The 115,343-nt window shown below is 57.9% G+C and carries 96 protein-coding genes, 5 tRNA genes and 1 other RNA gene (1 of these 102 running past the window's edge); 48 read left to right on the forward strand and 54 right to left on the reverse strand.

Annotated features, from left to right (window positions below; all coding sequences use genetic code 11):
• Positions 1-3 precede the first annotated feature (3 nt).
• Together AC2D8O_RS09195 and AC2D8O_RS09200 are read left to right on the forward strand one after the other, a co-directional pair.
• A tRNA-Gly gene (locus AC2D8O_RS09195) sits at positions 4-76 on the forward strand.
• A 61-nt stretch (positions 77-137) separates the two neighbouring features.
• Positions 138-226, forward strand: a tRNA-Leu gene (locus tag AC2D8O_RS09200).
• Between the two features lie 57 nt (positions 227-283).
• Here AC2D8O_RS09200 and AC2D8O_RS09205 read toward each other — a convergent pair.
• Positions 284-901: a hypothetical protein gene (locus AC2D8O_RS09205; protein ID WP_484678524.1), complete on the reverse strand. Its 618-nt coding sequence runs from the start codon at positions 899-901 to the stop codon at positions 284-286.
• A complete protein-coding gene (gene acs, locus AC2D8O_RS09210; protein WP_484678525.1) occupies positions 898-2,808 on the reverse strand; it encodes an acetate--CoA ligase in 1,911 nt (636 codons plus the stop codon). Before acs ends, AC2D8O_RS09205 begins: the two co-directional genes overlap by 4 nt.
• Positions 2,809-2,935: 127 nt before the next feature.
• Here acs and AC2D8O_RS09215 point away from each other — a divergent pair.
• Positions 2,936-3,007, forward strand: a tRNA-Arg gene (locus AC2D8O_RS09215).
• A gap of 44 nt (positions 3,008-3,051) precedes the next feature.
• On the opposite strand, the gene aroA is transcribed toward AC2D8O_RS09215, so the two are convergent.
• Together aroA and aroB are read right to left on the reverse strand one after the other, a co-directional pair.
• Positions 3,052-4,350, reverse strand: a complete 1,299-nt coding sequence (aroA, locus tag AC2D8O_RS09220) for a 3-phosphoshikimate 1-carboxyvinyltransferase (RefSeq protein ID WP_484678526.1) — start codon at positions 4,348-4,350, stop codon at positions 3,052-3,054.
• Entirely contained in the window at positions 4,347-5,405 is a 1,059-nt protein-coding gene (gene aroB, locus AC2D8O_RS09225) for a 3-dehydroquinate synthase (protein WP_484678527.1), read from the reverse strand. The genes aroA and aroB overlap by 4 nt, the downstream gene beginning before the upstream one ends.
• Positions 5,406-5,545: 140 nt before the next feature.
• Between aroB and AC2D8O_RS09230 the strand changes: the two genes are divergently transcribed.
• On the forward strand, positions 5,546-6,766 hold the full coding sequence (locus AC2D8O_RS09230; RefSeq protein ID WP_484678528.1) for a proline dehydrogenase family protein: 1,221 nt from the start codon (positions 5,546-5,548) through the stop codon (positions 6,764-6,766).
• 3 nt (positions 6,767-6,769) lie between these two features.
• On the opposite strand, the gene AC2D8O_RS09235 is transcribed toward AC2D8O_RS09230, so the two are convergent.
• The gene (locus AC2D8O_RS09235) at positions 6,770-7,399 is read right to left on the reverse strand and encodes a CAP domain-containing protein (protein ID WP_484678529.1); all 630 of its coding nucleotides are present in this window, start codon (positions 7,397-7,399) and stop codon (positions 6,770-6,772) included.
• A 121-nt stretch (positions 7,400-7,520) separates the two neighbouring features.
• Here AC2D8O_RS09235 and AC2D8O_RS09240 point away from each other — a divergent pair, with 121 nt between their 5' ends.
• Entirely contained in the window at positions 7,521-9,857 is a 2,337-nt protein-coding gene (locus tag AC2D8O_RS09240) for a patatin-like phospholipase family protein (RefSeq protein WP_484678530.1), read from the forward strand.
• Positions 9,858-9,878: 21 nt separating this feature from the next.
• On the opposite strand, the gene AC2D8O_RS09245 is transcribed toward AC2D8O_RS09240, so the two are convergent.
• Genes AC2D8O_RS09245 through AC2D8O_RS09255 form a run of 3 tightly spaced genes read right to left on the reverse strand, consistent with a single transcriptional unit; the run spans position 9,879 to position 14,324 of the window.
• Positions 9,879-10,523, reverse strand: a complete 645-nt coding sequence (locus AC2D8O_RS09245; RefSeq protein WP_484678531.1) for a tetratricopeptide repeat protein — start codon at positions 10,521-10,523, stop codon at positions 9,879-9,881.
• The gene (locus AC2D8O_RS09250) at positions 10,520-11,548 is read right to left on the reverse strand and encodes a vWA domain-containing protein (protein WP_484678532.1); all 1,029 of its coding nucleotides are present in this window, start codon (positions 11,546-11,548) and stop codon (positions 10,520-10,522) included. Before AC2D8O_RS09250 ends, AC2D8O_RS09245 begins: the two co-directional genes overlap by 4 nt.
• 34 nt (positions 11,549-11,582) lie before the next feature.
• Positions 11,583-14,324 carry a hypothetical protein gene (locus tag AC2D8O_RS09255; protein ID WP_484678533.1) on the reverse strand — a complete coding sequence of 914 codons (2,742 nt, stop codon included), beginning with the start codon at positions 14,322-14,324 and terminating at the stop codon, positions 11,583-11,585.
• Positions 14,325-14,402: 78 nt separating this feature from the next.
• On the opposite strand from AC2D8O_RS09255, the gene ftcD reads away from it, so the two are divergent.
• On the forward strand, positions 14,403-15,422 hold the full coding sequence (gene ftcD / locus AC2D8O_RS09260) for a glutamate formimidoyltransferase (protein WP_484678534.1): 1,020 nt from the start codon (positions 14,403-14,405) through the stop codon (positions 15,420-15,422).
• Between the two features lie 10 nt (positions 15,423-15,432).
• Here the strand turns inward: ftcD and AC2D8O_RS09265 are convergent, their stop codons facing one another.
• The 4 genes from AC2D8O_RS09265 to AC2D8O_RS09280 all read right to left on the reverse strand — a co-directional run bounded on the left by AC2D8O_RS09265 (position 15,433) and on the right by AC2D8O_RS09280 (position 19,027).
• On the reverse strand, positions 15,433-15,900 hold the full coding sequence (locus tag AC2D8O_RS09265; protein WP_484678535.1) for a DUF4286 family protein: 468 nt from the start codon (positions 15,898-15,900) through the stop codon (positions 15,433-15,435).
• Positions 15,800-17,548, reverse strand: a complete 1,749-nt coding sequence (locus AC2D8O_RS09270; RefSeq protein WP_484678536.1) for a tetratricopeptide repeat protein — start codon at positions 17,546-17,548, stop codon at positions 15,800-15,802. The genes AC2D8O_RS09265 and AC2D8O_RS09270 overlap by 101 nt, the downstream gene beginning before the upstream one ends.
• Positions 17,549-17,612: 64 nt before the next feature.
• Positions 17,613-18,584: a PstS family phosphate ABC transporter substrate-binding protein gene (locus AC2D8O_RS09275; protein ID WP_484678537.1), complete on the reverse strand. Its 972-nt coding sequence runs from the start codon at positions 18,582-18,584 to the stop codon at positions 17,613-17,615.
• 83 nt (positions 18,585-18,667) lie between these two features.
• Positions 18,668-19,027 (reverse strand): MGMT family protein, encoded by a 360-nt coding sequence (locus AC2D8O_RS09280; protein WP_484678538.1) that lies wholly within the window; start codon positions 19,025-19,027, stop codon positions 18,668-18,670.
• A 47-nt stretch (positions 19,028-19,074) separates the two neighbouring features.
• Between AC2D8O_RS09280 and selD the strand changes: the two genes are divergently transcribed.
• On the forward strand, positions 19,075-20,115 hold the full coding sequence (gene selD, locus AC2D8O_RS09285) for a selenide, water dikinase SelD (RefSeq protein ID WP_484678539.1): 1,041 nt from the start codon (positions 19,075-19,077) through the stop codon (positions 20,113-20,115).
• Between the two features lie 8 nt (positions 20,116-20,123).
• On the opposite strand, the gene AC2D8O_RS09290 is transcribed toward selD, so the two are convergent.
• Genes AC2D8O_RS09290 through AC2D8O_RS09305 form a run of 4 tightly spaced genes read right to left on the reverse strand, consistent with a single transcriptional unit; the run spans position 20,124 to position 23,274 of the window.
• Complete coding sequence (locus AC2D8O_RS09290) at positions 20,124-21,158, reverse strand: fumarylacetoacetate hydrolase family protein (protein WP_484678540.1); 1,035 nt, start codon at positions 21,156-21,158, stop codon at positions 20,124-20,126.
• A gap of 35 nt (positions 21,159-21,193) precedes the next feature.
• On the reverse strand, positions 21,194-21,922 hold the full coding sequence (locus tag AC2D8O_RS09295; RefSeq protein ID WP_484678541.1) for an SIR2 family NAD-dependent protein deacylase: 729 nt from the start codon (positions 21,920-21,922) through the stop codon (positions 21,194-21,196).
• 48 nt (positions 21,923-21,970) lie between these two features.
• Positions 21,971-22,690, reverse strand: a complete 720-nt coding sequence (gene recO / locus AC2D8O_RS09300) for a DNA repair protein RecO (protein ID WP_484678542.1) — start codon at positions 22,688-22,690, stop codon at positions 21,971-21,973.
• Positions 22,687-23,274, reverse strand: a complete 588-nt coding sequence (locus tag AC2D8O_RS09305; RefSeq protein ID WP_484678543.1) for a hypothetical protein — start codon at positions 23,272-23,274, stop codon at positions 22,687-22,689. Before AC2D8O_RS09305 ends, recO begins: the two co-directional genes overlap by 4 nt.
• A 76-nt stretch (positions 23,275-23,350) precedes the next feature.
• On the opposite strand from AC2D8O_RS09305, the gene ffs reads away from it, so the two are divergent.
• Together ffs and fsa are read left to right on the forward strand one after the other, a co-directional pair.
• Positions 23,351-23,448, forward strand: an RNA gene (gene ffs, locus AC2D8O_RS09310) — signal recognition particle sRNA small type.
• A 31-nt stretch (positions 23,449-23,479) separates the two neighbouring features.
• Entirely contained in the window at positions 23,480-24,139 is a 660-nt protein-coding gene (gene fsa / locus AC2D8O_RS09315; RefSeq protein WP_484678544.1) for a fructose-6-phosphate aldolase, read from the forward strand.
• Positions 24,140-24,221: 82 nt separating this feature from the next.
• Here fsa and AC2D8O_RS09320 read toward each other — a convergent pair whose 3' ends face one another.
• Genes AC2D8O_RS09320 through AC2D8O_RS09330 form a run of 3 tightly spaced genes read right to left on the reverse strand, consistent with a single transcriptional unit; the run spans position 24,222 to position 29,604 of the window.
• A complete protein-coding gene (locus AC2D8O_RS09320; protein WP_484678545.1) occupies positions 24,222-25,742 on the reverse strand; it encodes an NADH-quinone oxidoreductase subunit N in 1,521 nt (506 codons plus the stop codon).
• 1 nt (position 25,743) lies between these two features.
• Complete coding sequence (locus AC2D8O_RS09325; protein WP_484678546.1) at positions 25,744-27,474, reverse strand: complex I subunit 4 family protein; 1,731 nt, start codon at positions 27,472-27,474, stop codon at positions 25,744-25,746.
• Between the two features lie 27 nt (positions 27,475-27,501).
• Positions 27,502-29,604 carry an NADH-quinone oxidoreductase subunit 5 family protein gene (locus AC2D8O_RS09330; RefSeq protein ID WP_484678547.1) on the reverse strand — a complete coding sequence of 701 codons (2,103 nt, stop codon included), beginning with the start codon at positions 29,602-29,604 and terminating at the stop codon, positions 27,502-27,504.
• 122 nt (positions 29,605-29,726) lie between these two features.
• On the opposite strand from AC2D8O_RS09330, the gene AC2D8O_RS09335 reads away from it, so the two are divergent.
• The 4 genes from AC2D8O_RS09335 to AC2D8O_RS09350 are packed head-to-tail and all read left to right on the forward strand — an operon-like array spanning position 29,727 to position 35,168.
• Positions 29,727-30,887, forward strand: coding sequence for a 1-deoxy-D-xylulose-5-phosphate reductoisomerase (locus AC2D8O_RS09335; RefSeq protein ID WP_484678548.1), 1,161 nt, complete (start codon positions 29,727-29,729; stop codon positions 30,885-30,887).
• Between the two features lie 33 nt (positions 30,888-30,920).
• Positions 30,921-32,270: an RIP metalloprotease RseP gene (gene rseP / locus AC2D8O_RS09340; protein ID WP_484678549.1), complete on the forward strand. Its 1,350-nt coding sequence runs from the start codon at positions 30,921-30,923 to the stop codon at positions 32,268-32,270.
• Between the two features lie 19 nt (positions 32,271-32,289).
• Positions 32,290-33,381, forward strand: coding sequence for a ThiF family adenylyltransferase (locus AC2D8O_RS09345; protein WP_484678550.1), 1,092 nt, complete (start codon positions 32,290-32,292; stop codon positions 33,379-33,381).
• 29 nt (positions 33,382-33,410) lie between these two features.
• On the forward strand, positions 33,411-35,168 hold the full coding sequence (locus AC2D8O_RS09350) for a sodium:solute symporter family protein (RefSeq protein WP_484678551.1): 1,758 nt from the start codon (positions 33,411-33,413) through the stop codon (positions 35,166-35,168).
• A 13-nt stretch (positions 35,169-35,181) separates the two neighbouring features.
• Here the strand turns inward: AC2D8O_RS09350 and AC2D8O_RS09355 are convergent, their stop codons facing one another.
• The 4 genes from AC2D8O_RS09355 to AC2D8O_RS09370 form a co-directional block, all read right to left on the reverse strand.
• The gene (locus tag AC2D8O_RS09355; RefSeq protein WP_484678552.1) at positions 35,182-35,583 is read right to left on the reverse strand and encodes an OsmC family protein; all 402 of its coding nucleotides are present in this window, start codon (positions 35,581-35,583) and stop codon (positions 35,182-35,184) included.
• Positions 35,583-35,990: a Co2+/Mg2+ efflux protein ApaG gene (gene apaG / locus AC2D8O_RS09360; RefSeq protein WP_484678553.1), complete on the reverse strand. Its 408-nt coding sequence runs from the start codon at positions 35,988-35,990 to the stop codon at positions 35,583-35,585. Before apaG ends, AC2D8O_RS09355 begins: the two co-directional genes overlap by 1 nt.
• A gap of 101 nt (positions 35,991-36,091) precedes the next feature.
• Positions 36,092-37,030: a methionyl-tRNA formyltransferase gene (fmt, locus tag AC2D8O_RS09365; RefSeq protein WP_484678554.1), complete on the reverse strand. Its 939-nt coding sequence runs from the start codon at positions 37,028-37,030 to the stop codon at positions 36,092-36,094.
• Entirely contained in the window at positions 37,030-37,944 is a 915-nt protein-coding gene (locus tag AC2D8O_RS09370) for a hypothetical protein (protein ID WP_484678555.1), read from the reverse strand. The genes fmt and AC2D8O_RS09370 overlap by 1 nt, the downstream gene beginning before the upstream one ends.
• A gap of 53 nt (positions 37,945-37,997) precedes the next feature.
• Between AC2D8O_RS09370 and AC2D8O_RS09375 the strand changes: the two genes are divergently transcribed.
• A complete protein-coding gene (locus AC2D8O_RS09375; RefSeq protein WP_484678556.1) occupies positions 37,998-38,840 on the forward strand; it encodes an SDR family oxidoreductase in 843 nt (280 codons plus the stop codon).
• Here the strand turns inward: AC2D8O_RS09375 and AC2D8O_RS09380 are convergent.
• Positions 38,837-42,922, reverse strand: coding sequence for an AAA domain-containing protein (locus AC2D8O_RS09380; protein ID WP_484678557.1), 4,086 nt, complete (start codon positions 42,920-42,922; stop codon positions 38,837-38,839). The two genes, AC2D8O_RS09375 and AC2D8O_RS09380, sit on opposite strands and share 4 nt — an antisense overlap.
• 126 nt (positions 42,923-43,048) lie before the next feature.
• Between AC2D8O_RS09380 and purE the strand changes: the two genes are divergently transcribed.
• Positions 43,049-43,594, forward strand: coding sequence for a 5-(carboxyamino)imidazole ribonucleotide mutase (gene purE / locus AC2D8O_RS09385; RefSeq protein WP_484678558.1), 546 nt, complete (start codon positions 43,049-43,051; stop codon positions 43,592-43,594).
• Between the two features lie 47 nt (positions 43,595-43,641).
• Here purE and AC2D8O_RS09390 read toward each other — a convergent pair whose 3' ends face one another.
• On the reverse strand, positions 43,642-44,955 hold the full coding sequence (locus AC2D8O_RS09390; RefSeq protein ID WP_484678559.1) for a hypothetical protein: 1,314 nt from the start codon (positions 44,953-44,955) through the stop codon (positions 43,642-43,644).
• Positions 44,956-45,002: 47 nt separating this feature from the next.
• Here AC2D8O_RS09390 and AC2D8O_RS09395 point away from each other — a divergent pair, with 47 nt between their 5' ends.
• Positions 45,003-47,927: a PD-(D/E)XK nuclease family protein gene (locus AC2D8O_RS09395; RefSeq protein WP_484678560.1), complete on the forward strand. Its 2,925-nt coding sequence runs from the start codon at positions 45,003-45,005 to the stop codon at positions 47,925-47,927.
• Here the strand turns inward: AC2D8O_RS09395 and AC2D8O_RS09400 are convergent.
• The 3 genes from AC2D8O_RS09400 to AC2D8O_RS09410 form a co-directional block, all read right to left on the reverse strand.
• Positions 47,915-48,325, reverse strand: a complete 411-nt coding sequence (locus AC2D8O_RS09400) for a thioesterase family protein (protein WP_484678561.1) — start codon at positions 48,323-48,325, stop codon at positions 47,915-47,917. The two genes, AC2D8O_RS09395 and AC2D8O_RS09400, sit on opposite strands and share 13 nt — an antisense overlap.
• Positions 48,326-48,327: 2 nt before the next feature.
• Complete coding sequence (lgt, locus tag AC2D8O_RS09405) at positions 48,328-49,179, reverse strand: prolipoprotein diacylglyceryl transferase (RefSeq protein WP_484678562.1); 852 nt, start codon at positions 49,177-49,179, stop codon at positions 48,328-48,330.
• Positions 49,180-49,255: 76 nt separating this feature from the next.
• A complete protein-coding gene (locus AC2D8O_RS09410; RefSeq protein WP_484678563.1) occupies positions 49,256-50,026 on the reverse strand; it encodes a 3'-5' exonuclease in 771 nt (256 codons plus the stop codon).
• 115 nt (positions 50,027-50,141) lie between these two features.
• On the opposite strand from AC2D8O_RS09410, the gene AC2D8O_RS09415 reads away from it, so the two are divergent.
• Positions 50,142-50,218: transfer RNA gene (locus AC2D8O_RS09415), tRNA-His, on the forward strand.
• 61 nt (positions 50,219-50,279) lie between these two features.
• Here AC2D8O_RS09415 and AC2D8O_RS09420 read toward each other — a convergent pair.
• The 7 genes from AC2D8O_RS09420 to purD all read right to left on the reverse strand — a co-directional run bounded on the left by AC2D8O_RS09420 (position 50,280) and on the right by purD (position 61,722).
• Positions 50,280-52,658 carry an endonuclease MutS2 gene (locus AC2D8O_RS09420; protein ID WP_484678564.1) on the reverse strand — a complete coding sequence of 793 codons (2,379 nt, stop codon included), beginning with the start codon at positions 52,656-52,658 and terminating at the stop codon, positions 50,280-50,282.
• Between the two features lie 19 nt (positions 52,659-52,677).
• Positions 52,678-53,283 carry a DUF4296 domain-containing protein gene (locus tag AC2D8O_RS09425; protein ID WP_484678565.1) on the reverse strand — a complete coding sequence of 202 codons (606 nt, stop codon included), beginning with the start codon at positions 53,281-53,283 and terminating at the stop codon, positions 52,678-52,680.
• On the reverse strand, positions 53,252-55,021 hold the full coding sequence (locus AC2D8O_RS09430) for an ABC transporter substrate-binding protein (protein WP_484678566.1): 1,770 nt from the start codon (positions 55,019-55,021) through the stop codon (positions 53,252-53,254). Before AC2D8O_RS09430 ends, AC2D8O_RS09425 begins: the two co-directional genes overlap by 32 nt.
• 4 nt (positions 55,022-55,025) lie before the next feature.
• Positions 55,026-56,561: a glutamine-hydrolyzing GMP synthase gene (gene guaA / locus AC2D8O_RS09435; RefSeq protein ID WP_484678567.1), complete on the reverse strand. Its 1,536-nt coding sequence runs from the start codon at positions 56,559-56,561 to the stop codon at positions 55,026-55,028.
• A 70-nt stretch (positions 56,562-56,631) separates the two neighbouring features.
• Positions 56,632-57,504, reverse strand: a complete 873-nt coding sequence (locus AC2D8O_RS09440) for a glycerophosphodiester phosphodiesterase family protein (RefSeq protein ID WP_484678568.1) — start codon at positions 57,502-57,504, stop codon at positions 56,632-56,634.
• A gap of 111 nt (positions 57,505-57,615) precedes the next feature.
• Complete coding sequence (polA, locus tag AC2D8O_RS09445; RefSeq protein ID WP_484678569.1) at positions 57,616-60,399, reverse strand: DNA polymerase I; 2,784 nt, start codon at positions 60,397-60,399, stop codon at positions 57,616-57,618.
• Positions 60,400-60,450: 51 nt separating this feature from the next.
• Positions 60,451-61,722, reverse strand: a complete 1,272-nt coding sequence (gene purD, locus AC2D8O_RS09450) for a phosphoribosylamine--glycine ligase (RefSeq protein ID WP_484678570.1) — start codon at positions 61,720-61,722, stop codon at positions 60,451-60,453.
• Positions 61,723-61,852: 130 nt separating this feature from the next.
• Between purD and rpsF the strand changes: the two genes are divergently transcribed.
• The 13 genes from rpsF to AC2D8O_RS09515 all read left to right on the forward strand — a co-directional run bounded on the left by rpsF (position 61,853) and on the right by AC2D8O_RS09515 (position 72,867).
• The gene (rpsF, locus tag AC2D8O_RS09455) at positions 61,853-62,209 is read left to right on the forward strand and encodes a 30S ribosomal protein S6 (RefSeq protein ID WP_484678571.1); all 357 of its coding nucleotides are present in this window, start codon (positions 61,853-61,855) and stop codon (positions 62,207-62,209) included.
• 7 nt (positions 62,210-62,216) lie between these two features.
• The gene (rpsR, locus tag AC2D8O_RS09460; RefSeq protein ID WP_484678572.1) at positions 62,217-62,510 is read left to right on the forward strand and encodes a 30S ribosomal protein S18; all 294 of its coding nucleotides are present in this window, start codon (positions 62,217-62,219) and stop codon (positions 62,508-62,510) included.
• A 20-nt stretch (positions 62,511-62,530) separates the two neighbouring features.
• The gene (rplI, locus tag AC2D8O_RS09465; RefSeq protein ID WP_484678573.1) at positions 62,531-62,983 is read left to right on the forward strand and encodes a 50S ribosomal protein L9; all 453 of its coding nucleotides are present in this window, start codon (positions 62,531-62,533) and stop codon (positions 62,981-62,983) included.
• A 112-nt stretch (positions 62,984-63,095) separates the two neighbouring features.
• On the forward strand, positions 63,096-63,710 hold the full coding sequence (locus AC2D8O_RS09470; protein WP_484678574.1) for a nitroreductase family protein: 615 nt from the start codon (positions 63,096-63,098) through the stop codon (positions 63,708-63,710).
• A 218-nt stretch (positions 63,711-63,928) separates the two neighbouring features.
• The gene (locus AC2D8O_RS09475; RefSeq protein WP_484678575.1) at positions 63,929-64,459 is read left to right on the forward strand and encodes an outer membrane beta-barrel protein; all 531 of its coding nucleotides are present in this window, start codon (positions 63,929-63,931) and stop codon (positions 64,457-64,459) included.
• 347 nt (positions 64,460-64,806) lie between these two features.
• Positions 64,807-65,343 (forward strand): outer membrane beta-barrel protein, encoded by a 537-nt coding sequence (locus AC2D8O_RS09480; RefSeq protein WP_484678576.1) that lies wholly within the window; start codon positions 64,807-64,809, stop codon positions 65,341-65,343.
• Between the two features lie 163 nt (positions 65,344-65,506).
• The gene (locus tag AC2D8O_RS09485; RefSeq protein WP_484678577.1) at positions 65,507-65,830 is read left to right on the forward strand and encodes a Trp family transcriptional regulator; all 324 of its coding nucleotides are present in this window, start codon (positions 65,507-65,509) and stop codon (positions 65,828-65,830) included.
• Between the two features lie 33 nt (positions 65,831-65,863).
• Positions 65,864-67,357, forward strand: a complete 1,494-nt coding sequence (locus tag AC2D8O_RS09490; RefSeq protein ID WP_484678578.1) for an anthranilate synthase component I family protein — start codon at positions 65,864-65,866, stop codon at positions 67,355-67,357.
• The gene (gene trpD, locus AC2D8O_RS09495) at positions 67,341-68,987 is read left to right on the forward strand and encodes an anthranilate phosphoribosyltransferase (protein WP_484678579.1); all 1,647 of its coding nucleotides are present in this window, start codon (positions 67,341-67,343) and stop codon (positions 68,985-68,987) included. Before AC2D8O_RS09490 ends, trpD begins: the two co-directional genes overlap by 17 nt.
• 5 nt (positions 68,988-68,992) lie before the next feature.
• Positions 68,993-70,390, forward strand: a complete 1,398-nt coding sequence (trpF, locus tag AC2D8O_RS09500; RefSeq protein WP_484678580.1) for a phosphoribosylanthranilate isomerase — start codon at positions 68,993-68,995, stop codon at positions 70,388-70,390.
• Complete coding sequence (gene trpB, locus AC2D8O_RS09505; protein WP_484678581.1) at positions 70,383-71,651, forward strand: tryptophan synthase subunit beta; 1,269 nt, start codon at positions 70,383-70,385, stop codon at positions 71,649-71,651. Before trpF ends, trpB begins: the two co-directional genes overlap by 8 nt.
• Entirely contained in the window at positions 71,632-72,372 is a 741-nt protein-coding gene (gene trpA / locus AC2D8O_RS09510; RefSeq protein WP_484678582.1) for a tryptophan synthase subunit alpha, read from the forward strand. The genes trpB and trpA overlap by 20 nt, the downstream gene beginning before the upstream one ends.
• Before the next feature lie 135 nt (positions 72,373-72,507).
• The gene (locus AC2D8O_RS09515; RefSeq protein ID WP_484678583.1) at positions 72,508-72,867 is read left to right on the forward strand and encodes a hypothetical protein; all 360 of its coding nucleotides are present in this window, start codon (positions 72,508-72,510) and stop codon (positions 72,865-72,867) included.
• Positions 72,868-72,878: 11 nt separating this feature from the next.
• Here AC2D8O_RS09515 and AC2D8O_RS09520 read toward each other — a convergent pair whose 3' ends face one another.
• Positions 72,879-73,400 carry an NADH-quinone oxidoreductase subunit A gene (locus tag AC2D8O_RS09520; RefSeq protein WP_484678584.1) on the reverse strand — a complete coding sequence of 174 codons (522 nt, stop codon included), beginning with the start codon at positions 73,398-73,400 and terminating at the stop codon, positions 72,879-72,881.
• 66 nt (positions 73,401-73,466) lie between these two features.
• Between AC2D8O_RS09520 and AC2D8O_RS09525 the strand changes: the two genes are divergently transcribed.
• On the forward strand, positions 73,467-74,462 hold the full coding sequence (locus AC2D8O_RS09525; RefSeq protein ID WP_484678585.1) for a tryptophan 2,3-dioxygenase family protein: 996 nt from the start codon (positions 73,467-73,469) through the stop codon (positions 74,460-74,462).
• Positions 74,463-74,571: 109 nt separating this feature from the next.
• On the opposite strand, the gene AC2D8O_RS09530 is transcribed toward AC2D8O_RS09525, so the two are convergent.
• Complete coding sequence (locus AC2D8O_RS09530) at positions 74,572-74,946, reverse strand: hypothetical protein (protein ID WP_484678586.1); 375 nt, start codon at positions 74,944-74,946, stop codon at positions 74,572-74,574.
• 90 nt (positions 74,947-75,036) lie between these two features.
• Positions 75,037-76,371, reverse strand: coding sequence for a tRNA (N(6)-L-threonylcarbamoyladenosine(37)-C(2))-methylthiotransferase MtaB (gene mtaB / locus AC2D8O_RS09535; protein WP_484678587.1), 1,335 nt, complete (start codon positions 76,369-76,371; stop codon positions 75,037-75,039).
• Between the two features lie 118 nt (positions 76,372-76,489).
• Between mtaB and AC2D8O_RS09540 the strand changes: the two genes are divergently transcribed.
• From AC2D8O_RS09540 to AC2D8O_RS09550, 3 genes are all read left to right on the forward strand, one after another.
• A complete protein-coding gene (locus tag AC2D8O_RS09540) occupies positions 76,490-78,121 on the forward strand; it encodes a serine hydrolase domain-containing protein (protein WP_484678588.1) in 1,632 nt (543 codons plus the stop codon).
• 86 nt (positions 78,122-78,207) lie between these two features.
• The gene (locus tag AC2D8O_RS09545; protein WP_484678589.1) at positions 78,208-78,870 is read left to right on the forward strand and encodes a hypothetical protein; all 663 of its coding nucleotides are present in this window, start codon (positions 78,208-78,210) and stop codon (positions 78,868-78,870) included.
• Between the two features lie 19 nt (positions 78,871-78,889).
• Positions 78,890-79,507: a hypothetical protein gene (locus tag AC2D8O_RS09550; protein WP_484678590.1), complete on the forward strand. Its 618-nt coding sequence runs from the start codon at positions 78,890-78,892 to the stop codon at positions 79,505-79,507.
• 42 nt (positions 79,508-79,549) lie between these two features.
• On the opposite strand, the gene AC2D8O_RS09555 is transcribed toward AC2D8O_RS09550, so the two are convergent.
• Positions 79,550-79,636 (reverse strand) — tRNA-Ser (locus tag AC2D8O_RS09555).
• 94 nt (positions 79,637-79,730) lie between these two features.
• On the opposite strand from AC2D8O_RS09555, the gene AC2D8O_RS09560 reads away from it, so the two are divergent.
• Both AC2D8O_RS09560 and AC2D8O_RS09565 read left to right on the forward strand, forming a co-directional pair.
• A complete protein-coding gene (locus tag AC2D8O_RS09560) occupies positions 79,731-81,224 on the forward strand; it encodes a pyridoxal phosphate-dependent decarboxylase family protein (protein WP_484678591.1) in 1,494 nt (497 codons plus the stop codon).
• 10 nt (positions 81,225-81,234) lie between these two features.
• Positions 81,235-82,011 (forward strand): alpha/beta fold hydrolase, encoded by a 777-nt coding sequence (locus tag AC2D8O_RS09565; protein WP_484678592.1) that lies wholly within the window; start codon positions 81,235-81,237, stop codon positions 82,009-82,011.
• Between the two features lie 3 nt (positions 82,012-82,014).
• On the opposite strand, the gene murQ is transcribed toward AC2D8O_RS09565, so the two are convergent.
• Genes murQ through dapB form a run of 3 tightly spaced genes read right to left on the reverse strand, consistent with a single transcriptional unit; the run spans position 82,015 to position 84,431 of the window.
• Positions 82,015-82,830 carry an N-acetylmuramic acid 6-phosphate etherase gene (murQ, locus tag AC2D8O_RS09570; RefSeq protein WP_484678593.1) on the reverse strand — a complete coding sequence of 272 codons (816 nt, stop codon included), beginning with the start codon at positions 82,828-82,830 and terminating at the stop codon, positions 82,015-82,017.
• Between the two features lie 10 nt (positions 82,831-82,840).
• Positions 82,841-83,704 carry a BadF/BadG/BcrA/BcrD ATPase family protein gene (locus tag AC2D8O_RS09575; RefSeq protein ID WP_484678594.1) on the reverse strand — a complete coding sequence of 288 codons (864 nt, stop codon included), beginning with the start codon at positions 83,702-83,704 and terminating at the stop codon, positions 82,841-82,843.
• Entirely contained in the window at positions 83,697-84,431 is a 735-nt protein-coding gene (gene dapB / locus AC2D8O_RS09580; protein ID WP_484678595.1) for a 4-hydroxy-tetrahydrodipicolinate reductase, read from the reverse strand. The genes AC2D8O_RS09575 and dapB overlap by 8 nt, the downstream gene beginning before the upstream one ends.
• Positions 84,432-84,509: 78 nt before the next feature.
• On the opposite strand from dapB, the gene AC2D8O_RS09585 reads away from it, so the two are divergent.
• From AC2D8O_RS09585 to AC2D8O_RS09595, 3 genes are all read left to right on the forward strand, one after another.
• Complete coding sequence (locus AC2D8O_RS09585) at positions 84,510-85,490, forward strand: PASTA domain-containing protein (RefSeq protein WP_484678596.1); 981 nt, start codon at positions 84,510-84,512, stop codon at positions 85,488-85,490.
• Entirely contained in the window at positions 85,490-86,233 is a 744-nt protein-coding gene (bshB1, locus tag AC2D8O_RS09590; protein ID WP_484678597.1) for a bacillithiol biosynthesis deacetylase BshB1, read from the forward strand. The genes AC2D8O_RS09585 and bshB1 overlap by 1 nt, the downstream gene beginning before the upstream one ends.
• 67 nt (positions 86,234-86,300) lie before the next feature.
• Positions 86,301-87,611 (forward strand): NAD(P)/FAD-dependent oxidoreductase, encoded by a 1,311-nt coding sequence (locus tag AC2D8O_RS09595; protein ID WP_484678598.1) that lies wholly within the window; start codon positions 86,301-86,303, stop codon positions 87,609-87,611.
• A 79-nt stretch (positions 87,612-87,690) separates the two neighbouring features.
• Here AC2D8O_RS09595 and AC2D8O_RS09600 read toward each other — a convergent pair whose 3' ends face one another.
• Together AC2D8O_RS09600 and AC2D8O_RS09605 are read right to left on the reverse strand one after the other, a co-directional pair.
• Complete coding sequence (locus AC2D8O_RS09600; RefSeq protein ID WP_484678599.1) at positions 87,691-88,176, reverse strand: hypothetical protein; 486 nt, start codon at positions 88,174-88,176, stop codon at positions 87,691-87,693.
• 23 nt (positions 88,177-88,199) lie between these two features.
• Entirely contained in the window at positions 88,200-89,579 is a 1,380-nt protein-coding gene (locus tag AC2D8O_RS09605) for a trypsin-like peptidase domain-containing protein (protein WP_484678600.1), read from the reverse strand.
• A gap of 148 nt (positions 89,580-89,727) precedes the next feature.
• Between AC2D8O_RS09605 and AC2D8O_RS09610 the strand changes: the two genes are divergently transcribed.
• The 4 genes from AC2D8O_RS09610 to dnaA all read left to right on the forward strand — a co-directional run bounded on the left by AC2D8O_RS09610 (position 89,728) and on the right by dnaA (position 93,899).
• Positions 89,728-90,609 carry a hypothetical protein gene (locus AC2D8O_RS09610; RefSeq protein WP_484678601.1) on the forward strand — a complete coding sequence of 294 codons (882 nt, stop codon included), beginning with the start codon at positions 89,728-89,730 and terminating at the stop codon, positions 90,607-90,609.
• Positions 90,610-90,612: 3 nt separating this feature from the next.
• Positions 90,613-91,617 (forward strand): methylmalonyl Co-A mutase-associated GTPase MeaB, encoded by a 1,005-nt coding sequence (gene meaB / locus AC2D8O_RS09615; protein WP_484678602.1) that lies wholly within the window; start codon positions 90,613-90,615, stop codon positions 91,615-91,617.
• 33 nt (positions 91,618-91,650) lie between these two features.
• Complete coding sequence (locus AC2D8O_RS09620; protein ID WP_484678603.1) at positions 91,651-92,193, forward strand: DUF7935 family protein; 543 nt, start codon at positions 91,651-91,653, stop codon at positions 92,191-92,193.
• Between the two features lie 269 nt (positions 92,194-92,462).
• Positions 92,463-93,899: a chromosomal replication initiator protein DnaA gene (gene dnaA / locus AC2D8O_RS09625; protein ID WP_484678604.1), complete on the forward strand. Its 1,437-nt coding sequence runs from the start codon at positions 92,463-92,465 to the stop codon at positions 93,897-93,899.
• Between the two features lie 112 nt (positions 93,900-94,011).
• Here the strand turns inward: dnaA and lolA1 are convergent, their stop codons facing one another.
• Positions 94,012-94,695: an outer membrane lipoprotein periplasmic chaperone LolA1 gene (lolA1, locus tag AC2D8O_RS09630; RefSeq protein ID WP_484678605.1), complete on the reverse strand. Its 684-nt coding sequence runs from the start codon at positions 94,693-94,695 to the stop codon at positions 94,012-94,014.
• Between the two features lie 83 nt (positions 94,696-94,778).
• Positions 94,779-97,703, reverse strand: a complete 2,925-nt coding sequence (locus AC2D8O_RS09635) for an FtsK/SpoIIIE family DNA translocase (protein ID WP_484678606.1) — start codon at positions 97,701-97,703, stop codon at positions 94,779-94,781.
• Positions 97,704-97,916: 213 nt separating this feature from the next.
• On the opposite strand from AC2D8O_RS09635, the gene lepA reads away from it, so the two are divergent.
• A complete protein-coding gene (gene lepA / locus AC2D8O_RS09640; protein WP_484678607.1) occupies positions 97,917-99,710 on the forward strand; it encodes a translation elongation factor 4 in 1,794 nt (597 codons plus the stop codon).
• A 70-nt stretch (positions 99,711-99,780) separates the two neighbouring features.
• On the opposite strand, the gene AC2D8O_RS09645 is transcribed toward lepA, so the two are convergent.
• The 8 genes from AC2D8O_RS09645 to AC2D8O_RS09680 form a co-directional block, all read right to left on the reverse strand.
• Positions 99,781-100,263: a hypothetical protein gene (locus AC2D8O_RS09645; RefSeq protein ID WP_484678608.1), complete on the reverse strand. Its 483-nt coding sequence runs from the start codon at positions 100,261-100,263 to the stop codon at positions 99,781-99,783.
• Positions 100,264-100,411: 148 nt separating this feature from the next.
• Complete coding sequence (gene trxB / locus AC2D8O_RS09650; protein WP_484678609.1) at positions 100,412-101,368, reverse strand: thioredoxin-disulfide reductase; 957 nt, start codon at positions 101,366-101,368, stop codon at positions 100,412-100,414.
• A gap of 65 nt (positions 101,369-101,433) precedes the next feature.
• A complete protein-coding gene (gene prfA, locus AC2D8O_RS09655) occupies positions 101,434-102,516 on the reverse strand; it encodes a peptide chain release factor 1 (RefSeq protein WP_484678610.1) in 1,083 nt (360 codons plus the stop codon).
• A gap of 17 nt (positions 102,517-102,533) precedes the next feature.
• On the reverse strand, positions 102,534-103,472 hold the full coding sequence (locus AC2D8O_RS09660) for an NHL repeat-containing protein (protein WP_484678611.1): 939 nt from the start codon (positions 103,470-103,472) through the stop codon (positions 102,534-102,536).
• The gene (locus AC2D8O_RS09665) at positions 103,432-104,226 is read right to left on the reverse strand and encodes a UDP-2,3-diacylglucosamine diphosphatase (protein ID WP_484678612.1); all 795 of its coding nucleotides are present in this window, start codon (positions 104,224-104,226) and stop codon (positions 103,432-103,434) included. Before AC2D8O_RS09665 ends, AC2D8O_RS09660 begins: the two co-directional genes overlap by 41 nt.
• On the reverse strand, positions 104,223-106,196 hold the full coding sequence (gene ftsH, locus AC2D8O_RS09670) for an ATP-dependent zinc metalloprotease FtsH (RefSeq protein ID WP_484678613.1): 1,974 nt from the start codon (positions 106,194-106,196) through the stop codon (positions 104,223-104,225). Before ftsH ends, AC2D8O_RS09665 begins: the two co-directional genes overlap by 4 nt.
• Positions 106,197-106,367: 171 nt before the next feature.
• Complete coding sequence (locus AC2D8O_RS09675; RefSeq protein WP_484678614.1) at positions 106,368-107,030, reverse strand: 3-hydroxyacyl-CoA dehydrogenase family protein; 663 nt, start codon at positions 107,028-107,030, stop codon at positions 106,368-106,370.
• A 1-nt stretch (position 107,031) separates the two neighbouring features.
• Positions 107,032-108,378, reverse strand: a complete 1,347-nt coding sequence (locus AC2D8O_RS09680; protein ID WP_484678615.1) for a hypothetical protein — start codon at positions 108,376-108,378, stop codon at positions 107,032-107,034.
• Positions 108,379-108,473: 95 nt separating this feature from the next.
• Here AC2D8O_RS09680 and AC2D8O_RS09685 point away from each other — a divergent pair, with 95 nt between their 5' ends.
• The 4 genes from AC2D8O_RS09685 to AC2D8O_RS09700 form a co-directional block, all read left to right on the forward strand.
• Positions 108,474-110,567, forward strand: coding sequence for an alpha-ketoacid dehydrogenase subunit alpha/beta (locus tag AC2D8O_RS09685; protein WP_484678616.1), 2,094 nt, complete (start codon positions 108,474-108,476; stop codon positions 110,565-110,567).
• A 10-nt stretch (positions 110,568-110,577) separates the two neighbouring features.
• Positions 110,578-111,396, forward strand: a complete 819-nt coding sequence (locus tag AC2D8O_RS09690) for a glycosyltransferase family 2 protein (RefSeq protein ID WP_484678617.1) — start codon at positions 110,578-110,580, stop codon at positions 111,394-111,396.
• Positions 111,397-111,420: 24 nt separating this feature from the next.
• A complete protein-coding gene (gene nuoB / locus AC2D8O_RS09695; RefSeq protein ID WP_484678618.1) occupies positions 111,421-111,930 on the forward strand; it encodes an NADH-quinone oxidoreductase subunit NuoB in 510 nt (169 codons plus the stop codon).
• 193 nt (positions 111,931-112,123) lie between these two features.
• Positions 112,124-115,343, forward strand: the 5' portion of a protein-coding gene (locus AC2D8O_RS09700) for a TonB-dependent receptor (RefSeq protein ID WP_484678619.1). The gene runs 146 nt beyond the window's last position; 3,220 of the gene's 3,366 nt are visible here — the first part of the coding sequence; its start codon is at positions 112,124-112,126; its stop codon lies off the right edge, out of view.

Here is a 115,343-nt window from a genome sequence, read left to right on the forward strand (position 1 = left end):
CACGCGGGAGTAGCTCAGTTGGTAGAGCGCAACCTTGCCAAGGTTGAGGTCGCGAGTTCGAACCTCGTCTCCCGCTCAAAAAAGGCTCGTTTCACGGGCCTTTTTGCATTTTAGCCTGCGCTGCCATTTGCTACCACGCTGGGGTGGCGGAACCGGTAGACGCACGGGACTTAAAATCCCGCGGGCCGTAAGGTCCGTACGGGTTCGATTCCCGTCCCCAGCACCACAAAGCCTCCACTCGGAGGCTTTTTTGGTATATCTGGGCAATGAGAAATCACTGAATTTACCCAATCCCCCAACGGGCGGTGACGCCCACTGAGCTCCAGTCGATGGCGAATTCCAGCTCGCGTTCTGTTGCCAAGGTCAGCGCTTTGGGCAGAGCATCGCGCAGAAACTCGGCCCGCTGGTAGCCCGAAGCCAGGCCCTCGGCGCGCAGCTTCCAGCCAGTACGCTCTTCCGTCAGGTACACTGCGGGCGGTGTCAGCCGCTGCCTGCTGTGCCACTGACCAGGCCGCACCTGCATCAGATTGGCGTCGGCATTGGCAAAGGCATATACGTATATCTGCGTGGCGTCAATTTCCAGGTTCAGCGAAAGGAACTGCAACCCCGCCTGCGACTCCTGGCTCAGGAGCACATCGCGCAGCCGCACCGCCTGGTATGCTACCGGCAGCTGAAACCAGCACCAGCACCCTACCCTGCGCACGCCTGCATGGTCAAACAGCGCCGCCTCGGGGTTACTGGTCACACCGGCATACAGGCAATCCAGCGGGTAGGTTTTGCGGAATTTCTCCAGCCATTTCTCGGCGAGAAACAGTGCGGCTTTACCGGCCGAATCGCTCAGCACCGGCCCGCCAGCCAGTGCCTCGCAGGCCAGATTCAGCGTGGTCTCGGGCAGTATCATTTTGCGGTGGCAGCCTGTTTAATTTCGTCCACCACGGATGGATCCAGCAGCGTGCTGGTGTCGCCCAGATTGCTGGTTTCGCCCTCGGCAATCTTGCGCAGGATGCGGCGCATGATTTTACCGCTGCGGGTTTTGGGCAGGCCCCGCACCACCAACAGCCGGTCGGGCCGGGCAAAAGGGCCAATAAGCTTTGTTATCAGTTCTTTCACCTCGGCGTCGAGATTATGTATCGTGTCGTGCTCGCTGTCCAGTATCACGAAGGCAAAAATGCCCTGTCCCTTTATTTCGTGCGGGTAGCCTACTACGGCGCTTTCCACAATCGCAGGGTGTTCGTTGAGGGCATCCTCCACTTCAGCGGTGCCGATACGGTGGCCCGAGACATTGATGACGTCGTCTACGCGGCCTGTGATGCGGTAGTTGCCCTGGGCATCGCGGCGGGCACCGTCGCCTGTGAAGTAGTAGCCGGGGTAAGTAGTAAAGTAGGTACTGCGGAACCGCTCGTGATCACCGTAGGTGGTGCGGGCCATGCCCGGCCAGGGAGCGCGCATGCACAGGTTGCCCTCCGCCTCCATTTCTTTTATCTCCTCCCCCTTATCATTCATCAGCACGGGCAGTACACCCGGCATGGGCTTGGTGGCAAAAGTGGGGATGTCCTGTGTTACGCCTGCAAAAGCCGATATCAGGATGCCGCCGGTTTCGGTTTGCCACCAGGTATCTACTATCGGGCAGCGCGACTTGCCCACGTGACTGTGGTACCAGTGCCAGGCTTCTTCGTTGATGGGTTCGCCTACGCTGCCCAGTATCCGCAGCGAAGACAGGTCTTTGCCCTCCAGCCACTCGTTTCCGGCGGCCTGTAACGCACGGATGGCAGTGGGGGCAGTATAGAGTATGGTTACACGGTGTTTGTCCACCACCTCCCAGAACCGGCCGTGGTCAGGGTAACTGGGTATGCCTTCAAACAACAGCGTAGTGCCGCCATTCAGCAGGGGGCCGTACGTCAGGTAGGTGTGCCCTGTTATCCAGCCAATATCGGCTGTGCACCAGAACAGATCGTGGGGCTGAATCTGAAATACATTCCGGAAGGTGAAGCCTGCCCAAACCATGTAGCCACCAGTGGTGTGCAATATGCCTTTGGGGCGGCCCGTGCTGCCTGAGGTGTACAGGATGAACAGGGGGTGCTCGGCCTCCACTTGGGCAGGCGCATAAGAATCCACCTCGGCCGGAATCTTGGCCATCTCGTCATCCCACCAGAAATCGCGGCCAGTGTGCATGGTGATGGAGGCGCCTGTGCGGCGCAACACCAACACCTTCTCTATGCTGGGGGTATGATGGAGCGCGTCATCTGCTATTGCTTTCAATGTCACTTCTTTACTGCCACGATAGGTGCCATCGGCAGTAAGCAACAGTTTGCACCGCGAGTCGTTGATACGATCCGAAAGAGCTGTCGCTGAGAAACCACCAAACACTACCGAATGCACAGCACCCATTCGCACACATGCCAGCATGGCAATGACAGCCTCTGGCACCATCGGCATGTAGATGCATACGCGGTCGCCAGCCTCTACCCCCAGCCGTTGCAACACATGTGCAAAGCGGCAAACCTCTAGGTGCAGCTGACTGTATGTAAGCGTTATCGATGCCTCTGATGGGTCGTTGCTCTCCCAGATGATGGCAGGCTTGTCGGCCAGCGTTGGCAGATGGCGATCCAGACAGTTGTATGCAAGATTGGTAGTGCCGCCCGCATACCACCGGAAGTCCACCGACTGAAAGTCTCCCGTGAGCACATCTGTCCACGGCTTGAACCAGTGAAAACTTTGCGCAATGCGGCCCCAGTATGCCTCGGGCTGTCGCATTGCCTCGGCATAGTGTGCTACATAATCAGCTTCGGTACGTATTTCTGGGGTCATAGGGGGCTTGCTAAGGCATTCAAGGTTGCAACAATAAACCTAGTGCACAACCACGAGCGGATTTCTGGCCTGGCGCATGGAAAAAGACAAAAAAGTTGTTCATCTTTGCAGCCCCAACTACTGGTCTGGCGCCGTAGTTCAATGGATAGAATGAGAGTCTCCGGAACTCTAGGTGCAGGTTCGATTCCTGCCGGCGCTACAGAAAACCCTTGGTCCTACCAAGGGTTTTTCGTTTTCAGGCTGTCAGGAGAAGGAGAGCGTCCACCCTGTAGCAGTCAGTTGTGTCCAGAAGTCAGGATATGATTTCCCCACCACTGCTGGTGCTGCAATCTGCAGACCTGGCAGCCACCAGCCAAGAGCGGCAAAGGCCATTGCCATGCGGTGGTCGCCATAGGTTTCAATTGGCGTCTCTGGAAGCCTCAACTCAGCAGGAGGCACAATCCGAAGAGTAGAAGCGGTCACCTCGCATTTGCATCCCAGCTTTTCCAATTCTTGCTTCAATGCTGCAATACGGTCGGTTTCCTTGTGCGGTAAGGTATGAAGGCCCGTCATAAGAACTGGCGTCTCGCCAACTGCTGCCACCATCGCAAATGTCTGTGCGAGGTCGGGCATCAAAGAGAAATCCATTACGGGGGGCAGCCGGATAGCATGCTGCTTTCTGATTCGTACCGAATCATTTTTCAGCTCAATATCCAGCCCGCAGCTTTGCCAAAACGCTATCTGCTGGCGGTCGCCCTGCAGAGAATCTGCGTACAGGCGGCCAATCGTGATTTCTGCGGCAGGCGCAAGCGCAGCCAGTGCAAACCAGTAGGAAGCCCCACTCCAGTCCGATTCTATCGGCAGTTGGGCAGGCAGTAACCCTTTCTGCGTCAACTGGTAACCAGCGTTGGTACCCACCCAGCGATAGCCCAGTTCAGCCAACTGTCCCAGCGTCATCTGCACATAGCTTTCCGTGCTGGCAGCCCCTGCAAGATGAATTTCCGTTCCCTCCTTCAGCAAAGGCGCCAACAACAGCAGCGCGCTCAGCAGTTGACTGCTGGCACTGGCATCTAGCGTAAAACAGGCCGGGCGCCAATCAGGATTGCCCTTTACAACAATCGGCAACCGGTCGCCCTGTATCTGCGCCCCTGCTGCCCGAAGAGCCTGAATAAGTGGGGCCAGCGGGCGCTGCTGCAAACGTTCCGCCCCTTTCAACTCGGTTTCCCCCGGTAGAAAACAGGCCAGCGCAGTGAGGAAGCGGGCGGCAGTACCCGCCATTTGCAAGTCTATGGTTATGCGGCGTAAAGAACTTTCAGTAGGAGGTACCAGATACCAGTCATTGGCAATGCTGTCAACCTGCCAACCCAGCTGCTCCATGAACGTGCGCACCACTGCCGAGTCTTCGCTGTTGGAAGGTTGTTGCAGCTTCACAGCGACGCCATTGGCCAATGCCAGTACCAGCGCCCGATTCGTCAGGCTTTTGGAGCCAGGCACCTGCACTGGACCCGGCACCCACGGTGTACGCTCAGGAGGATACAGCGTTACGGTATCTGAAGCTATCACTCCTTGCCTCCCATTGCCAAAGAAAGACTTTCCAACGCCAGTGGCACCGGAACCTGAACGACAGGTACTGCCTCGCCCAGTCGCTTCAACAGACAGGCTTGCACTTTCCCCCCTTCGTTCTTTTTATCCTGGAGCAGATAGCGCACAAATTGGTCTTTATCGAAATCAGCGGGTAGCGACAGCGGGAACCCATTCTGCCGCAACACAGCTTCAACTTCAGCTACAACCCCGGCGTCAAGCTGACAAAGCTGTACCGACAACCAACACTCCAGCCACAATCCCATTGCCACAGCCTCCCCATGCAGGAATGGCGTTTTGCTTTCCAGCATCACACTTTCAATGGCATGACCGATGGTATGTCCAAAGTTGAGCGTCTTGCGCAGCCCAACTTCCCGCGGGTCTTCATACACCACCCGTTGTTTGATGGCCAAAGATCGTTTGATCAGCTCCAGCGCTTCAGGCTGCCGCATGTGGGTATAGGCATGCGCTTTTAACTCTTGCCACTGCGCGGCATCTGCTATAAGTGCGTGTTTCAGCATCTCGGCATAGCCGGCGCGAAGTTCGCGGTCAGGCAGGGTTTGCAGAAATTCTGTAGCGATGGCCACAGCTTTGGGCTCCTGAAACACTCCAATCAGGTTCTTCCCACCCATGAAATCCACGCCCAGCTTTCCGCCTGTACTGGCATCTACCATGGCCAGCAGTGTAGTAGGGACGAAGACGAACGACACCCCTCGCTTCCAGCAGGCTGCCGCAAATCCGGCAAGATCCGTAGTCATTCCTCCACCCATGCAGCAGACCACGTCCTTCCGCTCCATACCTGCCTCCATGAACTGCTGCCAGAGAGCCTCTACCGTCTCAAGGTGCTTATGCTGTTCGCCAGAGGGCAATACGAAAGTGGTAATACGGGGAAACCATTTTTTAAGCTTCTCGGCATACAGCGTCTGCACACCCTCGTCTACGACAAGCAGACAACGCCGGCCTGCCCATTCAGTAGACAGCTCCAGCAACAGCGCACCAAACGTGGGCGCCCACAGCGTACGGGTTTCAGTTGTCATGTTCGGCCCAAAACTGCACAACGGAACGATATCTCGAGCAAAACGATTAGTTTTTTCGGAATCTGAATAACCAATGGCGCTTCCGCCTTTCGCTTAAAACTGCATTTTTGCAGCCTGTACCCTACGCACAAGTTTACCCAATGATGGAACCTCAGCCTGAGCCTATCGCAGCTCCCAGCTCGCTTTCATTCGCAGACACTGCCAATGCCTTCGAATACAAATCCGATGCTGAGCTGAGACGCTCACACCTGCTGTTCCGGAGTATCCAAAGCAACACCTTGGTAGCCATTGGCCCCCACCTGGTAACCTGGGCACTGAAAGTTGGGCTCCCGATTCAGGGATTGCTCAAGACCTATTTCTTTAACCAGTTCTGCGGTGGCGTTACGATAGCCGACACAGCCCCTACGGCCCAGACACTGTTCCGCTATGGTGTAACGTCCATACTGGACTATGGCGTCGAAGGTGCCAAGAATGATAAAAGCTTTGATGAAACGACGGATGAGTTGCTGCGTGTAGTGAGGCAGTCGGAAGCAAGACCGGAACTCAGTTTCACAGCCATGAAAATGACTGGCATTGGCAGCTTCGATCTCATGGAAAAGAAACAGCGGGGCGACTCCTTGGCCGCGTTTGAGGTTGAGAAATTCCAGAAGATGACTGCCCGGCTTGTTTCCATTTGTGAGGAAGCCGCTGCCCGAGGCCAAAGTGTACTGCTTGATGCTGAAGAAAGCTGGATTCAAGATGAGATAGATCGCCTGGCCGAAGAAATGATGCTGCGCTTCAACCGCACAGCGCCTGTCCTTTACACAACCATTCAACTGTATCGCCACGACCGGCTGGCCTATCTGAAACGGCTAATCGATCGGTCACAGTCCGAGGGCTGGATACTGGCCGTAAAGCTTGTGCGGGGTGCCTATCTGGAAAAGGAAAATAAACGGGCGGAAGCTATGGGCTATCCAACCCCCATGCAGCCTACCAAAGCTGCCACCGACCGCGACTTCGACCTCGCAACCGAACTCTGCCTCCAACACCTGAGCCATGTAGCCATATTGGCTGGCACACACAATGAAAACAGTTGCCGACTGCTGGCCGAGCGAATGCACCAGATGGGAATACCGCATAACCATCCCTGGGTGCATTTTGGACAGTTGTATGGAATGTCAGACAACCTGTCGTTCAACTTGGCAAAGGCAGGCTACAACGCTGCCAAGTACCTGCCTTATGGCCCGCTGAAAGCCGTACTCCCCTACCTTTTCCGGCGTGCGAATGAAAACACCAGCATCGCAGGCCAAACCGGACGCGAGCTGGTGTTGATTGAGCAGGAACTTCAGCGCCGCCGCAAGCAGAAGCGATTGAAAGCCTGAGGCTTATTTAGCTTTTATCGAGCTGGCAAAGTCCATTACACAGCAGTGGCCATAGACCTTGTGTGGACTGTAAGCCACGCCAATTGAGCGGTACTCTGTGTTCAGCAGTGCTACACGGTGCCCACGGCTTGGCACGCCGTCGTCTACCAGCAGCTGAATGACGATGTCTCGGGCGTTTCTATAACCAAAAGAGATGTTCTCTCCAATGGTTCCCATCCAGTTCCCGTAGCGGTTGATACGCCCTCCCATGGTGCTGCCATCGCTGCCATTGTGGCTTACCAGCCCTTTGGCTCCAATGTCGCGGGCATGGTCGCTGGCGGCACGTGTCAACGGCTCGTTTACCTCGTAAGGAGAAAGCGATGGCGTACTTTTGAGCACTTGAATTGCCTCCTCAATGGCCCGTCGCCCTTCACTGGTAATCAGACCCACTTCACCGGGGCGGCGCATCACCTTGTCGCTACCCATATACTGCAACTGCTCTTCCAGATATCGGGAGTAGGCCGCCGGATTCTGTCGCATCAGGTTGATTTCCTCAAAAACAGCGCGAGAAACCTCGTCCATGTAAGATTGCGCCTTGCCCGCAACAACACTCGTGAACAGCAGGAGGAAAAGAAAGAAAGACTTGATACGCATAGGGTTTGTTACGGATGGAGATCTGGTTTGCTAAAAATCGGCGGCATTCTGCCCAAATACAATCCCTCAGCAGCGGTAAATCCACACCATTTCAAGGCGACCACTACCTTTGCTGCTAACCATGCGTGCTATTGCTCTTCTACTTTGGGCGTTCTGCCTTCTATTCCCTGCGGCGTGGGCGCAGCAGGTGCCTGATGCCGCATCTGCTGCCGACTCACTAAAGCCCCGGCAAAAAGTGGCACTGGTGCTGTCTGGTGGAGCGGCCAGAGGCCTGGCACATATTGGTGTCCTGAAAGCCCTTGAAGAGCATCGTATTCCCATCGATTGCATCAGCGGCACCTCCATGGGTGCATTGGTGGGGGCATTTTATGCCGCAGGCTACAGCCCCGCGGAAATAGAACAGATTGCCTACATAGCATCACGCGATTGGCTGGCCCCAGGTTTGGTACTCAATGAAACCTATTACTTCAGCAGAGAACAGGCCGATGCTACTTTTGCCAGCGTTCCTCTTTCTCTCCGTGACTCCGACCGCCTGCTGCCAGAATACCTTGTTGCAGACTATGCAGTCAACTATGGCCTGAATGAGTTCCTGGCCACTGCCTCCAATCGGGCCAAAGGCAACTTTGACAGTCTATTTGTCCCATTCAGAGCCACCGCCAGCGATATTTTTGAACAAAAAAGTATCCTGCTGAAAGCGGGTTCATTGCCATTTGCGGTGAGAGCATCCACCGCGGTGCCCATCTTCTTTCTGCCTGCCAGCGGCGACCGTATGGAAGACCTATTTGATGGAGGCATCTACAACAACTTCCCAGTTGACCTGGCCACTTCTGAGTTCACACCTGACCACATCATTGGTGTTTATGTAGGATCACCGCCCGTCCGTCGCGACCGCTTTCAGTTGCAGCGGGCCTTTTTGGAAAAGCTCATCTCACAAAGCACCGATAGCAAGAGCTGGCAGAAAATGCCAGTGTTTGGGTCGTACATAGAGCCCGACCTGAATGAAATGGGCGGTGCCGACTTCACGGAAGAGAAAGTGCAATATGCCATCCAGCAGGGATATGCCGCCACGATTGCCTGTATCGAAGACATCAAACGTGCTGTGGGATATCGCCAGCAGGACCCCTCCGAACTGGCCGCCAGACGGAAAGCCTTCAGAGAATCTCTTTCCGATGATTTCCAGGTAGCGGCACTGACTTTTACAGGCCTGAAAGAACAGGCCCGGCGGTATGCCCAGCAGATCATGGGCCTGAAGGCGGGGCAAATGACGCTTTCACAGCTACAGAATGGATACAACAAGCTTAAAATCAATGGCGATTACCTGTCAATTTTGCCTGACCTGAGGTATGACAGCACCCTGCAGGCACTTCGTCTGAATGTCCATCTCAAACCTCCTGCGCGCTTCAGTCTGCGGTTTGGTGCTACCCTTTTTACCCCCACTGACCACCAGGTGCAACTGGGGGCTAAGTACCTTAGCTCACGCTTTGAAGGGGGAATTCTCCTTACGCGCGGGTCTTTTGAAAACTCGGCCAGTGGATATGGTAGACTAAACCTCTATGGAATAGCACCCGCTTTTCTTCAGGGCGAACTGGGAACCGTGAGTTGGGACTATCAGCAGAAAGCAGTGGGCGTGCTCCCTGCAAGTTCCAGCGCATTTGCTTCACAGTCTCAGTACTGGTTCAGAGGCTTCGTGGGGCTGCGCCTGCGGCCTGCTGGTCGCTTGGAGGTAGGCATGGCTTATCAAGGAAGCGAATGGGATTATTATCGCACCCCTACCTTTCTGATTACCGACACTTCAGATGCCACCCAGCTCTCGGGGATCAGCATCTTCTCACGCTTTGAGTACTCTACCCTTGACAGGAAGATGTATGCCAGCAAAGGGCGATACTTCTATGGCAGTATCGCTTTTACCAGTGGCTTCGAGGATTTTATACCCGGTGACAATACCCTATCCCGCACCTCCAATGAGCAGCGGTGGTTTCAGGCCAGGCTGCGCATTCAACGCTACTTCTCTACTTTGAAACGCCTTTCCTTTGGGTTTTCAGTAGATGCGTCTTACTCAAATCTGCGCGACTTTTCCAATCCAAGGGCCTCAAGGCTGTTTTCTCCTCGATTCACGCCCTTTCAGGATAGCCCTATCCTATTGCAGGATCAGTACTTCTCGCGCTTTTACATCGCCCCAGGCATGCAACTGGTACTGCACTTGAGCCATCGGCTCGATTTCCGGGCTGAAGGCTATTGGATGCAACGCTTTACACCGCTGGATTTGTCGGCTGGTAGCAGAATGCGCTTCCAACTGAATTTTGCAGATAAAGCCATCGCAGCAACTGCTGGCTTTGCCTATCACACGCCTGTAGGGCCTATCGGACTGTTTCTCAACTACTATGAAGAGCAACGTGTGCCCGTGCGCCCGGTTTTGCACATTGGCTACATGATTTTCACGCGCAATACCTGGGAATAAGCCAGAAGGCTTTCGCTCCTGTTACCAGTCTGGGCCATCTGAATAACGCTGCCTTGCCTTGGAGCGCCGCTTCAGCTGTTGCAGATACTGCTGTTCGCGCTTCGCGATGTCTTCGACACCCTGCACCACTTCGTCGCGGCTCTGCTCTGCGCGGCTGCGATTGTCCGCACCCAGTTCCTGAGGCTTGGGCGGTACATTGCGCGGAGTGGGTGGCGGCGGTGGAGGTGGGGGCTCCGGCGGTGGGGGTGGTGGCAACTTGCGCAGCATCAGCTCAAAGTTGTACCGTGCAGTCTCGTTTGATGGATCAAGTACCAACGCCTCGTGCAGCAGCTCCAATCCCTCCTGAAGCTTCTGGTTCCGGTATGCCAGCAACGCAAGGTTATTCAGTGCCTTGGCCGCTTCCCTGGGCCCCAACCGCTGACGTATGTCGTTGTAGATTTCCTGCGCCTTGGCCAGTTGGTTCATCGCAGCCCAACACTGGGCAATATTGAAGCGGATGTTGTCGCGCTGAAGTGGCAGTTCACCCAATGCCTGCTCATAAGCCGAAATGGCTTTCATGTAGTCGCCCGCCCGGTAGTAGCGCACCGCGTCTTCCAGTGGGTCATCGCCTGTGAAGCCCGCCAATACGGCAAAAGCAATCGCCCAGAGTTTGCGGGAAGGCTTCATGGAGCTACCGGAGTGGGTTTACGTTCGGGCAGGAGGAACAGGCTGGCCAACAGGCACAGGAGTGCTGGCAACAGGAACCATCGGTATCGGTCAGATGGGGCAAGCGTAGCTTTGCTGGCCACGATACCCGCTGGCATGGTCTTGAGGTCAGCAGCCAGAAGGTTCAGATTGTCGCTGCTGCCTTTCAGTTCGTAGTATCCTCGGGCATTGTCTTCCGCCAGTGCCATCAGCGAATCACGTTCCAGAATGGCCCGGGCCAGCTGATTCTTGTCCTTCTTGAAGCCAACTTTGTTGCCTTCGGCATCAAAATCGGGCACAGCCCCTCCTGAAGGAGTGCCCACTCCTACCAGAAAAAGATTGATGCCATATTCGTTGAGTTCGTTGAGCACACTCTGATACTTCTGTCCATGGTGCCCACCATCCGTGAGCAGTACAATGGCACGCGCCATACGTTCGTCAAGACGATCCTGCCCGAGGCTATCCTTGGACTGCTCTGCCATAAAGCGGACGAAGGTCGTCTGTAGGGCAGCTCTCAAGTCAGTTCCAGTGTTACCAAACTGCTGAGTCTCTACCAGATTCAAATACATCTGTAACGCACCTATGTCGCGTGTAAGCGGGCACTGCACATACCCATAGTTGGTAAAGACAATCAGGCCCAGTTGTTCGCCCCGTAATTGCTCTGCGACTTTTCGAATTTCCCGCTTGGCAAGGGCCAGCCGCGATCCGCCAACATCCTCCACATTCATGCTGGCAGAGACATCCAGCAGAAAGTATACCTGACGCCCCAGTACCTGCGAGCCCGCAGTAGAACGGCCGATAGACGGCCCCAGCAATGCAAGTGAAGCAAAGGTCAGCGCTGCCAGTCGCAACGCATTGCGGGAAAGCGGGTAGTGCTTCAGCACATTGTCTTCGCCCACCCACACCCGCAGTGTATAGCGGGCCCGATGCACAATCTTCCACAGTGCCCACACAGCGGGGGGCACCAGAAGCAGATACCAGAGATATTCGGCGTGAATGAGGCGCATGCGCAGGTTAGTGATGCAAAGTACGGGCCAGAAATCAATCTAGGAAACGGAACCGCAAGGCAGCCTCTTTCTGCTTGGCATTGGCATCGACCCAGATAAGTGCGGGTCGCCCTGCCAGCAGAAACACCTGCGGGTGTGCCTGTTCTGGGGCGGAATCGGGTACGGGTGGGCCCAACCACCCTGGCTGGCGTGTGGCCGGAGAGGCACTTGCCATGGTAAGCTTACGGCTGGTACTGCTGCCGCCCTCCTGCCAAACCGCATAGAGCCGCTGTTGCTGGTCGTGCCAACAGATGGAGTATTGGCTGTTCTCTGGCAAAAGCCGGCCAATACTTTGACCCATCTCTCCCCAAAGACCCTGCCCCTCGGGTGTAACAAACTGCAGATACAGGTCGCGTGTTCCTGCTGGCGCCTGGCGTGAGTCAAGCCAGGTAATTGCAAAATGAGCCCCCGCAGACAGAATCCTGGGATTGTCCTGAGAGCCTGAAGCGGTTGGGCTCACGGGCAGACTGCCTCCCGCGCGCAACAAACTACCCAAGCGCCCAACTGCCTGCAGATTCAGCAGCGAATGTTCCGTATTGGCAGGTGATTGCGTCCAGACCGTGAACAAGGCCCCTACATTTGAAGAAGCCACCTCCGGATATCGTTGCATCTCGCCAGAGCGGGCAAGCGGAGTGCCCATCACTGCACCTGTCGCAGGGCCAAAGTTACCATCCAGCTTCAGGTACTGTATGTTGTAGCGCCCGCCCTGTTCGTCCATCCACGCAACCCAGGCCCCACCTGCACGGTCTGTGGTTACCTGTGGCGACGTCTGAAATCCGCTCCCGCCGGCCAATAGCTTTCCGTCCTGCTGAAACGACTGTACACCTGTTGCCGACAACCGTTGACAATACAGGTCAAAGCCATTGCGGAGAAAATCCCGCCCATCGGCCCACACCGCCAGCACATCATTCCCCTGCCCTATGCGAACCAGGCGCAGGCTGTTTTGGGAGCGGGGAGCCAGGCAAACTGCCAGTCCGTCGGCACGCCATTTGAGCTTCCCTGACGTATCGACAAACTGCATGTAAAGGTTGTCATCATTGTTGCGACGGTCTATCCATCCAACATATACCCCACCGGGTACCGCCAATAATACTGGCAGCGACTGCCGGCTACCAGCGGCAGCCCCCACTGGAATACCACTGGTACGCCACAATGGCCGCCCCGTTGCATCCAACCGCTGCAAAAAGATATCGGAATCCTTTTCCCCAGCCCGATAGTCTTCCCAGGCTACAAATGCGTCACGGGCAAAGCCTTGGGCTACCACCGGGTGCTCAACCTTGGCATAATGCTGAATGGAGGGCGCCTGTAACGCAACTCCTTGGTCTGGGGGTAGCATGGCCCCATCGGACAATACATGTCGGGCGCGGGGTAGCCCCTGCTGTTCTGCGGTTTCTATCCAGGCCAGCCAGACACCGCCACGCTCATCACCCACAAGGTCAAAGTCGAGCCCCAACGGCAGGTTACTGGCAATTTTCAGTCCGGATGAAACCCAACGGGTACGGCCCTGTTCGTCCAGCTTCTGTGCGTGCAAGGCGCGCGTTGGTTCGCGCCGGTCTTCCCACGCGATAACTGGCTCCCCCACAAGCGAAGAAAATGTGATCCGAGGTGACAGTTGGTCTCCGGGAGCAACACAGGCTGCACGGCCATCCAGCTCGTAAGCCACTTCTCCAGTGTTCAGGTCAAAACGCTGAAAAAAGATATCTGCATTGCCATTCCTGTAATCCTCCCAAACTACCCAGGCATCTGAACCGCGTTTCAATACTTTGGGACGGGTCTGATCGCTGTAAATGGCACAGATAGGCTTCTGGTAAACGATTTTCCCTGCCTTGCTTACCCTCAGTACGTACAGGTCCTTGTCGATGTTCAAGCCGCCCAGCGCCTCGTACACGCAGATCATTCCCCCAAAACCATCACTGAAGATGGAGGGGTATCGTTGCGCCAGATTGCGCGGAGGCGTCAGGGCCACGCCGCCATTGGCCCATACCTGGCGCCCATCCAAAGCCAACTGCTGGGCAAAGAGTTCCCAGCGTTTGCCACTGCGAAAGTCTTCCCATAACACCAGCAGCCCCTGTGAGGGCGTAGATGCGATTTGTGGATTCTGCTGGACGCCCTGACCAGTCACCACCGGCACACCTGTAGGAGAGAACTGATACACCCCGGCCGAGTTCATGCGCTGGCAAAAGATATCTCGTTCTTTCAGCACGGTATTTTCTTCTTCCCACGCTATGTAAATCCCTCCAACATAGTCGGTTGCTAGCGTAGGCTTTGTCTGCACCCGGCTCTGAACGGTTACTGGCACTCCCTCTGATGCCCAAATGCGCTTCCCATCGGCCGACAAGTGCTGCGCAAAAACCCGCGGCTTGCCATCTCGCAAATCTTCCCATACCACAAAGCAGCCTCCCTGCCCGTCAGCCACCACTTCATGGTTCAGCTGAGCCGAGGCCTTGGTGCTCACAGATACCCCTTCTACAACCCATTCCAACACCCCCTGAGCCGATACCTTTTGAGCCTTCAGCGTTGCAAAATCATCTCCGCTCTGTGTCGCCCTGAACACAATAAACGCACCGCCACGGTTATCGGGTGCAGTGCGGGGTTCTGAAAAAATCGCCTTGCTGGCCGCATACACCCGATGCAGGGTCTGCACAGGAGCACTGGGGGCCTGTGGATACAGCCAGACAGGCAGGCATAAACACAACAGAAAGGCGGTCAGCCACAGCTTATGGTTCAATCCAGACATGGGCGCTGCAAAGATGCACCCCACTTTGCTGCCCACCAACTCCCAATGCTGCTAGTTTTACATACCCATATACTCGCTATGAAACGCATTCTGGAATGTGTGCCCAATTTCAGTGAAGGCACCAACGAACAGACCCTCAAAGCCCTAGCGACTGCCATATCAGCTGTGCCAGATGTGAAGTTGCTGAATATAGACCCTGGCAAGGGCGCCAATCGCACCGTATTCACATTTGCTGGCGAACCGGAAGCAGTTATCGAAGCCGCCTTTCAGGCCATGCGAGTTGCAGCCCAACGAATTGACATGCGCCAACACAAAGGCACACATCCACGCATTGGCGCTACTGATGTGTGTCCGCTGGTACCGGTAAGTGGAATCACCATGAGCGAGACAGTGGTATTGGCCCAGGAACTGGGCGAACGTGTTGGCCGGGAGCTGGGCATACCTGTCTATCTCTACGAAAATGCAGCCGCTACTCCTGCCCGCCGACTACTGGCCGACATTCGCATGGGCGAGTATGAAGGGCTGCCCGAAAAGCTGAAACATCCTGACTGGAAACCGGACTATGGCCCTGTCGATTTCAATGCGCAGAGTGGGGCCACCGTAATTGGCGCCCGTGACTTTTTGGGTGCATTTAATGTCAACCTGAACTCCACCGACCTTCGGCTGGCCCGTTCCATCGCAGCCGAGGTACGCGAAAGCGGCCGCACATTCACTGACACCGATGGCTACACTCACCGCGTACCAGGCGCTTTGCCATCTGTGCGGGCTATTGGATGGTTCATTGAAGAATATGGCGTTACGCAGGTGTCAATGAACCTGACCAACCTGCATCAGACACCACTTCACATTGCTTTTGACGCAGTAGACCGCGCTGCCCAGCGCAGAGGGTTGCGCGTCACAGGTTCCGAGGTAATTGGCCTACTGCCCAAACACGTGTTGGTACAGGCGGGCAGGCATTATCTTCAACGTCAAGGGCAGAGTCCCGATGTAACCGAGCGTCAGGCCATCTTCATTGCCTGCCGTTCGTTGGGGCTCAGTGATGTAAAGCCCTTTGTGCCCGAGGAGCGCATCATCGAGTACCTGCTCGACCGAGATTAACCCTCCGGCTCTAAAGAAGCGGCAGCTGCTCCAGCAAGGTGCGAAAGGCGGTCAGCTGCTCACCATAGCGATCACGTGTTTTTTGCTGCAGCGCCGGCGCAAATTGATTACGATAACGCTCATAATCCGCCATTGTGGCACACGTGTACTGCGTATTGTAGGTCTGCATCGAAGGGTCTTCCACTGGCTGCAGCAGATGTGTAAAACGTGCTTCCAGAAAACATCCCGTGGCCATTACCTCCGGTATGTGAACGGTCCGCATCCAGGTGGCCCATTCTGCTGCCATAGCAACGGGCAGCATTACTGTAACTGAGTAAACAATTGGCATAAAAAAGGCAGCCCGAAAGCTGCCTTCAAGTATACGGAATGCCCGAATCTTATCGGTTGCCGGTAGAGCCCGTGCCGAGTTTCTGCAAGTAGTTGCCCAGCTCTTTACCCCGTTGATACTCGGGGTCAATCTGAAGCACCTTCTGTACATACTCAAATGCTTTCTTGTTGTCCTTCACCACATTAAAGTTGAAGTAAGCAAGGTAGAAATTGGCTTCCACCAGTACTTCCTTGTTCTTAACAGGGTCGGCAGATGCCAGTTCAATCACTTTCTCGTAAAAAGGCTTGGCGAGGCCCAGTTCGGTCTCAGGGTCAATTTCTGCATTCACCCGGGCCAGGTCGGCTACGATCGGGAGGAAGTTGGGACGCTTGGCATCAGCAGCACGGTAGGCCGAGTCAGCGCTCATGAGGATCGTTTTCAGCGTGTCCTTCATTTCAGCAGTCAGCTTTGAGCGATCACCAGTAGGTGCGTAGGCCTTCATTTTTGCTGGGAACACAAACTTGTAGAACAGCGAGGCCAGTGTGTAGTAGGTGTTGACCGAGGGGTCGTTAGCTACAGCTCGGCGTTGCAGGGCAACTGCATCAAGGTAGCGCTTCTCACGGGTCAGCAGCGTTACCACTTCTTGATACAGAGGCGTCAGCGAGTTGTCCATCTCAATCGCTTTCAGCACATCGGCTATACCTTCCTGTACGCGGCCTTCCTTGATGGCAATCTTGCCACGGTACTCGTAGTCTCGCGCGATGAGATACTTAGGGCTGATGCTGGCGAAGTATTTCTGCTGTGCGGCTTTCGCATCAGCAACGTTCCCCATCTCGAAGTTGGAATATACCAGCAGGCGCAGCAGCACATTGCTTGGGCTTTCCTTCATCACAAGGTTGATCTCTTCAACGGCGGCTTTGTAGTCCTTGGAGAGATAGAGAAACTGTGCGTAGCGGTAGCGGGCAGAGATGTCTTTGGCGCCACCAGCAGCGGCTTCACGCAGGGTAACGTACTTGCGGTAGTATTCGCGTGCTTCGGGATACTTCTTGGCCCGGAAATACAGCTCGCCAAGCTCTTGGTAGGCAGGGGCAAAGCTGTTGTCCATTTGAATAGCCTGCATCAGGGCTTCGCCACCTTGCTGCCATTGCTTGTATTTTACATAGTACTGGCCCATGCGGTACAGCGCTTCTACGCTCTTGGGATCAAGCTCAAGAGCACGCTTGTACTCCGCCAAAGGCAGTTCTTCTACGTTCTGCGTAAACCAGGTTTCGCCCAGGAGCAGGTGAATGCGAGGGTTGTTGCCGTCGATCACTTCGGCCTTCTTGAGGAGCAGCGTAGCTTGGTCAAGACCTTCGCGGCCCATCAGCAGCCACGATTCCGCAAGCTCCATCAGGGTGCCAACATCTTCGCTTTGTAGCGAGAGGGCTTTCTCAAGGTTCACTTTGGCCTGGGCATTGTTGCCAGTAAGCACATAATAGCGCCCCAAACCCGCATAGTTGAGCGCAAACTTGGCGCTCCGCTCTATGCCCTGCTCGAACCATTTCTTTGATTCTTCAATCTTACCCGCACTTACTGCCTTGTCTTCTTCCTGTTCAGCTTCCTGAAGGTAAGACAGGCCATAGTAATAATACATCTCAGGCTTGCGCGACTTCTCCAGAAGGGCTGCCAGGTCCTGCCGGGCAGCAGTGTATTCCTGATTCTGGATTTTGCGAATGGCCTGAGGAAGGTCCTGTGCAAACGCCTGAAGCGCCATTGCACCTACCATCGCCACAACGGTGCCCGTTTGCACGGTCCGGAGCCAAATGCGGAAGATGTTCATCTTGTGGAGTTTGTTAAGCCTGCTGTTGCAGTGAATTGACAAAAATAAGGAACCAGGGTTTAATTCAGAGCGGCTGTTTCTGCATTTCCACCAACCGGATGTAGCCCTGGCCAGGGAGCAGATCAGCCTTCAATATGATGCGTTGGCCCGAATCGCCAGCCACAAAAGCCATAAAGCCCGTTCCAAGACCTACTCTGGCTTCGCGTGAATGAATGTATACTCGGCGCATCATCGGATATCGTGACTTTGCACTTTTAGCAAAGTAGGCTGCATAAGGACCAACAAAGACTTTGCCGTCTTTGTCGCTGATCTCCATCACACGAATGACAGAGAGGAAAGTGTTGGCAGTGGTGTCATTACGGTCGCTGATCCAGGCAAGAGGGATGAAGCCAATAGCGTCCTTATTTTTGGACACATAGTCAATCACCTGAGCGTTACCCCCTGCATTGAACATGCGGGCACCAAGGGTAGACTTACCCTGAGTAAGACTATCCAACAGAAACCGAACCGTGCTGGATCCCGGATCGTCTACGACGAGGCGGATGCTGTCGCGCAGCTGCCGTTTGTCGCCATTCAATTGCCCCCATGTAGTAGTGGTTCCGGCAATCAGTGCCTCCAATTGCTGATAAGTCAGCGTCGAATCCTTGCGCGAGGGGTGCCTAATTACCGCAATGGCATCGTATGCTATCAGGGTAGTTCGGGGCCGGATGGTAAGCTTCTCAAACTCTGCTTTTTCTGCGTCGGAAAGCTGACGAGGAACCACCACCAACCGAACGCTGTCGGAGAAAAGCAGATTCATGGCTTCGGCGTCCGAAACGTAATGCGCATCAATCTTGGCTCCCGTGAAAAGCTTTTCGAACACCATCACTTCCGACTCCATCACCGGCTGCATAGCAGGGTCTACGGCAATGTGAATGTGCCCCGTTTTGACGGTGTCCAGTGGTTTGCCATCCTTTCCGGTTTCTGTGCATGCCAGCACAGCAGCCGAAAAAGCAATGGCAATCAAACCATTACGAACAACGGGTAAGAATTGCATGCTGGGAAGTAAGGGCTTTATGCAAACCTATCGATTCTTCGGGAAAATGCCCAGAAACACTGGTACCAAATTGGGACAGCCTCTCAAAAAGTATCGGACAACCCCGTAGACGGATCCCAGAAGAGATTTGCAAAATCCTGCACGCGATTGTCTTCCACTGTAACGCCTTCTGACCGTAAAAAATTGGCCATCACATCTTTACCCCCAAACGCAGGTGCCCCCGTCAGCAGCCCAATCCTGTTTACCACACGGTGCGCTGGAATCATTCCTGCGGTTGCCGCCCCATGCAGGGCATATCCAACCATTCGGGCACTGCCTCTGGCACCCAGGCACCTGGCAATTGCTCCATAGGTAGTGACGCGCCCAAGTGGTATCGCTCTAACGATATCGTATACCCGCTCATAAAACTCCGCCCGATTGAAACGCTCTGCCCTTGTTGCCATGTTGCAAAGTAGCTGGCTTCTCGTTGCCTTTGTACCTTGCATTCGGTATGCCTGAATCTACTATCCGACTTACACAATTCAGCCGCGGTGCTGGCTGTGGCTGCAAAATCGCTCCTGCAGTGCTGCAACAGATACTGGAAAAACTGCCCGCAGTTTCACCAGATCCTCGTTTGGTGGTAGGACATGGCACCCGTGACGACGCTGCGGTTTACCACCTTGGTGGAGGACTCATGCTCGTCTCCACTACCGATTTCTTCACTCCCATTGTTGACGATCCGTTTGACTTTGGGCGAATCGCCGCAGCGAATGCTCTGTCTGACGTCTACGCGATGGGAGGCAAGCCAGTCATGGCTATCGCTATTCTGGGATGGCCAGTGGAAACACTGGCGCCCGATATTGGCGCATTGGTGATGGAAGGCGGCCGCTCTGCCTGTGATGAAATACATATCCCCTTGGCTGGCGGACATAGCATTGACAGCCCTGAACCGTTTTTCGGTCTGGCAGTAACGGGCACACTTACCAGAGAGAATCTAAAGCGGAATGATACCGGCCGTCCTGGAGATTTGCTGCTTCTGACCAAACCAGTGGGAACTGGCCTCATCTCGACAGCCCTGAAGCGCGAAAAGGCCAGCTCAGAAGCAATTGCAGCTGCCACCGCTGCCATGAAGCGCATCAACGTATGCGGGGCAACACTTGGGCAGATGGAAGCCGTACACGCTATGACCGACGTCACTGGCTTTGGTCTGGCTGGCCACCTCCTGGAAATGATCGGCACTGCCATGGATGCACATATATCCTGGCCAGCGCTACCATTGCTGCCCGACGCCCTTGCCTATGCCAGCGCCGACATCTACTCCGATGGCACCATGCGCAACTTCAAAAGCTATGGCAGCCAGTTGACACTCCGCAGCAAGGAAGAACTGTATATGCTTTGCGACCCACAGACCAATGGCGGCCTTCTGGTATCGATAGCCCCTGACATGGCAGAGAAAGTGATAGCGACCCTGCGCGAAATGCACCCAGACGTTCAACCCACCATCATTGGCAGGCTGTCTGAAGGCACCGGCAAGGTAATTACCGAAGGCTGACCTCTCTGTTACTCCGCAGGTTGTGCAGGGTGCTTCAGCTTCAGCAGGCTTAGATCGCTCTTCTCTTGCACAACTGTATTGGATAGCACACCCATCTGGTCTATTTCCAGTTCTACCACATCCCCTGCCTGAATCCACCAGGGCTGATAGTTGGCATCCAGACGCTTGCCAGTGCCATTCAATTCCAGCAGACAGCCGGTACCCACTGTACCGGAGCCAATGAGGTCTGTGGGGAAGATATCTGCCCCGTAGGCACAACGCTCCAGTATCTCAGCGAAAGTCCAGTCCATCTGGGCCATGTTACCTCTGGAAACCTCTTTCCCGTTAACTCTGCACACCATTTCAAGATTGTAGCGGGCGCCAGTATGGCCAGCTGGAGGGGCCACACGGAACGGCTCCAATTCGTCCGGAGTCACCAGCATGGGCCCGATGGCATTGGCGAAGTCTTTACCCTTGGCTGGCCCGAGATTCAGGAGCATTTCTTCCATCTGCAGGGTTCGTGCGCTCCAATCGTTCAGGATGGTGTAGCCGAAAATGTAGTCTTCAGCCTGGGCAGCAGTGATGTTGCGGCCCTGCCGGCCCACCACTACCGCAGCTTCCAGCTCAAAGTCCAGCTTGTCGAAGTGGTCCGGCATGCACTTCACTTCACCCGGTCCGATGATGGAGTGGTGATTCGTGAAGTAAAAAATCGGGTATTGGTCAAACTCCGGAATCATGGGCACATTCCGGTTACGGCGGGCAGCCTCTACGTGCTGGCGGAAGGCATAGGCATCGCGGCAGGAAGCAGGCCGCTGAATGGGCGGCAATATCTTCAGGCCGCTGTAGGCTACAGCATGCTCCTGGTAATCGCCCCGCTTGAAGTCGGTATCCAGCTGGCGCAGCAGTGGCAGAAAGATATCCTGCTCATGAATTACCTGCTCCATAGTCTGTGGCAGGGCCTTGCCCAACGAGGCCACTACCTTATGCAGGTGCAGCACCTGATTATTGTGAAACAGGCCAATGCTGTGCTGGCCTTCTGTATCTAGGAAGGAGACGAACTTCATTACCGCGAAAATAGAACAAAGCTGCAAACGCCGCCTCAGGCGAGGCCATCGCGCAGCAGGCGCTCCGCCAGCAAAGGCAGTCCCTCGGTAGCTGTCCGGGCAATCTTTTCAAGCCTGGGCAGAGCACCCACATTCGGAATGTTGGGATCCACTATATACTTGGCGGCCTCCAGCGGCGCATAGTCCAGCAACCCGGCGGCAGGATACACCGCCAGAGAAGTTCCTACCACAATGAAAGCTTCCGCCAATGCCGTAAGCTGGGCCGCAACAGGATACATCGGAACGTCTTCTCCAAACCAGACAATGTTGGGCCGAAGCTGAAAACCTTTCTCACACAGATCTCCCTTTTTGATGGGCTTTGCGCCTATGTCGTAGACCAGTTCAGGATGAGCGCTGCTGCGTACTGTTCGCAAAATGCCATGCAGATGCAACACATTCGTGCTGCCTGCCTGCTCATGAAGGTCGTCGACGTTCTGGGTTATAACCAGCACATCGTACTTCTCCTCCAGTGCTACCAACGCCCGATGCCCCGCATTGGGCTTTACTTCAGCAGCCTGGGCACGGCGCTGATTGTAGAATTCCAGAACCAGATCTGGGTTGCGGTACCATCCTTCGATAGACGCCACTGTCATGATATCGTGCTCCTCCCACAGACCATTGGCATCGCGGAAGGTTTTTATTCCACTCTCGGCGCTGATGCCAGCCCCCGAAAGCACCACTACAATGGGTTTGCCAGTGAGTTTGGGCGTGAATTCAGCAGACATGCAATCATTTAGTTGTCGGTTTCACTGTCAATATATAGCCAAAAACAACTAAGCGTCCTGAAAAACCTGCTCAAAGACCGAAAGCGACAGTGGTTGCCGGAAGCCATCCACATGAAATGCGTAAAAGCGAAGAATCTGTGCCAGTGCGGTTCGGCGCTCTGCCCCCGGCAATGCCAGTTGCGAGGCGGCCAGCACATCACTTGTCAGAAGCTCGGAAATAAATCGTCCTGTCTGATCTACCCGGAATGCGACTGGCTCCACAATGCCTGTCTGTGGATCAAAGTGTAGCGCCCCTCGGCTGTCGTCAGTCACGTGTGGAAGAAAGCCGAGATGCCCCGAGAGGTGCAGCAAGCAATGGCAACACATTCCGAAAAGCCCTGTTGGAGCCTTATCCATCGCCTGCAATTCATCCAGCAGAAAATCAAACAGCTGCGGATTGGGTTCAGGCTCCAGCAATGAGCAGGTGAATACCTCTGCCAACAGCAGACCATACACCATCTTCACTGGGTGCTGCGTCAGTTCTGTGTAATAACTCCTGAAAGCAGCCTCTGTCAGCGTCTGCAGGTCGCGGCCCTGTTTCTCATAGAACAGAACGTCCAAATGATGCAACGGCTGGAAATAACTGGTCTTCAGCTTGCCTTTTGTGCTGCGTGCGCCTTTGACAATAAAGTCGCGCACCCCAAACTCCCGGGTATACAGTTTGACAATCAGGCTGCTATCCTGATACTTCAGTACCCTGAGTACCAGACACTCAGCCTTCTGTATCATGCCATCATCTTCAGCTTGCCGAAGCCGTTGGGAGATACCACCCAGGCACCAGCACCTTCCGAAGCCAGTTTCAGCACTGCGGCCTCTTCGGCATAGGCTTCCAACAGCTTCTGCACATTCTCTGCTGTCACCAGTTGGCCATTGGCGCCTACAGGCGAAAGTGGATTATCCGGGCACAGTACCACCCGGGCTTCCGGGTAGGCCGCCCGCAACGCGCCAAAAAGCACAATACCCTCTACAGCCAGCTCGGTGCTGCCTGGCACTGCCACCGAAGGGCTAAGCACCACACAGCCCAGCGTGGCAAAATGCCCGTCTATCTTCTGGGTATCTACAAACAAGCCCTGGCTGGTTTGTACCACCATGTTGCGCTGGTGGGCGCCAAAGGCAGCGTTGGCCACCATCGCCTCGCTTAGGTTGGCGCTCACCCGCCGCCCTACAAAAGCCGCCTGTTCGGGCTGCGAAGGCCCATCGTGTACAACAAGCAGCGCATCCCCCAAAGCGGGTGCGTTGGCAAACAGGTCGCGCATGAACAGCCGGTCCGACAGGTTGGCGCTGCGCAGATAGAGAAGCGTGCGTACGGTCATCACTGCAAAGAACGCGACTTTTTCAGAAGAAATTCGCGCCTGCTTGCAACCCAGAAAACTTCCTTCTATCTTTGCACCAGCAAGGCTGTACGGCCAGATCCTTTTTAACTCCATCAGGTCCGGAAGGAAGCAGTGGTCGAAAGTTGATCGGCGCGATACAGTCCTTGCTTTTTTATTGCCCGGACTTTTTCGCAACTCGTTGATTATGAAGTTCTTCATAGATACAGCCAACCTCGAACAAATCCGTGAGGCAGCCTCTCTCGGAGTGCTTGATGGGGTAACGACCAACCCCTCACTGATGGCAAAAGAAGGTGTACGCGATGTCCGTGCACATTACGCCGCCATCTGTGACATTGTCGACGGGGATGTATCTGCCGAAGTAATTGCCACCGAGTATGGCGCAATGGTGGAAGAAGGCCGCGACCTCGCTGCCATACACGAGAACATCGTCGTCAAAATTCCCTTCATCAAGGACGGCGTCAAAGCCATCAAAACCCTTTCGGAAGAAGGCATCCGCATCAACTGCACGCTCATCTTCAGCCCTGCGCAGGCACTTATCGCTGCCAAGGCTGGCGCTACCTACGTCAGTCCCTTTGTGGGCCGCCTGGACGATATCGGCCATGACGGCATGGAGCTGATTGACAGCATCCGCACCATCTTTGACAACTACGATTTCGCCTGCGAAATCCTGGCGGCATCGCTGCGCCACACTGCCCATATCGTTCAGTGCGCTGAAGCCGGTGCCGACGTGGTAACCATGCCCCACAATGTATTGATGGGCCTGTTCAACCACCCGCTCACAGATAAAGGCCTGGCTCAGTTCCTCGCCGATCACGACAAGGCAAAGGCCGCGCTCGCCAAGTAAGGCTCCAGCCTTCAGAAACACAGAAAAGGGACGCGTAAGCGCCCCTTTTTTATTTCTTCTAGGCATCTGCGTTCAGCTTGTGCTATCTGGTATCCACCACAGCACGTAAGGTATTGAGCACTACATCAAAGCCATACACCCCCAATACCAATAATACCCCAGCCAACAAGACTGTCAGCACATATTGCAGCTGATGACCCGGCGCGGATAGGCTGCGCCAGTTGCCCGAAGTCTCTGGCTCTTGAAAGAACAGGACGGCAATCGGGCGCAGGTAGAAATACAGCGATACTACTGTAGCCAGCAACCCCGCCACCAGTAACACAAGGAACAGCGCAGGCCCGCCAGCCTGAATGCCTTCGTAAAGGGAAAGAAAAACGTTCAGCTTGGCAATGAACCCAAATGTAGGCGGCAACCCTACTGATGCCACCAGCAAAACCGTTATCGCCACAGATAGCAGTGGGTGGCGTTTGGCCAACCCCTTCCACTGTTGGATGTCGGCACTGCCGGCAGCTTCAGCCAATAGTTGTGCAGCCAGAAACAGCCCCACTGTCACCAGCGTGTACATCAGCAGATAGGCCAGTGCCGCCGCCCAACCCATGACGCTGGAAGTAACAAAGCCCAACAGTAGAAAACCCATCTGCGAGACTCCGCTGTACGCCAACAGGCGCTTGTAGTTGTTCTGCTGCAAAGCCCCGAAAGTGCCTATCACCAGACTGGCTAAGGCCAGCGCAGCCATTGCCACCATCCAGAAAGGCATAACGTGATATACGACGGGGGCCAACACCAGCAGCAGGCCCACAGCTGCCGCTTTACTAACCGTCGCCAACAGTGCAGCCACTGGCGTTGCACTGCCTTCGTATGCATCAGGCGCCCAGAAATGCAGCGGCGCTGCCGACAGCTTGAAGGCAATCCCCACCAGCACGAAAGAAAGTGCAACCCACGACGACAACCCCGGTTTCAGTTCTCCCAATGCCTCAACAGCCAATGTGCCCGTTTGCCCATACAGCAGCGTAAGACCATACAGAAACAGCCCACTGCTGACGCTGCCAAACAGCAGGTACTTGACCGATGCCTCGGCGCTGCCCATTCCCCTGCGGAAATAGCCTACCAGTACATAGGAGGGCAGGCTCAGCAGTTCCATCAGAATGAACAGCAGAATCAGATTGCGGGCCTGTACCATCAGCATAGCCGCCAGCACCGTAGTCAGCAGAAGAAAATAGAATTCACCCGTGCCCCCACCAGCCGTTTTGCGCAAACCCAATTCTCGCAAGGGACGATACACACCCGCAAAAACCGATACCAGAACCGACAGCAGCAGAATCAGTTGCCGCAGAAAAGAAGTCGCCTGCGCCTGCACCAGAAAGCCATCAAACAGCTTAGGGTTTTGCATGCTGCGCTCAACCTGCTGGCTTAGCTGCATTGCCAGTATAACAATGAGGCCAACAGGCACCGCAACGGCCAGCGTCCTATGCCGCCAGCGAGGCATCAGCCAGTCAACAAGCAGCACCAGCACCAGCAGCGCACAGATACCCAGCTCTGGCAGAAGGGCCAAAGCCCATTCCGGAACCCCGGATATATAATGCTGCAACGTCACTTTCTGCATGTTACTTGCCCAGTTGGGTGATAACCGCACGCCCCTGCTCCAGTGTGGTAGCCGAAAAATGCGCTGCCCAGTCGCCAATGCGGTCCAGCGCCAGCGAGGGCATCAGCCCCAGCACCAGAATGAGCACCACACAGGGCACCAGCAGTACCCATTCACGGGCAGTCAGGTCGGTCAGCTTGGGCGTCCAGGTTTCGCCTCCGTACACAGCATAAGTGCCGAAGAACATTCGCTGGAATGCCCAGAGCATATACACTGCCGACAGAAACACGCCGCTGAGCCCTACAGCAACCGCCACCCACGAGAACAGCCCCACTTTGGTAGCCGAACCAAATGCCCCCAGGAACACCAGAAACTCGGAGACAAACGTACTCATGGCTGGCAGGCCCAATCCTGCAAAACAGCCAAAAAGCATAAAGGCCGTGTAGACGGGCATTTTAGCCCAGAGCCCCTGGAAGTGGGCAATCTGGCGGTCGTGCACCCGATCGTACAGCACACCTACCAGCATAAACAGCATACCGGACACAATACCGTGGTTGAACATCTGGAGCACCGCACCCGAAATGGACGCCGCGTCAAGTGCGGCAATACCCAGCAGCACGTAGCCCATGTGCGACACCGAACTGTATGCAACAAGCCGCTTGAGGTCTTTTTGGGCCAGTGCCAGAAAAGCCCCATACACAATGGAGAAAACCCCAAGCCAGGCCAGCGTACCGGCCAGACTCACCGCTGCATCCGGGAAAATACCGTAGCAGACCCGCAAAATGCCATAGCTACCCACTTTCAGCAGTATGCCTGCCAGAATCACCGAAATTGGCGTGCTGGCCTCCACGTGGGCATCGGGCAGCCAGGTGTGCAGCGGCGCTACCGGCAGCTTGATGGCAAACGCAATGAACAGCAGGCTGAAACCGATCAGGCGCCAGTCCAGGCTCGAGAACAGACTGTGCATCTTCACGTTTGCCGGATTGCTCAGATACAGCAGATTGAAGGTGTGCACCTCCTGCTCCGGGAACAGACGATTGGTTTTAAGCCCCTCCCATACCGATTGCAATATTTCCGGCGTCACTGCCTCTCTGCTCTCTGCCATGTGCATCATCACAGCTGTACCGTAGGGATCTACATAGCTGAAGTGCAATGCGATGATTACCAGTAGCATCAGCACAGAGCCCAGCAGCGTGTACAGGAAGAACTTGATGGCTGCATACTGCCGGCGCTCACCACCCCAGATACCGATGAGGAAGTACATCGGCAGCAGCATCAGTTCGTAGAAAATGTAGAAGAGGAAAAGGTCCAGCGCCAGGAAACACCCCACCAGTGAGGTATTCAGCAGCAACAGCAGCGCGAAGTATCCTTTCCGTCCTTCAGCAAGATTCCACGAGGCAACCGTTGCAAACAGCAACGTGATGGGCGTCAACGCTATCATCAGCAGCGACAGCCCGTCAACACCCAGTGCATAATCCACCTTCAGCACGCCCATGCGGCCCATATTCAGCTGAAACCAGTCGTACGACTCCAGCAGATAGTAATTGCCACCCAGCCCCTCCTGCCCCGGCAGCCCCGCCGGGCAACAGTTGGGCCAGATGTACACCCCCAATACCAGCAGTTGCAGAAACGAGGCCAGCAGCACAAACCATCTGCTGGCACTCTGCCAACGCCCGGGCAGCAGCAGCACCGCAACCATGAAGGGAACCGGCAGAAAGGTGAGGATGCTCAGAGCAAGTATCGAAGTGGGCATAGAATGTCAGCCTCGGTGTGTCATGAATCAGGAAATACCATTAGGGGTTGGCGTAACAGCCTGCGCAGTACTGTACAACAGCACTACCAACAACAAAGCGCCCAGTAAAACCAGCAGCCCCGCCAGCAGGTAGGTTTGCACACGACCCGTTTGTATACGGGTTGCCGCTTTACCCCCAACCAGTGCACTTTGCCCAACACCCGCCACAATGCCATCTACGGCTTTGCGATCCAGAAAGTCCGAAAGAGTTGCCAGGTTCAGGTTGCTTCTGCTGCCCACCGTCAGTTTGGTCAGCAGCAGAATCAGGCCCTCTATCAGCAGCAGTTCCAGTTTTTTCAGCGCTTTCCCCAGCCAGATGCCCGGCTGCACCACCAGCACTCTGTATAGCTCGCTCAGGTAAAGCCCCTCAAAGCTGAGGCGTCGGAAGAAGCCCATCGGCACTGTCTGGTTCAGCAGAGCACCAGTACGCCACCGCACTATTGCGACCAGGATGCCCGTCGTTACCAGCCCTAGCGAAAGCACCAGTGCCCAAAGATGCAGGCCATGCGTGTTGCTTGTTGCAGCAGGTTTGGCCCCGCCGCTAAGCCCCGCCACCAGCCAGCTGCCCGACGCATCCAGGGGCGAAAGCCCAAATGTCACAAACAGGCTCAAAACCGCCAGTATTACCATTGCGGGCCAGAAAGCACGCGGCATATTCAGAGGCGCTGCCTCACGCAGGGTATCATGGCGCCGGTTGCCAGCATACACCAGCAGCAACTGGCGTGTCATATAGTAGGCAGTCAGACCCACCCCCACGAAGGCCAATACCGCGATCCAGCGATAGCCAGGATTCATTGCCGCCATTTCGAGCGCCTGAGCCAGAATCGCGTCCTTGGACAGAAAACCCGACGTCCCCGGCAGGCCAATCAGAGCCGCCGTCAGCACCAGCGTCAGCCAGAACAGGGGTTTTGACAGTGCGCGCAGGCCGCCCATCTGCCGCATGTCCTGCACATCGTAATCCAGGTGGCGTTCATGCGCTTCCTCATGCAACAGGTGAATGACCGCAGCAGCCGAAAGAAACAGCCCACACTTGAAGAACGCATGGGTGATGAGATGAAAGAAGCCCAGTTCTGGGGCCCCCAGGCCAATGCCCAGCAGCATGTAGCCCAGCTGGGATATGGTACTGTAGGCCAGCACCCGTTTGATATCGAACTGGGCCATGGCCGAAAACGCACCATAAACCAGCGTAACTGCCCCCAATCCAGCCACTATTTCCAGTGCCAGCGAGGTGAACAGCGGATAGATCCGGAACACGACATAAATGCCCGCCGCCACCATCGTAGCGGCATGTATCAGCGCCGAAACCGGCGTTGGGCCTGCCATGGCATCCGGAAGCCAGCCAGAAAAAGGCAGCTGGGCCGATTTGGCAACCGCACCAAAGACAAACAGCAGTCCGGCCACCGTCAGCATCAACAGTTCGTCGTCTACCAGTACATCCTGCCAGCGTACGCTGCTGCCAGCTTTCAGCTCGGCAGGAATACCTTCGGCCAGGGTATGCAGCGAACTGTGGCCCGTTACGGTAATGAACAGTGCGATGGCCGCCAGCAGCAGCACATCCCCTACTCTGTTCACCAGGATGGCCTTGAGGGAAGCGACAGTGGCGTCAGGCCGCGTATGCCAGAACCCAACCAGCAGGTAGCTGCTGACACCTACCAACTCCCAGAAAACAAACAGCGTAATCAGGTTTTCGGCTAACACAAGCCCGATCATCGCAGCGCCAAAAAGCGACAATAGCGAGAAAAAGCGGCCTTTGTGTGCATCATGCCCCATGTAAGCACCTGCAAAAACAGCCACCAGCGTAGCACATATGCCCACTGCCGACAGCAAAAGCGCTGCTGGACGGTCTATCCGGAAGCCTATTTCCAGCAGATACCGATCGGCGATATGCAGCCACGGAAAAGTAAAAGATTCCGGCGCACCGCCGCTCCAAAGGCCAAACAGCCATGACAGCGCAGTTGCCGTAACGACTGCAAATACCCCAGCCACTACCAGCCAGGCCATGTTGGCCAGGCGACGAATACCAAGCCCGAAAAGAGCATAGCTGACCAGCGGCAGTAACAACAACAGCAGACAGCGGGTGGCGAATGACATCGGTGGGGGTAAGGCCCCGAGGGTATACCTGAGGCCCTGCAAACTTACAGGCTTTTCCCCACAAAACTTTTGTAGCTTCCGCTTCGTTTTGCCCGTTGAGCCCCATTATCAGCGCATCCGTTTTGCATCATATCACCCCCCGTTCACTGGCCATTCTGGGTAGCACCGGCAGCATTGGCACACAGGCACTTGATGTCGTGAGGGCCCAACCCGGCCGTTTTGTTGTCGAGGCGCTGACAGCCCAGCGCAACGCCGACCTGCTGATTCAGCAGGCGTTGGAATTCCGCCCGCGCATGGTGGTTATTGGCGACACCACCCTGCTGCCGACCGTCCGCGAAGCCCTTGCCGCGCACGGCATTCGATGTGAGGCAGGCCCCGAGGCCCTCGAAGAAGCCGTAACCCTGCCCCAGGTGCAGGTGGTACTGACGGCCCTGGTAGGCGCTGCAGGTCTGAAACCTACTCTGGCCGCTATTCATGCTGGCAAAGACATCGCGCTGGCCAACAAAGAGACGCTGGTGGTGGCGGGCAGGCTGGTAATGCAGGCTGCCAAAGAAAAGGGCGTGCGCATCCTGCCGGTAGACAGCGAGCACTCCGCGCTTTTCCAGTGTCTGGTAGGCGAGGAAAACAACCCCATCGAGAAGCTGATTCTCACAGCATCCGGCGGCCCCTTCCGAGGCTTCACTGCTACGCAACTGCAACAGGTAACGCGCGAGCAGGCACTCAGGCACCCCAACTGGGCAATGGGTGCCAAAATCACCATCGACAGCGCTTCCATGATGAACAAGGGCTTGGAGGTTATCGAAGCCCGCTGGCTTTTCGACGTCCCCGCTGCCGATATCGAAATCGTCGTTCACCCCCAGAGCATCATCCACTCGCTGGTACAGTTCACCGACGGCTCCATCAAGGCACAATTGGGCCTGCCCGATATGAAGCTGCCCATTCAATATGCCCTGGGCTGGCCCCAACGCCTACAGAACGATTTTCCCCGCTTCAGTTTCGCCCGCTACCCCAATCTCACGTTCGAGCAGGTTGACACCGCCGTCTTCCGTTCGGTAGCCTACGCCTATCACGCCCTCGAGCGCTGTGGCAACATGCCTTGCATCCTCAATGCCGCCAACGAAGTTGCCGTTGCGTCTTTCCTGGAAGGCAAACTCCAGTTTGCGCAGATCTACGACCATCTGGAGCATGCTGTCAACACGGTACCGTACCTGCCAGACCCCACACTTAACGAACTTTTGGAAACCGACCGCGCTACACGTGAGCTTGTTTCCGTTCTTGCATAAGCAATCTTCTCTCTCTGCTCTGCAGTTTCCACAATGAGTTTTCTGCTCTTCTACATACTGATACCCCTGATGGGTCTCAGCCTGCTCATTTTCATCCACGAACTGGGCCACTTCCTACCAGCCCGGCTTTTCGGCATGCGGGTAGATAAGTTCTACCTCTTCTTTGACTGGCCCCGCAAGCTCTTTTCTTTCAAGAAAGGGGATACCGAATACGGCATAGGAGCACTGCCCCTCGGCGGTTACGTCAAGATTTCCGGCATGATCGACGAGTCTATGGACACCGAGTTTGCTGGCAAGGCCCCAGAACCTCACGAATTCCGCTCCAAGCCCGTGTGGCAACGTGCCATCGTCATGGCAGGTGGCGTCATCATGAACGTCATTCTGGGTGTTACCATCTTCACTGTACTGAAGTATCAGGAAGGTGAGCAGCGTATTGTACTGGCCAAGCTGCCCAATGGCGTCTATGTGCCTGATAGCACCATCGGCCACGACCTGGGCTTCCGCACAGGAGATGTTCTGGTGTCCTACAAAGGCGAAAAGCTCACCTATTTGCCCAGCAGCGAAAGCGAACTGCAATCCATCCTGTTGGACCGCGGCGCCTACTTCGAAATCCTTCGCGATGGCAAACCCCAGCGTATTGACATCCCCGATGGCTACATGAACAAACTCGGCAAAGACGCCGGTCTGTTTCCGCTGCTTTTCAGTGTTGATCCCCCCACTTACCTTCTGGCCGAAGACTCCACCACGCTGGGATACAAGGCTGGCATCCGTACGGGCGACCACATCATCCGGGTAGACTCCATTCAGGTGGCCTCGCTGTTGCAATTGCGTGCGGCCCTCAGCGACCGGAAGAACAAAACCGTGCAGTTGGTAGTAGAACGTGATGGCAAAGAAGTGCCCCTCACGCTTGCCCTCGATTCCACAGGCACACTCGGCGGTATCCCTACTGACTTTTCCCGCATCTCTGAGAAAATTGAGTATGGTATCGGCGGTGCGTTCATGGCCGGTTCTGCCCGTGCTTTCGGCACCATCACCGACAACTTCCGGGGTTTCGGTAAAATGTTCTCCGGCGACGTAGATGTGCGCAAGGGTCTTGCCGGGCCGCTCAAAATCTTCAAGATTGTGGGTGAAGGTGCCAGCTATGGTGGCTTCTCGCGTTTCTTCACCCTGGTCGCCATGCTCAGTATGGTGCTGGCGTTTGTCAACATCCTGCCCATTCCAGCGCTGGATGGTGGCCACCTGGTGTTCCTTGGTATCGAAGCCATTACCCGCCGCGAGCCTTCCCTGAAGGTGCGCATGGTGGCCCAGCAGATTGGCATGGTCATCATCCTGGGGCTCATGGTTTTCGTCTTCTTCAACGACGCCATTTCCTTCCTGTTCTGACGCCGGCAATACACCCCGCTTGAACTCCTCCCGCTACGTTCGCCAGCAGATTCTGCCCGGAATGGGCCCAAAAGGCCAGCAGAAACTCCGGGAGGCGCATGTATTGGTTATTGGAGCAGGAGGCCTAGGCTGTCCTGTTCTGCAATACCTGGTGTCCGCCGGGGTTGGGCACATTACCCTGCTCGATGACGACCGCATAGAGGAGAGCAACCTGCACCGTCAGGTCTTATACACCCCTGCCGACATCGGCCAACACAAAGCCGCGGTAGCAGCCCAGCGCCTTGGCCAGCTGAACCCCGAGGTCACAGTAACACCCGTATTGGAGCGCCTGACGGTACACAACGCCGACGCCCACATCGCAGCACACGACATAGTGCTGGAGGGCTCCGACAACTTTGCCACCCGCTACCTCACCAACGACCGCTGCGTTAGCCTGGGCAAGCCTCTCATTCAGGGAAGCGTGTTTCAGTACGAAGGCCAGGTGGCACTATGGAACCACCCATTGGGTGGCCCTAACCTCCGCGACCTCTACCCTGCCCCACCGCCACCCGATGCCATGCCCACCTGCGCCGAGGGCGGCGTACTGCCTGCACTCTGTGGCTGGGTCGGCGCGGCAATGGCTTCTGCTGCCCTCCGTTGGCTTGTAACACCAGACGAAATGCCCTCGGGCCTGCTCCTGATGATGGACGCCCAAGCTTTCCGCCAGCGCGAACTACAGCTCGAAGCAGACCCCGACAATCCCCTCAGGCAGACGCCCCTACCCGACCTCTCCGCTGATTACGATCCCACGGCCTGCGCCATTGCGCCAGTACCCGAACTCAGCCCTGAACAGTATCTTTCAGCACCCGCCGACTACCTCCTTATCGACGTGCGGGAAGCATGGGAGCGCGACCTGGATGCGCTGGACAGTCTGCATGTTCCACTTCCCATACTGATGGAACAAGGGCTCCCTACCTACGCCAATACCTATCGGCAACTGGTAGTCTACTGCCAGAGCGGCAAACGAAGCGCCGCTGCCGTGCGACAGCTTACCATGCGCTGGGGCATTCATGCCTTCAGTCTGAAAGGGGGGCTTAATCAGCTGCGTTCACTCTCTCCGCTGGCGAAATAGGCATATCTTCGGGGAAACATCCCTCCTCTGTGCTTGCTGTTCTAGACTGGGTGGTCATTGCCGCCTACCTCCTGCTGTCGCTTAGTATTGGCCTCTATTATACCCGCAAAGCGGGCTCCAGCCTCGACGAATACTTCCTCTCGGGCCGCGACACCTCCTGGTGGCTGGCAGGCCTTAGTATGGTTGCCACCACCTTTGCGGCAGATACGCCACTGGCGGTTACAGAAATGGTACGTGGCGGCGGCATCAGCCAAAACTGGCTGTGGTGGAATATGCTGCTCGGCGGCATGCTTACCACCTACTTTTTCGCGCGCCTTTGGCGGCGGGCCAACGTCACCACCGACCTTGAGTTCATCACGCTGCGCTATTCCGGCCGTGAGGCCCACTGGCTCCGAGGCTTCAAGGCAGTCTATCTCGGCATTCTCCTCAACGCCGTCATCATCGGCTGGGTGAACCTCGCCATGGCCGCCATCCTGCAGGTGTTCTTCGGCCTTGACCCCCAGACTGCCCTACTGTACACAGCCCTCTGCATGCTGCTCACCACCGTCTATGCCTCGCTCTCAGGTCTTCGTGGCGTGCTCGTTACCGATGCCGTGCAGTTCTGCCTGGCAATGGGCGGCTGCATCGTGTTGGCCATCCTCGTCATCCAGTCGCCACAGGTCGGGGGCATGTCGGGTCTGATTGCCAAAGTGCCACCAGCCTCGCTCAACTTTCTGCCTGTCATCGGCGCCGATAACACTACACAGGGCCTTGTGCTGGGCTTGGGAGCCTTCATTGCCTTTGCGGGCGTTCAGTGGTGGGCCAGTTGGTATCCCGGTTCCGAACCCGGTGGCGGAGGCTATGTGGTACAGCGCATCCTTAGTGCCAAGTCCGAAAGCCACGGCCTGGCCGCTACCCTATTCTTCCAGTTGGCACACTATGCCCTGCGCCCCTGGCCCTGGATTCTCGTCGCACTGGCTACGCTGGTCCTCTATCCCGATATCCCTGCCGCCGACCAGAAGCTGGCCTACATCTACACCATTCGCGATTTTCTACCCGTAGGCCTCAAGGGGCTGCTGCTTGTCTCATTCTTCGCTGCGTACATGAGCACCATCAGCAGCCAACTCAACTGGGGTACCAGCTACCTCGTGAACGACCTCTACCGCGCATACATCGCCCCCAACCGCTCTGAGAAAGCCTATGTCAATGCCGGGCGCATTGGCACGGTTGTCATGATGGCCGTGAGCCTGTGGGTCACGACACAGCTGGACAGTGTAGCCGGGGCCTGGCAGTTTCTGATGGAGTGCGGCGCAGGCATGGGCCTTGTCCTTATCCTTCGCTGGTATTGGTGGCGCGTCTCGGCCTGGAGCGAAATCGCTGGCACCATCGCGCCTGCCATCACCTATGGCACCATTGTCATCCTGCGCGAGGTATTTCCGCAGGCAGATTGGCTCCTGTTCCCCGGCTCGTTCTTCCTCACCGTCGGTGTTACCACCCTCGTCTGGATTGCCGTTACCTATCTGGCACCCACCACCGACGCCCAAACCTTACAGGATTTCTACAACCGGGTACAGCCACAGGGAGTCTGGGGCCCCTTCCGCAATCCTGCTTACGACTCCGAGCATACGCCGCTATGGGCCCTGGGCCTCTGCTGGGCCGGCTCTGTGGTGATGGTTTATGGATTTCTCTTTACAGTCGGCAAATTCCTGTTTCAGGACTACACCACTGCCGCTCTACTGCTGATGATGACAATAGCGTCAGGGGCAGGGGTCTATGCCCTGGCCCGACGCTATCCTGTGTTCCGTTGAGGCTGGCCTGGGGTCAGGCGTAGTGGAATACCACCACCTGCTCGATGTCAGGGTGCAGACTCTTGGCTACCGGGCATGCCTTGCAGGCGCGCTCAAAAATAGGGCGCTGGTCTTCCGGCATGGCACTCTCCACGTAAACGTCTACTTCCAGCCGCGCTACCCGACGGGGTGCATCGGCCATGATTTTATTGACCGTACCGCGCATCTTCGGTTCGGCCCATTGCCGACCACGAAACGCAATGGCAGCGGTAGTCAGCTTACACGCCACCAGCGAAGCCGCCAGCATGTCGGTGGGCGATATGGCAGAGCCTTTGCCTTGATTGTCGGTGGGGGCATCGGTTACAAAGCTGCGCCCGCTCTTCACGTGGGTAACCTCGGTCATCAGGTCACCGGTATAGACGATTTCTGCTGTCATTAATTCAGAAGGAATGGCGTGATGAGCTGAAAGGTAGGAATCTCCACCTGAAAAGACTCTCCCGCATGGTGCCCATCCTGCACCGCCATTACGTAATAGCCTGCCATCGTGCCGATTGGCGTATCCAGCACACAGCCGCTTACGTAACTGTGATCTTGACCAGGCCGCAGCACGGGCTGTATGCCCACCACACCATCGCCATCCACCTCGCGGTGGCTACAGTGCGAGTCCACGATGTCCCAGTGACGACGCATCAGCTGAACTGTCTGGTCGCTTTCGTTCCGGATGTGAATGCGGTAGGCAAATACATAGTTGCCTGTCTTTGCACTCGACTGCTCCGGCACAAACAAAGACCGCACCGTGATGCGGATGCCATGAGTTACCCGGGTATTGATCGTCGGATCCATGCGACGTGGGGTTGAAATGAAGGCTATGCCCAGTATAGGACACTTCCGAAGATAATCATTTACCAAAACAAAGCGCCGCCGCATTGCGTGCCCGTCCAGACTCAGCCAACTGAAGCAGGTAGTTGCCGTATGCCTGCAAGCAGTTCTGTATCAGAGAGTCGTTTCCGGCCTTCGAGTTGCACCGATGCCAGACGCAGCCAGCCATCGGCCGTTGCCACCCACAGTTCCTTTCCAACAGCTTTCAGTGCTCCGGGCGTGGGTGCGGCCATCTCTGTCACCACTTTGTTGGCGAAATACACTTTCAGCACCCTACCCTCCCACAGTGTCCAGGCACAGGGAAATGGCGACATTCCCCTTATGAAGTTATAGAGCTGCTCGGTGGGCTTATTCCAGTTGATTTTGGCGGTATCCTTGGTCAGCTTGGGAGCTGCATGACGGGCCGCAGCTGCATCCTGTGGCCGGCTGGGCACATTCCCCTCCAATAGCTGACGGGCCGTATCCACCACCAGCGCCGCCCCCACTTCCATCAGTTGGGCATACAGTTCGCCGGTCGTCATGGCCTCCGGAATCTCTACCTCGCGCTGTGCAATGATATCGCCGGTGTCTATCTCATGTCGAATGAAGAACGTGGTAACGCCCGAGCGCTTCTCGCCATTGATGACCGCCCAGTGAATAGGGGCCGCCCCACGGTAGTCGGGCAATAGCGAGCCATGCAGGTTGATGGAGCCCATCAGCGGCAGTGCCCACACTACCTCGGGCAGCATCCGGAACGCCACCACAAACGCCACATCGGGCTTCAGTGCAGCCAGTTCCTCCAGAAAAGTCTGGCTCTTGAGGTTGGTCGGCTGCAACACTGGCAGGCCCTGCGCCACCGCATATTCCTTTACCGGACTGGGCGTAAGCTGCTGGCCCCGTCCTGCTGGCTTGTCGGGGGCAGTCACTACCCCTACCACTTCCACAAAAGGCGCCTGATGCAGCGCTGCCAGACTGGCCACTGCAAACTCTGGCGTTCCCATGAATACCACCCGCAGCTTCTGCATCAGTTGCCTCCTTTCAGTTGCTGCTCGGCGTGCTCGGCTTCAATCATGGCAATTTCTTCCGCACTGCTGCGGCGCACTACCAGCAGGTCGCCAGCAGCGCCAAACAGCTCCTTCAGCTCATCGCCTTCCAGGAAAGTCAGGTAGCCCGTCCCATCCAGGTACAGGAAGTCGCCCGGCTGAAAACTATGCTTCTCGAAGTACACATAGTGAAACAGGTCGCCGAAAAGGTCCTGCACCTCCTGCGCCTCGGCCGACGACTTCGCATGCCAGGCAAAGTCGGGCACATTGAACAGATGATGCCCGCGTGACATCAGCCACATATCGCCCTCGGAGTCCAGCCCTACCAGGCCTGTCCAGAAAATAAGCGGCGGCGACGTCCGTACAATCTCGGCCATTTCGGGGTCCAGCACCTTGCCAATCACGTCCAGCGGATGGCTCGTCCAGCTGGGCTCATTCACTACGCCCAGCAGGTCGCCATGCTCATCGGCCTCAGCTATGGCAGCCGCCACCTGATACAGCGCCAGGTGTTGTGCGATGGCATCCATGCTCACCCCGGCATAGGCCAGAATCAGGTTGGCTTTCTGCCGCGCCATGTGCTTGCGGAACGACCCACCCCAATGTGCTGTAGCCACGCAGCGTTCCATAACAATAGACGGCACCGGCGAGCCTATCCCGGCAATCTCTACCCGATGTTCGCCAAACACAAGCTCCACCAGCAGCAGGTCTTCCTTTGCCCAGTCTTTCTCTACATTCAACTGTATGCGGCTCTGGGGAATGCCGGTAATCTCCGCCAGTTCGTCTACCAGATTCTGTAGTGGAAAGCGCGGCAGTTCGGTGGCCAGCAGGCCCAATACGGGCCGCTCGCTGGCGGCAAAATCCGGCGTGGACAGGAAAAATTTCTTGAACAGTTGCATAAGCGACTGCAAAGCTAGGGCAAAACACGAGGAGGTACTATTTTACGGGCATCATGCAGCAGGAAATCATATTGCCCAAAGCCACTAAAGGCGACAGCATGCCCCGGTTCGACGATCAGGTCATCTGGATTACTGGGGCCTCTTCCGGCATTGGGGAGGCACTCGCTCGGGCATTGGCACCACTTGGCCCGCGCCTTATTCTCTCCGCACGTCGCGAAGCCGAGCTTGAACGCGTCGCCAGCGACATCAGCGTTGCCCCCGACCGTGTGTTCGTTCTGCCGCTGGATCTTGAAGACCACGACGCGCTGGCCATCGCCGCACGCCATGCCGAGAACATATGGGGCAAGGTGGACATCATGATACACAACGCGGGCATCTCGCAGCGGAGCCTTGTCGCCGAAACCAGCCTGGACGTAGACCGCCGCCTCATCAACCTCAACTACCTCGGCACCGTCGCCCTGACCAAAGCCCTGCTGCCTTCCATGCTCAAGCGCAAGAATGGGCACTTTGTGGTGGTTACCAGCGTCGTGGGCAAATTGGGCACGCCCCTCCGCAGTTCCTATGCTGCCTCCAAGCATGCGCTGCATGGTTTCTTCGACAGCATGCGGGCCGAGCTCGAGGACCAGGGCATTCTCGTAACACTGGCATGCCCTGGTTACATCCGCACCGCTGTGTCGCTTAACGCTCTCACCGCCAACGGTACCCCGCAGGCCCGGATGGACGAAGCTCAGGCAAAAGGCATGGCACCTGAAGTCGCCGCCAAACACCTGGTACGCGCCATCGCAGAAGGCCGGCGCGAAGTTGCCTTTGGAGGCAAGGAAATCTATGCCCTCTACCTGAAGCGATTCTTCCCAGGCATTCTGGCCAACATGCTCAAGAAAGCCAAGGTTACCTAAAGGTCCAGTCCCTTCCGTATTTCCTCCAGTTGCCAGGCGCGCCGTGCATACCAGTTGCGCGCATGCACCTGCACCACCTTCCATCCTCTGGAAGCCAGCGCATTTGTGCGGCCTACGAATACCTCCTGGGCATCTTTAGCCCGCAGGAAGGCCCGCCCCTCCATCAACACCGCCAGCAGGCCATTGCCCTCTGCATCCAGCACTGCCAGTGGAATCTCCAGCGCATGCGTCCCCAGCGACTGCTTTACCTGCCAGCCCTTGGCTGCTACCAGTTGTCGCACCTCCGCCGCGATGGCTTCAATGAGTGATTCTGGGTCTGAGGCCGAAGTAGCCGTACTGTTCCGCTCCTCGCCAGTGGATACACGCCTGGCAAAATCCAGATAAGCTTTCAACAGACGGGGGCCTTGGTTAAGCGTCTGCTCCACAGACAACTGCTCGGGCTCGAAGCTGGTGAACAACACAACCTGTCGCCGCGCCCGAGAAACTGCCACATTCAGGCGCTTTTCGCCGCCAGCCTGGTTCAGCCAGCCAAACCGCGCCGGCACCACCCCCTGGGTATTGGGCGCATAGCCAATGCTGAAGAGAATGACATCCCGCTCGTCACCCTGTACGTTCTCAATGTTCTTTACGAATAGCGGCTCATCTGGCACCTCTGCACCCGGCTCATGGCTTTCTCGCCGTGCACGGATGGCATCTGCCAATGCCGTCTGGCCCTCTGACATCAGCTGCTCCAGACGGGCATCCAGCGCATCCAGTATGGCTTCCTGTTGCAGGTAGTTGAACGTAGCGACCCCTATACTCGCCTCGGGCTGCTCCTGCACCAGACGCAGAATCTCAGCCACTACCGCCTGTGCTTCGCGCTCATTGCGGTTATCCGCCCACGCACCCTGCACGTTGACCAGCCGAATGGGGGGCCGAAACTGCGCGTCAGGCACTGCGGAGGGCACATACTGTAGCCGCTCCTGATAGAAATACCGGTCGCTGAAGGCAATCAGTTCGGGCGAGCGCGAGCGGTAGTGCCGCATCAGCATTCCCTGTGGGAAGGCCCGCTTGGCCAGCTGTAGGGCACTCTCAGCCTCCTGCAGCATGGCAGCGCCTTCCTCTTCATCCTGCTCCGTTTCAAGGCCATCCAGCGGCCGCACACTGAACAGCGACATCGGTGGCAGCTGCTGTTCGTCGCCCGCTACTACGGCCTGCTTGCCCCGCAACAGCACCGGCACCGCCTGCTCCACCGGGCATTGCGATGCTTCATCCACTATCACCAGATCAAACAGCCCCGACTTCATGGGGAAGAGGGTTGCCACTGCTTCCGGCGTAGCCAACACACAAGGCATCAGCCCCGACAGCAGCGAATCCCAGTACAGGCCAATCAGCTTGCGCAAAGGCCACAGCCGCCGCTGCTTTTCCAGCTGATATCCCAGGTCTGTCACAATGCTGCGCTTGCGGGCCTCTACTTCCATCACCAGCTGAAACTGCTGGCTGGACAGCTGCGCAGCTATGGCCTGCCCAGTCTGGCTGCGGCGTTGTTGAAGCGCTTCGGCAAATTGGGCTGTCACCTGTGCAAAACCTCTGCCCGATACCAGCGCCAGCTCGGGATTGTCACGCTCGGCTGCTTCTAGCCATTCCAGCAGATAGGCATCCTGCACTCGCTGCTGCCAGTCTTGGCGATGCCAGAACGGCTGGGTCAGCTTCATCAGGTCGCGCTCTTCAGCCGTCAGTGCTTCCAGTTGCGTGTCTAAAAGCCGCAGATCCTCGCCGTCGGCATGTAAGGTCTGCCTCATGGCCGTCACCTTCGCCTCCCATGTCAGTCCGCCTTGTATTAACGCAACAAGCTCATTTACCTGCTCGGCCGAGAGCCAGGGCTCCAATGATCGAAGTTGGGAAACCCACTCTGTGCGTTGTTTCGCCAGCCCTGCCAGCCACTGCCGCAGGTAAACTCCGGCTTCTTCATGGGTTAGTCTATCTTTTACCAGCCCTGCTCTGGCCAGCACCAGCTGTTGGCGGTTCAGTTCCTGCCTGTACAGTTCCAGTTGCTGCTGCCAGTACGTCCAATCAGCCCCTACCGTGGGCAATGGCAGACCCAATTCCAGCGCAAGTCCCTTCAGCTGTCTGCGCAGATGCACCTCATCAGCGACAGCCTGCCAGAAGGGCTCCTGATCGCCCCCCTCAGGCACACCGGCGGCACGGGCCAGTATGCCGCACTGCGACCGCACTTCCCACCAGTCGGGGTTCAGCAGATTCAGGATCTGCCCCTCCAGATTAATATAGCGAAGGCGCAAGGCATGGGTCTGTACCAGTTGCGCATCGTCCATCCGTTGTAGCGCCGTCCTGTAAGGACTCGCCATCTGTCTGTGCAACTGGCGCTCCAGCACATCCAGCTGCGCATTTACGGCTTCTCGCTGCGCCTCCGACACATTTACTGGCACTATTGGCGTCAGAAGGGCTGCGATTTCCTGTTGCACCTGCTGCCAATCTTCTTCCAACAGCCAGCTTGAGGCCTCATGGCCACTTGCCTGCCATAGCACTTCCAATTGCTGCATACGCGCAGGCAGTTCCCTTACAGCCTGCTGCATTTGTTGCATATCCGCAGCTGACTTTCCAGCAAGCGAGCGCCGTGCGAACCAGGGATGTTCTGGCGCCAGGAGGTCGGAATAGGGGGCCAATGCACGCAGCTTTCGCAAAGCCTCTGCCAGTGTGTGCCGGGTAAACGGCGGCAACGCCTGAAACAGCAATTCCGAAGGCACCTGCGGAAGGGCCGAATACAGTTCCAGCGGCGTGTATCCGCAGGACAAAGTCTGTTGCAGCGCCGTCAGGTAAGACTGCAATTGCTGATGCCCGGCTTCAGCCAACTGCCCTGTACTCTGAAAATCGGGCAAGGCCGCAGCTGAACTGTCCGGCATATCCCGCAGAAGCCGTAATCGAGAACTCAGCTTCCGATAGGTAGCCAGACGGTCTACCTGCGGGTCGTGTATCAGAAAGCTGAAGGGCTGCAACCCCACCTGCCCCAGGCGTGTGTACACCACGTCCAGCGCGGCCTTCTTCTGCGAAACCACCAGCACCCGCTTGCCCTCAGCCAGCGCCTGGCTCACTGCATTTACAATGAACTGTGATTTGCCTGTGCCCGGGGGGCCATCTATCGCAAGGTCGCTGCCCGCAGCAACCCGCAGTAGTGCCTGCTGCTGACTTTCATCCACTGGCAGGGGCCAGAAACGACGCGTATGTGGCAGGTCAGCAACGGTATTGACAATGGCTGGGCTCTGCTGAAACAGATGGCTCAGCGGGAATGACTCCGGGGTCTGAAACAGCACCCGGTAGTCTTCCTGCAAAGCTGAGTCGGCCTGCGGGAAAATGCCCAACACCGCATGTGGCTGCAACCGGATTTCTCCCACCGGCATGCGGGCAAAGTCGCTGGCCAGCAGGCCACGTAGCGGCTCCAGCTTGCGCAGGAACAGTTCGCTGTTGAACGTCACACCTACTTCCTGTTCGCGCAGCACGGCAAACAGGTTGTTCAGCAGCACCTGCACTCCTTCATTGGTTTCCGGAAACTGCTCGAATACGGCATCCGGGAAGGCGGCATCGTTGAACCGCTCGTAGCTGCGAAAGAACGTCTCATTGAAGATGGGGCCATCTTCACTTGGCTCCAGCACCCAGCGGGTTGCGCCGGTTTTGCCGCGTACCAGTTTTACCGGAAACAGCAGCAGCGGACACCGCACAGGAGTGCCATCACGGAAACGCCCCTCGACAAACGGATAGCCTACTGCCAGGTCGTAAGCGCCCGTCTCTCCCAGCCGGAAGTCCAGCTCGCGGAACAGACGCGTCAACCGTCGATCTGCTGTGTGCAGCGCCTCGTCATGGCCCTTCAAGGCTTTCAGGAGCGTCAACTTGCGGCCTTTTACTACCTGCTCCAGCAGCGCGGCAGGATCTTTACCCTCGGCCCAACCCAGGTCAAACAGGTCAGCATCGTACCGCTGGCTGATACGCGCCAGCTTCAGCGACCGGTTGCGCTGGCTCAGATCGGCCAACCGCAGCCGGTAGCGGTTCAGCAGTTCACGATACCCATTTGTCCCTTCTGGCGCTGTCATGCCCGGCAAAGCTACCAAACCACGGCTTTCACCTTTACAACCGAACAATACCCGAAACTTCTATTTTTGTTGAAATAGGCCATCTTCTGGCCGGCAAATCCGATTCTTACCGACCACCTTCCGACCATGAGCAATAAAAATGAGATCGCCATTGTGATGGGCAGCGAGTTCGACATGCTGCATATGCAGGATGCCGCCAAGGTGCTCGACCAATTTGGCGTCAGCTACGAAATCGACATCCTCTTCACTCACCAGGATCCCGAGCGAATGATCACCTTCGCAAAGACTTCGTTAACCCGCGGACTCAAGGTTATCATCGCAGGGGCCAGTGGTGCAGCGCATCTGCCCGGTATCATTGCTGCCTATACACCGCTTCCGGTCATTGGCGTCCCCATCAAAGCAGAATACTCCATCGATGGTCTCGACTCTATCTACTCCATCCTGCAGATGCCGCAGGGTGTGCCGGTAGCTACCATGTCACTCAATGGTGCCCGCAATGCAGCCATTTTCGCATTGCAGATTCTGGGCTGTCATCATTCCAGCTATTTCGAGCTGGTTTCCGCCTACAAGAAGAAACTCAAGGACGACGCTGCCCGTATCGCTGGTAACCTTGCCAACACCAGCTACGAACGCTTTGTGGCTAACCTGAAACAGGCAGGCTACAACTCGTAACCGCACAAAGCTGTTCACTTCAAAGCCCGCTTCTTCGGCGGGCTTTTCTATTTCAGCAGAAACAGTTCGGACACTGCCACCCGTGGCTGTACCCCCGGGTACTGCGACAGAACCTCCAGCCGCACCCGCCAACGCTGCTGGCTTTGCCATGCACCCTTGCTGCTCCATAACCACTGAATGGCATCGGCCACCTCCATTGGTTGAGGGGCTGTGCGGGGCCGGTCCAGAAGCATTATAACCCGGTTCAGCACCTGCCTCGGTTGGGGCTTGCAGTCCAGACAGGTAATCACCAGTCGCACCTGTTTGGGGCGGCCATAGTGCCGCAGCGAGTCGGTAGTGGCGTTCCAGCCCGACAATATCCCGATGGCTTTCAGCGGCTGCTGCACAGTTGCTTCCCACCATGCATTGTTTCCACCATTCAGGCTATCGCTCACCCAGGCCATTGCCGGGTTGCCATCCAGCGCAGCCACAGCCAGGGTCTGTTCGCTGCTGGCTCCACGGGCTTTGGCGCTCTTTACCACGCCTTTGGGCACTTCATACAGCGCAAACAGCAGCTTCCGCTCATATTCCTGCACCTCCCAGCCTGCCGACAGGTTGCCTAGCGACACCAACGACACAGGCCCCGCCTCCAGTTCATACATCCATTCCGTTGGATTGGGTTGCTGAAAACCTTCCAGATTCAGGCTTTCCAGCTGCGGTGCCACCTCCTGCAGTGCCCGCAGGTCCAACAGGAAACGTACACTGCCCACCATCCCCCAGGTTTCTGCACTGTTCTCCAACTGTAGGGTAACCACCCGCTGGGTGTATTCGTCCATCCAGTCGGCTGGCTTCAAAAAGGTTACGTATTGGGCGCGCAGCTGAAAATCCATGGTCAGCAGCCGGGCAGTGCCAGGTGGCACTATCACCTCGTATATCTGCCAATGACGGCCCACACGACTCCCCCACATCGAATCAGGCAGCACCTCCACTTCTTCTGCCTCGCGGGCCAGCGCGCGGCCCTCGGCGGCCATCTCCACCTCTGTAAGAGCCCCTACCTTCCACTCCTCATCGTAATACGGGGCCAGCATCACTACGTCCACTGGCAGCGCCATACGGAACAGGCTGTCCGTGCCGCTGTTCACCACCTGCAACACCTGCGACACGGCCAGTTGGTCGCTGCCAAGGGCCACTACCTGCACCGAAAGTCGCTGCAACTGCAAACCAACGCCCGACCGCACCACCGGAACTCCTACCGACCGCACCAATGAGATGTCGGCGATATCACGCCCCTCTACCATAAGCCCCTGCAATTGCCCGTAGGCGTCACCTGTTGCCATCAGAAGCCCCAGCAATGCCCCCAACATGCGCACTCCCCAAATCATACCGAAAGGTAGCACCTTTGACCGTGTCAGGTATATTTGACAATCGCATGAAGACCTTTCTGGAAGAACTGGCCGAGGCACTCACCGCCGAGTGGGGCACCGACCTCTCAGCCCTTACTGTGATTTTCCCTAACCAGCGGGCGGGGCTGTTCTTCAAGCAGACGCTGGCCAAACAGGCACAGGCCGCAGGCAGGCCACTCTGGGGGCCACGCACGCTTGCTTTCGATGCTTTCCTGCAGCAGGGCGCCGCACTCCAGCAGCCCGACATGCTGACACTGCAACTGAAGCTCTGGCCGCTGTTTCACCAGCTTGTTCCCGGAGAGGCGCTGGAAACCTACATCGGCTGGTCCGACACCCTGGTATCCGACTTCGACCAGGTGGACCTCTACGCCGCCGACGCCAAGCAGCTCTTTACCAACCTGCTGGAGCTGAAAGAAATAGAGGAAGCCTTCCCCACTTCGCTGGAAGACATGGAAGCATTTCGGGAGTTCTGGAAGAGCTTCTCCGTAGAGCCACTGGGGGTGCAGCAGCAGAAATTCCTGCGCCTGTGGGAGATTCTCCCTACGCTGTACCAGCAGTTCCGTGCAACTCTGGAGGCCGAAGGGCTGGGCTACTACGGCATGATCTGCCGCAAGTTTGCCGAAGACCTCCGTGCCGACCGCCCCGTGCCCCTACCCGAAGGGCCCATTGTCTTTGCAGGCTTCAACGCCCTCTCTGCTACCGAAAGCAGCATTGTGCGACTGCTGGAGAAAAAAGGTAAGGCCCGTTTTTATGTAGACGCTGACACCTATTTCGTCAACAAGGTGGAGGGCCATGAGGCTGGGCGCTTCATGCGGCGCTTCCTCACCCCAGCCGAACGCAAAGCCCTGCCAAGCCTGCTGGGCAAAGAACCCCTGCACATCCGCATTCTGGGGGTGCCCATGCAGTCTACTCAGGCCAAGACCGTGGGGCAGCTGCTGGCCGAACAGGCTGCACAACACACGCCCGGTACCGAAACCGCTGTCGTGCTGGGCGACGAAGGCCTGCTGTTTCCTGTGCTGTATTCACTGCCCGAAAGCCTGCCAGCCCTCAACGTTACGATGGGCTATCCGTTGCGGCAGTCTCCGGTGTTCAGCCTTATGCAGTCGCTCATACAGCTGAGCCAGCGGGCGCGCTTTGATGCCAGTGGGCGCGTGGTGGCCTGGTACCACAAAGACCTGTTTCAGGTGTTGCTGCACCCTTTTGTGCAGATCGCAGCCCTGAGCGAAGTACAGGAGCTGATCCGCAAGGCCCGCGAACGTGGCTGGGTGTATGTTCCCGCGGCTGCCACTCAAGAACTCAGAGCCAGTGCAGCGGCAAACCTGCTCTCCATTCTGCTGCGCCCCATGTACCGCGCCAGCGATGCCCTTGTGGTACTTCGCGAAGCCCTGCTGGCGCTGCGCGACCACATCCGAAACACCATTGCCGATGCACGTGCGCGCCAGTTTCCCGACGCCGATCCCGCTGAGCTTCAGCGCCAGACACCCGTCATGGAAGAGGAAATCCTCTTCCACTTCTACAGCCAGCTCACCCGCATCTCCGATGCCCTCACACAGGCCGACCCTGAGGCGGCACAACTGCCACTGGCTACCTTCTGGCGCATTCTCAGTCAGCTGCTCACCAGTGGGCGGGTGCCCTTCAGCGGCGAGCCTCTGCGTGGCGTGCAACTCATGGGTTTGCTGGAAACACGCTGTCTCAACTTCGACCAACTGTATGTGCTGTCGGTAAACGACGGCACCCTGCCTGCGGGCCGAGTGCCAGCCTCGCTGATTCCCTACAACCTGCGCCGGGCCTTTGGCCTGCCTACGCTGGAAGACTCCGACGCCGTATCGGCTTACAACTTCTATCGTCTGCTGCCCCGTGCCCGCAACGCAACCCTCATCTACGACACTGCCGCCAGCAGCCGGGGCATGGGGGGCGGCGAACGCAGCCGATTTATCCTGCAACTGCTCTACGAACTGGCAGCCCACTTTCCCGATACCATCACGCTGGAAGAGCAGGGCCTTACACTTCCCATCCGCAACACCCAGACACCCGACATCACCATCGAGAAAACCCCGGAGGTGATGCAAAAACTGCGCGAGTACCTTGACCCAGGAGCAAACCAGGAACAGCGCCTCATCTACCCCACCGACCTGGGCCGCTACATCACCTGCCCGCTGCAGTTCTATTTCCGTTCAGTGGTGCGCCTCCCCGAACCCGAGCAACTGGTAGAAGAACTGGAAGCTGGCGCTTTTGGTAACGTATTGCACAACACCATAGAGCAGCTCTACAAGCCCTACCTCAATGAGATGCTGAGCAAGGAGCTGATAGAGCAGCTGAAGCCACAAGTGCATGCCACACTCATGGAGGCGTTGGAGAAGGAGCTGCCCGAGAGCCGCCACGGTATCAGAGGCCGCAACCTGCTGCGCGTAAAGGTGCTGGAGCGCCTGGTGCTGCTTATTCTTGAAGAGGATGCCCGCAAAGCGCCCTTCCAGATTGTATCGCTGGAAGAGAAGCTGGCCCGCAGCCTCACTCTGCACGATGGTTCGGTGTTGAAACTGGCGGGCCGCGCCGACCGTATCGACCTGAAAGACGGCGTTTACCAGTTGATTGACTACAAGACAGGCAAAGTGGAAGTGAAGGCACGGTATGAAGACCTGGCCGAACTTTTTGCCTCCCACAAACACAAAGAAGCCTTTCAGGCGCTGTACTATGCCTATCTCTTTGATGCTGATAACCTGAAAGCAAGGCAGCAGTTGGGCATTCAGCTGTACGGCATGCGCGACTTTCTCAAAAAAGGTCCACTCGACCTTTCCCACCTGCTGGAAATAAGCCACGGCTGGGACGACTTTGAGCGCAGACTGCGCCAGCTGCTTGCCGAGATTCTGGACCCCAGCGTGCCCTTCCGGCAGCTGCGCGACGACAAGGTCTGTGGCTACTGCGCCTACTTCAACATCTGCTACCGCAGCTGATCGGCACGGAGTTTCTCCAGCCGGGCATCAAACCGGGCTTTGTCCAGTATGTACTGTGTCTGCTCGCCTTCGGCAATGAGCAGGCTGCCGACATGCGCCTGCCACGTGCAGTCAACCCGGTTGTCCGCTACCGTCACCAACGTAGCCGTAAACCTGACTCTGGCCCCCAGCACCGCCGGGGCTTTGTGATGCACCGACACCGAGCCGCCAACTCCCTCTTCCCCCGCCTCGCGCATGGGCAGCACAAACTGACGGCATACCCATTCGGCTTCGCGCGCCAGTGTAAACGTACTGAGTACCGAGTGCACCAGGCCGCCTTCGGGAAAAGCCGCAAGGTCGGCTTCGCCCACCGTCAGCTCTGTGGTGCAGGTATCGCCCGGCTTCCAGGGATTTACCATACTCAGGCCTTGGCGGGCTGGGCTTTCACGAACGGGTCTTTATCTCCCTTTGCAGCGGCATGCGCCCCCGGCAATTGTTTCCATACCCGGCCCACAAGCCATACACCCAGCAACACAAAGGGTATGCTCAGCAACTGGCCCATGTTCAGGCTCATCGTGCTCTCAAAAGCTACCTGAGGCGCTTTCATGAATTCGATACAGAAACGGAAGCCGAACACCAGAATCAGGAACAGGCCCAGCAGATAGCCCTGGGGAATGTGCCGGTGCAGCCTGCGATACTGCCAGTTGAGAAACAGGAAGATGCACAGATAGGCAAACGACTCGTAGATCTGTGTTGGGTGGCGCGGAATGTTGTCGCCCAGCCGCGTGAAAATGAAGGCCCAAGGCACATCGGTTGGCTCGCCGTAGATTTCGCTGTTGGCCAGGTTGCCCAAGCGAATCATACAGCCAGCCAGCGCCACCGTAATGACAATACGGTCTACCATCCACAGATAGGCAATGTTCGCCTGCTTGCGGGCAAAAAGCCAGAGACCAAACAGAATACCAATGGCAGCGCCGTGGCTGGCAAGCCCCCCTTCCCACACCTTCAGAATCTCGATGGGATTAGACAGATAATAGTCCGGGCTGTAGAAGAGCACATGGCCCAGCCGCGCGCCCAGAAAGGTACTTGCGGCCATATAAAGCGTCAAGGAATCCAGCTGCTCCTGTGTGCGGCCCTCATGCTTGAACATCTTCAGCATCAGGTAGTAACCCAGCACAAACGAGCCAGCGAACAGGATACCGTACCAGCCCAGGCGCAGGAAACCCCACTGAAGAATGAAGGGATCGAAGTCCCAGTTGATATAGGAAAGCATTGCGTAGTACCTGATTCAGGTGCGTAAAGAAACGGCAACCGCGGCCCAATGACAACAGCCAGCCGATAACGGTTTGTTAACCAGTGATGACGGAAACGTGCTCGTCGGCCACTGGTGGCAGATACATCATTTTTTGCAACAGGCGTACCACAGTCACCACATCACGCTGGCAGTATTGCACGATGCGCTCCAGGTCGCGCTCGTGCCAGTACACCCGCGCTACATCCGAGCCGTCTATGTCGCCCTTTGGCGTCGGAATGCCGAACACCTCGGCCAGCAGCGCCAGCCCGGTATACGCCTTGCGGTCGCCAAAGCTCCAGAGTTGCAGGGTGTCGATGTGCGGCACCTCCCAGGGCTTCTTCCCCTGCAGGTTCAGCAGGGCCGGCAGTGGAATGCCCAGCACCAGCATGCGCCGCCCCAGGTACGGAAAGTCGAACTCCATGCCGTTGTGGGCACAGAGGTGATGGATTCGCCGCCGGCCACGGGCCGGCTCGTCGGGTCGCTGGCTCAGCTGACTCAGAAATGCCGCAAATTCCGTCAGCAGCGCGTGCTCGTCGTCGCCGGCAAACGACTTCAGGAAGAACTTCTGCTGCTCGCCCTCGCCTTGCAGCATGCCCACCGACACACACACCACCTTGCCGAACTCGGCAAACAGTCCGGCGCTCTCGCCATACTGCGCCTCGGCGGCATCGGTTTCCTCTACGCGGAACTTCGTCTGGGCTTTGCGCAGCCAATGCTTCTGCAGGGCCTCGGGCACCTGACCGTACGCCGGCCACGCCGGAACTGTTTCGATATCAAGAAACAACACTTGGCCGAGGTCGACCTGCGAGAGTGAAACGGCAGACATAACAGCGGAAAAAGGCAAATTGCGGAAGATATTCGTGGACACTTTCAAAAACTTTCCACGCAAAAGAGTTGTATCGAATGAAGCCGTTGTTTTATCTTTGTGCCCACAAAACACGGAGGATGTAGCTCAGCTGGTTAGAGCGTCGGATTGTGGTTCCGAAGGTCGGGGGTTCGAGCCCCCTCTTCCTCCCCAACAGAAAAGCCCCAAATCGGGGCTTTTTTCATTATACCAGTTTGAGGGGAAACAGCGGTTGCTAGCCAGCCAGCTGCACAATGGTAATGCCTGCGCCGCCACCCTGTGCCGGGCCGTCCATCATGTGGCGAACCTGGTGGTAGTTCTTGCTCAGGTGGTCGCGGATGGCCTGCCGCAGCGCCCCGCTGCCTTTCCCGTGCAGAATCACCAGTTCGTCCAGCCCGCCCAGCAGCGCCTGGTCCATGAAGCGGTCTACCTCGGCCAGAGCCGCCTCCACACGCTGGCCCCGCAGGTCCAGTTCGCGCTTGGCAGTGGCCGACCGCTGTATCTGGCGCACATTGCCACCCTTGCCGCCACTCTTCTTCACATGTTGCACCTTGATGAGGTCGCTGCGGTCTACGGTAATCTGTAGCTCGCCCAGCGCCACCAGTGCCCGGCTGTCGCGCAGTTCCAGCACCTGCGCCGGAAAATCCGAGCCGGGCAGCTTCACCCAGTCGCCCTCGGCAAAGGCCTCGCCCGCCTGCTCCACCACCTCGGGTACTGGGAAGGCTTCTTCATCCACTACGGGCGCAAGAATCAGTTCTTTCTCCAGGTCCTTGCGCAGCTGCTTGGTCACCTGCTTGTCGGCCTGCGCCTCCTTGATCTCGCGGATGGTCTGCTCAATTCGGGCATTTGCCTTGCGCAGCTTGTCGGCGGCTTCCTGGCGGGCTTTCTCCAGCAGCTCGGTTCGCTTGGTCTGGGCCTCGCGCACTGCCTGCTTCTGGGTGGCTACCAGTGAATTGAGCTCCTGTTCGCGCAGAGCAGCCCGCGCCAATGCACTCTGCAATTCGGCCTCCTGCTTCTTCAGGTCTACCAGCAGCGCATCGGCACCCGAACGCGTAGTTCCAGCCTTCTCCTTGGCCTGCTCAATCAGATCGGGCGGAATGCCTGCCCGCTGGGCCATTTCGAACGTAAAGCTGCTGCCCGGAAGCCCCTGCGACAGCCGATAGGTCGGTTGAAGCGTCTCGGTATCGAACAGCATGGCGGCATTGGCGCACCGCTGGTCGCGGGTGGCAAAGTCCTTCAGATTGGAATAGTGCGTCGTAACGGCCCCGTAAGCGCCTGCCGAAAGAAACCGCTCCAGCATGGCTTCCGCCATCGGGCCGCCCAGCTGGGGGTCGGTGCCTGTCCCAAACTCATCTATGAGAAACAGCGAGCGCTTGTCCAGAAACATCAGCATCTCGCGCATGTGGGCGAGGTGTGAACTATAGGTGGACAAGTCGTTGAGAACGCTCTGATCGTCGCCGATATCCACAAACACCTGTTGAAAAAGCCCAAAACGGGCGTCGGGCGAACAGGGCACCAGCAGGCCCGCCTGTAGCATCACCTGCAAGAGCCCCAGCGTTTTCAGCGCAATGGACTTGCCACCCGCATTAGGGCCGCTGATCACCAGCACTTTACGGTCGGGGGTCAGCCGCAGGGTCAGCGGCACCACTTTTTCGCGCCCCAGGCGCAGTACCAGTACCGGATGGCGGGCGTCTACTATCTCTACTTTCTCCAGCCTGCGTTCCAGCGCCGGGAGCAGCCCTCCCATCAACTGGGCCAGTTTGGCCTTCCCCGAAAGCAGGTCTACCGCCGAAAGGAAATCCACAAAGCGTGTGAACAGCGGTATCATCGGCCGGATGCTGTCTGTCAGCTCGGTGAGAATCCGCACCACCTCATTCCGCTCACGCAGGCGCAGTTCACGAATCTCGTTGTTCAGCTCCACCGCCTCCAGCGGCTCCAGATATACGGTCTGGCCAGTAGAGGACACATCGTGAATGATGCCCGGCAGTTTGTTCTTGGCTTCAGCGTGCATGGGCAGCACCAGGCGCTCGCCGCGCAGGGTCAGGTCCCGGTCATCGGCCCAGCCCTGTGCGCGGGCATGGCGCATCATGCGGTCCAGCGCCTGACGCACCGCGTTGCCGCGCTCTATCAGCGATACACGCAGGCGTTTCAGCACCGGCGAGGCGCTATCCAGCATGCGACCGTTGCGGTCTACCACCTCTTCTATGCGGCCAATAAGACGGAAGTCAAACTCCAGACCAGTCATCAGCAGCATCAGCGAGGGCGCTACTTCGGCCCGGGCTTCCAGATAGCCTTTTACCTTGCGCACCACTTCCAGCCAGCGCAGCACCTTCAGCGCCTCTTCTTCCGTGATGTAATTGCCTGGCACCGCCGACTTGCGCAGCAGAAACGTGACACTGGGGATGCTTTGCATCGGCAGGGGCTGGCCCGAGTCCAGCAGTTGCCGGTACTCATGCGTTTGCCGCAGGGCCGTATGCACCTCTTCAAAAGCGTCTTGTGGCTCCAGCAAAAGGGCAGCCTCCTTGCCTTCGTCTGAAAGGCAAAGCTGTGCCAGCCGCTGGCGGATATCGTCGTAGCCCAGCTTTTGGTAGGCGTCTTCAGGATATAGGCGCATAGGCCTCTCGAACAGGAGATTAATTCGCCCCGGTTCCACCCAAGGCATTTTTGTTGCGTTTCATTTGCTCATTCCGCTCACGCATACGCTTCTGTATCTCTCTGCGCTGCTGCCCCATTCCAGCTGGGCCTTCTTTCTGCTTGCGGGTGGGTGCTGTGCCTTTAGAGGGGGGCGCAGCGGAAGGCGAGGCAGCCTGGACAGCGGGCGGTGTAGATACTGGCTGAGCAGCAGCCTTTACTTCCGGCGTACGGGCCCGAACCTTGGCGGCGCTGTCAGCAACAGGCGAAATCAAGCTGTCATACATTACCTCGAACTCATTGGGGTGGTTCTGGTAATACAACAAGGTCTGATTGAAGTCCTCCGCATTGACGTTGTGACGGACCAGGATTTCGGCATACAACTTGGCCGCCAAAGAATCGCGCCGGGTATTTACCTCGTAGTCGCCGGCAGTGCTCATGGCCCCTTCCACCATGTGCATTTCCAACAGCACCTTGAGGAAGGTCGAGTCCGCAAGTCGTTGCCTGCCTGCAGTGTCGGGCACAGTAGAACAGCCAGCAATTAAAGCCGCCATCAGCACCGCCACCGCTGCTACCTTACCACGGAACCTGTCGGCGGAACTCTCCATTGTCGTACTGTAGAATCTGCACCGATTGATTGGACGGCGCACCTGCGAAGTAGAAATTCTGGCTGATACCACGGAAGGGCTTGGCCCGACGCAATGCCTCACGGGCAGATGGCGCATCAGGGGCCGTGCCCAACGCCGTCAGAACCATACGTGTTACGTCATAACCTTGTGTAGCATACACAGACGGCACTGTGGAATAACGCTTCAGATACTGATGGGTGTGGGCATCCAGCGCTACCGAGTCATTGCCTGCCAGATAACAGTCGGTGAGCAGTACGCGGTACTTGAACAGCAGTTCCTTGTCTATGCTACGGAAGGCTCGCCAGCGATCGGTGCCGTAAATCTGCACCTTCACCGAATCGGTGTTCAGCTTGTATAGTGCCCACGAAACCAGTTCCTCGTTCTGAATCGGGATGAAGACGGCATCGAACTTGTTCTGGCGCATGGCACGAATGGCATCGTTGATCTGCGGTATGGCTAATTCACGCTTGGTGGGCACCTTGCGCCGAAACACCTCAATGCTGTCGGCAAGCAGTCCTTGCGTAAACTGTTCTCCCAGCTGTTCACTCTGCCGGGTCTCCTCCATCAGCACCATGTAGCGCTTCTGAGGTTGTTTGGCACGGGCAAACTCGCCAAGTTTCCGAACTGAGGTCAGTTCAGAAGGGTTGGCCAGTAGCGTATACCCCTGCCCCCGTACCAGTTCGTCGGTATCCGACAACGGTACAATCAGCACTGTCTGGTTGGTGTCCAGCTGCTGCATGATGGCACGGGTCACTTTGTTGCGCACGTCACCAATCACCACATGGGGTTTGAAGGCGCGCAAATCCGTAGCGGTCAGCTGGCTGGCACGTATGCTGTCGCCTGCCGAATCAAATGCCCGCAGCGTCACTTTCTTCAGGTTCGGATACATCTCCTCGACGGCCGCCAGCTGCACGCCAGAGAATATCTCCATTGCTATCTGTGCCTGTACATCCTGCAGCGAATCAGGTCGGTCGGCCTGAAATGGCAGCACCACCGCAATACGAACTTCTTCAGCCACATTCAGGCTGCGTGCAGGCGTCAAAGTAGCGGTTGGTGCCACACCTACTGCCCCTCGCATACGGAGTGTGGGTTTGTTTCCTGCCTTCTCGTAGTCGGCAAGTATTTTCTGGGCATCCTGTCGCTTACCAACCTTGGCCAGATGATACAGAAGGGCTTCCAGCACGGTTTCACGCACCGAAGGCCGAGCCTTGTCATAATACACGCGCAGAAACTCTGCATCGGCCTTTTCGTACAGATACTTTCGTACGGCTGTTAAGGCATCCTGCTTGAGCTGCGCATCGACTGCCTGTTCTGACAGCGACAGCAGCAGGTACAGCCCACCTTCACGCTTATCAGGAAACTTCAGCATGCTGAGCGCCTTGTGATACTGTGCAGCATCCGCATAGCGGCTTTCAGGATACTGCTTCAGCAGCTTCTGAAACTCTTCGATTGCGCGCTCGTCTCGGCCATCGCGGTAAAAAGCCAGGCCCGTCATGTACAGGCTGGCCGAGGTAAGCCGGTGTGGGCTGCGGCGCGCCGAGAGGTCGAAAAAACGGGCGGCCTCGGCCCAGTTCTGTGTGCCAAAGTATTTCTGGCCCAGGTTAAAATACTCCTGCGCCTTGCGGTCGTCGCTCTGGGCTTTCACTACAGGGCAGGTGCCAGCCATCAGGCAAAATGCCAACAGTATCAGCGACAGTAGACGGGCTTGTTTCTGCATATGGTTATTCCCATTCGATAGTGGCCGGCGGCTTCGAACTGATGTCGTATACCACGCGGTTCACTCCTTTTACACGGTTGATGATTCTGCTGGAAATCTCGGCCAGCACATCGAAAGGTATATGTGCCCAATCGGCAGTCATGCCGTCGGTGCTGGTGACGGCACGGATGGCCAATACATTCTCGTAGGTGCGCTCATCGCCCATTACGCCCACACTGCTCACGGGCAGCAGCACGGCAAACGCCTGCCAGATTTTGTCGTACAGGCCATGTTCGCGCAGGGTGGAGATATACACGTCGTCTGCTTTCTGCAGCACGGCAATGCGCTCGGGGGTCACTTCGCCTATCACCCGAATGGCCAGTCCGGGCCCTGGGAAAGGATGGCGGCCCAGCAGATGGTCGGCAATGCCCAGCGCTCGGCCTACACGGCGCACTTCGTCCTTGAACAGAAAACGCAGAGGCTCTACCACCTTCAGGTGCATGCGCTCGGGCAGACCACCCACGTTGTGGTGGCTCTTGATGGTTACCGAAGGGCCATTTACCGATACGCTCTCGATAACATCAGGGTAGATGGTACCCTGCGCCAGGAAGTCTATCCCCTGAATGCGCTTGGCTTCAGCCTCAAACACCTCGATGAACAGGCGGCCAATGATTTTGCGCTTCTGCTCGGGGTCGCTTACGCCCTTCAGCTCGCCTAGGAACTTGGCCGAAGCATCCACGCCGTGGATGTTCAGCCCCATGTGTTTGTAGTGGTCCAGCACCTGGTCATACTCGTTCAGGCGCAGCAGACCGTTGTTCACGAAAATACAGTGCAGACGGTCACCAATGGCTTTCTGCAGCAGCACAGCTGCCACGGTGGAGTCCACACCGCCTGACAGCGCACATACCACCGAACCCTCACCAATCTGGGCCTTCAGGGCCTCCACCGTGCTCTCCACAAAGCTCTGGGGCGTCCAGGTAGGCGCGGCGCCGCAGATGTCCAGCACGAAGTTTTTCAGAATCACAGGGCCCTCCACCGAGTGGGTTACCTCGGGGTGGAACTGGATGGCATACACAGGAACCGAGGCGTGCTCATAGGCGGCCACCGGAATGCTGTCGGTATGCGCAATGATGCGGAAGGCCTCAGGCAGCTGCTTGATGGTGTCGCTGTGGCTCATCCACACCTGCGAACCCGTCGAAACCCCTGCCAGCAGGCGGCTGGGTGTGCCATTGGTGTGCAGCGCCGCACGGCCATACTCCCGTACCTGACTGGGGGCTACTACCCCGCCCTCCTGGCTGGCAAGCAGCTGGGCCCCGTAACACACACCCAGAATCGGCACGTTCATCTGGCGTTGGAGCGCCAGTATTTCCACCTTGGGGGCGCCTTCCTGAGACACCGAAGCCGGGCTACCCGACAGGATGATCCCTTTCACGTTGCCATCGGCCTCGAACTTGTGTTTGTACGAGACAATCTCGCAGTACACATTGAGCTCACGCACCCGCCGGGCGATCAGCTGGGTGTACTGGCTTCCGAAGTCAACGATAAGGATTTTCTGGTGCATGGAACACGCAACGGTGGGGTTTGGGCCGTTGGCGCCGCAAAGTTAACCCGCCAGCCTTGCGTAAACAATTTCAGTGCCGCGATTTAACCACTTCCCAATACCGGTCTGGGTAATCGGAAATCAGGCCGTCCACCCCCATTCCCATCAACTCCTGCATCCGGGGCACCTCGTTTACCGTCCAGGGAACCACACGCATGCCTTGGCGGTGGCAATCGGCAATCATCTGTGTGGTCAGCAACTCATGATAGGGGCTGTAAACCGCCGGCACAAAGCCCAAACTATCCAGGTTGGCGCGCAGGCTGACTTTGTTTTCCACCAGCAGCACCAGCGGGATACGCGGATGCGTGCGGTGCAGCACCTGTAGCGTCCACACGTCGAACGACTGCACGAAGACACGACCCGCGAAAGCCGAGTCGGCCACCACCTGTGCCAGCAGCCGGGCAAACCGCTCCGGTGTTGGCGTCAGGCCTTTGGCTTCCCATTCCGGCGTACTTTTGGTTTCGATATTGTAGAACGGCAGGGGGCGGTTCAGTACACGGGCCATGCTGTCGGCATAGTGCATCAGCCAGCCTAGTTCCGGCTTCACTGCCTTCTGCGGCTTTTGTTCGGGAAATCGGGGGTGCCCCTTCAGGCCGCAGTCCAGTGCCTGCACCTGGGCCAGCGTCATCTGATAGACGGCAGGGCCCGGCACCAGTGTATCGCTGGCTTTCCATTCGGCAGGCAGCGTGCAGATTTCCGGACTCATCCACGGCTCGTGCGACAGCACCAGCTGGCTATCGGCCGTTACTACCACATCCAGTTCCAGCGTAGTCACGCCCAGTTCCAGCGCACGCAGCATGGCAGCGGCAGTATTCTCGGGCGCCAGCCCCCTGGCACCCCTGTGGCCCTGCCAATCAAAACCAGCGGGCAGCATCGCTGCCGGAGCCTTACCCGTGCGTTCCACTTGCGTACAGGCTGAAACCCACACTCCTGCACACACTATCCACAGCCCTACTGTCCTTTTCCACATGCTTTCTGTGTTTATCAAGGTTATATCAACACGATATCCATAAGGTTAGTGGGCATCCAGCCAGTTGTCGCCAGTGCCGGTTGAGGCCACCAGCGGCACGCTCAGTTCGGCGGCGTTCTCCATGCCGTCTTTCACCAGCGCACGCACCTCTTCTACTTCTGGCTTGGGCACGTCAAACACCAGTTCGTCATGCACCTGTAGCAGCATACGGGTCTTCAGTCCACGGCGTTTCAGTTCGGCGTGCACTTTAATCATGGCCAGCTTCATGAGGTCGGCGGCCGTGCCCTGTATCGGCGTGTTGATGGCGTTCCGCTCTGCGAAAGACCGCACCGTGGCATTCCGGCTGTTAATGTTGGCCAGATAGTGGCGACGCCCGTACAGCGTTTCGGCAAAGCCATTGGCTTTGGCAATCGTCATGCAGGCGTCCATGAACGTGCGCACCGACGGATACTGCACCCAGTAGCTGTCGATGATGGATTTTGCTTCGCTACGGTCTATACGCAGACGCTGGGCCAGGCCATAGGGTGTGATGCCGTAGATGATGCCGAAGTTGACCATCTTGGCCTTGCGGCGCTGCTCGAAGGTTACTTCACTGGGGGGCACGCCAAACACCTTGGCGGCGGTGGCTTCGTGAATGTCCTGCGCCTCGATGAACGCCTGTCGCAGGGCAGGGTCGCCGGACATATGCGCCATGATGCGCAGCTCGATCTGCGAGTAGTCGGCCGACAGCAGCACGTGGTGCTCGTCGCGCGGAATGAACGCCCGGCGCACCTCGCGCCCCTGCTCCGTCCGTATCGGTATGTTCTGCAGGTTTGGGTTGTTGCTCGACAGGCGGCCCGTCACAGCCACTGCCTGATTGTAGCTCGTGTGCAGGCGGCCCGTCCGCGGCGACACCAGCGTCGGCAGCGCATCCACATATGTGCTCTTCAGCTTCGCCAGCGACCGGAACGCCAGTATGTTCTCCGGCAGCTCGTGCTCCACCGCAAGCGATTCCAGCGTCTCTTCGTCTGTGGCGTACTGGCCTGTAGGGGTCAGCTTGGGCTTGCCACCCAGCTTCAGCTTGTCGAACAGAATCTCCCCCAACTGCTTGGGGCTGTTGATATTGAACCGCTCGCCCGCCAGTTGGTAGATCTTCATCTCCAGCTGTGCCAGCTGCTTCTCCAGGTCCACTGAGTAGTTGGCCAGAAAGTCGCTGTCCAGCCGGATGCCCTCCCACTCCATGTCTACCAGCACTGGTACCAGCGGCATGTCCAGCGTGCGGTATACCTGCTCCAGCTTGGGGTCGGCCAGCTCGGGCTTCAGTATCTCGTGCAGTTGCAGCGCAATGTCGGCGTCCTCGGCTGCGTACTCGGCAATCTTTTCCAGCGGCACATCGCGCATGTTGCCCTGGTTCTTGCCCTTTTTGCCAATGAGCGTTTCGATGGACACCGGTTCGTAGCCCAGGTATTGGCGGGCCAGCGCATCCAGCCCGTGCTTGCCCTCACTGCGAATCACATAATGTTCAAGCATGGTGTCGTGCAGTTCGCCCTGCACCTCCACACCCAGCCCCTTCAGTATGCCCAGGTCATACTTGATGTTCTGGCCAATCTTGGCAATGGCGGGGTCTTCCAGCAGGGGTTTCAGCGCCTGCACGGCAGCTTCGGCATCTGCTGGGTCATTGCAGGGCAGGTAGTAGCCCTCGTGCGCCTTCAGCGCCACCGATATGCCCACCAGTTCTGCATCCAACGTGTCCAACGAGGTCGTTTCTGTATCAAAGCACAGGAACCCAGCCTTGCGTATGGCCGCCACCAGCTCCTGCCGCTGGGCGTCGGTCTGCACTATATGATAGGTATGCGGCACGTCGGCCACCGTTTTGTAGGTCAGCCCTTCCACCGGCTCGGCGGGGGCAGCAGCAGGCTTTGAGGGCGCCGGGGCATCGAACAGCGTCGGGGCGCCATTCGTCGTAGTAGGCGCGTCCTTGAACACGCGCTTCAGCATCGTTCGGAACTCCAGTTCGGTGAACAGCCGCTCCAACGCCGGGCGGTCGGGGGGCGTCAGCTCCACCGCGGCCTCGTCAAACGCTACTGGCACTTCGGTATGAATGGTCGCCAGCTCTTTGCTCATGCGGCCCTGCTGCTCGTTCTCTGTCAGCGTTTTGCGCAGCGCAGGTTTGTCTATCTTATCCAGATTGGCGAAGATGTCCTCTACTGAGGCAAACTGCTCCAGCAGTTGCACGGCCGTTTTGTCGCCCACCTTCGGCACGCCCGGTATGTTGTCCGACGCATCACCCTTCAGGCCCAGAAAGTCGGCTATCTGGTGCGGATACACCCCAAACTTGGCTTTTACCTCGGCTGGCCCATACACCTCATGGGGTTTCCCTCCCAAGCCAGGGCGATAGAGCTTCACGTTCTCCGTTACCAGTTGGGCCATGTCTTTGTCCATGGTCATCAGGTACACCTGATAGCCCTTTTCCTCTGCCCGTTTGCTAAGGGTACCCATCACGTCGTCGGCCTCGTAGCCATCCATCTTCAGACAGGGAATGCCAAAACCATGCAGCATCTTCTGCACATAAGGAATCGCATTTACCAGCGCCTCGGGCGGCGGTTCGCGGTGGGCTTTGTATTGCTCAAACTGCTGTTCGCGCAGGGTGGGCGTTTCGCTCTCGAAGCACACTGCTATGTGCGACGGCTTCTCTTTTTCCAACAGTTCCAGCAGCGTCAGCGCAAAGCCATATACGGCGCTGGTATCCAGCCCATAACTGGTAACACGCGGGTTGTTGACGAACACAAAATGCGCGCGATAGATCAGGGCCATCGCGTCGAGCAGAAACAGGCGCTTGTCGGCAGACATACCCGCAAGATAGCCCTTACTCCGAGCTTTCCTCGGCCCCGCGGTCCCGTTTCAGGGCTCCATCAGCACATCGGCCGCAATGTCAGCACGAAAGCGTACACCGTCATACTGAATGCGGGCGGCATCGGCCAGGGCCAGCTCACGGGCCTGTGGCAACGAGTCGGCCGTAGCGGTTACTGCCAATACGCGTCCACCATTGGTAACCAGCTTGCCGTCGTTCTCGGCTGTACCCGCATGAAACACCACCGAGTGCTGTACGTACTCCAGCCCGGTTATGGTTTTCCCTTTCTCGAAGTGGCCCGGATATCCTTCGCTGACACACACCACCGTTACGGCAGCCTTCGGACTGATCTTCACCTGCTTGCCCGACAGCCGCCCGGTAGCAGCCGCATGAAACAGGTCTATAAGGTCCGAATCTATTCGCGCCATGATGGACTGCGTCTCCGGGTCGCCGAAACGCACATTGTATTCCAGCACATAAGGTTCGCCATGCACCACCATGATGCCTATGAACAGCACACCTACAAACTGCTGACCCTCAACGGCCATGCCGCGCAGAGTGGGCCGTACTACGCGCTCTTCCACCCGCTGGAAAAACACATCGTCGGCGTAGAACACAGGCGATACACTGCCCATGCCGCCCGTATTGGGGCCGCGGTCGCCCTCGCCTACCCGCTTGTAGTCCTTCACGGCTGGCAGCATTACATAATCCTTGCCGTCGCACAGGGCAAACATCGACACCTCGATACCGTCCAGAAACTCTTCTATGACAACCGTAGCCCCGGCCGAACCGAAGATATTATGCTCAAACATGTCAGCCAGGGCAGCTTCCGCCTCTTCCAGCGTCTGACATATATATACGCCTTTGCCCGCCGCCAGTCCATCGGCTTTCACTACATAGGGTGGGCGCAGTTCTTTAAGGTAGGCACGCGCCGCCTGCTGCTGCTCTTCCGTAAAGGCACCATACCGGGCAGTAGGTATTCCGTGACGCAGCATAAAGTCTTTGGCGAACCGCTTGGAACCCTCTAGGCGGGCCGCTCCCTTGTCAGGGCCCATTACCGGAATACCAGCGCGGCGACAGGCATCCGCAACACCAGCTACCAACGGCGCTTCAGGGCCTATTACCACCAGGCCAATACGTTCGTTCAGCGCAAACTGCGCAACAGCATCCGGGTCGGTGCTGTCCAGCGAAAGGTTGGAGCCAAGAGTTGCCGTGCCAGGGTTGCCCGGCGCAACAAACAGCTTCTCGCAATGTGGGCTCTGCGCCAGCTTCCAGGCTAACGCGTGTTCGCGGCCTCCACCGCCCAGCAGCAACACTTTCATGCCCTGAAAATACATCGCCCGCCTCTCTCTTCCCCTATTCCTTGCCCTTTTCCCAAACTTTTTCGCACCAGCAGTGGTTTGTCAAAACCCTTCCGCTATATTTGCAGTCCTTTTACTAAAAGGTCTAGTGATGGAAGACAATCGCGTCTACGAAACCACCTTCATTGTGACCCCTGACCTGTCGTCGGCGGAGTACGACCAAATTGCAGAAAAATTTGGCAAGATTCTGTCTGACAACGGTGCCACGATCATCCATCGGGAGATCTGGGGGTTGAAAAAATTGGCGTACGAAATCAACCGCAAAACCAGCGGTTATTACGTGTACACTGAGTTCACGTCCGCCAATCAAAACCTCATCGCCAAGCTCGAAACCGAGTATCAGTACGATGAGCGTATCATGCGCTACCTCACGGTGAAAATGGAAAAGTTCGCCCTGGAGTACAACATCAAGCGCAAGACCAAACTGAAAAACGCCGCCAAAGCCTGATACAGCCATGGATAACAACCAAGGAAACCGCTCCAACATCGGTGCTGCTCCGCTGAACCCAGCTCTGGCAACCTCGCAGCAGGAGCCCCGCAAGAAGTACTGCCGCTTCAAGAAGGCTGGCATCAAGTACATCGACTACAAGGATCCTGACTTCCTGCTGAAGTTTGTGAACGACCAGGGCAAAATCCTGCCCCGCCGTATCACTGGCACCAGCCTCAAGTACCAGCGTCAGCTGGCCGTCGCTATCAAGCGTGCACGCCACCTGGCCCTGCTGCCCTTCGTAACCGATTCGTTCAAGTAAGCCACCAGGAGGACTACGACATGGAAATCATTCTGAAAGCCGACGTTGAGAAACTGGGGGAAAAGGACGATATCGTAAAGGTACGTGATGGCTACGCCCTCAACTACCTGATCCCGAAAGGCCTCGCCATCATCGCCTCTCCTTCCAACAAGAAGGTACTGGCCGAGAACCTGCGTCAGGCTGCTCACCGTCTGGAGAAAATCAAGCAGGAAGCTACGGTACTCGCCGACAAGCTGAAAGCTGTGAAAATTACCATCGAGACCCTCACCGGCAAAGATGGTAAGCTCTACGGCAGCATCACGCCCATTCAGATCCACAACGCACTGAAGGAGCAGGGCTACGACGTAGACCGCCGCCGCATCAGCATCAAGGAGAACATCACCGCTACGGGCACTTTCAGCGCCCACATCAACCTCCACAAAGAAGTGAAGTTCGAACTTCCTTTCACCGTGGTAGAAAAAGCTGGCGAGTAATCCTCCCTATGTAACAGAAAAAGCCCCGTAACCACGGGGCTTTTTCTGTTTTACCCCCACCTTGTTTCGCCAGGCACAGTACCCGAACTTGCATCCGTTCACAGCACTATATATGTCCGCAATCGAAAAACCCGCAAGCACCCAGTATCCCATACTTCCAGCGCTCCAACGCCGATGGAGCCCCCGTGCCTACAACCCAGAGCGCCCAGTGCCGCAGAATGTGCTTCAGAGTGCCTTCGAAGCTGCCCGCTGGGCCATGTCGTCCTTTAATGAACAACCCTGGCGCTTCATCATCGGTATCAAAGGCCAGGGTGATAGCTGGGAGAAGGTGCTCAGTTGCTACAACGACTGGAACCAGCAATGGGCGCGGCTGGCACCGGTGTTGATACTCGTAGTGGGCCGCACTACTTATACGCTGAACAACAAGCCCAACCCTACCTGGCAGTACGAGTGCGGCATTGCCACAGGGCTGCTGGTAACACAGGCTACCAACGAGCCCGGCATCCAATGTCACACGCTGGGCGGAATCCTCCCCGAAAAAGCCCGGGAGGTTTTCAGCATTCCTGCTGAGTATACACCTGTCAGTGGCATCACCATGGGTTATCAGGCTGATGGTTTTGGCCAGTTACCTGACAGCTTCCACCAGGATGAGCTGAAACCACGCACACGCCACCCGCTGGCCGAACAGGTATTCAATGGGACATGGGCCACACCCGCCAGCCTCTAAGCAGGACGTTGAGATTTAGCGACAAGGAGAAGGATACCCTTCTCCTTGTTCGTTTTAGTCATTTATGTAAGAAAGAGAAGCAGTCGATTTGTTACATGTAAATAATGATATAATTGATTGATAATGAGTTACAAGTGTATATAGTCCGCTGGGCAGAAAAGTGAATTGCCAGCCCCAAAAGACCATTATTTCGCGGCAAATCTTTTCCAATCACACCAATGAAAAAGGTACTTTTCTCTATCCTCTTTGTAGCGTTCGCTTTCGCTGCTAACGCTCAAAGCCAAATCGAACAAGGCCGTATCAGCCTGGGCGGTTCAAGCAACGCTGGCTTCAACAGCAGCCTCGAAGATGGCGGTGGCCGAAACTTCGGTCTGAATGTAATGGCGGGCTACAACTTCATCGAGAAGCTGAACGGCGGCCTGATCCTGAGCATCAACAACATGAAGGCTGGCGAAGGCGATGCCGTCACCACCTACAACATCGGCCCCTACCTGCGCTACTACTTCCCCGTTAGCGACATGATCAGCATCTACCCCCAAGCCTCTTTCGTGTTTGGTGGTAATTCTGTTGAGGGTTCAAAGAGCACCAACGCCTTCAACATTGGCGTAGGCGCTGCCTTCTTTGTTGGTGAGCAGGTATCTATCGACGCTCTGCTGAACTACAACAGCTTCAGCTCTGGCATCGAAGGCGCTGACCGCGCTAACGCAATCGGCCTGAACATCGGCGTGAACGTGTTCTTTGGCAACTAAGCCTACCGAGGTTCATCACCTCTCCGAAAAAGCCTCGCCACTGTGCGGGGCTTTTTCGTTTGTCCTAGCTAGCCGCTTGTTCGCACATCCGACAAGACCACAGTTCAAAGACCAAAGAAGAACCTACATCCGTGTTTATCCCTTACTATATGTTAAATCCACACCCCTCAACTGTTAAAATGCCGCATTAGCTGCATAAATAGGACATCGCAAACAAGATAATATGCAAAGTTAATAACCTGAATAACATACAATTAGACATTAAAACTAAACCTTCGCTAGCCAAACGCTTTTGTGAGATTCAGAAACTTCCTTACTTCGCCCCCGAATCTTTTCCAATCACACCAATGAAAAAGGTACTTTTCTCTCTCCTCTTTGTAGCGTTCGCTTTCGCTGCTAACGCTCAAAGCCAAATCGAACAAGGTCGTATCAGCCTCGGCGGTTACAGCGCTGCTGGCTTCGATCTCGGTCTCGAAGACAACACCCCCACTACTTTCGGTATCGATGCCAAAGTTGGTTACAACTTCATCGACAAGCTGAACGGCGGTCTGATCCTGGGCCTCGGTGTTGTTGACAGCGGCATCGAAGGTGCTGAGTCTGTTACCAACTGGAACGTTGGTCCTTACCTGCGCTACTACTTCCCCGTTAGCGACATGATCAGCATCTATCCCGAGGCTTCGTTCGTACTGAACGGCAACTCGATCGAAGGTTCTGAGACTGGTAACACCCTCGCAGTTGGTGTTGGCGCTGCATTCTTCATCGGCGAGCAAGTGTCTATCGACGCCCTCCTGAACTTCCGCTCGATCAGCTCTGGCGTTGAAGGTGCTGACCGCGCCAACCGCCTCGGCCTGAACATCGGCGTGAACGTGTTCTTCGGCAACTAATTCTGCCGAGGTTCATAACCTCTCTGGAAAAGCCCCGCAATGCGGGGCTTTTCGCTTTTTGGCAGCACAGGGCTGCCTTTTCATTTTTTCCCTTGTACCACTTGACTGATACAAAAAACGGTCATACATTTGCATTACTGTACTGTTACACTATTACAAACCCATGCCCGTCACCAGCCCTGCCGTCGAAGCCCGTGCATTCTTGCCCGTCGCCCGTATGATTGCGGGGCTGTCTGACACCCGTGCCGTACAGCGCTTCGCCGACGTCTTCTTTACCGAAAAGGAGAAGGAGATGCTCGCCGAACGACTGGCCATCTTTCAGCTCCTGGCTGAAGGCCACACACAACGCGAGATTGCAGCCCAACTGGGCTGCAGCGTTGTGACTGTTACCCGTGGGGCCAAAGCCTACCGCGAAAACCGAGCCGCTATCGACCGATGGCTTGGGCTCCCCGCTACCGCCCGGGGAGCCACACGCCGTACTGTCTGATTCGTTCTGTTTTCACCCCAATCCCTTCGACTTATGTTCACCTTGCGGCTCAATCTGCCGTACGGGGATGCTTTGCGCCATTATGCTCTTTTGCGGCAGGCAAACCCCACTCGCCCTTCTTTCATTCTGGAGTCACGCTCGGTCAGTGAAACCTACGGACGCATGTCGCTTGTAGGAACCCTACCAACGCTCTCTATCCGCATTCACCAGGAGGACGTCGTGCTTGAGGCTTTTGTCGACTCGGCCCTACCGATGATTGCGGCCGTACGCGAGGCCTATTACCCCTTTCTCTACCAGGAATCTCAAAATCTGTTGCGCCTGCGCATCCCCAAAGGCCCCTCCCCTGTAGACGAAGCCAACCGCTTCCAGCGCCAGAACGCAGCCAGTGTCATTTCCCTTCTGCTGAAACAGTTTCAGCACCCTGAAAAGTCGTTTGCCGGCTTCTATGGCGCGCTGGCCTACAACTTTGTCTTCCAGTATGAGGACCTGGCCGACCTGCCCGCCGACGAGACGCCCGATGCCGTTCTGCATTTTTACGACACCATCCTGCTCTACAACCACCTGACACAGGAGTGCACGCTTTACTGCACACAGGCCACCGAAGCCGAAGCCAAAAGCAAAGCCCAGTCGGTAGCCGCGCAGTTAGAAGGCGAGATACTCCCCACCACTCCCCCTTCCGTGTCTGAGATAGCTATTACGCCCTCGGCCGAAGTGTTTCAGCAACAGGTGCGGGAAGCCATACGCCTGTGCGAGGAGGGCGAACTGCTGGAGGTTGTCTTTTCGCGCGAGCTGACTGCCGCCGTCTCCGGCGACCCGCTTCAGCTCTACGCTACCTACCGCGAAATCAACCCCGCCCCCTACCTCTTCTTCTTCGACTTTGTCGACGAACAGCTTTGCGGCGCCAGCCCCGAAATGATGGTGCGCGTAGAAAATGGCCGCGTGACCCTTCGCCCCATCAGCGGCAGCGCCCCACGCGGTGCTAATGCAGTGGAAGACCATCACCGCATGTTGGCCCTGCTGAACAGTGAGAAGGAAAAGTCGGAGCTGGACATGCTCGTAGACCTCGGCCGCAACGACCTGGCGCGCGTCTGCAAGCCCGGCGTTCGGGTAGACGACTACCGCGTAATCGAGAAATATTCTGCTGTCATGCACACCGTGGCCCAGGTGAGCGGCGAACTGGCCGACCCCTACACCGGCTACGAAGCACTGGTAGCCTGCCTCAATGCGGGCACCCTTACTGGCGCGCCCAAAGTGGCAGCCATGCAGCACATTGCCCGCGTAGAAGCCACATCCCGTGGCTATTATGGCGGTGTAGTGGGTTACCTGCACCTCACAGGCGAGGTCAACACCGGCATCACCATCCGCACCGCCCACATCCGCCAGGGCCGGCTGCGCTACCGGGCTGGCGCCACCCTGCTGGTAGAATGCGACCCTGCCGCCGAGCTCCGCGAAGTAGCCCTCAAAATGGCAGCCTTCGAACGTGTCCTGAACCACTTCCAGCCTCAAAGCCATGCCGTTGCAGTATAAGCGCATCCTGCTCGTCGACAACTTCGACTCCTTCACCTACAATCTGGTAGACTACTTCCGGCGGCTGGGGTGCCACGTACAGGTGGTGCGCAACACCGTTGAGCCCGCGGCACTGGAAACGCTGGATTTTGACCTGCTGGTGCTGTCGCCCGGCCCATCGGTGCCTCGGCAGGCGGGCAATCTCATGGCCATCATCGAGCGGTTCCACCAGTCCAAGCCCATTCTGGGCGTATGCCTGGGCCATCAGGCGCTGGTGGAATTTTTTGGCGGCCGCATCCAGAAGGTAACACCGCGCCACGGCAAGGCCGAAGCCGTAGTGCACGACGGCGGCACCATCTTCGGCGGTCTGCCCGCCACCATCGAAGTGGCACGCTACCACAGCTGGGCTGCCGCACACGACGGCGTGCCCGACAGCATGGTCGTGAGCGCCCGCGCACAGGACGGCACCATCATGGCCATCCGCCACAAGTTTCTGCCCATCGAGGGGGTACAGTTCCACCCCGAAAGCGTGCTGAGCATGCAGGCCGACACTGGCTACCGGCTGCTGCAGAATGTAGTGGAAGGCCGCCTGGCCAATGGCTTTGGCGACTACCGCCGCCTCATGACGCTGTTGCAGGAAGCCGACCCCGTGCCTGCCGAAGCCTACGAGTCGCTGATCCAGAGCCTCACCCTTCACCACCTCAGTGAAGACCAGAAGCTGGTGCTGCTGGTAGCCCTCGCCTTCCGCATGCGCCAGCCACAGGCCCTGGCCGAGTTCGTGGAGGTGCTGCGCCAGCATGGTACGCTCCGCCACGACCCCATTTACCAGGCTTCCGCTATCGACATCTGCGGCACGGGTGGCAGTGGCCTGCCACGGCTCAACACCAGTACCCTCACCGCACTGCTCCTGTCTGCCCTTGGGCTGCCCGTGCTGAAGCATGGCAACAAAGCCGCCAGTGGGCGTTTCGGCAGCTTCGACCTGCTGGAGGCACTGGGGGTGCCCATTCGTCTCTCCGAAAGCGACATCCGAGCCCGCTACGAGCGCAGCAACCTTGCCTTCCTCTTTGCCCCGGACGCCCACCCTGTGATGGGGCAGTTTGCCGGCAGCCGTGCCCGTATGGGCATCCCCACGCTCTTCAACGTGCTGGGGCCACTCCTCAGCCCCTATAACCCCACACGCCAACTTATCGGCACTGCGTTCGAGCAATATGCCGAACTGATGCTCGAAACCGGCATTCTGCTGGGCAAAGAACAGCTGTATGTGGTGCGGGGAGGCGAGGGGCTCGACGAAATCTCTGTCTCGGCCCCCACCTCGGTATGGGCATATGAACAGGGGGCGCGTCGGCGCTATACCCTTACACCCGAGGCTTTTGGTATACAGCCTGTGGCCCAGGACGACCTCCGCGTAGACACGCCCGCCGACAGCATCCGCATCGCCCGCAACATTCTGGCTGGCAAGCTGGATACCGAGCACTATAAGCTGGTGGCCGCCAACGCCGCCTTTGCCTACAGCCGCTTTGGCGGAATGGCTGGCGAACCCCTGCCACTCGACCGCTGCTACCGCCAGATGGAGGAAGCCCTGCGGGCAGGCGTAGCCGGACAACAACTACAGGAGTACATCACCCAAGCTGCCACCATGCAGGTAGCCTGACCCACATGCGCACCTACCTCGACCATATTCTGGCCCACAAGCGACAGGAAATAGCCGGGATGTATGCCCGCTACGACCTGTCGACGCTGCGCGAAACCGCAACTGTTACCGATGGCCGTTTCTACCGCAACCTGTTGCAAACGAAAGCCGCAGGCCGTCTGGGTCTCATCGCCGAATACAAGCGGCGCAGCCCCAGCGTCGGCGCCATAAAGGAAGATGCCCCGATAGAAACTCAAGTGCAGGCCTACCTGAATGCTGGCGCACAGGCCATCTCGGTGCTGACAGACCACACCTTCTTCGGCGGCAGCTTTGACGATCTCCGTACAGCCGCCGAGCTGGCCGAGCCCACCGGGGTTGCCATCCTCTGCAAGGACTTCATCCTCGACCCCATTCAGATTCTGCTGGCCCGCCAGTATGGCGCACATGCCGTGCTGCTCATTGCCGGCGTGCTCAACCGCCAGCAGCTGACCTCGCTGCGGCAGTTGGCCGAAAGTCTGGGCATGGGCGTACTGGTGGAAACACACTCGCAGGAAGACCTCGCGTTGATTGAGGGCATGGACTTCCCGGTGGTGGGCGTGAACAACCGCGACCTGCAAACCTTCCGGCTCTCGCTCAACCGCGCCAACTGGATAGCCCGTGCGCTGCCCGCCAGTGTGGTCCGCGTTTCCGAAAGCGGCGTAACCTCCCGGCTGGATCTCCGCATCGCTACCGACAGTACCGACGCTCTGCTCATCGGAACAGGTGTCATGCAGAACCACGCCCTTCTGGCCGACATCCAGCAGCCCGAGCCCAGACCTTATTTCCTGAAAGCCTGTGGCATACGCACACCCGAACTCCTCACAGCCACTGCGGCCGATCTCATCGGCCTCAACTTCTCGCCCGCCAGCAAGCGGCGCATAGACCCTGAAGCTCTCACTGCCACCCCGCTGCCTCCCAATGCAGTAGGTGTCTTCTTCCGCAACAGCCTGGCTGACATCCGCGACACGCTGGCCCGCCATCGGTTCCGCTTCGTGCAGCTCTATGCCGAAGAAGTAACGCCCGATTTCGTTGCCAGCCTCGACACCCAGGTGCTGCTGGCCATACGCACCGGCGACGGCCTCTCCGAAGCCCAGCTCCTGGAAACAGCCGAACACTTTGCCCCACATGTTTACGCCTTCGTCCTCGACGGCATGATACCCGGTAGCGGTCAGCCCGGTGGCAGCATTCCAGCTCACTTCCCTTGGCCTTTCCTGCTGGCAGGCGGCATCAACCAGGACACCCTGCACCGTGTGCTCCACTACCCTCACTGCATCGGCGTAGACACCGCCAGCGGCATCGAAACCAACGGACAGGTAGACCCCGCACTGATTCAGACTCTCCGTACCCGGCTCACCGAACTGACAAACTCCTCCGCATATGCCTGAAATCCTGCACCTTACCCGTCTTCGCGAAGCCATCCTGCAAGGAAATGGCCGCTTCGGCGATTTTGGGGGCTGCTATGTGCCAGAAGTGCTGCGCGGCAACATGGACGAAGTGGCTGCTGCTTTCGAAGCCGCTCGCCGCGACCCCGAGTTTCTGCTGGAGCTCCATGCCGCCTGGAACGAGTTCTCCGGTCGCCCCACGCCCCTCACGCCTCTGCCTCGTCTTTCGGCGCAGAACGGCGGCGCCCAGCTCTTCCTCAAGAACGAAGGCCTCAACCTAACTGGCGCCCACAAAATCAACCACTGCGTGGGGCAGATTTTGCTGGCCAAGCGAATGGGCCGCAAACGCATCATCGCCGAAACGGGCGCTGGACAGCACGGCTATGCCTCAGCCACCGTATGCGCACGCTATGGCATGCACTGCACCATTTACATGGGCCGTAAAGACTATGAGCGCCAGCGCCCCAACGTCTTCTGGATGGAACTGCTGGGCGCCGAGGTCATCCCGGTAGACGAAGGCGCGGGCACCCTCAACGACGCCGTCATCGCAGCCTTTCAGGACCTCATCGCCCATCCCGACGACACGTTCTACCTGCTGGGCAGTGCCGTTGGCCCACACCCCTATCCAGTCATGAACACGTGGTTCCAGAAGGTGGTGAGCGAAGAAATGCGCCAGCAGATACTGGCCCAGACCGGCAAGCTGCCCGCCGCGGTAGTGGCATGTGTGGGCGGTGGCAGCAACGCTATGGGCGCGTTCTTCGACTTTCTCGACGAGCCCACCGTGCAGCTCATCGGTGTGGAAGCTGGCGGCACCGGCACCCAACCCGGTCAGCACGCCAGCAAGCTCACCCACGGGCAGCCAGGTATCTTCGAGGGCTACCGCTCCTTCTTTTTGCAGGACGACGAAGGCAACATCTCCGGCACAAGCAGCATCAGTGCCGGGCTCGACTACTGCGGCGTCAGCCCCATTCTGGCCTGGCTGCACCAGCAGGGCCGCGCCACCTTCACCAGCGCCACCGACACCCAAACACTGGAGGCATTGAAACTCCTGGCCCGCACCGAGGGCATCATTCTGGCGCTGGAATCGGCACACGGCCTCGCGGGCGCACTACAAGTGGCGAAAGACCTGCCCAAATCGGCCTCCGTCATCATCAACGGCAGTGGCCGTGGAGAGAAGGACCTCTTCATCACCCTGCCACGCCTGCAACCCGAACAGTTTGAACACTACCTAAGCCAGCAACTGGATGCACACCGCAACCGCTGACCATACCCTGCCCCTCATGGGCCATCTCGTGATTGGCTATCCTACGCTGGAGCAGAGCCTGAACACCGCCCGTGCCTATGCCCGGGCTGGCTTTCGATATCTGGAACTCCAGTTGCCGTTCTCACACCCCACCGCCGATGGGGCGGTCATCACTCAGGCCAACCGGATTGCCATCGCCAATGGCACTACCCCCGAACAGTACTTCGCTGTGCTGCAAACGCTCCGCACCGAATTTCCAGCAACCGAAATCGTGCCCATGACCTATGCCAACAAGGTGTTTCACCTGGGCATGGAGGGCTTTGCCAAACGTCTGTGCAGCCTGGGCATAACCAAGGCCATCCTGCCCGATTTGCCCTTCGACAGCGCCGAAGCCGAACAGCTAGCAGACCTTGGCGTTTATCCAGTGCCCGTACTGGCGGCCAACGTACCTACTAACCGTCTGGCGGCCGCCCTGCACCGCGACCCACCCATGGTGTATCTTATGGCAGGCTACAAGCTCACCGGCAGCGCCTTCGGGCTGGATAACCGCCTCACCGATCTGGTACAGGCCATCCGCCGTCTGTGCCCCGAAACGCAGGTAGGCATTGGCTTTGGCATCTCCACCCGCGCTGAGGTAGAGCAGGTTACCCAGATAGCCGACTTCGCCATCATTGGCTCGGCCCTCCTGCGCGCCGCCGACGAAAACCGCCTGCCAGCCATGCTCGCCGAACTGGCCGGTTAGACAAATTCCTGACAGTCCACACGTTGCGAACACGCCCCCTTTTCAGGCGTGGGTAAGTATCCGACGCTTAACCAACTGGCCACCCCCTCTTTTGACCAATTTAAGCCTACGTACTACCCACAGACTACACTGAATATGGAAGAGCAACTGGACATCGTAACCGTCGTGAAGCAGTACCCTGCCCACCGCGGAGCCCAGGTCAGCTGGAAAGCCAAGGTCGAGCGTATCGAGGCCGACGCGGTTGTGCTGCTGGCCAAACGCAAAATCCTCGCAGACGACCACCTCGACTACCTCGTGCGCATTGAAAACCCTGCGGCCAACATGCAGGAGGGCGACAAGGTGATGGTATCCGGCACTGTGCATGGCGACTTGGCCTTTTTCCGCCAGCCCGGCCTTCAGCAGTTTTGCCTTATGCTGGAAAATGCCAAAATAGAGGTACTCGACGCGCCCGCTTCTGGTGCTGTACGCACTGAGCGCCGCGTACAGGCCGACTGACTATCCGAGGGCTACTTACCCTCGCCGCTTGATGGATTCCCTGCGGCACCGACTCCTGAAACAATGCCTGCATTAAACGCAGCATATTCTTTCAGGGGAACGGTGCCGTTGTCGTTGGGCGCCAGCGGTGCCGGGCGCACCCAGTCTATGTCGCCGCGCACCCACACGTGCACCAGCCCCAGCGCCAGTATCGCGATGAACAGCACGCCTTCCGCCAGCGCAAACCACCCCCAGCCAGCACTGCCAGTTAACAGGTCGGTATCACCCATCGCTACCGCCCAGGGGAACAGCAGCAGCACCTCCACATCGAAAATCAGGAACACCAGCCCCATCAGATAGAACCGCATGTTGAACTGCACCCAGGCGCTGCCCACGGGGTCTTCACCACACTCGTATGGGGCCAGTTTTTCGGGGTTGGGGCGGCGTGGGGCCAGCACACGGTTGGCCACAATCCCCCCCACCAGAAACACCGCACCTGCCAGAAAGAACAGCAGGGCCTTGCCAAACTCAGTAATCTGAAGTGTAGGTTCCACAGGGCTAAGTTACATTACCTGTCCAATATCAGTTGCAGCGCGCCGCGCATACTGTATTTTCGGACCATGGAACTGACTGCCGACGAGCAACGGATGATAGACGCCCTGCGGGAGAAGTTTGCCCGCTCGGGCCAGAACATGGTCTCCTATCTGGAGGGGTTGATTCACGCCCGTTACCTCACCTACTGGGATTATCTGCACCTCGACACTCTGCTGTCGCTACAGGTGCCCCGCACAGATTTCCCCGACGAGCTCATCTTCATCTGCTACCACCAGATCACCGAGCTCTACTTCAAGCTCATCCGCCTGGAGCTGGACCAACTGGCCAGTGCCGCCGACGTCACCTCCAACCCCGAACTCTGGAAGCTGCGCCTCAAGCGCGTAGTGGCGTATTTCCGTCAGCTCACCACCAGTTTCGACACCATGGTCGATGGAATGGACCCTGGCCAGTTTCTGCATTTCCGCATGTCACTCCTACCGGCTTCCGGCTTCCAGAGTGCTCAGTTCCGCGAAATCGAATTACGTCTCACTACCCTGCACCGCCTGGCGGGCGAGGCCGCTGCCACCCTGCCTGATAACACCCCCCTGGATCGGCTTTATCAGCACAGCTACTGGAAGCAGGGCGGCCGCGAACTGGCCACTGGCGAGAAAATCCTGACGCTGCGCATGTTCGAAGAGCGCTATGACCCCGAATTGCAGGCCAGCGCACAGCACTGGCAGCAGCGCAACCTCCTTTATCTCTACCGCAACGCAGGAGAGGCTGTTCGCAACGACGCCGCCATAGCCGACCTCCTGCGCCAGACCGACCTCCAGGCCAACGTCTTCTGGCGCCTGGCTCACTACCGCAGCGCCGTGCGCTATCTCCACAAAAACCCGGAAGACATCGCCGCTACAGGGGGCACCAACTGGCAGCAGTATCTGCCGCCCCGTTTCCAGCGCGTCATCTTCTATCCCGAACTCTGGAGCGAGGAACAAATAGCCGAATGGGGCAAGGCCTGGGTCACCGAACTCTTCAAGCAACAGGTGGAGGCCAACTGGGGCACCGGCCAGCGGCCGCAATAGCAGAAAGCGCGTCCGCCTGCGGCCCGTCAGGCTGCCAATACGCTGACAGCCAACAGCAGCAGCAGCACCAGCACGAGAGTCAGAAGGCGACGCATGGCAAACTGCGGAGTTAAGAGCGCCGGCGGGGCTTCTGCCCCGGCACTCGGTAGGTTTTGGGGTATTGTTTGCGGTGGGTGGCAAACTGCGTGAAGGCCGTAGTGCCTTTGTAAGTAAGCGCAACCACCGGTGTGGTATACAGGTCCACCTTGATGCTCATGGGGATGCCACGGTTCTCGGTGAAGTTGGTGCTGGTAGACGACTTATGCCAGAACAGCTGGCGCTGCGCATCGTAATAGCTCTGGCAGGCAGGCAGATAATACCACCGGGGCGCGGGCTTACCCTTGGCAACGGGTGGCAGCCAGGCAGGGCGGCTTCCCTGGGCAAACACACTGCTGGTGACAATGGCAAGTACCAGCGCAACAAGAGCAAACAGACGGCGAAGCATGGTTCCCATTTTGGATACTGTTACAGACAACACTATTCATGCCAATCTAAAGCAACAGCACCAATTATCCCCCAAAAAGGCCCAGGAAACTTAGGCGTGTGTGTGCAGCGCCGCCGAATCAGGCACCTGCACTTCGCCAGCCCGCACGACACCTTCGGCGTCTACGGAAGCCAACACCACCGCCACCCGCTCATTTACCAGCAACGGGTCATAGGGCGCCAGCACCTTGATATAGTTGTCAGTAAACCCAGCCATTTGGCCATTATGGGGCGCTTCTTCAAACAGGACGGTGCGGGTCTGTCCACAAAACTGCTCATAGAAGTAGCGTCGCTTCTTCACCGACAGTTGCCGCAGGGCTTCGCTGCGCTCGGCCCGCACATGCGGGTACACCGAGTCGGACATTTCGGCTGCCAGCGTGTTGGCCCGTTCACTGTACGGGAACACATGCAGGTACGACACATCCAGCCCGTTCAGAAACTCATAGGTATCCAGAAACTCGGCGTCTGTCTCGCCCGGGAAACCCACAATGACATCCACACCAATGGCGGCATGAGGCATTACCGCTTTGATCTTCGCTACGCGGTCGGCATACAGTTCGCGTTTGTAGCGGCGGCGCATGGCGGCCAGAATGCGGTTGTTGCCACTCTGCAACGGCACATGGAAGTGGGGCTGAAAGCGCCGGGCCTGCGCCACAAACTCGATGATGGGGTCGGTCAGCAGGTTGGGCTCTATCGAAGACACGCGCAGGCGTGGAGCTACGCCTTCAGCTTCGTCCAGTGCCCGCAGCACATCCACCAGCTCGTAGGGGAAATCCATGTGAGCGCCATAGTCGCCTAGGTTGATGCCCGAAATCACGATTTCCTGCACACCCTGCGCGGTCAGATGCCGGGCCTGCTGCACCACGTTCTCCAGTGTTTCGCTCCGGCTGCCCCCACGGGCCAGCGGTATGGTGCAGAACGAACACTTGTAGTCGCACCCGTCCTGTATTTTCAGAAAGGCCCGCGTCCGCTCTTCCAGACTGTAGCTGGGCACAAACGTATTAACCTCACCGATGGGGCTGTGCTTCACCACAGTTGGCTGGCCCGCCTCAAAGCGCTCCAGGTGCTCGAAGAGCGCAAACTTCTCAGCTGCGCCAAACACCGCACTCACGCCCGGTATCTCGGCTATCTCCTGCGGCTTCAGCTGGGCGTAGCATCCCACGATGATGACGAAGGCATCGGGGTTCTGGCGCTTGGCCTGCTGCACCACCTTGCGACACTTCTTGTCGGCGTTGTCCGTAACCGAGCAGGTATTGATGAGGTAGATGTCGGCAGGTTCGTAAAACTCTCGCCGCGCGAAACCCCGCTCGTCAAACTGGCGGGCCAGCGTGCTCGTTTCAGAGAAGTTGAGCTTGCAGCCCAGGGTATAGTACGCTACCGACTTCATCAGAGAGCAATAACGCCAAAGTTCGGCGTTTGGTGTGCGAAGTAATTCCAATTCTGTGACGAAAGCCCACCCCACAGAAAATGAAATGCGTATGTTGCTGATAACCACCCATCCCGTCATGTTTCTTCTCACACCCATCTATCTGGGCAGAACCTTCCTGCTCATGGTGGGGCTGCTGCTTTCAGGCACACTGCATGCACAGCTTACCCCCCGCCAGACAGCCCGTATTGACAGCCTGCTGGCCGCAGCCGTCGCACCATCTGCACCCGGCATAGCAGTGGGCATTGTGCAGAATGGGCAAACCCTGTTGGTACGCACCCGTGGCATGGCCAATCTGGAACACCGCGTACCCGTTACCGACAGCACTGCTTTCAACATCGCGTCCAATGCCAAGCAGTTTACCGCGCTGCTGGTGCTGCAACAGGCCCAGGCGGGAAGGCTGCAACTGGATACTCCCCTGACCGACCTCTTACCGCAGTACCGCTTTCCCGATACACGAGCCGTCACACTAAGGCACCTTATCACCCATACCAGCGGCATACGAGACGCCTACGATCTATGGGCATTACAGGGCCGCACCTGGTGGCAGCTTTTTCTCAGCAACTCCGATGCCTGGAGCCTGTTGGCCCTGCAAACTGAACTCAACTTCCCGCCCGGCTCGGCCTACCTCTACAGCAACAGCAACTATCTGCTGCTGGCACAGGCCCTGGAAAAGACCACTGGCGAGAAATTCCCGGACCTTGCAGACCGTACTTTCGCCGCCATCGGCCTTACCCAAACCCGTTTCATCAGCAACTACATGGCGGTCGTTCCCAACAAAGCCCGCCCCTATGGCAACTGGAACGGCTGGAAGGAATACCCAAGCCTGTACCAACTGCACGGCGACGGCGGCCTGTTCTCCACCCTCCGCGACCAGTTGACATGGGAAAAACAACTGCAACAGAACCCCAGCCAGCTTCCGCCTCAGCTTCTTTCCCACCTGGGCACTGGCGCAATGGAAGTGTATGGTGCGGGTGTGATGTTCGACACCTATGGCGCCCAGCCCATTCAATACCACGATGGTAACACCGGGGCTTATAACGCTTCGTTCCTCCGCTTCCCAAAACAGCGGCTGTCAATTGTGCTGCTCAGCAACAATGGCACAGTTTCCACCAACAACATAGCCCGGCAGATAGCTGATATCGTACTGGCCGACCAGCTGGCTACCCCCCGCAACCCCACCCGCCCTGCAACTCTTGCCGCACGCCCTGCCAACGCTGCCGTTCTGGGTACCTATGCCACCACAACCGGCACCTACATTACCGTCCGCGAAGCCGAGGGCCGGCTTTTCCGCGACATCCCCGGTCGCGACCCTGTGGAGCTGCTCCACGAACAGGGCAACCTGTTCGGCTATGCCAACAACCCAGTGTTGAAAATCGCGTTCTTCCCCGACAGACGCCAGTTTGTCATCTATCACCCCACCCAGCAGCCCATCACTGGCAACCGCATGGACATTCGCCCTGCACCCACCTCTGGCTACAGCACATGGAATGGCACCTACGTAAACGCTGAAACCGGTACCCAGCTCGTTCTGACCAACATCGTGGCCGACTCCGCCCATGTTACACTCAACAGCCAGACCCGTACTGCCCGCATGCTGCTGCCAAATCTCCTGTCCTTCAGTGGTTACACGCTAACGCTTGAACCAGAAGGCCATCTGCTGCTGGCCGGCGACCGCATTCGCCGCGTACGCTTCACCCGCCTCCAGTGATTCATGGCAAAAATCAGTCTTTAGGCTGCGCCTCCTCAGAACACTTGGAATCAGTAGTAGGTAGGTTTGGAGAAACCCGCTTCTCCATGAACCTTCCACTCTGGCTCCGCTGGACACTGTATTGCGCGGCAGGTGAACTCGTGGGCATTGGCGCAGCCGGGGCCATTGCCTGGCTTGCCAACTCGCACATTGGCGAGCCCCACACCCTTCCCGACAAGCTCATCGTGCTTTTTGCCATGATGATCGCGGGCGCCATCGAAGGCACGGTGCTGGGCCTCATGCAGTGGCAGGTATTGCGCCAGCAGGTGCCCACCATGCCTCGCAGCACCTGGGTGGGCTGGACGGTGGCTGTGGCCGTGCTCGGCTGGTTTTTGGGCATGCTGCCGTCGCTGTTCTTCTTCGCCGATGTTCCGGCTGGCGATGCCGCTGCCGCACCACCCGAGATATCCGGCTGGGCGTTTGCCCTGCTGAGTGCCGCCACGGGCCTCACGCTGGGGGCTGTCTTCGGTCTGTTTCAGTGGGTGCCGCTGAAGGAACACGTCGTCAATGCCGCCGACTGGATTCTCGCCAACGCCCTCGGCTGGGGTGTCGGCATCTGCTGGATCTACCTCGGCGCTTCCCTCCCCGACGCAAGCGCCTCACTGGCCTTCAACATCGGCGCAGGCGTTGCTGGCGGACTGCTGGGCGGCCTCTCCGTCGGCGCCATCACCGGCTGGTGGCTCATACGGCTGGAGGCAAGAAGAGGGTGAAAGCGCCTACCTTGCGGCCATGAAGTGGCTGCGCTTTTCGGGTGCTGTATTGATTCAGGCATTCCTGCTGATGATGGTGTGGGCAGGGGTATTCTTTCACGAGGCCACAGGTTGGTCGCCCCCTTCCAACTACTACACACACTGCGACAGCACCGCGGCTGCCCCAGGAGCTACATACTACCTCCTTCCGCAGAATCCGTTCAGCGTGTGGCCCTATGTCGATGGCACCTGTGGCCAGCTGTTTCAGCGGAAAGCGTTTGAAAGAGGGTGCGTGGAATGTCTGGCACCATCGGCATCTGTCTTTCTGGTGGTGGAAGCCGCCGAAAGCACTACCCACTTTTACACGGTTGCAGAGAACGAACACACAACTTCGCCAGCCGATTCCGCCCGCTTTCAACCCTATGAAGGCTTCACCTACACCCGAACATCCTATCTCCTCGGGGTAGCCCTGTACCTGCTTTTGAGCATTACACTGCTTGGCTTCCTCCTGTCGCGTATTACCGTCTGGCGCCTGCATCAGCCGTCTTTCCTCCAGTTGTTCCCATCCTACATCATGGCCGCCGGCTTCTGTTCGTTTTGGGTGCTGCCCATCATCCAAAAGGCGCTGCAACTGGCATTCGATGTCCAGGTCCCCTGAAAACAAAAACTCCCCCAGCCTTGCGACTGAGGGAGCGTTCTGCGGAGAGGGAGGGATTCGAACCCCCGATACTCGTGAGAGTATACCTGATTTCGAGTCAGGCCCATTCGACCACTCTGGCACCTCTCCAGTGCCGCCGCGTCTGCCCCGTGGGGCCGCAGTAGCGGTTTGGGAGCGCAAATATAGCAGTTTCCGGTTTTCCCACTAGTTTGCTGTTCCATCCATGGAAAATCTGCCCAATCCCTCCGACACCCGCGCCCGTCTGGCACCCGACCTCGGCGACATGCCCCCGCACGTCCTCCGCTTCTACACCGAGCAGCTCGTAGACTGGATGGTGCGCCACCTCGCTACCCTGGAGCAGCAGCCCGTGCTGGCACAGCACGCCCCCGGCTGGCTCCGCGACCAGCTGCCCACACAGGCACCCCAGCGCGGCGAGGACCTCCTCGAAGCCTTCGCCGACCTCGAGCGCCTCATCGTGCCCCACCTCACCCACTGGAACCACCCCAGCAACCACGCCTACTTCAACTCCTCCACCTCAGGCCCTGGCATCCTCGCCGAGCTGGCCACGGCCGCCCTCAACATCAACGGAATGCTGTGGTACAGCGGCCCCGCGGCTTCCGAACTGGAAGAAGTAACTCTGGGCTGGCTGCGCCAGCTGCTGGGCCTGCCCACCCAATACTGGGGCATCATTTACGACACCGCCTCCGTCTCCACCCTGCATGCACTGGCCGCCGCCCGCGAGGTAGCCTATCCCACCATACGCCAGCAGGGCAGCATGGCACAGGGCCTCAAGGCGCCCCGAATCTACTGCTCCGAACACGCCCACTCGTCGGTAGACAAAGCCGTGCTGATGCTGGGCCTCGGCCTCGACAGCCTGCGCAAAGTACCCGTAGATGCTCACTTCCGCCTGAAGCCCGAGGCCCTGGCGCAGATGATTGCCGAAGATATTGCCGCCGGCCATCAGCCAGTCGCCGTCGTGGCCACCATCGGCACCACCTCCTGCACCAGTGTAGACCCCGTGCCTGCCATTGCCGACATCTGCCAGCGCCACAACCTCTGGCTGCATGTAGACGCCGCCCACGGTGGTGCCATGGCTCTCGCCCCCGACTTCCGCAACCTCTTCGCGGGCTGGGAGCTGGCCGACTCCATCGTCGTCAATCCCCACAAGTGGATGTTCGTACCCATGGACCTTTCGGTACTCTACACTCCCCGCCGCGACGTCCTGCGCCAGGCTTTCAGCCTCGTGCCCGAATACCTTAAGACGACCATGGAGGACAGCGTCACCAACTATATGGACTATGGCATTCAGCTGGGACGGCGCTTCCGCTCGCTCAAGCTGTGGTTTGCCCTGCGCTACTTCGGCGCCGAGGGCATGGCCCGCCGAATCCGCGAACACGTGCGTCTGGGACGCCTCTTCGGTGAGTGGGTAGACCAGCACCCCGACTTCGACCGTCTGGCGCCCGTGCCCATGAGCACCGTCTGCTTCCGCGCCGCACCCGCTTGGGCCACGGCCGACCGCCTCAATGAACTCAACGAGGCCCTGATGCAGCAGGTCAACGCCACCGGGCAGCTCTTCATCTCCCACACCAAGCTCAATGGCGTATACACCCTGCGCATGGTGGTGAGCCACCTGCACACGCAGGAAAAGCACGTGCAGAAAGCCTTTGCCGTGCTCACCGAACAGCTGAAACTGCTGCGCAACCGCTGGACTGCCTAACTTTGCCATCATGCGTCTGTTCTTCGAAACGGCAGGCAGTGGGCCTGCCCTCGTCATCCTGCACGGGCTGTTCGGCTCGTCCGACAACTGGCGAACCGTGGCCAAACCCCTGGCCGAGCACTTCACCGTCTACTTCGTGGACCAGCGCAACCACGGTCGTTCACCCCACGACCCGCGCCACGACTACCCCAGCATGGCTGCCGACCTGCTGGAGCTCCTCGACAGCGAAGGCATTCCACAGGCTACGCTCCTGGGCCACTCCATGGGCGGCAAAACCGTGATGCAGGCAGCCTTTGAGCAGCCCCACCGCGTGGAAAAGCTCATCGTGGCCGACATGGGCATGAAAGCCTATCGCCCCCACCACAACGACATCATCCGGGCCCTGCGCAGCGTGCCGGTAGCTACACTGGAGAGCCGCCAGCAGGCCGAGCAGCTGTTGGCAGAGAACGGAATTCCCGAGGCCGGCGTGCGCCAGTTTCTGCTGAAAAGCCTCTACCGCCCCGAAACAGGTGGCTTCGCCTGGCGTTTCAACCTGGATGGACTGGTGGCAGCCTATGACTCCATCATACTGGGTGTAGGTCAGCCAGGCGACAGTTACGATGGCCCCACGCTATTTGTGCGCGGCGCGCAGTCAAACTACGTCCGCGACGAAGATGTGCCCACTATCCGCCAGCACTTCTCCAACTTCCAGCTCGACACCATCCCCAATGCCGGGCACTGGGTACACGCCGAACAGCCACGCCTGTTTCTCGAGTCAATGGCGCGGTTTCTGGGCGTCAGCGTCTAGGGGCTACTTCGCGGCTTTGTGGGCATCCACCGCCTTGCGCACGCTCTGGTGCTGTAACAGCAGAGCCTGTGCCGTTTCGTAAGGCAGGCCGGTAGCCTCCATTACATAGCGGGTGCCACGGTCTACCAGTTTGGCGTTGGTCAGCTGCATGTCCACCATGCGGTTGCCGCGCACGTGGCCCAGCCGTATCATGGTGCTGGTGGTCAGCATGTTCAGCACCAGCTTCTGGGCAGTACCTGCCTTCATTCGGGTGCTGCCCGTCACAAATTCAGGGCCTACCACTACCTCGATGGGAAAATCCACCGCCTGCGCAATAGGGCTGCCGCTGTTGCACACCACACAGCCTGTCGGAATACCGGCCAGCCGTGCCGCCTTCACTGCCCCCAGAACATAGGGCGTGGTGCCACTGGCGCTGATGCCTACCACCGTATCCAGCGGGTCCAGTTGGTAGGAAGCCAGGTCTTTCCAGCCCTGCTCGGTGTCGTCTTCGGCGAACTCCACTGCTTTGCGGATGGCAGTATCACCCCCTGCTATCAGCCCCACCACCATACCGTGGGGCACGCCATAGGTAGGCGGGCACTCCGACGCATCCACAATGCCCAGCCGCCCGCTGGTGCCAGCTCCCAGATAAAACAGCCGGCCACCCTGCTGCATCCGTGGCACCAGACTTTCCACCAGCGCCTCTATCTGGCCCAGTGCCGCTTCTATGGCAAGGGGCACGCTGCGGTCTTCGGCGTTGATGCCCCGCAACAGCTGGGCGGTGGTCATCTGCTCCAGCGCTTCATAGCGCGAAGCCTGTTCGGTAGTACGGGAATCCATGTCAGAGAGGTCAGGAGGTGTGAAAGCGTACCAGTCCATCAATGGGCGAAGGCACAGGGATGGGCGCGGGCAGTTCGCGCAGCAGAAACTCGGCCGTCAGCTGGGGCAGAAACGCTGCCGCCACCGATCCAATGGCATAAATAGGCAGACGGACCGTGTGCATGCGGGCTACGGTCAGGTCGGCAAACAGTCCCATACGGTCGCGGATCAACTGCTCTACATAAGGCTCGGTGCGGTGAAGGTGCAGAAACTCGCAAAAGCTGGCCAGCAGCACATTGGGCTTTGCCGCGCTGTACACCTCATTGCGTATGGCCTTCATCGACTGGCCACGCCACTGCTCAAACGCCTGCGCCAATGCCAACGGCAGATCGCCATCCAGGCCGGCTTTCAGCAGCTGTTTGCCCAGGTCGCAGCCCGAGCCCTCGTCGCCAAACAGCCAGCCGTGGCCACCCCGCTGCTCCACAATCTCCTGTCCGTCGTAGCGGCAGGCGTTGGAGCCAGTGCCCAGGATAATCACCAGCCCTTCCGACCGCTGCGCCGACGCCCTGGCTGCTGCCAACAGGTCGTGTTGCACCTGCACCTGCCCCGGTTTCAAGCCCAGTTGCAGGGCTATCAGTTCCTGCATCTGGCGGTTGGTCTCTGCGTCGGCAAACGACGACCCGTAGAATACCACCTCCAGCGGGTGCTGGTCGGCCTGTACCAGCACGGGCAGTACTTCCTGTTGCAGCTGCGCTTCCATTTGTGCCCAACTCATCACATTGGCATTGAAGCCAGCCGTCCGAAAGGCCAGCCGCACTTCAGTGCCGTTCAACAGGCGCCATTCGGTTTTGGTGGCGCCGCTCTCGGCCAACAGCATTCCGGTATGCTCAGCCATTGGCCTGCTGCGCAAAAACGTCGGCAAAGTGATACAACCCGCCCGGCTTGCCCTGTAGCCATTCAGCCGCAAACACTGCACCCAGCGCAAATCCTTCGCGTGAATGTGCCGTGTGGCGTATCTCCAGCGTATCCACCCGCGAGGAATACAGCACCGTGTGGGTACCGGGAATCTCCCCACTGCGGATTACCCCAATGCTCAGCTCCTCAGGCCGTGGAGGGCGCTGCGTGGTGGCGTCCTGCGGCATCAGACTGTGTTTACGTGTCAGCCCATCCTGTATTTGCTTCGCAAGCGTAAGAGCCGTACCGCTGGGGGCATCGGCTTTGTGGCGGTGGTGGCGCTCTTCTATCGCAGGGTCATACTCCGGATAGTGGTTCATCATTTTGGCAAGCAGCTGGTTCAGGTGAAACAACATGTTCACCCCAATGGAGAAGTTGCTGGCATACATCACGGGCGTCCCGTGGGCTTCGGCCAGTTTCTCAATGCTCGACAGCTCCTGATACCAGCCGGTGGTGCCCACTACAATCGGCACCTTCAGCTGAACCAACTGGCGAAGGTTGCCCAACACACTGTCTGGGTGAGTAAACTCAATGTATGCCTCGGTGGGGGCCAGCCCCAGGGTCATCCACGTGCGGTCCAACCGTTGAGCAATCTCGTGCCCACGTTTCTCGGCCTCCGCCTCTATCACCTTACCCATCTTGCCGTAGCCAACCAATGATATACGCATGCCAGCAAGTTAATGCCCCGCCCGCTTCCCTGCCCCCTGAAAAGAAGTAGATTTGCGCACGCACCCACTCTACCCGTCATGACCTCGGACAACGAGAATACCCCGGCAAAAGGCCCTGGCGATTACTGGCCCGCCCAGCAGCCTACTCCTGAGACGCCCAAAGCTCCTGAGCCAAAGCCTGCGGCTCCTTCGCCCGACCCCCTCCCCACTGTCACACGCCCTGCTGACGAAACCACCAGCCCCCCGGCCACCACCAGAGAGTATCTCCGCAGCCGCGAGTTCTGGACGATGATGACCTCGGTCGTTCTTGCAGGTCTCACTGTACTGGCACTGATTCTCTTCCTTATCCTGCCCATCTACACCCGCCACGGCAGCGAGGTCACCGTTCCTGAAGTAACTGGCCTCACCGTCACACAGGCTGAAGAGAAGCTCGCTCTTGCCGATCTCAGCCTGGAAGTCATCGACTCGCAGTACGTTGCCAGCCAGAAGCCCGGCATCGTCATTTCCCAGACACCCCAGGTGCTCGAAAAAGTAAAGCCCGGCCGCACCATCTACCTCACCGTCAACAAACTGACGCCCCCTACCACCAAAATGCCCGACATTCTGGATGTCAACATCCAGCAGGCACGCTACATGCTTGAAACCTGGGGCCTTCGGGTAGGGCGCATCGGCTACCGCGCCGGCGACGCACCCGACCTGGTACTTGCTGCAAAATTCAATGGCAAGGACATCAAGACGGGCGACCCCATACAGGTTGGCTCTGCCATCGACCTCGACGTCAGCCGTGGCGGCCGTGGCGCCAGCGAAGTCGTCACACTTCCCAACCTCGAAGGACTCTCTCTTGGCGAAGCCACTGCCCAGCTCTCCAGTTTGGGCCTGCGCATTGGGCAGGTAAAAACAGGCAACAGCAGTGAACATAAAGGCAAGGGAATTGTGTTCAAGCAATCGCCTGGCGCCGAATCGCAGGTGACCCAGGGTTCTTCTATTGACCTGTTCGTAACTGGGTCTACCGAAGAAGTAACCGAAAACGTAGCCGATCGCCCCGACTCGGACAACTAATGCACCCGCAGATAGACGTACTGGCCATCGCCACCCACCCTGACGACGCCGAGCTCTTCGCCGGTGGCACCCTCATGCGGATGAAGTCACTGGGCTATACCATCGGCATCATCGACCTCACGCAGGGCGAACTGGGCACCCGCGGCACCGCCGAAACCCGCCGTGCTGAGTCGGCCGAAGCCACCCGCATCCTGCAACTGGACGTCCGCGAAAACCTCGGCATGCCCGATGGCTTCTTCCAGAATACCCGCGAGTTCCAGTTGATACTCATTCAGGCACTCCGTCGCTACAGGCCCAGCATCGTACTCGCCAATGCCCCCGAAGACCGCCACCCCGACCATGGACGCGGCTCACAGCTCATCAACGATGCCTGCTTCCTTTCGGGCCTGCGCAAAATCGAAACCACCGACAGCGGCCAGCCACAGGCCGAACACCGCCCCGCCAAGGTGCTCTTCGGCATTCAGGACCGCCACCTCAAACCCAATGTGGTGGTAGACGTCACCCCCTGGTTCGAGCGGAAGATGGAAGCCGTGCTGGCTTACCGCACACAGTTCTATCAGGAGAACGCCAACAACGACAGCGAGCCCCGTACCCATATCTCCGGCGCCGAGTACCTCGAGTATCTCCGGGCCCGCGCCCGCACCATGGGCCACATGATAGGCGCCCATTATGGCGAAGGCTTCATCCTGCCCGACGCTGTCCCCGTCAACGACCTGGTGCAGCAGTTCGCCAGCAAAAAATAACCCGTTCTGCTGCATTTTTCGCAAGCAAGAATCGTTATGATTGCAATCATTTCGATTCTGTAGCGCCATGCAAAAGAAAAACGTTGTGGTGATAGGCGGCGGATTCGGCGGCCTCACCCTCGTGCAGTCTCTGGCGAAAGCCCCGGTCAACATTACCCTGATCGACCGCTCCAACCACCACCTCTTCCAGCCCCTGCTGTATCAGGTAGCCATTGGGGCGCTGTCGCCAGGCGATATCGCAACGCCTCTGCGCTATGTGCTCCAGAATCAGCTCAATGTCGATATCAAGCTGGCCGAAGTCACGGAAATTGACCGCAGCCGCAAACGTATTGCCCTGGACTCTGGCGAACACCTCCACTACGACCAACTTGTGGTGGCCGTCGGCAATGCCCCCACCTACTACGGCAACGACGACTGGCAGCGCAATGCGCCCGGTCTCAAAGAACTCACCGACGCCCTCCGTATCCGCGAGCGCCTGTTCATGACCTTCGAGCGCGCCAGTCAGCTCCGCCTGCCTGAAGAGCGCAAACCTCTGCTCACCTTCGTGGTGGTAGGCGGCGGCCCCACCGGCGTGGAAGTAGCAGGGGCCCTGGCCGAACTCGTCACCTACACCCTCCGCGGCGATTTCCGCAACTTCGGCCCCGACGAAATCTCCATCATCCTCATCGAAGGCGGCGACGGTGTCCTCGCAGGATTCGACCCAGCCCTGCGAGAAGCGGCCCTCCGCGACCTCGAGAAGATGGGCATTCAAGTGCGGCTCAATACCCGCGTCGAGCGCATCTCCGCTACCGAAATTGTGGCTGGCGGCGTCACCTACCCCACTACCAATGTCATCTGGGCAGCAGGCAACCAGGCCTCCCCGCTCCTCGGCCAGCTCGGCGCCCCACAGGACCGCACCGGGCGCGTCATGGTGGCACCCGACCTGGCCCTCCCCGACGACGCCGATGTGTTTGTCATCGGCGATGCCGCCCATGCCCTCGACAGCCACAGCAAACCCCTGCCCGGCATCGCGCCCGTAGCCATGCAGCAGGGCCGCTATCTCGCGTCCGTCATACGCCACAATGCGGCCCGCAGCCAGCGCAAACCTTTCTCCTACTTCGACAAAGGCACTATGGCTACCATTGGCCGTGCCAGCGCCGTAGTGCAGGTGGGCAAAATCAAGCTCACGGGCTTTGTAGCCTGGATGATGTGGGCAGTGGTACACATCTTCTTCCTCATCAACTTCCGCAACCGCCTGCGCGTCATGGTCGAATGGCTGTGGTTCTACGTCACGTTCCGTCCCGGCGCACGCCTCATCTACCGCAAGCGCCGTATCCCTGGCACTGAGGCCGCGCAGGTACAGGTGCAGCAGGAACGCCAGTCTACCCCCATCAGCTGATCGGGGCTGGTTATCAGCTGCATAACAACCAGAAAGGGCTGCCACTGGCAGCCCTTTTCAGTAGGTGGAAAGTCGTCCCTTACTTGGTCTGCTTGGCCAGCATCCACTCGCGGGTATACTCCACCAGATACGGCAGGCCCGCTTTGGTGGTCAGGTCGGGCGAAAAGTTCAGGCTCAGCGTGTTGAACAGCCGCTCACCAGAAAGGTGCTCCATCACTACCTCGTAGGTGTCCAGCCCCTCTTCATCACGGAACATAGCCAGCGCCCCATCTGCCCCCAGCCGCACGCCCCAGCGCACATGCTGCGTAGTAGTGGGCTTGCCGCCTTTCAGATAGGTAATGGCGCCCTGGCCGTTGGCAAACAGCTCCAGTTTGCACTTGCCCAGGTCGTCCATGTACACCCCTACCAGTTGGGGCAGATTGTAGCGGCCACGCACTTCGCCCTGGGGCGAGCGCAGCAGTTGGGTGCTGTCGGCAGCAGGTTTGGGAGTGGCAGTTGCAGTGCCCTGTGCCAGCATCAGCAGTGGCAAACCCAGCAGAAAAAGGGTGCCAAGTAGTTTTTGCATGTCAGTTTTCGGTTCGGTTCAGGTCAGTTCGAATAGTATTGCAGGTATTGGCGTTGGCCGTTGCTGCTCAGGCCCTCGATGATGATGCGGCCACGTGCGCTTTCCAGCAGCTTGGCCAGCTCTTCCACCGTCTCCGGCACATAGTCGTTCATACTCAGGATAATGAAGCCCTCTGGTATGCCAATGCGAGCCAGTCGGCCGCTACGGATGTTCGAGATCCGGTAGCCTCCCTGTACGCGGTAGCGCTGCTTCTCGGCCTTCGACAGCGATGAAATGTCAGCACCCAGTGTCTCAAAACTCACCACCTTCTTCCGCAGCGGAGACGTAGTGCCCTCTTCGTTCTCCAACAGCAGAGAGGGCGCAATTACTTGCCCATCTTTCTTCACTTTCAGCACTACTTTGTCGCCGGGACGGTAATAGCTCAGGTGCTCCAGATACTCCGATTTCGTATTCACCTTCACACCACCGATTTCCAGAATCACATCACCTTTCTTCAGGCCAGCATCTTTGGCCGGGCCATCCTCGGCTATCGCAGAAATCATTACACCCTGTAGGTCGGCGGGGTTCTGGCTGCCAGCCGTGCGGCTGTCAATGTCCACCACTTCGGCGCCCAGAAAGGCCCGCTGCACCTGGCCAAACTCCTTAAGATCGGCCACCACTTTGCGCACGATGTTGGCAGGAATGGCAAATCCGTATCCGTTGTAAGCACCTGTCCGTGTGGCAATTGCGGCATTTATGCCAATCAATTCGCCATTCAGGTTTACCAGCGCACCTCCCGAGTTGCCGGGGTTGATGGCTGCATCGGTCTGGATGAACGACTCAATCGGGAACTGACTGTTCAGTATGTTGATGTTCCGGCCTTTGGCGCTCACGATGCCCGCCGTAACGGTGTATTGCAGGTTGAACGGGTTACCGATGGCCAGCACCCAGTCGCCGATACGCACGCCGTCGCTGTTGGCCAGCGGAATGGACTTCAGGTTGCGGGCGTCAATCTTCAGCACGGCCAAGTCCGTGTTAGGGTCTGTGCCCACCAGCGTCGCAGGAAAGGTCCGCTTGTCCGTCAGCGACACTTCAATCTTGTCGGCATTCTGCACTACGTGGTTGTTCGTTACAATGTAGCCGTCTTCCGACAGAATAACGCCGGAACCTGCGCTGGAAATAGGTCCCCGATTGCCGAAGAAATCCCACAGCGACCAGAAGTCGTCATCGCTCCTTTGCTGCGCATTGCTCACCGTTTGTATGAACACCACCGACTGCGTTCCGGCGGCGGCGGCATCGGCAAATTCACCCGGTGCGCCTACAGCTGCAGCCATTCCCTGGTCGCTGTTGCCCGTCAGACGGGCCGCAAAGCCCGCGGATGGGTACCCATCTTCAGGTACTACCCCAGGCTGTAGCCAGTTCATAGTCAGGTGCCCTAATATTCCACCGAAAAAACCGATTGCCAGCACTACGGCCAGCCGTTTCACTTGCGTGCCCATCATAATCTTGTCTCGCGTGAACAGGTTTGTTTGGGTAACGTCAGGTTTCAAACGTAATTGCAGGTGCAATAATATGCACACCACGTCAATACTCTTCCGGGCGCTGTCCCTTCTTGCACTGCTGGTGGCCAATATGCCTCACCTGCGCGCACAAAGGCTGTCACCGCTAATGGCGGCCGAAGCTCACAACCAGGCCCTCGCAGCCCTGCGTACCCAGTGGCAGGCCGCTACTGTGCCCACGCAGCTCGCAACCCCAGTGGCCGAGTGGGCCCATACAGCTTTGCCCGGCAAACCGACCCTCGCGCCAGCGGTGCTATCCGATTACCTCAAGTTTGCTGCCTCGCTTGATACCCCGGGCAGCCTTATCACACAGTTACAGCACCTGCCGCTCTCTTACGCACAGCGCCAACAGCTGCTGCATCTTTTTGCCCTGCCCGACGATCTGCCGCTGCCCCAACTCCTGGCCCTACTGAACCAGGCCGGAGCAGGAGCCCATCTCGCTGCCAATGACAATACCCTGTCCGGAGCCGAAATCGTAGCACGGGTGGCCGCCATTGGTGCCGCCAGTGTCACTTTCTGGGATGCAGAAGAAAGCCACAGCGCCGAGCCCAAAGTTGATTCCCTGCGCAAAGTCCGCCGTAGCCGCCTCTGGAAAGCCGATGCCGGCGGGTTCCTCAAAGGCCTGCTATTTGGCCTCTTTTACTACGGCAGTGCCCGCACTTTTGGTCAGGTAGCCAATGGCCCCGCATTACTGGTGGCTTCTGCATTTGTAGTGGTGTTTCCGGTACTCGAGAGCATTCAGTATGCCATCAAGCTGCGCAATGGACAGGTAAAGCTGGAAGACGACCCATGGTGGGGGCCGCCCCAGCCTTCACGACAGTTTCAGCGACGGCCAGGAGGCAACACCCTTACCCCACACGGCGGTCAGCCGCAACCCAACGACAACCGCCCCTGAGCCATGCCACGCCCACGCCTGTCTGCCAATGCCTACGCCAATGGCATTCTGGAAGGTCAGTTGGCCCTGCTCAGCCAAGCCATCACATTGGCTGAGAGCAGCCGCATGGACGATCTGGAGCTGACCCAGCAGATCCTTCAGCATCTGCTGCCCCATACAGGCCGCGCCATCCGCATCGGAATCACCGGCTCGCCCGGCGTGGGCAAAAGCACCTTCATCGAGGCCTTTGGCCTGATGCTGGCAAACCAGGGACTGCGGGTAGCCGTTCTGGCCATTGACCCCACCTCTGAGCGCACCGGCGGCAGCATCCTTGGCGACAAGACCCGCATGAACGAGCTCTCGCGCCATCCCAACGCCTTCATCCGCCCCAGCCCATCCGGCGGTGCCCTCGGTGGGGTCAACCGCGCCACACGCGAGTCCATCCTGCTCTGCGAAGCCGCTGGCTATCAGGTCGTGCTTGTCGAAACAGTAGGCGTAGGCCAAAGCGAAACCGCCGTTCGCGACATGACAGACTTCTTCCTGCTCCTCATGCTGGCCGGTGCCGGCGATGAACTGCAGGGCATCAAACGCGGCATCATGGAAATGGCTGACGCCATCGTCATCACCAAAGCCGACGGTGCCAACCTCACGCCCGCCCGGCGTGCCCAGACCGAATACACCGGCGCGCTCTCGCTCTTCCCGCCCACCGATTCTGGCTGGAAGCCAGTAGTACTCACCACCTCAGCCCTGGAGAACACCGGCCTCGACAAAGTGTGGAGCACCATTCGCCAGCATCGCACCGACACCACCGCCAATGGCTGGCACAGCCGCAACCGCCAGACACAGCAGCGCCGCTGGTTCCGCGACACCCTCGAGACCTACCTCCTCCGCCAGTTCTTCAAGAGGCCAGGCGTAGCACAGGCCCTGCACCAGCAGGAAGAGGCTGTAGCAGAGGGCAGCACCAGCCCAACCCAGGCAGCCCTCGCTCTTCTTCGTCAATTCGCCCCAACCGACGCCTTTCCGTCGTAACTTTATTGCCCCATTTTTTGGGGCTTCTCCTCCATGAACTGGTCTGACACCCTCACCATCGTTCTGCTCGGCACCATACCTGCGCTGCTCTGCATTGCCACTGCAACGCTGGTCTTCCGCAGTGACGTTGCCCGCGACCGCCGCGAAGCCGCTCGCGACCTCCGAACCCGGGCCTTTGGCGCCGTCATCCCTTTGCGCATTCAGGCGTATGAACGCGCTATGCTCTACCTCACGCGCTTGCAGCCCGAAAACCTGCTCCTGCGTCAGGACCCCTCTGGTCGCCCTGTCGCAGCGCTCAAGGCCACTTTAGCCGAAGAAATCAAAACCGAATACGACCACAACGCCGTACAGCAATTGTACGTTACCGAAACCAGTTGGGCACTTGTCACCACCGCGCGCGACCACATGTTGCAAGCCCTGGCCGATGCTTCCACTGGCCTCAATGAAAAAGATTCAGGTGTTGTGCTGGCGCAGGCGCTGCTCCGCCACCTGAAAGAAGCGGAGGAAAACCCGATTGAACGGGCCAAATCTGCCCTCCGCGCCGACATGGCGCGCCTTTTGCTGGGCCAGATTTGACCCCATCCGAGCAATCCACACCCCGGTTTTCAACATCTTCTGTATCAACATGCTTTCCGCAGGACTTGTGGCGCCAAAACTGCCACGTTGAACTCATTTTCAAAGCATGCCTGATTCAATTTGCTGATTTACAAAGTGTTACTGAAATAGCCTCGTCTAAGATTATAGGCAAAAGAAAGACAAAACCAATTTTTTTCTTTGCGCGGCTTTCCACACTTTTGACCTCCCGCAACCTTATCCACATACACTGAGAACAGAGAGAGGAAACTATGGCAGAAGGGCACGTAGAGGTTTGGCACAAATGCCTGCAGGTGATTCGGGACAATATCAATGTCCAGAGTTTCCGCACATGGTTTGAGCCAATCAAGCCACTGCGGCTCGATAAAAACGTACTGACCATACAGGTTCCCAGTCAGTTCTTCTACGAGTGGATCGAGGAGCACTACGTGAGCCTGCTCCGCCGCACCATCCGCCACTTCCTTGGGCCCGATGCCAAGCTGGAGTACTCCGTCATCATGGAGAACAGCCCCAACCAGGAGCAGAAAGTCACTGTGTCCATGCCCACCATGAACAGCGACTACCGCAGCACCAATCCGCCGGTAAACCTGCCCCTGAACACCGGGAAAAGCATCCCCAACCCGTTCGTCATCCCCGGCCTCAAGAAGGTCAGCATCAACCCCCAGCTCAATGCCTTCTACACCTTCGAGAACTTCATCGAAGGCGAATGCAACCGCCTGGCGCGCACCGCAGGCATGGCTGTGGCCACCCGCCCCGGCCAGACTGCCTTCAATCCGCTGCTGCTGTACGGCGGCGTAGGCCTGGGTAAAACCCACCTGGCACAGGCCATAGGCAATGAGGTAAAGAAGAACCACCCCAACAAAGTGGTCCTCTACGTCAGCAGCGAGAAGTTCACCAACCAGTTTGTCGACTCCATCAAGAACAACTCCGTCTCCGACTTCATCGCCTTCTACCAACTGGTGGACGTGCTCATCGTAGACGACGTGCAGTTCTTTGCGGGCAAGGAGCGCACGCAGGACATCTTCTTCCATGTCTTCAACCACCTCCACCAGTCCGACCGCCAGCTGATTCTCACCAGCGACTGCCCCCCCAACGAGCTCAAGGGCATGGAAGAGCGCCTGCTCTCCCGCTTCAAGTGGGGCCTCAGTGCCGACCTTCAGGCACCCGACCTCGAAACCCGCATCGCCATCCTACGCAACAAGATGTACCTCGAGGGCATCGACATTGCCCAGGACGTCGTCGAGTACATCGCCCAGAACATCACGTCCAACATTCGCGAACTCGAAGGCGCGCTCATCTCCATTCTGGCTCAAAGCTCCTTCAACCGCAAGGAGATTGACATGGAGCTGGCGCAAACCATCGTCCGCAACTTCGTCAAGAACGCCAACCGCGAAATCAGCATCGACAGCATTCAGAAGATCGTCGCCGACTACTTCCGCCTGCCCGTAGAGAAGCTGAAGGAGAAGACCCGCAAGCGCGAGATTGTACAGGCGCGGCAAATCTCCATGTACTTCGCCAAGCACTACACCAAGTCCAGCCTCAAGACCATCGGGCTGCACTTTGGCGGCCGCGACCACAGTACTGTCATCCACGCGCTCCATACCGTGGACGACCTCATGAGCACGGACAAGGAGTTTCGCCGCTACGTCGACGACATCAAGAAGAAAATCCAGCTGAACAACAGCTGATCGCAAGCACCAACTGGCAGGCCCTGCAGAAACACCGAAAAACCCCAGGGCCGGGTAGTACAGCAGAAAAGGCAGCCATAGGCTGCCTTTTCATGTATCCGGTGCTGCTGGCTCAACGCATGTCTACTACCTGTACATCAGGGTATTGCGAGGCGTTGAATGTAAAGGTGCCATCGCCGAGGTTCGAGTTAGTGCGTACATCCGACAGTTCATAGGTCGTGTTCGAGCCATTGCGGCCCCATACCTTCATCTTCACCGGAATGCCACGGCGCACGTCCACCCACATCTCCACCTTGAAGTAATCGGAACTCTTCTTCTTGGGAAACAGGGTAACTTTCTCAACCTGAACGCCATCGACGGTTTCGCGGGCGTTGTACTGCGCCTTCATGTCGTCTTGATACAGACGGAAGATGCGGTCGAAGCTGAAGCCTTCCTGCGGGTCATAGGCAGTGAGATTCACTTCCTTTTCGGCCTTCAGATAGTTCCAGACGGTGCGACCATCGCACACCAGCAGTTGGTCGGTGAAGTCTACGCGGTACTTGTTCCCGCCTTTGAACTGCAGATTGCCCTGCTTCACCACCGTCTTGGTCTTGGCGGCGGCACGGTTCTCCAATGAATAGCGGAACTTGGCCGTGAAATCCGACAGGCTGTTCATCTTCAGCTTGGCCGACTTCAGCACACGTTCGGCCTGTGGATCGCTAGCGTCGGTCTGAGCCACATAACGGTCAGCTTGGGCTACCACATCTGCGACAGAGAAGGTCAGCAGACCTGCGAGCAGAAGAAAAGAGTACTTCATTGTTTGCTGGTTGACAGGAGCATAGCGCCCCGTTTGCTATAACGTTTGCAAAGATAGGACGTAGTACCCGGACAAAGGTTTAATTAAGACGGGTCTCTTTTCAACGCCATCAACACCTGCTCCAGGGCAGCTTCGTCATACACCAGTACATCTCGGGGCTTTGAGCCACTGGCCGGGCCACAGATACCCGCACGCTCCAGTTGGTCCATGATACGGCCGGCACGGTTGTACCCGATGCTTAGCTTACGCTGAATCAATGAGGTACTGCCCTGCTGTGTTCGTACCATCAGCCGCGCCGATTCCTCAAACAGCGGATCCATTTCGCCCGATTCAAGTGCGTCGTCATGGCCATTGTCGCTCTCGTCAGTGACCACCTCCGGCAACAGATAGGGCTCCGGATAGCCTGTCTGGTTGGCGATGAACATCACCAGCTGCTCAATCTCCGGTGTGTCCACAAAGGCATTCTGAATGCGGATGAGCTCTGTGCCGGTAGACAGCAGCAGGTCGCCACGACCTATCAATTGCTCGGCCCCGTTGGTGTCCAGAATGGTGCGGGAATCTATTTTCGAGATTACACGATACGACAGGCGTGCCGGGAAGTTGGCCTTGATAATGCCCGTGATGACATTCACCGATGGGCGCTGTGTGGCAATAATGAGATGAAGGCCAGCCGCACGGCCCAGCTGCGCCAGGCGGATGATAGGTGCCTCCACTTCCTTGCCCGCCGTCATCATCAGGTCGGCCAGTTCGTCCACTACCAGCACCAGATAGGGCAGGTACTTGTGGCCTTTGCGCGGATTCAACTTCCGGGCCACAAACTTCTCGTTGTACTCTACGATGTTCCGCACGCCCGCTTCTTTCAGCAGTTCATACCGGTTGTCCATCTCGATACACAGGCTCGTCAGCACCTGTACGGCCTGCTTGTTGTCGGTGATGATGGCGTCCTCGTAGTTGGGCAGCTTGGCCAGGAAGTGCTTGCGCAGTGCGTTGTACAGCGTCATCTCCACCTTCTTAGGGTCGATGAGCACAAACTTTACCTGCGACGGGTGCTTCTTGTACAGCAGGCTGGCAATGATGCAGTTGAGGCCTACGCTCTTGCCCTGGCCAGTGGAACCCGCCACCAGCAGGTGGGGCATTTTGGCCAGGTCGGCAATGAACACCTCGTTGCTGATGGTTTTGCCGATGGCGATGGGCAGCGCCGCCTGTGTGTCGCGGAACTTCTCCGTCGCCACCAGCGACCGGAAGCCTACCGTCTCGGGCTTGCTGTTCGGTATCTCAATACCAATGGTGCCTTTGCCCGGCATCGGCGCAATGATACGTATGCCCAACGCCGCCAGGCTCAGCGCAATGTCGTCTTCCAGCCCCTTGATTTTGCTGATGCGCACGCCCGGCGCAGGCACAATCTCGTACAGCGTCACCGTCGGGCCAATCGTGGCCTTGATGCTCGTGATTTCAATATTGTAGTTCTGGAGCGTGCGGATGATGCGGCTTTTGTTGGCCTCCAGTTCGGCACGGTTCACCTCGGCCCCTGCCGTGTCGTAGGGCTTCAGCAGGTCCAGTGTAGGGTAACGGTAATGGCGCAGATCGCGCGTGGGATCATAGGCTTCCCACTCCTCCTCCACAGTGTCGCCAGCACCCAGCACAGGCAGGTCTTCCGGCCGAATGATTTTCTCAAATGTAGCGGGCGCCACCTGCGTCAGGTTGTCGCTGCTGGCTATAGGGAATGGCTGCAGCTCTGGCGAAGTGGGTGGGACAATCTGCGGCTCTGCCTTCGGCGCTTCTATCACAAACTCAATTCGTTCAACCTCGTCCAACGGATTGTCCCAGGCGTCTTCGGACTCGCCTATAACTGTTGCTTCGGGTTCAGCCTCGGGGCGTAAGCCGATATCTGTCTTGCGCTCGGCCTGTGGGATGAGCGTCTCATCTTCTTCCGCCTCCTGCTCCCACACAGGCGGCAACACGGCGTCACCAGTAGCTGGCGTCATCGTGGGTTCCTGTACCTTCCGCACCGACAGAATGAACCCGCCTGCCAGTTCGTCCTCTTCTTCGTCAGTTGCAGCCGGGAACGGCGGCAGGTCTTCAGGCCGCACTACTTCAGTATGCAGCACATCGCCAGGCATGGCGACGCTGTTTTCTGTGGCAGATGCGGTCTCGTCAGGTTCCTGCTGGCTGTCGGGAGTGTCGTCCACCTGTTGGCCAGTCCCGCGCTTCCACAGGCGGGCAAAAGCACCTTTCAGCCCATCGCCCCCTGGTGCGGCAAACTCTTCCACCACGCCAAAAAACGGCAGCTCGGCATTGAACCGGGCCACGGCAAACGCCAACAGACTGAATAACAACACCAGCGCCACACCCGGCAGGCCAATGTATGTTGCAGTCCATTCGGTGAGACTCAGGCCCACGCCCCCACCCCAGTCGGGCGAAGCGAGTTCGAACACGGCCGTGATGAACCCAAAAGCGAAGCTCACCCAATGCAAGCCAAACACTTCATATACAAACAGTTTACGCACCACCGGCCAGATGCGCCACTCCATAACGGCATAGCCCAGCAGAAACAGAAACGGTGGCAAAAACAGCGCCACAAAGCCGTAGCCCTGTGTAATCAGTACGTGCGATACCCAGGCTCCCACTGATCCACCCGAGTTTTGAGCTGCCGTATCGGCAGAAGGAGCAGGTACTGGCCCAAATTCCACTACCGACTGATCTTCCTTCCCAGCGAAAAAGTGCGCCACCAGCGACACCATGAGGAACAGGCTGAAGATCATCAGGAACAGCCCTGTAACCCGACGCAGACGGCGGTACTTGTCAGGGTCTATACGGTCCCAGAAACTGGGTTTGGGTTCCGGCGCAGGGGTTTCCTCTGCCGCCGGGGGCGGTGGGATATTCTGGCCACGCTGCTTGGGCGCATTGCCCCGAGGACGGACAGGCTCTTCGGCCACAGGAGGCATGCTGCCGCCACTGGGCCGGGGGCGGTTTTCTCGCACGGGAGTCTGCGGGGTCTGTACAGGCATACTACTCGACGGACGGAATCCGCCACCTGCAAGCTACTGCCATGCATCGCCATCCCTTTCCGAAAATGCCCCGGAACAATCCACCCGCCTGTGGTACCATACTTCTCTCGTGTGGAAAGCATCCAAATCACGGAACCCCGCTGATTATCCGCAGTTTTTAGCGAATTTCGCACTTCAGTTTGTCGGGGGCACATTGCCCCGACCCGCCCCACAATGGAGCACATTCGCAACTTCTGTATCATCGCCCACATCGACCACGGTAAGTCTACCCTGGCCGACCGTCTGCTGGAAGAAACCAAAACCATCTCGCAGCGCGAAATGATGGCCCAGGTACTCGACGACATGGACCTGGAAAGGGAAAAGGGTATCACCATCAAGAGCCACGCCATCCAAATGGATTACAAGGCCAATGATGGAAAGAAATACACCCTTAACCTCATCGATACCCCCGGACACGTAGACTTCTCCTACGAAGTATCGCGCGCCATTGCCGCCTGCGAAGGTGCACTGCTGGTGGTAGATGCCGCCCAGGGCATTCAGGCGCAAACCATTGCCAACCTGTACCTGGCGCTGGAGAACAACCTGACCATCATCCCGGTCCTCAACAAAATTGACCTGCCTGGTGCCAACGTCGAGCTTATCCGCGACGAAGTGGTGTCGCTGCTCGGCTGCGACCCCGAAGACGTCATCCTGGCCAGCGCCAAGGAAGGCATCGGCGTGCCCGACATCCTCGAAGCCATTGTGAAGCGCGTGTCGCACCCCCGCGGCAACCCCAATGCGCCCCTCAAGGCTCTCATCTTCGACTCGGTCTTCAACTCCTTCCGCGGCACCATCACCTACTTCCGGGTATATGATGGCAGCATACACAAGGGGCAGGCCCTGAAGTTCATGGCCACAGGCTCCACCTACCATGCCGACGAAATCGGCATTCTGCGCCTGAACAAAGAACCCCGCGATGTGGTCTCCTGCGGCGACGTAGGCTATCTCATTACCGGCATCAAGGAGGTAAAGGACGTGAAGGTGGGCGACACCATCACTGCCCTTGAAACGCCTGCCGCCGAAGCCATCCAGGGCTTCAAGGAAGTGAAGCCGATGGTGTTCGCGGGGGTTTACCCCGTTGACACCGACGAGTTTGAAGACCTGCGCTCGGCGCTGGAAAAGCTCAAGCTGAACGACGCCTCGCTGGTATTCGAGCCTGAAACCTCGCTGGCGCTGGGCTTCGGCTTCCGCGTGGGTTTCCTGGGCATGCTCCACATGGAAATTGTACAGGAGCGTCTGGAGCGTGAGTTCGACATGACGGTCATCACCACCGTGCCCAACGTACAGTACAAGGCCTACCTGTCTGACGGCACGCTGCAGATCGTGAACAACCCGTCGGACATGCCCGACCCCGCCAAGACCGACTATCTGGAAGAGCCCTTCATCAAGGCACAGATCATCACCAAGAGCGAGTTCATTGGCCCCATCATGTCGCTGTGCGTAGACAAGCGCGGGGTGTTCAAGAACCAGCACTTCCTCACGCCCGAGCGTGTGGAGATTACCTTCGAACTGCCGCTCTCAGAAGTGGTGTTCGATTTCTACGACCGTCTGAAGTCCATCTCCAAGGGCTACGCCTCGCTCGACTACGAGCTCATCGGCTTCCGCGAGTCCACCCTTGTGAAGATGGACATCCTCCTCAACGGCGACCCCGTGGATGCGCTCTCGGCTGTCATTCACCGCGACAAAGCCTATGCCTGGGGCCGCAAGCTGTGCGAAAAACTGAAGGAGCTGATTCCCAAGCAGCAGTTCGTTATCGCCATTCAGGCCGCCATCGGTGCCAAGATCATTTCCCGCGAAACCATTTCGGCCCTGCGCAAAGACGTGACCGCCAAGTGTTACGGTGGCGACATCAGCCGCAAGCGCAAACTGCTGGAGAAGCAGAAGAAGGGCAAGAAGCGTATGCGCCAGGTAGGCAACGTGGAAGTGCCCCAGAGTGCCTTCATGGCCGTGCTGAAGCTTGATGGCTAAGCCTGTTTTGTGTAGCTCCTGAAATGAAAACGGCCCGCAGTGCGGGCCGTTTCTCTATACAGTGTCCAGTTTACTGGATGAAGTGGAGCACCACGAACACAAGGCCCGCCAGCATGAGCAGGGCACCTACTGAACCACTGGCGAACAGAGCCACGATAAGACCACCCCCGAACAGGATGAGGCCTACCAGCAGGAAGGTACTCATGGCAACACGCTTCATCTTGGTTGCCATACGCTTGAAGAAGCCAGCCTTCTTCTCTGCCTTCTTGGCTACCGTAGCGGTGCCAGCGGTAGTGGCAGGCGCCTCTTCGGCGGTGGCGGCAGTGGTAACGGGGGCTTCAGCTTTGGGAGCAACAGCCGGGGCGCTTACCGCAGGCTTAGCCACAATGGGTGCGCTGACAGGTGCTGCAGGGGCCAGAGCAGGCGTCGTGGTGAGATCGCCAGCGCCCGTTTTACTGTTGGTGGCCGCTACACCGGCATTGTCATTTGCGTGGAGGCCCAGTGCAACAACGCTCAAACTGAGTGAGAGAAGCAGAGATTTCAGGTTTTTCATTGCTAGAACCAATAGTGGGTTAGTCTTAGTGTGTTCAAGTTCGGCAAAAGACGGACCAAAACCGCCCAAAAGCCGCTACTGTTTCTACAAATAGCAACGCCCCGCAGTTGCAGGGCGTTGGCAATTCTTACAGGTAGGTATACAGTGCTCAAGCGTGAGCCATGGCAGCGTCCTTCACATCGGCGAGCCAGCGCTCGGCGTCCAGTGCGGCCATACAGCCACTGCCCGCAGCAGTTACTGCCTGGCGGTAAATGTGATCCTGTACGTCGCCGGCCGCAAACACACCTGGGATATTGGTCTGGGCGGTCTTGCCGTGAGTAATCAGGTAGCCCGACTCGTCCATGTCCAACTGCCCTGCAAAAATGCCTGTGTTGGGCTGGTGGCCAATAGCTACAAAGAAGCCCTGTACCTCCAGGTCTTGTACTTCACCGGTCTTGTTATTCTTCACGCGCACCTTCTCCACAAACTGGTCGCCCAGTACGTCCACGGTCTCGGTGTTCCAGTGTACGGTGATATTGGGTGTGTTGAGGATACGCTGCTGCATAATCTTGCTGGCGCGGAGTTCGTCGCGGCGCACCAGCAGATGCACATTCTTGGCCATTTTCGACAGGTAGTGCGCTTCTTCAGCGGCAGTGTCACCACCACCTACTACCACTACGTCCTTGCCACGGAAGAAGAAACCATCGCATACGGCGCAGGCGCTGACACCGGCACCATACAGGCGCTTCTCGCTTTCCAGACCCAGCCACTTGGCGCTGGCACCCGTCGAGATAATCACGGCATCGGCGGTGAGTTCCTTGCCCCCACTAACCCAAAGGCGCTTGGGGCTGGCAGTAAGGTCTACTTTCTCCACTACATCGTAGCGGATGTCGGTGCCGAAGCGGGCAGCCTGATGACGGAAGTCTTCCATCATCTGGGGGCCCATGATGCCGTCCTTATAGCCGGGGAAGTTCTCTACGTCGCTGGTGAGGGTAAGCTGCCCGCCGGGCTGCATACCGGCATACATTACGGGCTTGAGGCCTGCACGGGCTGCATAAATGGCCGCGGTATAGCCCGCAGGGCCACTGCCAATAATCAGGCATTCAATATGTTCGGGTGCGTTCATCTTGTGAAAAGAGTATCGTATCAGCTAAACAGCGGCGTTTACGAAATAATTCGGTGGAGAAAGCCTCAGGAAGCCACCCGGGTGGCGCTTTCCGCCAGGCGATTGGCGTTTTCCTCCAGTTGCAATGCCTCAATGAACTCGTCCAGGTTGCCCTGCAGAACGGTCGGCAGGTTGTAGACCGTGAGGCCGATACGGTGGTCTGTTACCCGGCTCTGCGGGAAGTTGTACGTCCGGATTTTCGCGCTGCGGTCGCCAGTCGATACCATCGATTTCCGCATCTGTGACATCTCAGCATCGCGCTTCTGCATCTCCATATCGTAGATACGGGCCTTCAGTACTTTCAGGGCCAGGTCGTAGTTCTTGATCTGCGAGCGCTCGTTCTGCATGGACACCACGATGCCGGTAGGCAGGTGGGTCAGGCGCACGGCGCTGTAGGTGGTGTTCACACTCTGGCCGCCGTTGCCGCTGGCGCAGAAGGTATCCTTGCGGATGTCGGCTTCCTTCAGCTCCACCTCCACGTCTTCCACTTCGGGCAGCACGGCCACGGTGGCGGCGCTGGTGTGCACACGGCCCTGGGTTTCGGTGTCGGGCACACGCTGCACACGGTGCACACCGCTCTCGAACTTCAGGCGGCCATAGGCGCCATCGCCACTCACGCTGATGGTGACATCGCGGTAGCCCCCCTGCGTGCCTTCATGAAAGTCGGTAACCTCAAACTTCCAGCCCTGCATTTCGCAGAAACGACGATACATATTGAAGAGGTCGCCAGCAAAGAGCGCAGCCTCATCGCCACCCGTCCCCGACCGGATTTCCAGAATGACGTTCTTGTCGTCGTTCGGGTCCTTGGGGATCAGCAGGCGCTTCACCTTCATTTCCAGTTCTTCTACCTTGGGCTCCAGCAGACCGATTTCCTCTTTCGCCATTTCGCGGAGGTCTTCGTCGGTCTCGGTTTCCAGCAGCTCGCGGGCATTCTCAAGGTTCGAGAGCGCACGGATGTACTCCCGACCAGCCTCTACAATTGTGCCAAGCTCTTTGTACTGCTTGCTCAGCGTCTTTACCTGGTCCATATCCGACACCACTTCTGGCGAACCCAGCAGGTCACCTACTTCTTGGTATCGGGCTTCTATTTCTGACAGTTTTTCAAGCATGGCTACTGGCTAACGCGTTAAGGCTGGGCTATGGTGTACAAAAGTACGGCGTTTTCGGTGAGGAGATACAGAGTACCGGCCTGTAGTACGGCATCGCGAACGGCAGGCAGCACCCCGCCCATGGAGGCGGCTAATGGCAGTTGGGTCAGTTTGCCCATTCGCCACACCCACACTCCTGACCGGCTCAGCAACAGCAGGCCGCCGCCTGGCAGCCCCCCAACCACCCGCCGGAACGCTTCGGGCAGACGGCTGGCCGAAAGGCTGAACTGATATGTACCGAAGGCGTCGAAACACTTCAGGCTCTGGTTTGCTGAGTCTGATACCCAGACCTCCCGCTGGGCAGATACGTATATGTCATTGGGCTTAACCAGCCGCCCCATGCCATAGTCTTTGCCACCGAACGAAAGTTCGTAGCGGCCGAAAACGTCGAAGCGGTACACGGTGGCATCTTCCTGGTTCAGCACGTACAGCTCGCCACTGGGGGCCAGCGCAAAACTGATGGGGTTGAGATACAGTGCATCTGAAGCCCCGGCCCCCGATGTGGCCGGACTGATGGGCTGCGTGTCAAAATCAATCTCGCGGAGGAACCGAAGGGTCGTAGTCAGCAGCACCAGCCGTCGGTTGCCCTCGTCGTGCAGATACAGTTCCTGGCGGTTAAGATACTGCACCTTACCCGGGTGAAAGAGCCCCTCACCTGTGAGGCCAAAGCCCCCTACTTTCTGCACGCTGTCATAGCGGTAGGCCCGCAGAAACCGATACAGGCGATGGTTGCTCCAGTCAGTCACCACCAGGTTACCCTCTTCATCGGCATCCAGCCGGCTGCCGCCAGATACTGCAATCACCGCTGTGGGTTGCAGGGTATCCAGCGTCTGCGCCTCTGCTACACCCAGCAGACACAGGCCTCCCAACAGGCACTCAAGCGCCTTTCGGAGGATAGTACTCAATTGCTGGGCCATTGGCATCAATCCGAAGGTAGGAGAACTTGCTGATCCAGTCGCCGATACAGATCAGTTCCGTGGGACCCACAGGCACCCGCTTCACCAAATGCCGATGACCAAAGACAAAGTGCTGGTAGCTGGCATCGTGTTGCACAAAGTCCTGCACAAACTGCAACAGCCGCTCTTTGGGGCCATAGTCAATCTCGTCGTGCGCCCGGCTTTTGGCCGCGCTGCGCCCACTAAAATACTGCCCCAGAAACAGACCGACGTCGGGGTGTGTGACGCGGAAACACCAGTTGAAGAACGGGTTGACGAAGATCTTCCGCGTAAACTTGAACATGTGGTCGCCGGGGCCCAGGCCATCGCCATGCGCCAGAAAATACTTCCGGCCAAACCACTCGCGGCGCATGGGGGTACGGTGAACTGGTATGCCCAGTTCCTGCGGAAAGTAGTCGCGAGCCCACAGATCATGGTTGCCGATGAAGAACTGAATAGGCACCCCGCCGTCCACTGTCTCAGCCAACGCCCCCAGCAGACGGGTGTGGTACTTCGGCACCGCCCGCCGATACTCGAACCAGAAGTCGAATACATCGCCGAGCAGAATGATCTCCGACGCCTCGTCGCGCGCCTGTTTCAACCACTGAACAAAGTGCTTCTCCCGCGCCAGGCTGCTGGCGTGATCGGGCACGCCCAGGTGCAGGTCGGATGCAACGAACACAGGGCCGGTGGGCCGGCCCTGTGTCAGGATAGGTAAATCGCCAATCTGTATCACGGATATACAGTACCAGCCGTATCAGCGGTGGGTGCAGACTCAGACGTAGCAGCTGCGCCGTTCTGGTGTTCCTCGCCTTTGGTTTCAAACGGCCGGGGCCCCAGAATACGCGCCAGGTCGTCCTGGAATATCACTTCACGCTTCAGCAACTCTTGTGCCAGCGACTCCATCAGGTCACGCTTGGCATTCAGCAGTTGCTTGGTGCGCTCGTAGCAGTTAGCGATAAGAAGGCGCACCTCTTCATCAATAGCTTCAGCGGTCTTTTCGGAGTAAGGCTTGGTAAAGGCTACTTCGGCCTGCGAGTCATAGAACGATACGTTACCGATTCGCTCGTTCATGCCATACACCGTTACGATGCTGTAGGCCACTTTCGTAATGCGTTCGAGGTCGCTGAGGGCACCGGTGCTGATTTTGCCAAACACGATGTCTTCAGCCACACGGCCACCCAGCATCATGCACATGCGGTCAAGCATGTCTTCGTAGCGGTTGATGTAGTTCTCCTTGGGCAGGTACTGGGCATACCCAAGTGCTGCCACGCCGCGAGGAACGATGCTCACCTTCACCAGCGGATCAGCGTGCTCCAGGAACCAGCCTGCAACGGCATGGCCTGCCTCATGGTAGGCGATGATCCGCTTCTCATCGGGGCTGATGATTTTGTTCTTCTTCTCCAGACCGCCTATCACTCGGTCGATGGCGTCCTGGAAATCCTGCATGTCCACCGCATTCTTGTTGTGGCGGGCAGCAATGAGGGCCGCCTCGTTGCAGACGTTCATGATGTCGGCGCCTACGAAACCGGGCGTCTGGGTAGCCAGCTTCTTGATATCGAGGTCGGGCGACTTCACGATTTTCTGCAGGTGCACGCGGAAGATTTCCTCGCGCTCCTTCAGGTCGGGGCGGTCTACTGCTATCTGGCGGTCAAAGCGGCCGGGACGCAGCAGGGCGTTATCCAGCACATCGGGGCGGTTGGTGGCAGCCATCAGAATCACACCGCTGTCGGTGTTGAAGCCGTCCATTTCCACCAGCAGCTGGTTCAGCGTATTCTCGCGCTCGTCGTTGCCGCCGGTCATGTTGGCACGGCCACGGCTGCGACCGATGGCGTCAATTTCGTCGATGAAAATAATGCAGGGAGCTTTCTCCTTGGCCTGCTTGAACAGGTCGCGGACACGGGCTGCGCCCACGCCTACGAACATCTCAACGAAGTCAGAGCCACTGAGGCTGAAGAAAGGCACCTGAGCCTCGCCTGCTACAGCCTTGGCCAGAAGGGTTTTACCAGTACCGGGAGGGCCTACCAGCAGCACACCCTTCGGAATATGGCCACCCAGACGGGTGAAGCGTTGCGGGTTCTTCAAGAAGTCTACCACCTCCACTACTTCCTGCTTGGCTTCGGCCAAACCGGCTACGTCATTGAAGGTGATGCGTACACGGTTCTCTTTGTCGAACAGCGAGGCCTTGCTTTTGCCGATGTTGAAGATCTGCGAGCCACCTACCCCACCACCCATGCGGCGGAACAGGAAGAGCCACACCAGCAGGATGAGACCGATGGGAATCAGGAATTGTAGAATACCGCCAATGATGTCGCGGCGCTCTTCTGCCTCGAGTGGAATGTTGGCTTTTCGAAGATCCGTATCCAGATTACCCAGGTCAACGAAACGGTAGGTGAAGGCAGGGCCCACATCCGCACCGCCCCAGAATCCGGGCTTCGACTTATCCTTGAACTCGGCCAGTTTCTTGGCTTCGGGTGTCAGATATATCTCTGCAATCTCGCGGTTTACGATAACCACTTTCGAGACGACCTTGCGCTCGATCAGTTCGTTCAGCTTGGACGACGTAATCTCCCTGCTGCCGCTGCTGCTGCCGGGGCTTACTGTAATAATGGCGATGAGTATCGCCACAAGTACTAGGCCGTATACCCATAGCAGGTTGCCCGGGCTTCCGGGCAGCTTGTCGCGTTTTCCGTTGTTGTCGGACATTTCTTTGAGTGAGGTTCAGTTGCCTGCCGAGTGAAGTGCAGGCGGGTTCACGCTATAAGTAACAGCGCTCTGCCACTTTCGTTCCAAGCCCAAACTTAACGAAAATGTGAGGCGTTATGGCAGGAAAGAAGAAGCTGCGGAGCGAAAAAGCTGTCAACACCTGACACACCGTCAGACAGAGCCCTGTTGCATCCGCTCGGCAAGCAGCGGCGCCACCCGGTAATCGTCGGCACCACGCACCCGTTGCAATGCCTGCAATACCGCAGCTACGGTATCCAACCCAATTTTATCAGCCCAGTCAAACGGTCCCAATGGGTAGTTCACCCCCAGTTTCATGGCCAGGTCCACGCCCTCGGCGTCGGCATTGCCCTCGCCCACCAGGAAGTAGGCTTCGTTGATGATGCGGCAGATGACACGGGGAGCTACCATACCGATGCGGTCGGGCACGACAATCACCTGCTTGCCCAGCGATTCCAGCAAATTGGCCGAGGCCTTCTCTCGCCAGGCCGATACTTCCCAGCTGTCACGCGACAGGAACCAGGGGTTACCAGCAATACCATACAACTGACACTGAGGCTGTACACCTGCCTCATGCACCATTTCGCTGAGGGTCCGCCGCAGCGCCGACACCAGCACTGTCACTCCTGCCAATGGTGCGTAGCGCTCCAGATGGCGGGCCGTGGGCTGACGGTCCAGCGTCAGGTCTACAATCAGGCTGGCATCTGCCGGAGCAGCGTCATCCAGACGCGAGGGCTCTATCCAGGCAGCTTCCAGCAATACCTGAGGCAGGGGCCAGGCGCGTTCGGCAGCCGTACCTATTACATATATGGGCATATCAACGGGAGAGATCGAGAGCTGTATCGGTGTTGGTGCGCCGCTGTGGCAACAGCAGCAGTCCCAGCCACAGGAATGGCAAAAGTACAATGCGGTAGCGCACCAGCGTACCGAAATTAATCAGTGTAAGGCCCAGAAAGCTTGCCGAAACAAACGCAAACAGCAGAAACCCTGCTGCCCAGTATGAAGGTATGGTTTTGCGTGTCAGCATCCCGCGGAGATCGGCACGCCATAAGAGCCAGAGGGTTGCCCCCAGTTGCACGGCCGCTTCCAGCGCCATCGCCTTACCCGCCAGATTCCCCACTTCCCATAGAAATGGCCGGAATAGTCCCGTGAACATGGCCCAAGGAAACAGTAGCAGCCCATCGACCAGGGAATAGGGCGCATGCCACCCAATGTCAAAATAGCTGTTGCCTCTCACGCCTTTGGCTTCCAGCGCGATCTTGAAATAGCGCATTTCACCTACTATGCGCTCGGGCGTGTAAGATGTCAGGTGCATCAGCAGAAAAGCACCTGCCAGCAGCGCCAGCACCAAGCCCCAGGTTTTCAGGCTGCGCCATCGTTGCCACAGATAGGCCAACATCCACACACCTGCCAGTGCCAGAATCAAGGCCTGCATCAGAAACGGCTTGATGGTAAACGCCAGTAACACTGCCGCCGCCACGCCACTCCATCCCAGAACACCCAGCCTGCGGCCTTTCTGCCATTGTACAGCAGCCCAGACGCCCCAGCCCAGTCCGGCCAATATTACGGGTTCCTTCATTACACCGCCACCCCAGAAAAATACAGACGGAAACCCCAGCAGCAGGCACAGTGCCAGCCACTTACGACCCTCCATCTCCGTCCGGAAGGCATCGTACAGCGCCCACACGCCACTGAACCCCAGGCAGCCCAGCACCACCGCCGACCCGTAATAGGAGCTGCCAAGCGCCAGCAGCAGCAGCGTCAGCACCTTAACAAAAGCAACATGGTACACCGAGTCAAGAGCCAGCATGTTCAGTCGGTGAGCCACCAGCAGGTCTTCAGGCGTTCTTCCCCAGGGTGCAAGCGTCCAGATACGCCAGGCATCCGCGTGCCCTTCCAGCGTCAGTTGTTTCAGATACAGGGCGGCCCAATAAAAATTCAGGCTGTCGTCGGTTGGCAGCAGTTGCCGCCAGCTGACAACCCCCAGGGTTATGCCCCCCAGGAGAAATGCCCCCAGGCCCAATACCAACAAAACACGCTCTAAAAAACTATAATTCAGCAGATTGGACTTTCGCCAGCAGAGCCACAGGGTTGTCGTACCCAGCAGGCATATCAATAGCGCATCCAGCAGCGTGGGTGTTAGTAAAAGCGGCGTCCGATCCATGTTTCCACAAAAGTAAGTGTTGCACCCAAGCAAACGCCAGTATCGGGAATTGCTAAGGCGCTACAAAGGTTCCTAACTTGGACCTCCCATTCGTTATGCAAACAATCGTAGACTCTCCGGTGGCTACCCCACCCGTCCGCCTGGAACTCGACCAGTTGCTGTCCGCCTTTCGCCTCATGTGCCTGGCAGGCGAAATGGCACGCATTTACGACGAGAACCGCGAGATCTGCAAGTATGTCCACAGTACCTCGCGTGGCCATGAGGCCATTCAGCTGGCTGCTGGCATGCAGCTGCTGCCACAGGACTATGCCTATCCCTACTACCGCGACGAGTCCATGCTGCTGGGCATGGGCCTCACTCCCTATGAGCTGATGCTTCAGCTGCTGGCCAAGCGCGACGACCCCTTCTCCGGGGGCCGCACCTATTACAGCCACCCCAGCCTCCGCCGGCCCGAACTTCCCAAGATTCCGCACCAGTCGTCTGCCACCGGCATGCAGGCCATCCCAGCAACCGGCGCCGCCCACGGCTTCAAGTACCGCGAGCAGCAGGGCCTGCCCACTGACGGCCAGCCCCCTGTGGTGCTCTGCTCTCTTGGCGACGGCTCCATTACCGAAGGCGAAGTAGCGGAAGCCTTCCAGATGGCCGTGCTGCACCGCCTGCCCATCATTTACCTTGTACAGGACAACTACTGGGGCATCAGCGCCAGCGGTGACGAAATGCGCGCCATGGATGCCGTGGAGTATGCAAAAGGCTTCAAAGGACTGGAAACCGTGTCGGTCGACGGCAGCGACTTCATCGCCTGCTATCGCACCCTGCACAATGCCCTGCACACCGTTCGCACTGCCCGCCGCCCTATCTTGATTCATGCCACAGTGCCGCTTCTGGGCCACCACACTTCGGGTGTTCGCCGCGAGTGGTATCGCACCCAGGAAGACCTGGACGAAAGCGCCAAGCGCGACCCCTTCGTCCTGCTCCGCGACAAACTCCTGTCCCTGGGCCTCGACGAAGCCTACCTGAATGAGATAGACGAGAAGGCCCGCGCCGAAGCCCGCGCCGACTTCGAACGTGCCAAGGCTGCTGAAGATCCCCGCCCCGAAGACCTCACCACCCATATTTTCGCCCCCACCTCCGTCACTGAGGAAAAAGGCGAGCGCACCCCTGCCGATGGCAAGGAGGTGGTGATGGTGGATGCTGCCCTGCACGCCGTCGACGAACTCATGGCCCAGTATCCGGAAGCCCTGCTCTACGGCCAGGACGTAGGGGGCCGGCTCGGGGGCGTGTTCCGCGAAGCCGCCACGCTGGCCAAAAAGTATGGCGACGGTCGCGTATTCAACACCCCCATTCAGGAAGCTTACATCATCGGAAGTACGGCAGGCATGTCAGCCGTTGGCTGTAAACCCATTGTCGAAGTGCAGTTTGCCGACTATATCTGGCCCGGCCTCAACCAGCTGTTTACAGAGCTCAGCCGCTCCTGCTACCTCAGCAACGGCAAATGGCCTGTTCAGAGCGTCATTCGGGTGCCCATCGGGGCCTACGGCAGCGGGGGCCCTTACCACAGCAGCAGTGTCGAGAGCGTTCTGCTCAACATACGCGGCATCAAAGTCGTGTACCCCAGCAATGCCGCCGATTTCAAAGGTCTTTTCAAAGCTGCCTTTCACGACCCCAATCCTGTGCTGATGCTCGAGCACAAGGGCCTGTACTGGAGCAAAGTACCTGGCACCAAAGATGCCCGCACCATCGAACCTGATGCCGACTACATCATTCCGCTGGGCAAAGGCCGACAGGTGGTAGCCGCCAGCCAGGAACAGATGGACAATGGCAACAGCTGTGTCGTCATCACCTGGGGCATGGGGGTCTACTGGGCCAAGAATGCCGCCGCCGAGCTTGATGGCTCTGTCGAAATCATTGACCTCCGCACCCTTGAGCCCCTCGACTGGGACCTCATCACCGAAGCCGTACTGCGACACGGCAAGGCAATGGTCCTCACCGAAGAACCCCTGCCCAACTCTTTCGCCGAAGCGCTGGCTGGCCGCATTGGTCGCAAACTTTTCCGCAGCCTCGACGCACCCGTCGCTGCTGTTGGCGCCGAATGCATCCCTGCTATACCTTTGAATACCGGCCTGGAACAGGAAGCCCTGCCCAGTGCCGCGAAAGTACGGGAGGCTCTCGTCGCCCTGCTTGGATACTAACCCACCTTACGTGAGTACCAGCCCTGTCACTGAACCCGAAATAGAAGAGGCCGATCACGCCGTCTTCCCCGTCGTGTCCATCATCACCGTGGTGTACAACGACCGGGAGCCCCTGCGCGCTACCATCGCCAGCGTGCTGGAACAGCAGTATCCCTACATAGAGTATATTGTCGTGGACGGCGGCAGCACCGACGGCACCCTCGATGTCATCCGCGAACACGAAGAACACATAGACCGATGGGTGTCAGAGCCGGATAAAGGCCTCTACGATGCCATGAACAAAGGCTTGGACATGGCAACTGGCGACTTTGTCTGGTTTCTCAACGCCGGCGACCTCGCTTATGCGCCCGACACCCTCGAAGAGTTGTTTGCCGGCTATGAGGGCGAAGATGCCATATATGGACAGGCCGCACTCATGAACGCCGAAGGCGTAATAGTGGGAATGCGCAGCCACAAACAGTTGCCCCGTCAGCTCACATGGCGCCACATGCGGCTGGGCATGGTCGTCTGCCATCAGGCGCTGCTCATCCGCCGCACCATCGCCCCGCATTACAATCTACGCTACCGCATTGCAGCCGATATCGACTGGACCATCCGCGCCCTCCGCAAAGCCAAGGGAGTGAAAAACAGCGGCCAGGTGTTATGTAAGTTCCTGCTCGGTGGCACCAGCAGCCGTCAGTGGCGCAAGTCGCTCGTGGAGCGGTTCAGCATTCTGCGCCATCACTTTGGCCTGCCCATGACCGTGCTCAGCCACCTGCAGATCATAGCCGAAAACGTCATTCGTCGCCGCCCTTTCCAGCGCCTCTTGATTCAGAAGCGCGAAAACTGATTCTCTCCTGCCCTGCCGCTTACGATGGACCAAGCTCTGCCACAGGTTATTACCGCTGAGAAAACAGGAGATGCAACCCTCCTCCTCACCCGTGTGGACGACCTCCTCAACTGGGCGCGCCTGTCCTCACTCTGGCCTCTCGGTTTCGGCCTGGCCTGCTGTGCCATCGAAATGATGTCGACCAACGCCAGTGGCTATGACCTAGACCGTATGGGCGTCTTTCCTCGCGGCACACCCCGACAGGCCGACCTCCTCCTCGTTTCCGGCACCGTCACCTTCAAGATGGCCGACCGCATCCGCCGTCTTTATGAGCAGATGGCCGAACCGCGGTATGTCATCTCCATGGGCAGCTGCTCCAACTGCGGTGGCCCCTACTGGCAGCATGGCTACCACGTCGTCAAGGGGGTCGACCGCGTCATCCCGGTAGACGTCTATGTGCCCGGGTGCCCACCACGCCCCGAGGCCCTCATTGGGGGTATACTGAAACTTCAGGAGAAAATCCGCCTGGAATCGGTGCAAATCCGTCCTTTCTAGGCAGTTATACACACCCCGCCATAAGATTGTGGAGTCTTTGACTTGCCCAGTTTAACCTTTTGGAAAAACTTGCGTTAAGTCACTGTTAAGAACCTGTGGGGTGGTTAATGATTGCATTAAACCCTCTTCGAGGTGCTTATCAATGGCGGAACAATCAGATTTTTGCGTCGGAATCCATCTCCACAATCGGTTTATGCATTTCAAACATTTACGAAAACTGGTCTTCCTGCCCCTGTGGCTGTGCCTCGCGGCACTGGCCTACGGTCAGGGTCTGACTACTGGCTCTATGAGCGGTGTGGTCAAAACGCAGAATGGTGAACCCCTTGTTGGTGCAACCGTCAAGGCTGTCCACGTTCCCACGGGGACTACCTATGGCAACCTCACCAACAACGCAGGCTCCTACTATCTGCCGAACATGCGTGTAGGTGGCCCTTACACTGTTACCATCGAGTACGTAGGCTTCAAGACCTTTGTGCAGGAAAACATCCAGCTGGGTCTTGGCCAGGCACTCACCATCAACCCCATCCTGGTAGACGAGTCTGTCCAGATGAGCGAGGTAGTGATCAGCGAAAGCCGGAACGCTGTAATCAGTGCAGGGCGCACAGGTGCGGCTACGGCCGTTACCACCCAGCAGCTGATGGAGCTCCCGACGCTGGGTCGTTCAGTCAACGACTTCTCGCGTCTGTCACCCCAGGGTTCCACTGGTTCTCCCAACTTTGCTGGCTCTAACGGCAAGTACAACAACTTTACCCTTGACGGTGCGCTGGTAAACAACGTATTCGGCCTTGGCGAAGACCCACTGCCCGGTTCAGGTGCAGGTGTGTCGCCTGTGTCTATTGACGCCCTCGACCAAATCAGCGTTCTCATCGCCCCCTACGACGTTCGCCAGTTTGGCTTCACCGGTGGTGGCATCAACGCTACTACCCGCTCTGGCACCAACGAAGTAAGCGGTTCGGCTTACTGGTTTGCGCAGCGTGGTCGCTGGCAGGGCAAGCGTAATGCCGGCCAGAACATCACACTCCCCGAGCTTACCTACAACCAGTACGGCTTGCGCGTGGGTGGCCCCATCATCAAGAACAAACTGTTCTTCTTTGTCAGCGGCGAACTTACCCGCAACGAAGCTCCGTTTGCCAACTTCCGCCCCCGCGAGGCTGGCGAAGGTGCCAACAACACTTCGATTGGTGATATCAGCGCCGACTCACTGCGCACGCTGTCCAACTTCCTGCAAAACAACTTCGGTGTAAACTTCGGTGGCTTCCAGTTCCCCGAAAAAACCGATAACAAGAAACTGCTGGTTCGCCTCGACTGGAACCTGAACAGCAACAACAAGCTGAGCTTCCGTTACAACTACGTTGAAGGGTTCGACCTCCGTGCCCCTTCGGCTTCTGACGATGCCCGCTTCTACGCCAGCAACAACGAGCGCTCGAACGGCCGCAACACCATTCCTTTTGAGTCTGTTGCCTATAAGTATGAGTCGACCATCGCCAGCTACTCGCTGGAATGGAACGCCATCTTCGGCACACGCTTCGCCAACCAGCTGATCGCCACGTACTCCGACGTTGAAGACCGTCAGTACTCGCCCTTCCCCGAATTCCCAACGGTGGAAATCGTGAACGTTGGCTCGTCCATCAGCCGTAACGGCGCTGGTGAAATCACTGGTCTAGACCTTGCTACCGTATTCGGTCCGGATCCTTTCCGCCACAACAACGGCATCATCCAGAACCAGCTCCTCATTCAGGACAACTTCAGCATCTTCCTGGGCAAGCACAACATCACCGCTGGCTTCCAGGCAGAATACTACGAACTGAACAACATCTTCCTCCGGGCACGCTGGGGCCGCTATGTGTTCCGTTCGTTCGACTCGTTCTACAGCAACGTAACCAATACCCGCAATGGCATCCCCCAGACCGCCTACTCCTCTCCGATGAGCTACTGGCTGGGCTACGAACTCGATGGCCGCACCTCAGATGCCGCACTCGAAGCCATGCAGCTTGGTTTCTATGCCCAGGATGAATTCCAGGCCCTGCCTAATCTGAAAGTTACGGCTGGTCTCCGACTGGACATTCCCTTCTACCTCAACGAGCCTATCTTCAACAAAGAAGCCAGCGACCTCTTCAGGCAGCCAATCGGTGAGCTTCCGGGCACACAGTACCTGTTCTCGCCCCGCCTGGGCTTCAACTGGGATGTGTTCGGCGACAAGCGCCTTCAGGTACGTGGTGGTACGGGCATCTTCAGCGGCCGTATTCCCTTCGTGTGGATGACCAACAACGTGGCCAGCACTGGCCTGAACGTGGGCCGTATCCTCACCATCCCTGGCACTGCCAACGGCGATGCTCCCCAGCTGAACGGTCAGTATATCGACTTCGACCCCAACATCGCCCAGCGCTACAAGCCCAGTCCGGCAGTAGGTGGTGCAGGTGCTACCATCCCCCTGAACTTCGCCGACAACAACTTCAAGTGGACACAGGTATGGCGCTCCAGCCTCGGTGTTGACTACGACTTCGGCGATGGCCTCGTAGCAACCCTCGAAGGTGCATTCACCCAGGACATCAATGCGGTTTACCACGTTGATGCCAACCTGAACCCCACTAACGCCAGTGTTAAAGTAGGTCCCGGCAATGCACCAACGGTTCCGGTCATCTCTGGCACCCGTCGCATTGTTACTACGCAGCCTTACAATGCCGAGGTTATTGGTCTGCGCAACAGCAACCAGGGGTATGCCTACTTCATCACGGCACAGCTCCAGAAGGCGTTCAACAAGAACTTCTTCATGTCTGCTGCCTACACCTACACGAACGGCCGTTCGCTTACCAACAACCCTGGTGAAAGTGCAAACTCTGCCTTCCAGGTAAACCCTGTCCTTGGCGACCCCAACCGTCCTCAACTGGGCTTCCTCGGCTTCGGCAACACCCACCGCATCATTGCTACCGCTTCGTATAAGTTCGAGTACAGCAAGTGGACCTCCACCACCATCGCTGGTTTCTACGAACTGGCTACTGGTCCTCGCTACTCATTCACCTATGGCGGCGACCTGAACAATGACGGCGCCAACAACGACCTGATGTACATCCCGGCTGCCCAGAACGAGATCATCCTGGTACCCGATGGTGCCTCTGATCCCCGTACTGCCAACCAAATGTGGCAGCAGCTTGACGCCTTCATCAACCAGGATGAGTACCTCAGCGCCCGTCGTGGCACTTGGGCCGAGCGCAACGGCGCTCAGCAGCCGATGGTTGGCGTGTTCGACCTTCGTATCCTTCAGGATTTCTATGTTGACGTAAAAGGCAAGCGCAACACCATCCAGCTGAGCCTTGAAATTTTCAACTTCGGCAACCTGATTAACGAAAACTGGGGCGTTTACAAGAACACCACCACCCGTTCTCCCCTCCGTGTTGTAGACTTCTCTGGCACCG

This window comes from Pontibacter sp. T17, from assembly GCF_057219875.1.

Bases quoted from the DNA above. Each gene is read 5' to 3' on its own strand.
- AC2D8O_RS09205 (WP_484678524.1), bottom strand. From the start codon at position 901: ATGATACTGCCCGAGACCACGCTGAATCTGGCCTGCGAGGCACTGGCT.
- acs (WP_484678525.1), bottom strand. From the start codon at position 2,808: ATGACCCCAGAAATACGTACCGAAGCTGATTATGTAGCACACTATGCC.
- aroB (WP_484678527.1), bottom strand. From the start codon at position 5,405: ATGACAACTGAAACCCGTACGCTGTGGGCGCCCACGTTTGGTGCGCTG.
- AC2D8O_RS09230 (WP_484678528.1), top strand. From the start codon at position 5,546: ATGATGGAACCTCAGCCTGAGCCTATCGCAGCTCCCAGCTCGCTTTCA.
- AC2D8O_RS09235 (WP_484678529.1), bottom strand. From the start codon at position 7,399: ATGCGTATCAAGTCTTTCTTTCTTTTCCTCCTGCTGTTCACGAGTGTT.
- AC2D8O_RS09240 (WP_484678530.1), top strand. From the start codon at position 7,521: ATGCGTGCTATTGCTCTTCTACTTTGGGCGTTCTGCCTTCTATTCCCT.
- AC2D8O_RS09245 (WP_484678531.1), bottom strand. From the start codon at position 10,523: ATGAAGCCTTCCCGCAAACTCTGGGCGATTGCTTTTGCCGTATTGGCG.
- AC2D8O_RS09250 (WP_484678532.1), bottom strand. From the start codon at position 11,548: ATGCGCCTCATTCACGCCGAATATCTCTGGTATCTGCTTCTGGTGCCC.
- AC2D8O_RS09255 (WP_484678533.1), bottom strand. From the start codon at position 14,324: ATGTCTGGATTGAACCATAAGCTGTGGCTGACCGCCTTTCTGTTGTGT.
- ftcD (WP_484678534.1), top strand. From the start codon at position 14,403: ATGAAACGCATTCTGGAATGTGTGCCCAATTTCAGTGAAGGCACCAAC.
- AC2D8O_RS09265 (WP_484678535.1), bottom strand. From the start codon at position 15,900: ATGTACAGAAGGTGCTTCAGATTGACCCCGAGTATCAACGGGGTAAAG.
- AC2D8O_RS09270 (WP_484678536.1), bottom strand. From the start codon at position 17,548: ATGAACATCTTCCGCATTTGGCTCCGGACCGTGCAAACGGGCACCGTT.
- AC2D8O_RS09275 (WP_484678537.1), bottom strand. From the start codon at position 18,584: ATGCAATTCTTACCCGTTGTTCGTAATGGTTTGATTGCCATTGCTTTT.
- AC2D8O_RS09280 (WP_484678538.1), bottom strand. From the start codon at position 19,027: ATGGCAACAAGGGCAGAGCGTTTCAATCGGGCGGAGTTTTATGAGCGG.
- selD (WP_484678539.1), top strand. From the start codon at position 19,075: ATGCCTGAATCTACTATCCGACTTACACAATTCAGCCGCGGTGCTGGC.
- AC2D8O_RS09290 (WP_484678540.1), bottom strand. From the start codon at position 21,158: ATGAAGTTCGTCTCCTTCCTAGATACAGAAGGCCAGCACAGCATTGGC.
- AC2D8O_RS09295 (WP_484678541.1), bottom strand. From the start codon at position 21,922: ATGTCTGCTGAATTCACGCCCAAACTCACTGGCAAACCCATTGTAGTG.
- recO (WP_484678542.1), bottom strand. From the start codon at position 22,690: ATGATACAGAAGGCTGAGTGTCTGGTACTCAGGGTACTGAAGTATCAG.
- AC2D8O_RS09305 (WP_484678543.1), bottom strand. From the start codon at position 23,274: ATGACCGTACGCACGCTTCTCTATCTGCGCAGCGCCAACCTGTCGGAC.
- fsa (WP_484678544.1), top strand. From the start codon at position 23,480: ATGAAGTTCTTCATAGATACAGCCAACCTCGAACAAATCCGTGAGGCA.
- AC2D8O_RS09320 (WP_484678545.1), bottom strand. From the start codon at position 25,742: ATGCAGAAAGTGACGTTGCAGCATTATATATCCGGGGTTCCGGAATGG.
- AC2D8O_RS09325 (WP_484678546.1), bottom strand. From the start codon at position 27,474: ATGCCCACTTCGATACTTGCTCTGAGCATCCTCACCTTTCTGCCGGTT.
- AC2D8O_RS09330 (WP_484678547.1), bottom strand. From the start codon at position 29,604: ATGTCATTCGCCACCCGCTGTCTGCTGTTGTTGTTACTGCCGCTGGTC.
- rseP (WP_484678549.1), top strand. From the start codon at position 30,921: ATGAGTTTTCTGCTCTTCTACATACTGATACCCCTGATGGGTCTCAGC.
- AC2D8O_RS09355 (WP_484678552.1), bottom strand. From the start codon at position 35,583: ATGACAGCAGAAATCGTCTATACCGGTGACCTGATGACCGAGGTTACC.
- apaG (WP_484678553.1), bottom strand. From the start codon at position 35,990: ATGGATCCGACGATCAATACCCGGGTAACTCATGGCATCCGCATCACG.
- fmt (WP_484678554.1), bottom strand. From the start codon at position 37,030: ATGCAGAAGCTGCGGGTGGTATTCATGGGAACGCCAGAGTTTGCAGTG.
- AC2D8O_RS09370 (WP_484678555.1), bottom strand. From the start codon at position 37,944: ATGCAACTGTTCAAGAAATTTTTCCTGTCCACGCCGGATTTTGCCGCC.
- AC2D8O_RS09375 (WP_484678556.1), top strand. From the start codon at position 37,998: ATGCAGCAGGAAATCATATTGCCCAAAGCCACTAAAGGCGACAGCATG.
- AC2D8O_RS09380 (WP_484678557.1), bottom strand. From the start codon at position 42,922: ATGACAGCGCCAGAAGGGACAAATGGGTATCGTGAACTGCTGAACCGC.
- purE (WP_484678558.1), top strand. From the start codon at position 43,049: ATGAGCAATAAAAATGAGATCGCCATTGTGATGGGCAGCGAGTTCGAC.
- AC2D8O_RS09390 (WP_484678559.1), bottom strand. From the start codon at position 44,955: ATGATTTGGGGAGTGCGCATGTTGGGGGCATTGCTGGGGCTTCTGATG.
- AC2D8O_RS09395 (WP_484678560.1), top strand. From the start codon at position 45,003: ATGAAGACCTTTCTGGAAGAACTGGCCGAGGCACTCACCGCCGAGTGG.
- AC2D8O_RS09400 (WP_484678561.1), bottom strand. From the start codon at position 48,325: ATGGTAAATCCCTGGAAGCCGGGCGATACCTGCACCACAGAGCTGACG.
- lgt (WP_484678562.1), bottom strand. From the start codon at position 49,179: ATGCTTTCCTATATCAACTGGGACTTCGATCCCTTCATTCTTCAGTGG.
- AC2D8O_RS09410 (WP_484678563.1), bottom strand. From the start codon at position 50,026: ATGTCTGCCGTTTCACTCTCGCAGGTCGACCTCGGCCAAGTGTTGTTT.
- AC2D8O_RS09420 (WP_484678564.1), bottom strand. From the start codon at position 52,658: ATGCGCCTATATCCTGAAGACGCCTACCAAAAGCTGGGCTACGACGAT.
- AC2D8O_RS09425 (WP_484678565.1), bottom strand. From the start codon at position 53,283: ATGGAGAGTTCCGCCGACAGGTTCCGTGGTAAGGTAGCAGCGGTGGCG.
- AC2D8O_RS09430 (WP_484678566.1), bottom strand. From the start codon at position 55,021: ATGCAGAAACAAGCCCGTCTACTGTCGCTGATACTGTTGGCATTTTGC.
- guaA (WP_484678567.1), bottom strand. From the start codon at position 56,561: ATGCACCAGAAAATCCTTATCGTTGACTTCGGAAGCCAGTACACCCAG.
- polA (WP_484678569.1), bottom strand. From the start codon at position 60,399: ATGTCTGCCGACAAGCGCCTGTTTCTGCTCGACGCGATGGCCCTGATC.
- purD (WP_484678570.1), bottom strand. From the start codon at position 61,722: ATGAAAGTGTTGCTGCTGGGCGGTGGAGGCCGCGAACACGCGTTAGCC.
- rpsF (WP_484678571.1), top strand. From the start codon at position 61,853: ATGGAAGACAATCGCGTCTACGAAACCACCTTCATTGTGACCCCTGAC.
- rpsR (WP_484678572.1), top strand. From the start codon at position 62,217: ATGGATAACAACCAAGGAAACCGCTCCAACATCGGTGCTGCTCCGCTG.
- rplI (WP_484678573.1), top strand. From the start codon at position 62,531: ATGGAAATCATTCTGAAAGCCGACGTTGAGAAACTGGGGGAAAAGGAC.
- AC2D8O_RS09470 (WP_484678574.1), top strand. From the start codon at position 63,096: ATGTCCGCAATCGAAAAACCCGCAAGCACCCAGTATCCCATACTTCCA.
- AC2D8O_RS09475 (WP_484678575.1), top strand. From the start codon at position 63,929: ATGAAAAAGGTACTTTTCTCTATCCTCTTTGTAGCGTTCGCTTTCGCT.
- AC2D8O_RS09480 (WP_484678576.1), top strand. From the start codon at position 64,807: ATGAAAAAGGTACTTTTCTCTCTCCTCTTTGTAGCGTTCGCTTTCGCT.
- AC2D8O_RS09485 (WP_484678577.1), top strand. From the start codon at position 65,507: ATGCCCGTCACCAGCCCTGCCGTCGAAGCCCGTGCATTCTTGCCCGTC.
- AC2D8O_RS09490 (WP_484678578.1), top strand. From the start codon at position 65,864: ATGTTCACCTTGCGGCTCAATCTGCCGTACGGGGATGCTTTGCGCCAT.
- trpD (WP_484678579.1), top strand. From the start codon at position 67,341: ATGCCGTTGCAGTATAAGCGCATCCTGCTCGTCGACAACTTCGACTCC.
- trpF (WP_484678580.1), top strand. From the start codon at position 68,993: ATGCGCACCTACCTCGACCATATTCTGGCCCACAAGCGACAGGAAATA.
- trpB (WP_484678581.1), top strand. From the start codon at position 70,383: ATGCCTGAAATCCTGCACCTTACCCGTCTTCGCGAAGCCATCCTGCAA.
- trpA (WP_484678582.1), top strand. From the start codon at position 71,632: ATGCACACCGCAACCGCTGACCATACCCTGCCCCTCATGGGCCATCTC.
- AC2D8O_RS09515 (WP_484678583.1), top strand. From the start codon at position 72,508: ATGGAAGAGCAACTGGACATCGTAACCGTCGTGAAGCAGTACCCTGCC.
- AC2D8O_RS09525 (WP_484678585.1), top strand. From the start codon at position 73,467: ATGGAACTGACTGCCGACGAGCAACGGATGATAGACGCCCTGCGGGAG.
- AC2D8O_RS09530 (WP_484678586.1), bottom strand. From the start codon at position 74,946: ATGCTTCGCCGTCTGTTTGCTCTTGTTGCGCTGGTACTTGCCATTGTC.
- mtaB (WP_484678587.1), bottom strand. From the start codon at position 76,371: ATGAAGTCGGTAGCGTACTATACCCTGGGCTGCAAGCTCAACTTCTCT.
- AC2D8O_RS09540 (WP_484678588.1), top strand. From the start codon at position 76,490: ATGTTTCTTCTCACACCCATCTATCTGGGCAGAACCTTCCTGCTCATG.
- AC2D8O_RS09545 (WP_484678589.1), top strand. From the start codon at position 78,208: ATGAACCTTCCACTCTGGCTCCGCTGGACACTGTATTGCGCGGCAGGT.
- AC2D8O_RS09550 (WP_484678590.1), top strand. From the start codon at position 78,890: ATGAAGTGGCTGCGCTTTTCGGGTGCTGTATTGATTCAGGCATTCCTG.
- AC2D8O_RS09560 (WP_484678591.1), top strand. From the start codon at position 79,731: ATGGAAAATCTGCCCAATCCCTCCGACACCCGCGCCCGTCTGGCACCC.
- AC2D8O_RS09565 (WP_484678592.1), top strand. From the start codon at position 81,235: ATGCGTCTGTTCTTCGAAACGGCAGGCAGTGGGCCTGCCCTCGTCATC.
- murQ (WP_484678593.1), bottom strand. From the start codon at position 82,830: ATGGATTCCCGTACTACCGAACAGGCTTCGCGCTATGAAGCGCTGGAG.
- AC2D8O_RS09575 (WP_484678594.1), bottom strand. From the start codon at position 83,704: ATGGCTGAGCATACCGGAATGCTGTTGGCCGAGAGCGGCGCCACCAAA.
- dapB (WP_484678595.1), bottom strand. From the start codon at position 84,431: ATGCGTATATCATTGGTTGGCTACGGCAAGATGGGTAAGGTGATAGAG.
- AC2D8O_RS09585 (WP_484678596.1), top strand. From the start codon at position 84,510: ATGACCTCGGACAACGAGAATACCCCGGCAAAAGGCCCTGGCGATTAC.
- bshB1 (WP_484678597.1), top strand. From the start codon at position 85,490: ATGCACCCGCAGATAGACGTACTGGCCATCGCCACCCACCCTGACGAC.
- AC2D8O_RS09595 (WP_484678598.1), top strand. From the start codon at position 86,301: ATGCAAAAGAAAAACGTTGTGGTGATAGGCGGCGGATTCGGCGGCCTC.
- AC2D8O_RS09600 (WP_484678599.1), bottom strand. From the start codon at position 88,176: ATGCAAAAACTACTTGGCACCCTTTTTCTGCTGGGTTTGCCACTGCTG.
- AC2D8O_RS09605 (WP_484678600.1), bottom strand. From the start codon at position 89,579: ATGAACTGGCTACAGCCTGGGGTAGTACCTGAAGATGGGTACCCATCC.
- AC2D8O_RS09610 (WP_484678601.1), top strand. From the start codon at position 89,728: ATGCACACCACGTCAATACTCTTCCGGGCGCTGTCCCTTCTTGCACTG.
- meaB (WP_484678602.1), top strand. From the start codon at position 90,613: ATGCCACGCCCACGCCTGTCTGCCAATGCCTACGCCAATGGCATTCTG.
- AC2D8O_RS09620 (WP_484678603.1), top strand. From the start codon at position 91,651: ATGAACTGGTCTGACACCCTCACCATCGTTCTGCTCGGCACCATACCT.
- dnaA (WP_484678604.1), top strand. From the start codon at position 92,463: ATGGCAGAAGGGCACGTAGAGGTTTGGCACAAATGCCTGCAGGTGATT.
- lolA1 (WP_484678605.1), bottom strand. From the start codon at position 94,695: ATGAAGTACTCTTTTCTTCTGCTCGCAGGTCTGCTGACCTTCTCTGTC.
- AC2D8O_RS09635 (WP_484678606.1), bottom strand. From the start codon at position 97,703: ATGCCTGTACAGACCCCGCAGACTCCCGTGCGAGAAAACCGCCCCCGG.
- lepA (WP_484678607.1), top strand. From the start codon at position 97,917: ATGGAGCACATTCGCAACTTCTGTATCATCGCCCACATCGACCACGGT.
- AC2D8O_RS09645 (WP_484678608.1), bottom strand. From the start codon at position 100,263: ATGAAAAACCTGAAATCTCTGCTTCTCTCACTCAGTTTGAGCGTTGTT.
- trxB (WP_484678609.1), bottom strand. From the start codon at position 101,368: ATGAACGCACCCGAACATATTGAATGCCTGATTATTGGCAGTGGCCCT.
- prfA (WP_484678610.1), bottom strand. From the start codon at position 102,516: ATGCTTGAAAAACTGTCAGAAATAGAAGCCCGATACCAAGAAGTAGGT.
- AC2D8O_RS09660 (WP_484678611.1), bottom strand. From the start codon at position 103,472: ATGGCCCAGCAATTGAGTACTATCCTCCGAAAGGCGCTTGAGTGCCTG.
- ftsH (WP_484678613.1), bottom strand. From the start codon at position 106,196: ATGTCCGACAACAACGGAAAACGCGACAAGCTGCCCGGAAGCCCGGGC.
- AC2D8O_RS09675 (WP_484678614.1), bottom strand. From the start codon at position 107,030: ATGCCCATATATGTAATAGGTACGGCTGCCGAACGCGCCTGGCCCCTG.
- AC2D8O_RS09680 (WP_484678615.1), bottom strand. From the start codon at position 108,378: ATGGATCGGACGCCGCTTTTACTAACACCCACGCTGCTGGATGCGCTA.
- AC2D8O_RS09685 (WP_484678616.1), top strand. From the start codon at position 108,474: ATGCAAACAATCGTAGACTCTCCGGTGGCTACCCCACCCGTCCGCCTG.
- nuoB (WP_484678618.1), top strand. From the start codon at position 111,421: ATGGACCAAGCTCTGCCACAGGTTATTACCGCTGAGAAAACAGGAGAT.